This window comes from Companilactobacillus bobalius (assembly GCF_002179915.1).
GTDB lineage: Bacteria > Bacillota > Bacilli > Lactobacillales > Lactobacillaceae > Companilactobacillus > Companilactobacillus bobalius.
In genome coordinates this window covers 1-114,649 of sequence record NZ_MYFM01000007.1, presented here as the reverse complement: position 1 = coordinate 114,649, position 114,649 = coordinate 1, and the positions used below count along the sequence as shown (strand labels likewise).

Here is a 114,649-nt window from a genome sequence, read left to right as displayed (position 1 = left end):
TGCCCTATATGGCATTAAATATGTTTTGCCAATCATGGAAAAACAACACAATGGTCACATTATCACAACTGATTCCGTAGCAGGTCATTTCGTAGGAGCCGGTTCTGCTGTCTATTCTGGCACCAAATTTGCTATGCGAACTATCATGGAAGGTCTACGTGTGGAAGAAGTCGGTAATGGTATCAAATCAACTTTGATTTCACCCGGACATTCTCAAACTGGATTGGCTTCTACCATTAGTGATAAAAAGTTAAAAGCCGACGTCTTAAAGAGTGAACAAGAAACTGGTCTAAAAGCTGAGGATGTAGCAAATGCCGTTATTTATGCCATCAATACTCCTGATAACGTTGGCATAAATGAAGTGATTTTGCGTTCTACCAATCAAAGAGATTATTAAAATACGAGGAGAAATATTATGTTAAAAATGAATTTACAATTTTTTGCCCATCATAAAGGTGGAGGTTCTACTACCAACGGCCGTAATTCAGCTGGCCGTAGACTTGGAGCAAAAAGGGCTGATGGTCAAAGAGTAAAGGCTGGATCTATCCTCTACCGTCAACGAGGTACCAAGATTCATCCCGGAACTAACGTTGGCCGCGGCAGTGATGATACACTTTTTGCTTTAAAAGCCGGTGTTGTAAGGTTTGAACGTCTTGGCAGGGATAAAAAGAAAGTTTCCGTTTATTAGTTTTACATAAAAAGGCTCAGTAAAGCGATCATCACAGATGATTACTAAACTGAGCTTTTCTTTTAATTCATATCTGGTTTTTCCATTATCATCCAAAGTATTAAATAAACAATGATTCCTGGGAAACCTGGGGTCAAGGCTAAAATAACATACAACACTCGACCAATTGCTGGATTCCAATCGAAATTCTCACAAAATCCGGCAATGACTCCACCTAATATTTGATTATCTTTAGATCTTTTAACTGGAATATGCACTGTACTCTCCCCCTTTAATTTAATCTTCTGGATTTTCCATTAGTAACCAGAGTACTAAATAACCGATAATTCCTGGTAAAGGTGTCAAAGCTAAAATAACCCATAATACTCTAGCAATGGTTGAATTCCATTGGAAATGCTCAGCTAATCCACCGATTACTCCGGCAAGTACTCTATCATTGTTGGAACGTTTAATTGGAATATGCATAATTGCTTTCCCCCTTTGTTATGTTAAATTCATCTTAATCTATTCTCAAAAATAAGTACATTTAAATTGCTTACATAAAACTTACAATTATGTCACATAAAAGTATTACTTAGTTACAGTGCTTTTTTCTACAAGCCATGTATAATATAAATATAATTATATACGTTTGGGGAAATTTTTAATGAATCGTAGGAAAATTTATACTATTGTTTTATCCGCACTTTCAGTTTTAATATTGGGAATAATTGTTTGGCATGTTTCAGATACTTCAGCTAAAAAAAATCAGGCTGAGGCTCAACAACAAGTCATCAAAAAAAAGCAGGCTAAGAAGAAATTAAAGAAAAAAACTCCTTCGCCATTAAATGTTAAAGATGATAAACATATGGTGAAGTTAGAAAATTTCAAATATAACAGTGCTTCCGAAAAAAAAGAATATCCAGATCTATACAAATATCCTAAAGCCTGGATTGATGTCGATATCACGACTCAACGTGTTTACATTAAAGACGGCAAAACCAATCTATATGAGATGTACTCATCAACCGGTAAGCATGATACGACTCCTAGAGGAACTTACCATATTCAAAACGAGCGTGGTGATTTCTTCTACACAGCACCTTTGAAATTAGGAGCATACTACTACGTTTCCTTTTTGAATCATGGTGAATACCTTTTCCACACAACACCAACCGATGAACAAGGAACTTATGTTAAATCAATCGCCAAGACTTTAGGTAGAGAACCTTCATCTCATGGATGTGTCCACCTATCTGTTCCCGACTGTAAATGGATCTATGAAAATGTTCCTTCAGGGATGAAGGTCGTTATTCACGGAAAATATCAACCACAAAAAGCGTAATCACTCAAAAGTGACCACGCTTTTTTCATACTTCAATCATTTTTTTCAATGCTTTCAAATTCTGGTTAAAGGCTCTTTTAGTAATTGGTAAAATTAAAGTTTCCGGCAAACTAAAGTCATTCAAGATGTAAAAGTTCTCTGTTACTAATACATGATTGTTAGTTTGAAAAGTCTGAAAAGTTAATTGATATTCTAGTTTTCCGCCTTTACTTACATAAGCTACTTCATTATCATTTTGTTCAACAGTCATAATTTCATCTTGATTTATAGCAGGTTCATCTCGATGAATTGCAAATTCGTTAACACTCACTTCAGTAACTTCTGAAATGGCATAATTCCATTTAGCCAAGGTAAAAGCATTCACCAAAATATCCGTCACCGTTTTAAGATTAGAGTTGATTTCAATACTATTAGTAAATAATTTTTTCATAAGAGCATCCCCTATCTAATTTATGGAGTCATCTTACGAAATTTGGTCTCTAATTAAAAATCAGTATTCTGATATTTTAAAATTCTTCAAAAATATTTTCACCGTATAGTTCTGTAAACAAATCCTTACGTCTATTAGCTTCCAGACGTTCATCATCGTTGTGAGCTACCAATGCCAAACGAGCCAACAGAAAATAACAATTAGCCAACATATAGTGAGAATTGTGTTTTGCAATAAAACCAATTCCGTCAGCTATATAGGCAGTCGAATCTTGATAATCATTTAATTTGAAGTAAATCAATGCAGCTAAATAATAAAGAGCATTTTGATTTTCCTCATAAGAAAATTCATCCCAATTTCTAAAGGCTTTATTAATATATTCCTCCGCTAAATCTTTTTGATTTTCCAGACTATGAACATAACCAATAGCCATATAAGCCAGACGTCCTAAAGTATTGGGATGTTTAGGATTGACCTCTGCCAGCGACAAATTCAACGACTGCTTAGCCTCAGAAATAGCATTAGTCTGTATCTGTGCTACCCCTAAATAATAGTAATAAGCTTGCATTTGTAAACTGGTTTTTAAATTATCTAAAACCTTATCCTGCATCAAAAAATCATATAATTCCTGATACTGATGATTATTACAAAGGTCATCCACTTTATCATTAAAATTGTATTTTGAACTGATAGGAAAATTAGTTGCCAAACTAACTTGATCCAAACTTACTTCCAGTTTAGTAGCTAACTTGATCAATAAATTAGCATTAGGAACATAAACGTTATTTTCAATAGCTGACAACATCGATTGAGCACAAATACCCTCTGCTAATTCTTTTTGTGTAAGTTTCTTATCTTTTCGCAGTTCTTTAATAACCGTCCCTAAATCTTTCATATATATCCCTGACTTTGCTTTACTTGTTATCTCCATTTTAAAATAAATTTTGTGAAATGTGTTATCTTTCGTTACAAAAAACGCCTAGAAATTATTCTAGACGTTTTTTGGTGTGGTAGTTGTTCTATTCTTTGGTGGTAGTTTGGAGCCCTCTCTTTTGATACTCGGTAATTTGATAATTTTGGTCTTTGGGGATTGTGGTATTTATTTTTATCCTCAAGTATGCAGCAAACGGGTTCCACAGGCCAGATTCCTGTGCTTTGCCTGACTTCACAAACTGTCTGCCCCGCAGCCAATTCGCAAAGTCCTGCAAATGCTCAGAATCTAAGCAGGCCTGCTCCACCCTCTAATTTAAAACGGGTTCCGAATGACAGATTCCTGTGCTTTGCTACAGAGCTGAAATCATCCGCAGGTACGGCGGATAATTCCAGTTCTTAGGCAAATGCTCAGAATCTAACCGTCATTCTCCACCCTCTAATTCAATACTTTATAATTCCAAGCTGGTTGTTCATATCCGTGGAATTCATTCTTAATAACTTTGGCAATATCTTTTGATTGATATGCTTTAACAATCTTCTTGTATGTAGGATTATCTTTGTCTTTCTTATTAGCTGAAATAACATTTACATATGGTTTTGATTTGGCTGTGATTTTTTCTCTATAAACGGCTGTCTTAGGATCTAGTTTTGAATCGTTAGCAACTCCACTATTAACTACTGATGCTGTAACGTCATCCATTGACTTAGCTGTTTGGGCAGCATCTAATGGTGTGATCTTTAGATTCAATTTATTTTCTGTAATATCTTTTAAACCAGGAACTTTGGCGTTATCCAACTTAATCAAGCCGGCACTTTCTAGTAATGTTAATCCACGGGCTTCATTTGTGGCATCGTTGGCAACGGCAATTTTATCACCATTCTTGATTTGGCTAACTTTCTTGATCTTCTTTGAATATAGAGCCATTGGGGCAATTACGGTTGAACCGATTGAAACGATATGTGTCTTATGTTTCTTGTTCCAGTCATTTTGGAAAATAACTGTTTGGAAGGCATTCAAATCAATTTCCCCTTGATCCAAGGCTGTATTTGGTTGACTGTAATCTGAGAATTCAACAATTTTAATGTTGATACCCTCTTTTTTAACTTTCTTAGCAACAGCTTTTAACACTTCATCATCAGACCCTGTAATACCTATTTTTACAGTCTTTTCTTTAGTTGAACTGGCTGAAGAATTACTTCCACAACCTGCCAACAAAAACAAACTGAATGTGGCAACAACTAACAAAAATATAGCTTTAATTTTATTTTTTTTCATAATGAAACTCCTCCTCATATTTAAATCCCTATATACAAAAAGGCGCTCCTAACTAGACATCATTTGTCTAAGATAGAAGCGCCTTTTGCGCGGTACCATTCTATTTTAAAAGCAAATTCACATCTGCTTTCCTTAATAACATGCATTGCATGCGTGTACGATAATGGGTACCGGCCATCACCCCTTAAAAAATTCAGGGATACCAATCACGGATCATTTTCACTTACTGCTTTGTCCTCATCTCAGCACCTGAGGCTTTCTGTACAAAATTCAATAAGTTACTTTTCCGATCAACTTGTTATCTAATGTTCAAGTTTACGGACGGCAAAATCGCCAAGTCCTTGAATAACAAACACTAAAACTAAGATAAATAACATAGATACAATAGTTACATCATTTTCAAATCTTTGATAACCGACAGAAATGGCCATGTTACCAAGACCACCACCACCAACAGCACCGGCCATGGCAGTTAAACCAATCAAACTGATAATTGTTAGAGTTCCTGAACGGATCAATTCTGGTAGACCTTCGCGCAAGTAAACTCTAAAAATAATTTTAATTGGTGAAAGACCGATTGCTTCAGCAGCTTCAATCACACCGTGATCAACTTCAACTAGAGCTAATTGAACTTGTCTAGCAAAGAATGGTGCTGTTCCGATAACTAACGGTACTAAAGCACCAGTAGGTCCAATTGTTTGACCAACAATCAACTTTGTAAATGGTCCAATAACAGCCAATAGAATAATAAATGGTATTGATCTGAATAGGTTAACCAACTTGTCTAAGCAAGTATAAAAAGTCTTATGTGGAGTAATTCCATCATCAGCTGTTACAACTAGCAGAATTCCTAAGATAATTCCGATAATTCCAGCAAATAATGCACTGACAAATGTCATATAAAGTGTTTGCCAAATGGCTATTACGAAACCATTGTCACCTTCCCAATTAGCTACAACGTTAGGAAGAAATTTATTTACTAAATCTGCCATGAATTATTCGCCCTCTTTCTTTAAAGATATTTCTTTAACATTAACTTTTAAACTATTTAAGTATTGAATAGCTTGTTCAACTTTGTCATCGTCTCCTGTCAAAGCGAATAACATAATTCCAACTGTGGTACTTTGTAATCTTTCAATATTACTGAAAAGAATGTTAGCTTCAACTTGGAAACGTTTATAAAGTTCAACAACAATTGGTTCATTAGTTGAATCACCGATATAATTCAATTCGATCAGACGACCGGAAAGTTTATCAACAATTCCACTATCTCTAATTTCATCAAGAACTGAACCAATATGAGTAGATGTATTAACAAAATCTTTTGTAAGTTGTTGCTTAGGGTTACCGAAGATTGATAGCAAACTGCCTTCTTCAATCAATTCACCATTTTCCATAACTGCAACACGATTACATACTTGTTTGATAGCATCCATTTCATGTGTGATGATAACGATTGTGATACCTAATTCTTCATTCAAACGTCCTAGTAGATTCAAAATTTCAGTGGTAGTTTTTGGATCTAGAGCACTAGTAGCTTCATCTGAAATCAAAATTTCGGGATCATTTGCTAAAGCACGAGCAATCGCAACACGTTGTTTTTGACCACCTGATAGCTGTGATGGATAGTTCTTAGCACGATCAGATAGACCAACAATATCCAATAATTTATCAATTTTTTGTTTACGTTCAGCTTTACTTAGTCCTGAATCACGTAATGGAAAATCAACATTTCCATAAACAGTTAATGAATTCATCAAATTAAAGTGTTGGAAAATCATTCCAATATTACGACGTGCCTTACGTAAATCCTTAGCACTCAATTGTGTTAAGTTTTGGTCATTAACTACAACTGTTCCTGAAGTTGGTTTTTGTAATAAATTAATTACACGAACCAAAGTACTTTTTCCGGCACCAGAGTATCCAATAACACCAAACACATCACCTTTGTTAACGTTAATCGAAACGTCTTTCACAGCTTCAATTGTTTTGCCTTCATTATGAAAAGTAACATCAATATCTTTTAGCTGAATTATCCCATTTTGTTCTGCCATATAATAATTACTCCCTTAATTTACCTAAGAATTGATCAAAGAAATCAATGAAGTCTAGGTAATCTTTAATTCTAATATTTTCGTTAGGGGCATGATTGCCAGCCTTAGAATAACTTACACCAGTTGAAACAATTGAAGCGTGAGTATATTCATTTAATAAGTACATTGGACCAGTACCAGGACTTGATGGTAATGCTTCAACCTTATCAGCCCCTCCAAAGAAGTCTTCAGCAGTTCCAATTAACTTATTAACAATTGGACTGTCTAGATCCCAACGATAGCCTTTTTCACCCAATAGATATTTAACTTTAATATCTTTAAAACCTTGATCATTCAAATATTTAGTTAACTTATCAAAAAGATCATGTGGATCTTGATTAGGTACCAATCTGAATTCCAATTTAGCCTTGGCAGCTTTAGGAGTAACAGTTTTTACTCCTTCGCCTTCCCAGCCACTGCTAATTCCTTCTATATTAATAGTAGGATTAAATGTCAAATTGTAATTAACTGATTTGTTCTTCAATAATGGTACTTGTAAGTCCCACTTAGATTTCAAATCAGGTGTAGTAGCTTTATTAACTAAATCAATTTCTCTTTGAGAAGGTTCAACAACATCATCGTAGAAACCAGGAATCTTAATATCACCTTCTGGAGTTCTCAAAGCATCTAATGCTTGAGCTAATCTCCATGTAGCTGAATCAACTACAGCGGCAAATGATGAATGAAGATCAATATTGGCAGAAGTAGCTTCTAATTCAAAACATAGAACCCCTTTATTACCACCAGTGAAATTAAATTGTTCTTTTTCATTCTTGTATCCTGATTCCCAAATTATCAAATCAGCAGATAGTTTGTCTGAATATTTCTTCAAATAGTCTTCTAAGTGACGACTAGCAACTTCTTCTTGTCCTTCAACTAAGAACTTAATGTTGCAAGGTAAATCACCATGTTCTTGACGATAAATCTTCAAAGCAGTAATTCGACTGATCAAATCAGCTTTACAATCAGAAACTCCACGTCCAATGAACTTGTCATCAGTGATCTTTAATTCAAACGGATCTGAATTCCAAAGTTCTACTGGTTCTTCCGGTTGAACATCGTAATGATTGTAAATAAGAATTGTGGTATCACTTGGCTTCTTAGGTTTAATTTCGGCGAAAACAACTGGATATTCATATTCATCCCAAACTGTTGCATCTGCTCCAAAGTCTTGTAGTAAATTCTTAAGGAATTCGGCTGTCTCAGTAATAGATTGATTCTTTGCTGAAACGGATGGTAGTGCGATATATTGCTTTAAATCTTCAATCGACTTCTGAATTAATGGATCTGATAATTTTGACATATGAAAACCTCCTCAAATTTTTAAAACATTTTACTTATTCCAAGCTGGTACAGCACTTTCGCCGTAAACCTTCTTGATTTCTTTAGCAACTGATTTCGTTTGGAATGCTTTAACGACTTTCTTGTAAGTCTTGTTATCCTTGTTCTTCTTTTGAGTAACAATGATATTGATCCAAGGTTGTGACTTCTTATTAACTTTTTCAGTTACAACAGCCTTTGATGGATCAAGTTTGGCATCACTAGCAACATTACCATTAACGATTGCGGCATCAACATCATCCAATGAACGAGCTGTTTGTGCAGCATCAAGTGTTGTGAACTTCAAATTCAATTTGTTTTCTTTGATGTTCTTTGTTGATGGTAATTTAACACCACTATCAAGTTTCAAAAGTCCATTAGCTTCTAGCAATTGTAATGCACGGGCTTCATTAGAAGCATCGTTAGGAATGGCGATCTTAGCACCGTTCTTCAATTGACTAAGCTTTGTGATCTTGTGTGAATATAGAGACATTGGTTGAATAACTGTTTTACCAATTGATACTAGATCTGAATGATGTGCTTTATTCCATGAATTTAAGAAGAATGTGTGTTGGTAAGCGTTGATATCAACTTCCCCTTGGACCAAAGCCGTGTTAGGTTGATTGTAATCATTAAACTCAACGACCTTTAAGTTGATACCTTCACTCTTTACATTTTTCTTTACCACTTTCCAAATTGCAGCATCTGAAGGATTGATTCCGACTTTAACTGTTTGTTCCTTATTTTGGTTACCACAACCAGCTAATACGAAAATAAATAATGCTGTAAAAGCTAATAGGATTACCTTACCCAAATTCTTAAATTTACTCATTTTTTTCCCACCTTACTTGTTTCTTAACTAACCAAAAATATCTATAAAAACAAAAAAGCCACTTCCAAACATGAACAGACTATGTTCATGTTTAGAAGCGGCTATTGCGCGGTACCATTCTAATTCGGAATAAATTTACACTTATCCCCTTAACAACGTACAAAATTTCTATACGCGTGTACTGTAAAGGGTACCAACCATTGCATCTTTATCCGAAAGGATTCAGCGCACCAATCACGGGTCATTTTCATTCAAGTCGTCGCCCTCATCTCAGCAAATAGAGGTTTTCTGTACTAACGAGGTTGAATTACTTCCCCCGATCACTTTGTTTAATAAATGTCTTTTGTTAATTGATGATTTGATAATACAATCTAATTTTTAAATTGTCAATCAATAAAAATAAGTTTTTTCAGTTAATTTTCTAATTTTATGTTTTCATGCCAAGTGTCATTTATAACATGGCATTTAGTAAAATGCCCGTTTTACAACCTTTGATCAAGTCTACCGTGACAACTTTTATAACGAATAAACTATATTTTTTTAAGAATAAAAAAATTATAAATTTATTTTCTAACACTAAATAATATTAGAAAAATTAAACATTTATTAAAAAAGTCCCTCTAAATTAATAGAGAGACTTCTGCAATTGTCTTTATATTTTTTAGTAATTAAGAAATTACTTCAACTGAAGCTGTAGTTACACCATATGAAGGAATTGATGAACTAGGCATAGCAACATCTAATTGTTGTGAGTTTGAATTAGCGAATGTTCCTGTATCATTTACAGTTCTGTACAATACTGTTCCGTCTGCTAAAGTAATCTTTAATTGTGTACCCTTAGGGAATACTAAAAGATTAGCAGCGACACCACCGTAACCCATATTTGAACCTAAAACAGATGGATCATAGAAACTAATTTTAAATGTACCACTAGCTGTTGATGATGTTGTACTTGTTGTTTGTGTAGAAGCAGCTTGTGTTGTAGCTTGTGAACTATCCGTTGTGTTTTGTGTAGTTGCTTGTTGAGCACTTGTATCTTGTGTTGTTGTAGTATCAGTATTTTGTGTATCATTTGATGCTTGTGTAGTAGTATCTGTTGATGTTTGTGTTGTTGGTAATACATTTTGTGATGCTTGTGTATTTGTATTATCAGTTGTAGTTGTTGCTGTTGAACCAGGTAATGTAATAACATCTCCTGGGAAAATCAAGTCAAATCCGCCAACTTCACGGCCGTTTGCTTGTTCAAGTGCGGAAATACTAATTCCGTTAGCTTCAGCAATGTTCTTATAAGAGTCACCCTTTTCAACTTTAACTTGGTTGTTACCAGTTGAAACTGCGGCTTGAGCAGTATTTGTTGAAGTGAATACTCCTGCTAATACTACTGTACTTAATAAAGCGATAGATAAAACTTTTTTCATGAATTAATTACATCCTTAATTTTTAAATTTGTTTAGCTCTCATTTGCTATGGTGCTATACTAACAGCCCAGTATTACATGACAGCAACCACAAAGTTACAATTTAAGGCCAGAATGTAATTTTAGTAATACTTATGAAATATAATTATTTATTTTATTTTTTAGGTATTGAGTACTTTTATTGCTAATGGCTCTATCTTCATGATATAGTACATATATGAAGAATAAAAAGAGAACGTCCGCAAAACTACTAATAATGTTAGTTGCTTTGGAACTTATCGCATTTAGTCTTAATATGTTCTTCGAACCGCATAGTATAGCGGCTGGCGGTGCTACAGGTATCGCTATTTTGCTACAGGCAGGGTGGAAAATCCCAACATTCATCTCGGTTCTTTTCATAAATATTGTGATGTTAGTACTGGCTTACATACATTTAGATCGACAAACTACCGTTAAATTAGCAATCGGAAGTTTCATGCTTCCCCTCTTGTTATATATCACACCTGTTTACAATTTGATTCCTAATAATCGAGTAATCTCTATTATAGTAGGAAGTATCATTTTTGGAATTGGTTTAGCTATCCTTTATACTCTCAACATGTCTAGTGGTGGGACAACAGTTCCTCCAATGATCATCCACAAGAATTTCGGTGTTGATAAATATATTAGTTTATTCATTATTGATGGATTAGTTTGTTTAGGAAACTTTGCTTTAAACGATTTAATTTCCTTCCTACTAGCTGTCATGTCAGTTGGTATCTCTAGCCTCGCAATTAAAGGTTTCGGTATTTTCCATCAACGACACATTACACAATAAAAGACGCCCATATCAAAGCATTCAGTGTTTTGACATAGGCATCTTTTTTTAATTGAAGATCCCCATGTATATGGGGAACACTAAGAAAAGACTGATATATCAACATTTTAAAATTAGAAAATCACTTATTTTTATTAACTTGAAAAAGTAAGTTCATCAGTTTCTTAAAGAATAACTTTCTCTTCTATTGAAAACAACTCTATTTCTAATTTTCAATAACTAACAAAGACATTTTAAATTCATGTACACAAAAAAGAAGATTCAGAAATCAAATCAATTTCCGAATCTTCTTTTATTTGTAATTTCTTCCAGACTCTCAATACCTGTAACATCCTTATTTTAATTTTACTGTCAAAATAATTCTATTACCTACCTATATGTTTTTATAACATTTTTAAATCTACTTAATTAATTATTGGAAATTCCATCAATAGCGCTCCACGTTATTTTCCAGAATAGACACCTGACTTAAGGCCATAACCATTTGCATTCATCAACCATTTTCCTGGTCCTATAAACTCAATAAGAGCATTGTTTCCTAACTTATTAAATCCTGCACTATCAACTCTCTGAAGGATCGTATGAAACAAATACTTGATAGTATGGATCATTCATATAATTTATGAAATTAAGTTCACTAACTTTTTTTACATTGCCTTTATTCTGAGCAGTTAAGGTGAAATTCAATACATCATTTATTTTATTTTTACTATCACCTCTAGAACTCTCCGTAGTATTTTTAAAATTCTTATCAAAAGATGAACTACTCGGAAAGTTATCCGATTCTACATTAAATGAAGTAGAAGAGATATCAGTTGAAATCGTTGGCTTAGCATCACCAGGTTTAGAAAAAGCATTCATATCTGTACCAGTGACACTTGTATTTGTTTTTGAAACAGTTCTACCTCTGACAGCAATATCAATTGTTGTGTCATAAGTCAACGTTTCTGCTCCTGTACTAATATACAAATTATCGTTTGAGCGAACTGTCAGTAATCTGCTAGAAGTGTCGTAATCATAGTTAGATTTTAGAACCGAATACGCTGCTTTGCTTCCAAACTTAAGCTTCAACGAACTAAGATCAATATTTAGACCTTCAGGAATATTGATCTTAAATACTAAAGCTCCCCATTTAGCATCTGAATTTCCATTTTGTGCTATCCAGGAAAATGAAACCTTATTATCTACATGATATGTTCCTCCAGTCATTGATCCACTAAGTTCTGGTTCGACTTTATAACTATTGATAACCATTTTAGAATTAGCCGATGATGTCGCTGATCCATCATCATTTTTGGTGACATAATTGTTCCCTTTTAAACCATATGTAGAATAGGCCTCACCGTTCATTTTAATGTAGTGAGGATCATTACTACTTGCATCCAAATAGTTATTCAAAAAGTTTTCATTTGCCAACTGATCCTTCGTTATTCTGCCAGTAAATGTAAATGTATATTGTTTATTAACTAAAGCCGATAAGCTTTTTGCAGTAGCGGTATAATTGCCGTTATTGTCCTTTTCTATATTAAAGTCACTAGTAACATCTGTACCAGCTGAATTTTTAATTTTTAAACTAACATCATTAGAATTTAAATCACTTGGTATCTTAAAATGTAAAACATAATTATCTAAATGAGTATCACTTGGTTGTGATGGAAACGCCTGAACAACATTCCAACTAATCTTATTTCCTTTATCAGAATTATCATTAGTGGTTCCAATTACATCAGGTGAAGCAAGTAGTATTGGAGATGCTGATGTTGTTTGAACATTATAAAAAGCAATCCCATCAAACATATAAAAAGTAACATTCATACTACTACTTGAAGATGTATATAGTTCCGAAAAATTATTATATTTATACTCATATCCACCGAGCTCATTAGCCGTAATAAAAAGACTTCCCTTATTATATGAATTTATATTATAGAGATCTGAATAGCCGGTGCCGACTTGACTACCAGATGCCGTTCTCGCAGAATTAGGTACTCTTCTCCCTTGAAAAACATCAGGATCCATATAAACGGCCTTAGGATAAGATAATTTACCATGATTCATAGTTCCGCTAATTTTCTTCATGGAATCCTTTGTATTAGATTTAACATACATAACATTATTATTAATGTAAGAAAGTGCCGATGCATTAATATTCGTGTACATAAATTTAGCATCATCACCAACAGGTGCCAATGTTAGACGTTGAGTCGCATTTGATACATTAACGTTTCCGTTTAACTTCTTATTCTCCGCAAATAAAGTAAGGATATCCACACTCTGTCCTTTATAATACCCGACATTAGATATACGGTATGTCACTGGTCCCCCGGATCCTCTGACGGTAGGGACTCTTGAACCTTTCAATAAGGATTCCTTTCCGTCCGAATTAACAATGTAATATTTTGTATCTGAAGTCAGAATAGGAGCAAAAGCATATTTACTATCGATAGGCTCATTAACAGAATATATATTTAGATTCTTCAATGTAGGAGAATTATTGTTATCTAATCGTTGACCCCAAGAACCGTTACCGTTAGAGCCAGAAGAAACTCTAGGGTTTCTATCAGGTACAACAATCGTATCAGGATTAGGCAACAAAGAGGCTGCCGAAATCTTTTGATAATCTGAAAAAGAAAGAATTAAAAATATAAGAATAATACTCCAAAAAGGAAAAAAACTTGATTTTTTCAAAGAAATATCCCCCTTTTTTCTATATATGAGGTATTATAAAACAGTTATGTGCATATTTCTCACATTTTAAAAATAATGACTGTTATTTGACATATTTTTTTAGTCCAATCATAGAATGATTTTGCTGAAATTTTCCATACTCTAGATATGAAGATGAGTGATATTTTTAAACTTAGTCTTATTGGTAAAAAAGTGGAAGGTAAATCATCTCTCAATTCTCTCAATGGCTCTAACACATCCCACAAGAATAAAGAAGCCCACAAAATGAGTAGCTTTGAGGCACAAGTCTCTATTACATACGATTTACGACCCAAGTCGGTAAGTTTCCCTTGCTTAGACATAATAAATAGGCCCCGATACTCAAAGAATGAGAATATCGGGACCTATTTTTTAAGATATTTTTCAAATTTTAATATTAATTATTCTATAAACTATCCGTAGCTGTCCAAGTGACTGTACTTGTATATTTTCCAGGATAATCAACACCGTTACTTCTTAATTTTATTTTTTGAGGTCCATTTATCAAATCTAAAATCGTCGATCCTCTATAATCATCTGTACTCTGTTGTTCTCTAATTAGTGAATCAGTATTTGTGATATTGATAATGTTATTATTGTCATTTAACTCTAGGCCAAGGTCATCACTACTTATTTCCCTTTGACCTGATTTAAAGTTAGATGCTCTAGCCATCAATTTCCAACCATTAACATGTGATGGATCTCTATCATCATTAACAGTTACATTAAATTTTTTGGATGCCGGTGACTTTATCACCGGAGTATATGCAGGAATAACTCCAAAATCCAAATTCTGAGTAACGTCGAGAGATAAGGTATTAGTTCCACCTACACTTACAACGGTAGCTGGTAAAAATGTAGCATCATGGAAAACTGTTTCCGAAAATGGAGTAGTATTAGCATTTTTATCAGTCAAGTAAATGACAATCTTATCGTCATTTACTATTCCAGAAATATTATTTATTTTCCAGTTCCCATTACTGTCAACTGTCGTGGCATTTGAATAAACCGTATCTGCACTACCATTATGATGGATTATCTTCCAACTTAATGACGTTCCTGGTTCACCTGTACCTTCTAATTCTTTAGACCACTGAGAAATCATTTTTACATTATTTTTTATTACTACTGGATCAGGTGGCGTCTTATCTATGACCGTTTGTTCTTTATATTGATTATATTTCGTATTGCTCATATCAGTCTTTATAGCATTAACAGAATTATAATCCGGATCATTTCTCCACAATTTTAAAATTTTTATCTTGGTACCTGGTTCTAGATATTTTGTACTGGAACCAAAGTTACTAATTGGTATCTTAATAGCACCATCAATCGTTGATGTACTGTATTCATAATATTTTTGGTTCTGAACAGATGTCCCAGTTGCAGTTTTAGTTGTTCCATCTGGATAAGTTAATTGAACCTCAGCATAAACTTCATTGTCATATGAAGGGCGATATGCATTATTCTCAGCGGGCATTAATGTTGGTACCCAAACATATGAATCGGCATTGGTAGGCTGGTCAGGGGCATTTTTTACTTGAGCAGGTGCTGTATTAGCCGTCATCCTTCCCAATTTCGATAAACCTGAATTATTTACTAAGAATTCTTTAAAATCAGCATCAGAAGTAGTAGTAGTAAATTTATTGAAATTAACTCCTGAATAAGTAGCATTAACATATTTCCAGCTCTTAGTAGGAGATTTTTGAACATTTGATGTACTTAACCATACAGATAGTGGAATATTACCATGATTAAATTGGCTAGTATCCGAACAATTGAATAAAGTCCCCCCTATTCCTGTTCCAATGGAAGCAGTATTCATAAAATCAAAATATCTAGGTACCCCCATATTAAAATTTAATATATTTGCAGAATAGAATATTGCGTTGCCAGGATAATACCCTCGTGCTACAAAAGAAGTCCCATCACCGGCTGTCATGTCGATTCTTGATAATGAAGATATAGCTGGTCCATTGTTCGCACTAATGAGAACCTGAGAGTCTGTACCACTTAATTTGAAAGAGTTCGAATTTCCGCCACCAGCATAATATATTCCTTGTCCGTCATTATCTCCAATTCCCGGACCCGAACTAGTTGAATTATTTATACAATCAAATTCAGCACCATTGCTTACCGAAATATTATTACCTCCACCATACATACGGATTCCATATGTATTAACAGTTCCATTTTGATTAATTGAAACTTTAGCATGATTTTTTATATCAAATGTCATTTCTCCCGTCCATGCAAACCTAATAACAGCATTATTATAATCAGCTGTTCCTGAACGAGAAACATTTAATTCAGTACCTTCATCAGAAACATCAAAAATACTTCCTACTCCAGATTCCGTTATGGCAGCTCCATTAGGGTTATTTACTGTAAATTTAGAATTTGTTGATAATATAATCTTGGTATTCGTTCCAAAAAGATAAATGGGAGCATTAAAATCCCCCTGATTTGTTTTATCAACATTTACGTTTGAATTGTTAGTCATTTCAAGTACCATACCAGTTTGAGTATTAGTTCCACTCGTACTGATAAAATAATTTGAAGTTCCCGAGGCGTAAGTTGATTTAACTGTTGAATTATTTATATTGATATTTTTCGAAATACTATCAGATGTAGAACTATAATAAAAACTCCTAGAACTATCTGTAATTGTCGAATCTTTGATAGATAGATCTCCACCTGACGATCCTCTAAATCTAATCGTAGGAGTGGAACTTGTATTTTGCGTTACATAGTTGGCATTAGTAAAAGTCAAATTGGTATAAATATTATTATTGTCTAAAATTGAACCAGTTAAAGAACCTATACCTGAAAATATAATTCCAGCATTTGAACTAGATCTTAGCATTGCTGATCCAGTTGAATTAATTGATGCATCAACAAAATTAATCTGATAATTGTTAGTATTCAGATATCTACTAGCCATATCTATACTGTGTCCGTTAAAAGCAACAACCTTATCATTTTGAAAACTAACCTTATTATCAGCGGCCTTTAGGTCTACGCCAATAATTATTTCCCCTACCGATGTATTATTAGCGGCATCAATAAAATCCTGCCAACTATTGACAGTAACAGAACTCCCCTTAACATCTAACACCGGAACACTGGATATCGATTGCACCCTAAAATTTTTCAATGTAGCATTTATTTGTTTATTTTTTAAACTGAATTCTCCTGAATTATTTATTTGATTTAAAAAGTCTGCTTTATAAGGCTGAGATACCCCAGTATCATTAGAATCATCGGATAAATTACTGTTTAAATTTAATGATTGAGATATTTCGTTATCTGAACTATCCGCTTTTACAAATGTAGTATTCGTTATTAAACCAATTAGGAATATTGATAAATATATCAGAAACAAATTCAATTTATTGCGATGTAAATTTTTTATAAAAAACATGTGATGACCCCCTCATCAGAAATTCCATATGATATCAATCAATGGATTCCTACTGGCAATCTGAAAAAAGAGATATTAAAAACATAACGAAAGAATCTAAAAATAGAAAAAAACTTGATTTTTTCAAAGAAATATCCCCCTTTTCTCTATATATGAGGTATTATAAAACAATTATGCGCATATTTTCAATATTTTAGAAAAAATGACTGTTATTTGACATTTAATTTAGTCTTATCGTAGGGGAGCTTAAGGCTTGAGGTGTATGACTACTATGGCTAAAAGTTACAATGATTTTATTAGACAAAAAAGATTAAGCAAGGGATTAACAATTGAACAGCTTGCCGAAATTTCTCATGTTTCTAGATATACAATCTCAAGGTTGGAACTGGGAGAATCAGGTAGCATATCCTTATCTAAGTTGGAAAAAATTGTCCACGCTCTAGATATGGAGATGGGTGATATTTTTAAACACAGTCTCATTGATGAAAAAACTGATAATTTCTTTAAATTTATGAATACAATGAATCTGAAAGATCGCCAATCTTATGTAGATTTATTCATGGAAATAATCGGCTTCGTTGATGATAAATAAATTGGTTATAAAAAAACAGTAACTAACCGTAGTTAGTTACTGCTCCCTTACTTATTTTTGACGATAAACATATTTATCCAATATACATGCCTAGTATTAGATAAATTATGAAAAAGAAAAAAAGCCAGCTATATCAAGGTATAAATTACCTGATATAGCTGACTCTTATTTGCTTTATGGAGGTGAGGGGAATTGAACCCCTGTCCAAGCGTAATGCTATGCAAGCCTCTACACTCATAGTTGTATTATTTAAAGTTTCGCCACTATGAACGCCATACAACCCGGCTAGCCACAATGACTATTCCGACAATCTCTTTTTAACTATTCAGAATGCGTAGTTAAACGTAGCCCAATATTTTTGAGACCCATTTCCAGCCCTTGGGCGAAACTAGAATGGATCACGCTTAGACTGTTTTTAGGCAGCTAATGCGTAGTTATTATTATTTTTTGCAGTTATAATAAACTGTGCGTTTTAAAGGGACGCAAGGCCCTAAGTGCAACTCACACGCTACTACACATGTCGAATCCAGAACACCCCCATTAGTGTTCACAGTCTATACTATCGAATTTTGTTTTATTTAGCAAATTATAAGTTTATTTATTATGAAAATATTGGTGCATCTAGGATGCTACTTTCAGTAAATACTAGTAAAATACTGAATATAGACGGAGGTATAAACATATTGAATGAAAATGAAAAGAAACCTTTCTATAGAAGAAACTGGTTCTGGATCACGATTCTTTCGATTATTATTGTAGTGTCAGCTACTACCTACATCGCCAACTATTCCTACTATAAAGATGAAGCTGATCAAGCTAATGTGGATCAACGAAAAGATCAATCAGAGAGAAAACAGGCCGAAAAGAATCCTTCTTTGGTTGCTAAATACAATTCCATTAAAACCGGCAAGAATGGCTACTCCAGAAAAGTCATCACTAATCTACTTGGAAATCCTACTGAAACACAAATAATGGATAAAAAAGGAAAAGAAATCACCGCCACATGGAATAAAACTGACAACAACAATCAAGTAATGATTCAAATTACTTTTTTCAAAAACATCGCTAAATCTAAATCCATCCAAGGACTTGATATTGATCGAGAAAATAGTTTGACCCTAGCCGATTTCAATAAACTTAAAAATGGTGACAATTACAACCGTGTTATCTCTGTACTTGGCGATCCTGACGATTATTCTGACATTAATGGAATTAGAACATTAACCTATGTTTCGGACTTATCTGAAGCAGATCCTAGTCAAAATGCTTCAATTGATATTAAGCTATCCGATAATAAAATAATCGCCAAATCACAAGTCAATTTAAAATAAGCCTCTACAAGAGTAGAAAAACTCCTTAATTATTAAGACTAACGGTCTTCATAGATTAGGGAGTTTTTATTTGCCAAAATTGCTTTCAACTTTTCTACAAATGCCAGATGATATTAACAGAGATCAATTACTGTCTAAGGAGATTGCATTGAAAAAAATTATTATAGTGCTTGCCACCATTCTAACCACAATTATTTTAGGCTTCTTTGTTATTCCTGAAATTTCTTACATACTTCAAATAAAAAGTGTTATTAATTCTGAACTGAGCAATGGTAATATTACTTACAAGTCTACTAATCAGAAAATTAAAGATTTCTTACAAAAACATCATTATCAAAAAGTAAAAGATATAACTGAATTTCAAGGTTCAGATGGCAAAAGTGGTTATCTAGTTGCTACCCTGGATAACAAAAATGATTTAGGTATTTTTATATCTTACGAGCACTTCGGTCCCTATTTGTGGAATCCACATATAATTTCCGTTAACCATTTTCCGTCTAATTATTATAACTAATTGTTAACAAGTAATTTTCGATGACCAAAACGCAAAATCACCAAAGACACTGCTAAAATAACAATCGCTACTAAATATAAAAGATTGTAAGAACCATGTTCTACAATCAATCCACCAACTAATGGTCCAATCGCTCTAGCAAAAGTTGAAGACATGCTCAACAAACTTTGATAACGCCCTGCCTCCGATTTTGGTGTCGATTCACTAACCATAGCTGGAATTCCCGGATAAACTAGAGTTTCACCTAAGGTTAAGACAACCATCCCAATAACAAACGCTAAATAAACTTTTGCATTAATAATTGAAGCAAATGCCGCAATAAACAAGATGACTCCAAGTGGTATCTGAATTCTCTTAAACCACGCTTTATTTTCAACCAAACGATTAATTAATGGCAAAACTAAAACAATCACCACTGCATTGATGGTCCACAACAAACTATAACGGCTAACAGGAATCCCTAAATTAGTTAAGTGAGCGGAAATGTTACTGCTCCATTGTGAATATGCCAACCATGATACTCCTAAGAACAACGCAATCAGACCAACTCCTGGTTGTAATTTAGTTTTTCTTACCTTTTTAATCTCATCCTTTGTACCATTTTCAACTACCACTTCTCGATTATTGTAACCAAAGATTACTAATAGGAAAAAAAGCGTTAAGAAGAAAAAATTAGCTACAAAAACCAATGTCATCTGAACTCCAGCAATATAACCACCTAGAGCCGTTCCGATAGCATTTCCTAAATTGGTTCCCATGTAAATTCCATTAAAAAGTTTATAGCGGTCAACATCATCTATCTGCGCCGCAAATGAATTAATGACCGTAAAGGCACTACCAACACCAAATCCTAAGATTGGTAACAAAATCGGATACGCTGGCCAACCATGGTCAAAAATCAAGCCAACCAATGCCAATAATCCAATTAACGTACTGATAATAACCGTTTTATGACCACCCCAACGGTCAAATAATTTTCCACCTAAATAATTTCCTAAAAAGGTTAATATCGAATTGAAAAACAAAACCATCCCAGCGACTGCCAATGACTTGTGCAAATAATTGTGGATAAATATCGTATTGATAGGCCAAATAAAACTAGCTCCGACTGACTCTAAAAAAGCACCCAAAATCAGAGTCTTAGCTGATACTCTTTTCATAATTTCCCCTTAAACACATTATAAAGTTGTGAAAAGTTTATCATCTAAATGCTCATTGTCAACGTATGATATTCTGTAATTAAGGAGGAAGTCAAAATGTCTGATAATAATCCATATTGTCATCAAGGAATGACTTGTTTTTCCAGTTGCCACTGTTCAAGTAAAGATGGAATCTGTCATTGTCCAATGCTTGATGATCAAAAATGTACTTGCAACAGTTATTGTGGCCCTAAAACTCCAACTACAATTTAATTCAAAGAAAAAAATTGAAATAGAATCCAATTCCTTTCAACAAAAAAATCAGTTTAATGTCCCCTTTAATGGTCATTAAACTGATTTTTTATTGATATTTTCTTTATTTAAAACATCTATATAAAAGTCCTAAAAATATTTTACGTGGATACTTTAATTTTAAATACTATCTTCAAAGGTCCAATGTAATTCAGTACTATATTTCCCAGCCGTCGGCAATGTATTTCCAATATAAAGCAGAATTCCTTCGTCTTTTTTCCATCCAATTGATGATATATTATCTTGATCAAAACTCTTAATTAATACATCACTATTTGATAGATTGGTATAATCGTCATTTTGATAATAACGTAATGTCATTCCATCACCTAAAGGTTTTGATTCGGATACCAAAACCTTCATTGCCTTTTTATCTCTTCTTTGATCACTAATATTAATTGTGCTATTAGGTAAATTGTTATCATCTTGACGGTAATATACCTTATTCAGCTGTGAATCTTTAATTGTTCCAAAACTAATATCATTTACCGCAGCATTAAACTTATCATTTACATAGTTTATCGTATGTTTACTTGCACTCTCTTGATAGACCGAACCTCCATAATCATCACCATAATAATAGGGAACTGATTCAAATTTTTCCGCATCAGTTACTCCCGATACTGTTGCATCTATTTTTAATGAATGTGACTGTGCGTTCTCATTAAAATCTATTCCATTAATGATAATATAGGATTCCTTCTTATCTGAGCTGTTATAAACAGTATAATTATCTGAATCTACTTCTTTTCCATCTAATTCAACATTATTTACAAGTGTCCCTTTATGAACAGGAACTACATAACTTCCATTAGTCAAAATCGAATTTTTATTATTATTTTTTAAGTTGAATTCATATGAAATATTATCGTTATTAGTTACCTTATTTAAGGTATCGGAAGTATTACTACCATCATCATAAGTATTATTAATAACTTTAGTAGAGATCGAAAGATCTGGATTATTTTTAACCGTCAATGTTGCCTTATTAGTAGTTAAACTATCCGTTTGAATAAAGCCCAATAAAGAGACGGTTATTTGAGCCTGATACTGTGTCCCATTGTCATCCATAGTCGTTTTGGGGATAGTATAATCAACATAATCTTTGTAATTGCTACTGTTACTTGTCGCTACAGTGGTTTTGTTTCCGTCTTTATCATACTTATACCATTTAATCTGAATACTCCCACTTGTATTCGAATTAGTTCCATCTATATTACCATGCATACTAAACGTTGCCGATTGTCCAACATCAACTGTCTGATCATCAAGTCCACCACCAACTCTGACATCAGTATAGCCACTCGTAGTTGATCCGTCGGGATTTTGCATTTTGGCAGTTACTCTAACCGTACCAACAGCACCACTTTTTGCTATTAATTTATTCGTTGTTCCACCATTTTCAGTATCTTCCTCAAAATTAGCTATTTCAGGCTTATCAACTGAATAGGTTATTTTACCGGTTGCATCCGTTGGCGTCGGATATGCATGAATAAAAGTATAATTTTGTGATAAATCTGAATCTGATTCATTATATATATATTTATTGTCAGCGCTTACTTTGAGGCTGGTGGCATTTACCGGATCCTTAACATGTACAGCTGTTACCTTAGAATATATGTGGGTTTTTAAATAAGGCGTGAGTAAAGTGTAATATTGTGTATCGAGCTGATACCAGGTCGTTCCTGAACTCTTAGGAGTTATTGGAAAATTCATACGGTGACCGCCATCAGATTCCGAAACACTACTCCAGTTCTCACCATAGTCTGTCGATTTATACCATCTATAATGTGGCGAATCAACTGGTCCAGTTAAGACTGTCCAAATGGATCGACTTGCAGAAGTATGAACTACAATTGATTGCCCCACTTGAGTATAATAATCAGTTTCTGGCTGTAACGAGTAACCATTAGAAAACCAAATACCTAAGAAAACAATTGGATCCGAAGTTGGAGTTGCATATGGTTTAACAGTTTGATCATCAGCTTTAACAGTTAGTGAATCATTCTTAATATTGACAAATGAATAGAATATTATCACCAATACTAAAATCAAGCCAAGCCTAACTTTGTTAAATTTTTTCGTCATTATATATCCTTTCTAATTTGACCATTAATATAATATAATAATTTTTTAAATTCATAAAACAATATTACTCAAAATTAACTAAAAAATTACACATATTTTGTATTTTAATGAATATTATTATAAAAAGACATACAAAAAAAACAGACATCTATCGAATTTATAGTACGCGCCTATAAATTCCAACGGATGTCTGCTCTATTTTTCCACTGTCAACTCATGTAAAGTTTGTCCCGATGGTGACTTTAATTGTAGCCAGCCATTAGTTCCTGCAAAATAGAGAAATGTTCCAACTTCATTAACACTTCGTAAAACAATATCTTTTGTCAAAACATTGTCATGTAATTCCTTCTCATGTTCCTGTCGCAATCGTAAGCCAAATCTGCCAGCAAAACCAATCACACCAGATTTAGTCAATGGTGCCTGACCAACCAATATAGCCCCAGATTTAACTAAGAACTGGCTACGTTTTTGCCAATAAACCGTCGCTTTACTACCCTTATAATCAATTTTGAAAGGTACATCTGCTAAGGAAGCCATAAATTTGTGACGTGGTTTAACCCTTTTAACTGGAGTAGTTCTTAAACCAAAAGCAGACAGGATTGGCAACACATTCTGCCAATATTTTTCGTACAACTGTAGTGAAACCTGTGAAATTTGCATCTTATACTCAGCATTGATCTTATAACCCGATTGCACCATATGTTTAGTCAGGAAATAAAAGAAGTCCGTAACGATAAAGTTTTCCGGTACCACAATTTCAATATAGCTCGTAGCGGCCTCGGTATTGTCCAGATCTCCAATTCCTAATCCAATAATCTCACGGTTCTGCATTATCAAGAAGATTGATTCCTTACTGTATTCCTCAGGCTTCGTGAAATAATAATTAATACTTCCCAAATCCTTTAAATCTATGGTTATCTTTTGATCCGAATAATTTCCAGTGAAATCCGTCATGACCAAATCCTCCACAATTTATTAACATACAATAAATAAATCTTACCACAATATTATTTCTCTTGATGGTATGTTATCATTTACATATGTTAAAAATAACATATGTAGGAGAGAAATATGTCACAACTAAAAATCATTGCTCCTGATCTCTTAAACGAATCACAAAAAATTCTAAAGTTGCTTAGCAATCCAACTAGAATTCAAATGCTCAATATTTTGGAACAAAAAGAAATGAACGTCAGCGAGCTCGTCGAATTATTAGGCGTCGAGCAGTCAGTCATTTCTCACCAACTAGCTCTTCTTAAAAATTATCAACTAGTAAGCTCCCATCGAGTCGGAAAGGCTAATTATTATCAATTAGATGATCCTCATATTTTAGATGTTATTAATGAAACTCTAGAACACGCTGATCACGTTATGCGAGGTAAAAAACATGGTGAATAAACTAGATTATGTTAAAAAGAGTCTTCAAATAGAATATCTCTCAACTATTTGGATGGCCTTCGAATTTATTGTTGGTTTCTATTCTGGAATAAAAGCCGGTTCAATTCTTTTAATTGCTTTCGGTTTAGATAGTTTTTTAGAAATCATTTCTGGAAGTACCTTGATTTGGCGTTTAAAAAAAGAATTCAATAATGATTCGGTTGAACAAATCGAAAATGCCGAGAGAAAATCTTCTTTAATCGTTGGTAGCGTATTATTACTGCTATCAGCCTACGTTGTCGCCGTATCATTCTTTAATTTGATTACCCATCAAGCCGCTGACACTAGTATTTCCGGTATCTCAATTGCCATAGCATCGGTCCTATTAATGCCATTCTTCACCTTCAAAAAACGTTCTTTAGGTAAAAGTATTAGTTCTGACGCACTAATTGAAGACGGAATGTGTAATATCACCTGTGCATACATGGCAGGAACTGTACTTTTAGGTGCCATTCTAACTGCCCTCTTTGGTCTATGGTGGGTCGATTCAATTGCCGCCCTAGTATTAGTCTACTTTATCGCAAACGAAGGCTTGGAATCATTCAAAAATGGTTTAAATAAACATTAAATTAAATTTAATGTTTATTTTTTTTAGTGTTTCCTCTATTTTATATAAATATCTATATAAATATGAGGCTGAAAAATTAATCAAAATATCAATTATTCTTTTCGATATAGTATTATAATTACTGTGAATAATAGTATTTACGGGAGGAATTTATTATGAAGAGATTTAAATCTATCAATTTTTATTTGATGTTTTTCTTATAACTTTCATTCTCATACTATTGCTTCCCGTCACGAACGTACACGCAGCTGATCCTGACACCCAAACAAGTTATGATAAAGATATTACTTGGAATTCGGGTACATCCTCAGTAAATTCTTATCAACAATTGGAAATTGCTCCTGGAATTAGTCTAGGTTATGCTTTTGGTTTGACTCAAGATACAAACGGTAACGTAAAATCCATGTCTGATAATACACTTAATCAACCATCAGATACTCAAGGAGGTAACAATATTTACCGTTCAAAAATCAATATTTTTCTAAATGATAATGGAAAATATGTTGGTTCAGTCTTCCAGGGCTCTCATACTAGTACTACTTCATCAGTTAATACGGATCAAGTATCATCCACTTCACCAGATTTTTTAATTGCACCACTTAACACTAGTTTCGGACTTAGTGGTCTAACCGCTAGTAAGTATGCGCTTTTGGGCAGTAGTACTATTGGCCAACCCTCAACTGCATATATGCAAAATAAAAAATTCTATATTGGTAAAGATTCTAACGGACACGCTGCTTACAAGATTGTTGGTGACTTTGTAAGAGGAACTGGGACAGGCAATAATGTTTTTGATTTAAAGGCAGAAATTGTTTTACGCGCTTCGCCAACTAATTCTGCCATCATTCAAAGAGAGTTATTTTTAACCAATAATTCTAGTCGAACACAATCATTCCAGGTTCTATATGGTGAGGATACTAAATTAAGTGATAACGACCGTGTTCTAATAAAAGATTTGGGAAATTCTAACGGTCTATTCATTGAAGATGGTTCCTACAAATTAATGGTTACTAATGAAACTCCGGACGGATTCAATTACTACGCTGGTCAAACATTTAGTAGTAGCGGTATGGATTGGATCAAGGGGTTCGATTCTAAAACCGGAGCCGGTGCTGAGTCAAAGAACTACAAATACGGAGATCCAATAACTGGTACTGCAGCACTTAGTGACTCCAGTTATACTCTAAAGTGGGATCCAACTACCTTAGATCCTGGTGAAACTGCGCACTATGGCTCAACAATGGGTGTTACTGCTAGTCCCTATGCTCTGCCAGTTGTAAGTAAAACTTATACTAATCAAACTAATAGTACCGGAGTCAACAATATCGGTGATAAATTAAAATTCTCTTTAAAAGTTCGTAATAACGGATATGGAAGTTCATGGACCTATGAAAAGCTTAAGGATACTATTCCTGATGGTTTACAAATTGATCCTAATAGTATTGTTCTAACCTATAATGATGGTACATCAACTCCTATTAATGCTAGTGATTATGATGCTTCAACCAAAACGCTGACCATCCCACCGACATTATCTTTAACTGATGGTCAAGAAGCCACTATTTCATACAATGCTAGTATCACTCGAGATGCCAGTGGAAAAACCATTACGAATACTGCTTACTTCACTGGTCACGATACCAAAACATCAAGTAAAACCTATGATGCTTCGGTAGATATTCCAGTCAAAAAGTCTAAATTTGATTTCACATTTAACAAGTACGTCAAGAACGTTACTAAAGGTGAAACCAATTTTACAACAAGCACTAATGCTAATATTGGTGACATTGTTGATTTCTATATGGTTTATAAAGTATCTGCCGGTAGTGACTCTCTATTAGCTGGTACCAAATTAACCGATGATCTTCCTACTGGACTAGTTTTAGATGGAAAAGTTCATATTAAAGGTCCTAAAGATACAACGCCTTATCAATCTTCTCAAATAAATACTGGTATTAACCAGGTCGATGCTGGGGAAAACGTCACATTGGAATTCAATGCTAAAGTAACCTCTGCAGCAGTTGGTCAAGTAACCAATGTTGCTACTGTTTCTGGCGGAGTGAGCTCCTCAAATGAGACAATCCGTGACATGGTTTCTAACGGTGCTTCAGTTAATATTCAAAAGAGTGACGCCTTTACTGAAGTTCCTAGCCTGATAGATTTCGGCTCAGTTAATGTTTATGGAAAAGAAATGGTTCTTAACAATGTTGCCACTAAAGGTGGATTGATTGTTGCTCATCCCGACGACAATAATTTTAACGTTTCCGTTTCCTATGACAATAACAATACTGATACTCAAATGAAGAATTCCAATAATGAGACTTTGCAGGCTGACGACTCAGGCTTATTATTTATCAGACAAAGAACAAGTAAAGTTACCGATGATGGTACTTGGCAACCTATTACAACTGATGGCGTCCCTATTCAGACAGATAATTTTTCAGGAAGTCAAGATACCTTAAACCTATCTAACTACGTTGGTGCAAATGATTGGCAAATTCATTTAGCTCCGGGTACTTCAGCTGGAAATTACAAAGGCATATTATCGTGGAATTTGATTGAATCGATTTAAGAAAATCTCAAGAAAATTTAAATTTCCTTAAGAAAAACACCACTTCAAAAATAATTTGTTATTCTTATGAAGTAGGAATTAGTTGTTTTTAGTAAAAAAAGGACATTCACAATCGTGAATGTCCTTTTTGCTTTAGATAGCCTTTGATAAGACCCAATCTTTAACATCACCATGGCTCAAGTTAACTTTCTTAACTGAGCGTACGGCAAAATTATTCTTTTTATAAAATTTAACGTTCTTTTGTGTATTGGTTTCCAAAATAATATTGCGGTAACCAATTTTCTTAACATAAGGGCTAATATGATTATTTAGCATCTTACTACCAATTCCTTGACCACGTAAACTTTTATCTACAGCTAAATATTCAACAGCACATTTCTTCTTACCTTTTACTAAATCGAAAAGATCTTCGAATTTAAAGATATCGAATGCATTGAAACCATTGAATCCACTCATAAGAATCTGCGGTATCAACTTCAGACCATCCATTGATAGATAATCCCAGTTGCTTATCTGACGACCTTGATTGAATTCAATTAGAGCAACTGCTCTAGGCTTTCCCTTTCCGTCAGCTCCAACATAAACCAAACCTTTTTTCATGAATACATTAACTTCCAGAGCAAAGTATTTATGCAACAACTTATCAAACTTAGCACTAGATCTGAACTCTTGTTGGAACATGTTCTTAGTTGTGATGTATTCCTTAAATGAATCTACTAGTAAATTTATTATCTGAGGCTTATCACTGTTCAAGCCACTTCGAAAATCCAAAATATGACCTCCTTATTAGTCATACCTAACATATTAATACCATCCATACAAAATGTCCATTTATAAAATCATTTTTAATAAATTTATATGCCAAACGTTATTTTTGTTATATATATTTAATGAAATAGTTAGTTTAAAGTATTAGACATTAATATGGAATCATAGTAAGCTATGAGGTAATGTGAGATTTCAAGTTCATATCTAGCCGATATCTAAGTTCTTCTTAGAATATCGGCTTTCTTATCGTCAACTACTATCAGCAGATGGTAGTTTTTTTGAACTTAAAAATATTTATCATTAGGGGGGAAATATGGGGAAAAACAAGAAATCAATCTATATCCTTGTAGTCAGTAACTTTCTAATCTGTTTAGGAATCGGATTAGTTATTCCAGTTACACCATTTATCAAGAACGAGTTTCACTATACGACATCTCAAATGGGGGTCATGACGTCACTTTTTGCCTTCGCTCAATTTGTCGCCTCACCTATTGTCGGTAAGATGTCGGATAAAGTTGGACGTAAACCGGTAATTGTTATTGGTTTGTTCACCTATGCTATTTCAGAATTCATCTTTGCCATCGCAACTAGTTTACCTATCTTTAACATTTCACGTGTTATTGGTGGTTTATCGGCTGCGATGGTTGTACCAACTTCTATGGCGTTGGGTTCTGATCTAACAACTTTAAAAGAACGTGCCAAAGTTATTGGTTGGCTTTCTGCTGCCTTTAGTGGTGGTTTGATCTTAGGACCAGGACTTGGTGGTATTTTAGCTGGCATCACTTATAAAACACCATTTTACTTTGCTGGTGCTCTTGGTATCATCAGTGCCATCTTTACTTTATTCCTATTAAAGGAAAACAAAGAAGTTCTCGAAGAAGAGGCCTTGGAAGCTGAGAAAAAAGCCCAAGAACAAGGTTCTATCAAATCAATTTTAACTTTACCGATGGTCATGCTCTTCGGAATGATCTTGGTTTCATCCTTTGGTTTGCAAGGATTTGAAAGTATTTATAGTATCTACGTTAACCAAGTTTTTAACTTCGGTTTAAGTACCATCGCTCTAGTTTTAACTCTAAACGGAATTATTTCTTTAATTCTACAAGTTGCAGCTTTCAATTGGATCATTAATAAAATTGGAGAAATGCGTTTGATCAGTATTGCCTTTTTACTAAGTGCCGTCTGCGTCTTCTGGATCACTCAAGCACATTCACACGTCGAAGTCATCGTGGCAACGCTAATCATCTTTTCATCATTTGATTTATTAAGACCTGCTATTACAACTCTATTGACTAAATCTAGCCGTTCCAATCAAGGTCTTATCAATGGTATGAATATGTCATTGACTAGTATCGGGAATGTTATTGGACCACTAATGTCTGGAGCATTAATGGATTGGAATACTCATTATCCGTACTTAGTCGTAACAGTTATTCTGGCTGCATCTTACTTACTAACCTTTGTCGTTAGAAAGCATCCTATCGTACCAGCTGAATAAACAAAATCCTGATCAAATTTAATTGGTCAGGATTTTTTATTACTTAGATTTTCTTTTGATAAAAAACAATACTAATAATTGACATAAACAAACAAAAATAAAGCATCCACCTAAAACAGCTAACGAAACCATTCGTATTGTCGGATTCTGAATAACTCCAGCTCCGTCAATTCTTCTATTTAAAAGATAAATTGCACTAGCAACAAATAGTACTAACCAAGCAATATTAATTCCCCACCAAACTTTCATTCTTATCCCCTTTTCCATAACATCTGATATTCAACTTCATTAGTTGATTCATCAATACCTTCATGATCCACCTTAAACTCATTTTGTAGATAGAATTTTTTAGCCTGGATATTTTTGGCATAAACATCTAACGACAATTCTGAACATTCTTGTTTCAAATAATCTAATAACTTTCTGCCTACTCCACGACTCCGATATTCCTTTTTCACAAAAATTCCAGCCAAATAATTCCCATGTAAACCGGCAAATCCTACAATTTGATTCTTATCAACAAACACATATATATCAGCTTCTTTAAACTGTTCCTTAACAGAATTCAAATTGTCAATCCAATAATTCCTTTGTATAAAAGAATGAGCCTCCAAGTTCCCCTGTAACCAAATATCACTAACAATTTCAATTTCATCTGGTTGCATCTTTCGAATCATATTTGCCATTTCTCCTCAAATTTGCTATTCTTTATAGAAATAATTATACACCGCCGGGTGTCAACTAAAAAAAGTACTCTTATAAATTCCATTAGGCCATAGAAGGAATTTATAGGGGTACTTTATTTTTTTGGAGGAAATTATTATGAATTGGATTTATTTAATTATCGCTGGAATTTTTGAAGTCGTTTGGTCAACCACTATGAAATTAAGCCACGGCTTTACCAAAATCAGTTTCACTATTTACACCATTATTGGCTTATTTCTCAGCATGTTCTTTCTCGCCATTGCAGTTAAGAGAATGCCAATGAGTTTGGCTTATCCTATCTGGACCGGGATTGGAGCTGTTGGTTCCGTTATCATTGGAGTTGTCCTCTTTGGTGACAAATTATCACCACTGACTTGGGTCTTTGTAGCTCTTTTATTAATAAGTATCATTGGTATTAAGATTTCATCTGGTAATTAATACTTGTCTCGTAAGTAAAGTAAATAAGTATAATATCCACCAACTATTAATAACAAAACAGGAACTATCCAAATTGTTCTTACAAATAGCCACTTCTGAAGAAGAGCTGATGATACAGCTCCTAAAGCAAAACCGAGTACTAATTCAAAATAGATCACTGCTGTGGTTACATCACTCTTACGACCATGATAAAAATATTCAACAAAGGAAATAACAGCTTTTTTCAAATTACCTGTTGAAAAGACATTATTATATCCCATACCTTCAATTTGACTGAAGGCTACATTTTGCATCGCCATAACAAATGCTAGTGGTGGCACAATATAGATATTAGAAATTGTCTTAGGCATAAACCCAACAATTACACAGACCACGAACTCTACAATAAGGCTGGTTAAGCGCCAATAATGACTACGATTATTTTTATGTTTCATAATTTCAACGGTTATAATTCCTAAAACAAAGAACAACATTGTAAAAATTTTGGTCATAATCCCTGGTAAATTTTGCCGTGCAATATCTACACTGAGGAAAACAATATTACCCGTTTGACCTGCTGCTAAAACTCGACCGCGTTGAACATACGTATAAGCATCAATAAAACCACCAATAAATGTTAAGCCGATGGCTATCTCTTTTAATTGGAATAATTTAAAACTTTGATATCTTTTCATCTGTAACCTTCTTTTTATGACAATCATAATTTTATCAAAAAATAAGATAGTTTGCTTATTCCTTCGCCTTAATTTAATGACAGCGCAATCATTATGGTATATGCTGTAATTAATTAAGAGAGGATGCGATATTATGTTGTTACCAAAAGATGTTCAAGAAGAAATCAATCATTACAATGAAGAAAGTTTTCAATTACTTCACGATAATCCTTGGCTAATTCCAGCAATCCTAGGTTGCATGACATTACCCGCAGCTGTATGTATTCATGGTTTCTGGAAGAATAGACAATTAAAGAAGCAATTAAAAATCGAACGTGAAAAGACAAGACAACTAAATCTTCAGAATAAACATACTCATTTACTTTCACGTCATCTATAGAAGCGTCACCGTTATTTACGGTGGCACTTTTTTTATGTTTCAACTATGATGGAATATATCACAATAAGGGGAAAATCATGTTAAAAAAGAAATTTATTGCATTCTTACTTTTTTTCACAGTCCTATTAGAATTACCTATTTCATTAACTAACGTGGCTGCAGCGGCTGCACCAAAGGCCAAAGACCTTACCTCGATAACTCAAAGTGTCAATCACGCTTCACCAGAAACACCAATTATTTTTTCACATCGTGGTAGTCCTTATAACAATCCCGATCACTCTTTCAGTGGTTACAATCGTGCTATAAAGGATGGTACACAATATATTGAGCAAGACGTTTGGCTCAGTAAAGATAATAAATTATACGTTTCTCATGATGATAATTTGAAAAAATCAACTGGTTCAAATGTAACAATTTCTAAGTCAACATCTGCTAAATTGGACAAAATTAAACTACGTAATGGTGAAAAACTACATCAGTTAAAAGATGTCTTTAACCGTTATGGTAAAAAAGTTCACTACATAATTGAAACTAAAAAGAATGCTGGCGACAATACTGACACTGAAAAAACACTTGCTAAAGAAATCAAAAAATACAATATGAAGAATAATTTGATTATGCAAGATGAGAGTATCCCTGGTATCAAAGCTTTTCATAAATCATTAAAAAATGTACCTATCCTATGGCTACTAGATTCAGTTACCGAACGTCAATACAGTGAGGAAATTGAAAATGCTCCTCGCTACATCAAATTTATCTCTATTCGTTTGGAACAATGGACACCTAAATTAGTTAAACTGGCCCACAAAAATGGCTTCAAAACTAATGGTTGGATCATCAACACTTATAACGACAATTACAATGCCCTCAATACACTTAAATTAGATAGTGTCTTTACCAACAACACTAAAGAGACCGCTCATCTGATAGATAAATGGAAGTAATAATATGCCCAATCAAAAAACATTTTTAGAAAACATTTGTTATACGCCACTAGTTTTCGGGCGATTCAACAAAAAATTAAATTTGAATTTATCAGAACTCGAAATCAAACAGTTAGTTAATCAAATTATTAGTGCCGACAATACTATTTTTCAAAAAGAAGGAAAAAACTATTATCTTCAACATGAAAAAATTGAACTAGTAATTAATTCTTTTAACTACCGCTTAATTACCGCTAATAGAATATAAAAAAAAACTGAAATCAGATGATTTCAGTTTTTTTTATTTAGAATTCTTGACCATTCTAGGTAAAATAGCAAAAATAACTAATCCAACTAAGAACAATACACTTAATGAAGCTGCTCCAATAGTCGATTTACCAGTTAGTTGTGTAACAATCGCTACAATAAATGGACCCATAACTGCTGAGAATTTTCCTAAAATATTGTAAAAACCATAGAACTCACTACCTGATTCTTTAGGGATAATTTTCCCAAAGTAAGATCTGCTCAAAGCTTGCAAACCACCCTGACTAGTACCCACCAAAATAGCTAAGACCCAGAAATCAAAACTGGATTTTAGATTTAAAGCATACAGACAAATTAAAAGGTAAACTACAATTCCTAAAAGAATACCTTTTCTAGTAGAAGTTTTATCAGCAAACCAACCAAATAGAATGGAAAACGGTACTGCAATTAATTGTACGACTAACATAACAATCATTAATTCAGACGTTTTTATACCGATGTCCATCCCAATAGCGGTTGCCATTGTAAAGATAGTATCGACTCCATCTATATAGAAGAAATAAGCCACTAAGAACCAGGCTACTTGTTTATACTGTTTAATGTGTTTAATAGTTTGAAAAACTCGTTTAAAACTCCCTTTCAAAGGAGATGCTGTTGATTTAACAGAGTATTTTTGAGTAACATTTCTTTGTAGCGGCAAATAAAATACCAACCACCAAAGCGCTGCAATCACAAAGCTCCAATGAGCTATTCCTGTTCCATCTAATTTTCCAAAACCACTAGTTAATTCCAAAACAAGGAACAGTATAAAGGCAATTACCCCACCCAGATACCCATAAGCATAGCCATAAGTCGATATTTTATTCATTTGCTCATCATTAGACACATCAGTCAAAAAACTATCATAGAAAAGATTACTTACTGAGTAACCAATTGCTGACAGAACATAAACTAATAATAGTAAACGCCACTGTGAGGCAGGAACGAAAACTAATCCTACCGTCATCACTATCCCTAACCAACAAAACATGCTTAACAAGCGTTTTTTGAAGTGAGGATAATCCGCTAATGCCCCCAAAAATGGGGCTAATAATGACACTAAAAGTGTACTAAAACTATTGGCATATCCCCAGTACGCCGTAGAACTAGCTGCTGAAACATGATTAGCTGAAGTCATCGACTTAAAATAAACTGGTAAAACGGCCGTCGTAACAATTATTCCATAAGCAGAATTGGCCCAATCATACATGATCCAACTCCACTGCTCTTTATTAATTTTCAAATTGACACTTCTTTTATTCTTTAAAGAAATCATCAATTAACTACCCCCATCCATTTGCGTGAAGAAAACAGATTTATCTAACGCGAAGGAATTATAGCATGGGAAACGTTTTTTACGATACAAGTAAATACAATCGATTTTAATGACAATTATCTGTCCTAATAGCCATAACATAGGCTTTAAAATATTTTGGATTAAAAATAATATCGGTTAATATACAAAAATAGTCCCAATAACTCATAATCAAGTTATTAGGACTATTTTTTTAGTGCTTGAGAATCCGTTTTAATTCATTCTCAACTTATTATTTTTCAATTCCCTTACCAACATACATGTCTTCAAGGATTTGTTTCAATTCAGAAATTAGTGGTTCTTTAGGATTTGTGAATGAGAATTGATCTCCAAATGCTGCTTCTGATAATGCATCAACATTTTCATCAAATTCCTTCTTATTAATATAGTTATCTTTAAGACTTAACTTGATACCAAGTCCATGTGCAAGATCAATAATCTTCTTAACCAAAGCATCCTTCAAAGCTCTGTCATCTTTACCTGACAAACCAATGTATCTAGCAATAGTTGCATAATCTGAATCTGCTCTAAAGCTTTCGTACTTAGGCCACATAGTAATTTTTGTAGGTTGTTCGAAGTTGTAGTTGATTACTTGTGGTAAAGCAATGATTGAAGCCAGTCCATGTCTGATACCATAAACGTTTGTCAAAGCATCTGTAATTGAATGACCAACACCAGCAAAAGCATTACCGAATGACATACCTGCAAGTGTTGAAGCATTATGCATTTCTTCTTGTGCATCCTTATCACCAGTGGCAGCTTTTTCTAAGTTATCAAAGACTAATTTAATAGCTTGTAGTGCATATGGTCTTGTGTAATCTGAGGCCATATTGGCTACATAGGATTCAATAGCATTGTTCAAAACATCCATACCTGATTCAGCAATGATGTCTTTTGGCATTGTTTCAACAAATTGTGAATCAATGATAGCAACATCAGGCGTTAGGGCATAATCAGCGATTGGGTACTTTGTTCCTGTTTGTGTATCAATAATAGAACTAAATGGTGTAACTTCAGCTCCAGTTCCGTATGTTGTTGGAATAGCAACAAATTGTGCTTTTTCAGGCTTAGGGAACTTGTAAGCACGTTTTCTGATATCAATGAATCCTTGTTTTGCACCAAAGAGATCAACATCAGGATGTTCGTAGAACAACCACATATCTTTGGCTGTATCCATTGTTGTACCGCCACCTAATGCAATAATTGTATCAGGTTTGAACAAATTCATTTGAGTAACACCACGTTTTACAACATCTGTTGTTACAATATTATCAACATCAGAGAACATTGAATATTCAACATGGAACTTGCTACGTTTCAATTCATCAGTAATTGTATCAACAAAACCAAGTTGAACCATGACAGGATCACAAACGATAAAGGCTCTCTTCATACCTTCAAGATCTTCTAGATAACGAACTGAAGTCTTTTCAAAGTAAACTCTTGGTTGTTTAATCCATTGCATATTATTTCTCCGTTTTGCGATTGTCTTAATGTTAAGCAAATCAAATGAAGATACGTTATGAGAAATAGAATTCTTCCCCCATGAACCAGTACCAAGAGTAAGTGATGGAATCATTTCATTATAAAGATTACCAATACCACCAATAGCGGCAGGAGTATTTACCAAGACACGACTAGCTTTCATCTTAATACCAAACTCTGTAGCTAAGTCTTCATCCATTGTGTGAATACCAACTGTGTGACCTAAACCACCAAAGTGTAACAATTCATCAGCTTTTTCGAAGCCTTCTTTATGCCCAGCAACTTTATAAACCGAAAGTACAGGTGATAATTTTTCAGCTGAAAGTGGCTCTTCTGGGCCAACCTTTGATAATTCAACACCAAGTACTTTAGTATCAGTGGGAACCTTGATACCAGCTAATTTAGCAATTTCGATAGCTGATTTACCAGCGATAGGACCTTTAACCCCACCCTCTGGTCTAAACATTGCATCAGCTAATTTCTTATAATCTGATTTCTTAATGAAGTAAATCCTATTCTTTTCAAATAGAGATTTAACTTCGTCATAAATATCAGCATCAACGATGGCACTATTTTCAGAAGCACAAACCATACCATTATCAAATGTCTTTGATAAAACAATATCGTTAACAGCACGTTTGATATTAGCAGTCTTTTCAATGTATGCAGGACCATTACCAGGACCAACACCCAAGGCAGGTTTACCAGTTGAGTAAGCAGCCTTAACCATTCCAGGACCACCAGTAGCAAGAACACTAGCAATACCTTCGTTATTCATCAAGTATGATGTTGCTTCAATACTTGGTTTTTCGATCCATTGAATGACACCTTCTGGGGCACCAGCATCAACGGCAGCTTTTAACATAACTTTAGCGGCGGCAACAGAACAATTTTGAGCTTGGGGATGGAAACCAAAGATAATTGGATTACGTGTTTTCATGGCAATCAATGACTTAAACATTGCAGTTGAAGTTGGGTTAGTAACGGGTGTAACACCTGCTAAAACACCAAGTGGTTCAGCAACTTTGATCAAACGATGTTCTTTATCGTCTTCAATAATGCCAACAGTCTTGTCACGTTTGATTGAGTGCCAAATCTCTTCTGTAGCATACATATTTTTAATAACTTTATCTTCAACCATTCCACGGCCAGTTTCTTTATAGGCTAACTTAGCCAATTCAAAACTAGCATTCAATCCAGCAATGGCCATTTGGTGAACAATATGGTCAACTTGTTTTTGAGTAAAACCGTCCATGATATCCAAGGCCTTGTGAGCCTTAGCAACCATAGCATCAATAACTGGTTTTACATCTTCTTTTTCATCTGATTTTGTAGAAACCTTTGTATCTTTGGAACCTTTCAACATCTGATTACCTCCAAGATTTAAAAATCGATATATTTGTTAACTAATTCACGTTTTATCTTATCACTGTACAATCAATGTTCAAGTTATTTTGTTCAAAAAGCTCAAGTAAACGTTTTCACGTTGATATATCAACACCTGCAACTCAAACGATTGTCAAAAAATAATTTCACATCTTATTTCAATTGTGAATATTTCTTCACAATCTCATCAAAATGCCTATTCTAGGTTGCTTTCCAATTCACAAAAAAAAGAGCTGAATTGAAATTCAGCTCTTGCTTGTGAAAATATTTATCTTTTTTAATGAGATGTTTTGTCGTTTGATGTTAAATTTTATTTGTTTCAAATATAGATTGATTATAGGCATCAACCCCCTTTTTGTGGAGATTTTCGCTTAGGTGTTCTACTCTTAAATACATTTTGTATTGTGAAAATTTGGTCTATTCTATTCTCAATAGTTTTCCTTCTACGTTTCTAATAACTATACTTCAGATTCTAACAACCAAATTTTTATATTTTTCTTCTCAAGTATGCTGCCTAAACGGGTTGCGCAAGGGCAACCTCCTGTGGTTTGCTACAGTGCTGGAATTGCCCGCATAGTACGCGTGCGATTCCAGTACTTAGGCAAATCCTCGGAGGCTGTTCGCCCTTGCTCCACCCTCTCTCTATTATCTAAACATGGTCTTAGTAGCACGTGCCATTACTTTTGGATCTTTCTCATAATGGTGCATTGGTGTCATCTCTGACAATGGAATATTCAACAATGTATATACGGCACGTTGTGCTGCACGGAATGAATATTGTTCCGTAAAGACCATATCGAATGGTTGTTCACAGAATTGACTGATGAAGGCCAAATTCTTACTGTTCTTTGGAACTACATCTGGACGATCTCCGACGGCTCTTTGATTGAACATTGCACTTGCATATGGTAGGTGAACAGGAATTACATTGACAATGCTGTCCATAATTTCCTGTGTATGGTTCTTGATATTGTCTTTGCTTGGATCTACTTCTGCTAAGTGGCCTAATAATTCTTCTAGCATTTCTTTACCTGTCATTTCCATTACAGGCTTTTGTACATAATCACCATTTCTTCTTGGATACATGAAGTAACCCCAGAATGTTGACTCATTAGGCTTTTGTGCCTTGAAGTGTGGTTGATGATGAACAACGATTGACAACAATGGTGTACTGTTAATCCATGTATTCAAAGCATTTCCGGGCTCTTGTTGTGTAATACGTGAAATTTCATTTACCAAGAAGTGGCTGTTGGTTGTAACTGTGAGACTGACCCACTCACTTTGTGTACGATCACCAAAGAATTTGTCAGGATTACCTAGAGAATAGAACTTCTCAGCTGCTTTCTTCCAAAGTGCTGCACTAGGTGCATAATCCATATTTTCCTTAAATGGTGTATTAAAGTCACCAAGTGCTGAACTATCAGTAATTGAACCATTAGTATCGAAGACTAAGTCGTTTTCAGCAATATCAATGTGTCCTTCTTTGTTATCATTGTCGACTTCTTCATACTTGAGTCCAGTAACGATAATATCATCTTGAAGTGGTGTATCTTTGAATTCCAAATCAGTAACTTTACGGTTATTGATGAAGGTTACACCACGATCTTCCAAATACTTGCGCATTGGCAAAATGATACTTTCAAATTGATTGTATGGACTTCTTGTAACACCTTCTAGTGTATTGATACGACTGAATTCAAGAATCATACGATTCATATAACGACGTAGCTCAACAGCTGAACTAGCACGTTTGAAAGCAAATGTTGTTTGCCACATGTACCAGAAATTAGTTGTGAAGAAATGTGGACTGCTTGCAAACCATTCAGCAATACTAATGTTATTTAGTTTTTCTTCATCCTTTTCAGGCATCAACATCAATTTAGATAATAAATAACGATCCTTATTATCAAATTGCATATGTCTGTAATTGTCTTTATTAGGTTTTACACGTGGACCATCGCTATCGATCAAACGTCCAACATCATGTGTTGGATGAGCGTGGTCAAAATTCAAAATGTCATCCGTAACTGTTTGTCCAGGATGATCCAATGAAGGTACTGAACGCAATACATCCCAAAGGTTTTCAAATGTCTCTTCGTTCAACATTCTTCCACCTTTTGCTAGGAATCCTTTGCTGTTCGATAAAGCTTGGTTACCATACTCTGTTTCATAGTCTTTAACTGCAGCACCATCGTTTGCACCATGGTCTTCTAGACCCATCATTGTAATTTGATCGCCATTAAATCCCCCATCACGAATCAAATAAATAGCAGCAGCTAAGTTACCAACACCTGTACCAATCATGTAGGCTTTTCTTGTCATATCATGAACCTCCATTCCAAATTTGCTCTTTTCTATACACCCTTAATATAACAGTAAAAATAAAAAAGTAAAGGCTTACATCGCATTATTGGCAACATTTTTAATCTAATTTTTAACACTAAAAAAGGAATCAAAACAACTTAAATTTGTTTTGATTCCTTGATTTTTAATCACTATATTTTATTAATCTAACTACATCACGAACAATCATTAATTCCTCGTCAGTTGGTACAACCAAAACATCAGTAGTTGAATCTTTTGTACTGATACGACGAATTCCTTTGCCATTTTCGTTAGCTTCTTTATCAATTCTTATACCACGATAATTAAAGTGGTTTACAATGTCCTCACGAATTTCAGCACTTCCAGCACCAACGCCAGCAGTAAAGATCAAGACATCAGCTCCACCCAGTAGGGCAATATATGAGCCAATATACTTAACAATTCGATTGACAAAAATCTTGATAGCCAAATCAGAACGATGATTTTCATCCTTAGTTGCTAACAAATCACGCATATCTGGTGATACACCTGAAAGTCCCAACAAACCAGATTTAGTATTCAAAATTTTTACCATTTCATCAGGATCAGTAATCTTCATCTTTTGCATCAAATAAGCAACCAATGAAGGATCAACATCCCCAGAGCGTGTACTCATAGTAATACCAGCCAATGGAGTGAATCCCATGGATGTATCAACTGATTTACCGTCTTCAATTGCATCAATTGAAGCTCCACTACCAAGATGGGCAGAAATAATCTTAAGGTCAGCTAATGGTCTTTGTAAGTAATCGGCCGCTGCTTGTGATACATAGCGGTGACTTGTACCATGGGCACCAAATTTACGAACTCCATATTTTTCATAATACTCATAAGGAATACTATACAAGTAATTGACCGGATCCATTGTTTGATGGAACGAAGTATCAAAGACTGCTACTTGAGGAACATCTGGCAAAATCTTTTCAAATGCTTCAATTCCAGTTGCTTGACCGGGATTATGTAATGGGGCATATTCAGAAAGATTTCTGATTTGTTGGATCACGCGTGGTGTTACGATGGCTGAATCTTTAAAGATACTACCACCAGCGACAACACGATGACCTACTCCGGTGATCTCGTCATAACTTTTGATTATTTTCAATTCAATCAATTTATCAAGCATCATATTAACAGCAGTTGTATGATCAGGAATGTCTCCCAATTCACTGATTTTCTTGCCATTATATTGAACTTCAAAGACTGAATCTGGTAATCCCAAACGATCTACCATTCCTTTGGCGATAACCTTCTCATCAGGTACTGTATATAGTTTCCACTTCAATGTAGAGCTACCAGAATTAACGGCCATGATTTTAGACATTTAATCTCACCTAACCTTTAAAATTTTTTGCCCAGCTTTGCAACTGGTCTTTAAATCCCTCAAACAACTTAGGGTTATTGGTATCTGGTATTGTGCCCATCAAAACATTTTCCACTTGCTTAGCATTATCGCCATGTTTTTGTAAAACTACGACTGCCTTTTGTGCTTCTTTTGATGCAAATAAGCTTGTTGGCAAATCTAATACAGCTTGCAGATAAACACTTGAAACCATCCATTCAGATAATTTCTTTGCTTGGTCAGTTTGGAAAATCTGTGAAGGTACAATGAATATACCGATTCCACCGTCATTTAAATTATTCATAGTTTGTTCAATCAACAAATGGTGAGCATAAGAATGTCCCTTGTCTGATTTTGTTTTGAAATTCTTAGCATTGTCATCAATTGGATAATAGCCAACTGGTAAATCAGCCACTGCCAAATCAATATCAGTAATATCCCAATCGGCGACACTATCCTGATGATAAGCGTCTAAATTAAGATTCATTACTTCACTAAATGATTTTGTTAAAGAAACTAACGCATCGTCATTATCAAGTGCCGCAGCATTGATATTGAATTTGTCAGTCATATTCAATTGTTCAATAACTTCAATCAGCAAGTTACCTGTTCCAACAGTTGGATCGACTATGTTCACGTCTTTCTTATTTTGAACATTTAGTACCTCATAAGCAATTAAGCTAGTTATCAAACCAATCGCATCAGGAGTCATTAATTTATTAACTTCAGCTTTATCATCTTTTTGAGCTTTGATAATTGATACTGTAATCGCTTGCTTAAGTTGCAGTGGAGTTAGATTTAATTTCTTCATCTCTGCATAGATATTTTCTAACTTAGAAACAGTATCTTTGTCAGGAACACCGTTCTCGACATAAACGCTGCCATCAGAAATATCTGTTAATGTTTCGGCAAGTGATTCAATGTTGTTAACTCTTAAGGACTCCTTTAATAAAGAATTAGCTTGATTCATCTTATCAAAATATGTTTGCATATCTTTTTCTGACATGGTTAACCTCTTTGCTTAATAATTAAAATTTTAACGTTGAAAACGATTTTATTCAAGGACTCGTCAATTCACAATAGTCTATTTTATTACTTTTATTAATTTTCTTGTTAATTTGTTGCTCATAAATCTCATCTAAACGCCGGTATCCCGAGATTTGTTCGCCAATCAAATTACTAGTGTATCCTACAATTAAAATTACGACCGATAATATTAAAATACTATTTAATAAAACCGCACCGCTTCTTTTACAATTTATGTTCATCCAACGTTAAGTACATTTCAGATTTTTCACCGGCTTTATTCACTGTTGTTATGATAACTAAATTTGAGATTTTTTCAATCTTAATTTCTCTTTGATTTACTAAAATAGGCTCATGTCCACCACTGACAACGGTCTTATATCGTAACATTTTATTATCCCCTTTGCCAAAGATATTAAAAACAAAAGCCGGATGCTTATCATTAAGCCACTCCGGTTTTGTATAAGATATATGATTGTCTTTCACTTCATCTATTCTTAAAGCATGGTCCATTTCACTTTGAATCTTCTCTTGAGTTACATGCCAACGTAGCTGATCTCTAAACGTAGTATGTTGCACTGTCCTCATTATCAACAATGATTGTTGCAAGATTCCTAAAGTCATTAAAGTTATCATCAAAGCTAAAATTGATTCATACAGAACAAAGCCCTTTCTTCTAGCTCTTAACTTGATAGACATGATTATTTACCCTAACTTGATATGTATTTCCAATCTTTTGATAGTAATAGATTCGATTCTTTATCGTTACTCTATTAGGCATATGCGAATTTTCCAAATGCAACAATATTATTTTGTGAGCATTGACTCTTTGTTCCCACTGATTGATCAATTTGAACTGTTCACTGACACAAAGCGACAACATAAAAATAATGGTTAAAGAAATCGTTAAGGAAGTTAATGCTTCAACCAGGATAAAGCCGCTGTGTCTTTTCAATAATTTCACCCCATCCCATTTGAATTCGATATTCATACTTACGATGTGTCAGTTTGGATTCAAATATAATTATTTTAGGATCCGACTGACCAGACCTCCTAATAAAATAATCAATCGGACCGTTAGTATTCCTCAAGGTTTTTGGAAAAATCTTTTTCTTTAAAACAATTTTTCCATTAACTGCATACCGCCCAAAAGTAACGTGATCACCACGAATTTTTAGATAAGCCGGTTTCTGATTAAGATAAGAATAATTCATTTCATTTTTAAACGAATTCTTAAACCACTCTAAGGATTCTTTTTCTTCAATACGAGCTTGATAATCTTTGAGGTTCCACACTGATACAGCAACCAAACTACAGACGATTGCTAAACCAATTACTGTTTCAATTAATGTGAACCCGTGTCTACTAGTGTCCATTCTCCGGTTTCTTTATCCTTCTTCAAATCTAATTTAGCATTATTCAACTTATCAAATTGTTTCTGACTAATGTAATTAGCTTTTTTTAATGTGCCTATATTGATTTCATCTTCAGAATGATCTTCCGAATATAACCCAGCTTGACTAACAACAGTAGTTCTTAAAGCCTCATTCGATTTCTTATTGGCGTTATCACGTTGCTTAGTTAAATTGGGAATCATAATCAAAAGTAACAATGAGATTATGAACAAGACGATAACCATTTCAATTAAAGTAAAACCTTTTCTTATTTTCTTCATTACGAGATTCCCTTCATCATTCCATAAATTGGTAACAAAACTATTAAGTAAGTTACGACAATTACAATCGCTATAACGGCAAATAAAATTGGCTGTACTAGTCCTAATAATTTTTTGAGATTACGTTGTGTTTCTTCAAATTTTAATTCTGACATCAACAAGATATCTTGTGCCAATGCCGTTCCACTTTCACCAGCTTGTAAGATAATCTGTAATTGTTTTGGCAACAGTGGTTCTTTTTCGACCAATGTTAATAAGCTTTTCCCACTAATCAAATTATTAATAAATTTAGTCGCCAAATGCTCTTGAATTGAACCTTTTTGAAAGTGATTATTATTTTCACAAATGCTTTGGAGGTTCATTCCGTTAGCCAATTGCATTCCTAATCCTTGTAATATCAAAAAATGAAAAAAGCTCTGATAAATTTTCCCTACAAATGGTAATTTCACAAGAAACAAAGCCCGATCATACTCATCTTTTTTTCTAAGAAAGATTGCTAATGAGAAAATACTTAAGGTTATCAAAAGCAGAACTAGTAAAATTAATCCTAGAAATAAGTCTATTGCCTGACTACCACCTGCGACAGCTAACTGAGGAACAATATAGAGTTTCATCCCTATTAACATTGTGATTAAAAACATTAATATGAAAGCAGGATAAGCCAACAATTCTTTAAATTTGTTCTTCTGTTTAGACTGACTTTGTAAGAGAACCCCAGTCTGTTCTAAGGCTTGAGCCAATCTTCCATGGTTTTGGGCGATAATCAATTGATTATAAATAACAGCGGGTAATTTAAAATGGATCAATGATTGTGAAATCATTTTCCCTTGCTGTAAATCCTGATAAATCAGATCAAATACACTTTTCTCATCGTCCAGTAAACGGAGACAATTGATTGAATCACTTAGTGAAAAACCATTTTTCAAAAGTTTACTAATTAAAATTAAATATTCAGCTTTTTTTGCCGTTGAAAACTTTTTAACCATAAATATATTCCTGATAAGTTTTTTGATTGATTCGACCGACTTGATAGGCTTCTTCTAACATTGTTTGCCAATTTTTATCAGCAACTTCATCTTTTAAATATTTCTCAATCTGTGTTGAATTTAAGGTATCAATAAACAATTCCAAATCATTAAAGGTCGGTATTAAACGTTGATAGGAAATAAAATTAATCCCATTCAAAATATCAATCTCGTCAATTCCAAATTGTCGCAAACGCTGAAGAATGGAATACTTAGATTTTCCATGAATCGTTGACATCACTGTATAACCACAGAGTGCCGCTTGAATGGCCTGCTGTGCTGTATGTTTATCCCTAATTTCACCGATAATTAACACCTCTGGTCGATGACGAAGACTAGTTTTTATCAATTCTTCATAAGTCATCCCTGCATCATCGTTGACTTGTAACTGTAAAAAACTATCTTCAACAATCTCAATTGGGTCCTCAATACACATAACTTTCTTATTAATACTTAATTGTCGTCCCAGAGTGTACATCAAAGAAGTTTTGCCTGAGCCCATTGGTCCAGAAAATAACATCATTCCTTTTCGTCGGGCGATTGGTAAAATTTTCTGAATTAAAATTTCATTCACCATTGAATTAAATTCCTGTGGATAAATTAATCTCACGACCATGGATTCACGATTCTGAAAATCTCCTACTGAGGAAATTCTGATAAAGATACGTTTATTTTGATAGTTAAAATTAAACGATCCTTTCTGTGACCGACGTCGCTCAGATACATCTAATCCACCATTAAATTTTAAAAAATTCATAATGGCAAAACTCTCATCATTAGTTAAATCGGCTACTGTGTAGTTCTGAAAAGAATTACTCGCTTCAATGTGATAAAAGTTATCGTGTGGAAAAAAATAAATATCTGAAATTTTATTGATACATGCTTCCGTTAATAAATTATTGACCATTGTTTCGGCTGTCATCAAATGCCCCCTTTCAGGTAAAAATTACGAAGAAAAAAGCAAAAAAATACTCTCAGTAATCTTTTTTACAATTACTGAGAGTATTTTTAACCTAATTTAATTCCTGAATCTTTCAATGCAGCATCGACAACGTTCATAACGGTCATACTGTGTTGCATTCTTTCTTTAGCGGCTTTCATATCGTGTTGTTTGATCATTTGATTGAAAGTTTTAAACTCTTCATACATGCGATGAGAATGAATTTTTTTATCTACCTGTTCAGATTCAGCACCATTTAGTTGTTCACTGTAATCCTTCATTACATTGGTTGGTCCATCAACAACAATTGATCCTTTATTGCCTTGAATAGTTGAAGTAACCTGAGCTGAACAATCCTTAGCAGCAATGCAGACCACTTTTGTCCCAGGATAATCGAGTACCAAAATACCGGAAGTATCAATTCCTCGCGTTACGTTAGCATAATAATGAACTGCCTTAGGAGCACCCATCAAACCAATTACAAAATGAATATTGTAAATATTCAAATCCATTAGAGCGCCGCCACCTTTTTTAGGATCAAAGACTGGCAAGATTTTTCCAGCTAAAAAGGCGTCATAACGATGCGAATATTGTGAATAATTGCATTCAATTACCTTTAAAGATCCTAGCTCCGGTAAGGCTTGTTTTAGTGATTGATAATTAGACAAGTATTGATTAGTAATTGCTTCAACCAAAATTAGATTTTTAGCTTCAGCTAATTTTTTTAACTCAACTAATTGGATCGAATTCAATGTAAATGGTTTTTCGCAAATAACATTTTTGCCAGCTTCCAAAGCCATTTTAGCAAACTGATAATGTAAAAAGTTAGGCAATGCCACATATACAGTATCAATTTCTGGATCAGCTAAGCACTCCTTTGCATCAGTATAAATCTTCTTGATCTGATTAGTTTTTTGCAATTCTTCCATAGTTGATAAATCTTTTGGTGTTCCCATAATAGCAGTTAATTCCACTTCAGGGATATCGTGAATCATCGTTAGGAAATCTTTGACGATCATGCCAGCTCCAAATATCGCTAATTTCATCCTAATTACCTTCCTCTTCCGTAATTTGATTTATACCCATTTCGAGCATATGAATTTGATAAATAGTCTCTTCATCTTTTACTGTCTTAGGCTTGCCGTTGATGATAGCATCATATAGTCCTTGATAGACACGACTATAATCGCCAACTTCAGAAACAACTTTTTCCTGATGATATTGATCGTTATCATCTAAATAAGTTAAAGTTCCATAATCCTCTGGACGATCAATACCGAAATCATCATGATCTGGCATATAAAAATGCTTCAAATCAACTTCTTGACGATCCATATCCTGTTTCACAAAGACACCTTTTTTACCATAAACCGTAAAACTAGGACGTGGTACTAATCTGAAATAACTCGACTTAACTGAAACCTTCATAATTCCGTAATACATATCAATATCAAAGTAATCGTTCATGCGATTTTCACCTAATAGTTGACGAACATCGTAGTGAACTTTATCTGCTTTGCCAAAATATGAAATAATTTGATCCAAGGTATGGCAGGCATGACCATACAAGAAACTATGACCAACTGAAAATTGTTTTTCGCCTTCAGGAACATAAGGACGGAAATAATCATAGGTCGATTCAACTTCCAAGATATCCCCAAGTTTTCCACTTTCAATCACTTTTTGAACAGTTAAGAAATCTGAATCGTAACGACGATTTTGATAACATTGAATCAATAGATGTTTATCATTTGCCAATTGAAATAATTCTTTGGCTTGGGCTTCTGTTTCTGTAAATGGTTTTTCTACCAATACATTCTTATTATGATTGAGTACTTCTTTTGCTAATTTATAATGTGCTTCAGCTGGGACTGACAAAACCACTAATTGAATTTCTGGATCATTATAAATATCATTTATATCAGTCGTATAATTGATTCCGTCAATCCTCTTCCAAACATCATGGCTGATGTGACGAGCGTAGATTGTCTTTACTTTAATTTGATCCTTTAATTTTAATGAAAATGGTAGATGATAACGGTTAGCACTTTTACCATTCCCAATATATGCGATAGTCAATTTTTTCATAATTGATTCCTCCCTTTATCCATAAACACACTCTACAGGCAAAAGACCAAATTGATAACCTTTTGACTTGAAACTGGTCATTATGAACAAAGATAAGTATCAATTACACCAATCTCATAAACATTATGTTCAATGGATTCGGTATAATCAGTTTAGAAGGAGATCTGCTTATGCTTTTTTCAGATAGAATTACCCATATTAATGATTTAACCGATAACGAACAACGTATCGCTAAATACATCGAAAACAATCTTAATGCCGTCTCGACCATGGCAATTCAAACTTTAGCCTCAAAAACTTATACATCCCATTCGGCGATTGTCCGTTTTGCCAAAAAATTAGATTACAGTGGCTTTCGAGCCATGCGACAAGACATCAGTAAGGATGTTCAACAAAATATTACCAAGCTAAATGATGTCGATGCCAATTTTCCTTTTTCTTCGACTGACTCAGCCCTTGATATTGCCAAAAACATTTCCGACTTAACTATCAACGCTGTAAAAAGAACTTTAGCGCAAATAAGCGAAAAAGAACTAAACGCTGCTGCTGCCAAAATTATGGAAAGCAAACGTCTAGTTCTCTTCGCAATTGGTGACACTCAGATTCGAGCTCGTGGTTTTCAGAGTAAACTTGTTAAGATTAATAAATTTGCCATCATCGCTGAAGAATACAGTGATGAATCATGGACTTCCGTCAATTTGGATGAAAATGACTTAGCAATTTTTCTTTCTTATACTGGTAATAGTTCCAACTATTTGAATCTAATAAAATTTCTAAAACAACAGAAAGTTCCTACACTCTTGATAACAGGTAATCCTGACAGTCAAATGATTCAATATGCCTCTCAAACTATTTCCATCATTCAAAACGAGTACGATATTTTTAAGGTCAGTACTTTTGCTTCCCAAATCACCTTTGAATATCTACTGGATACTCTCTTTGCCATCGTTTACTCACAATCATACAAAAAGAATTTAATCAAATTGCAGAGTAACTATAATAAACTAACTTCTAACGACATCCTTGATAGTATCCCTAAAGACAAAAAAAGATCGTAAACATAATGTTTACGGTCTTTTTAGTTAAAGAACTTATTCTTCATCGTCAGCAGCAGTATAAACTTCTGAAACATCTTCATCATCTTCAAGTTGATCAATCATATGTTGAAATTGTTCTTTTTTCTCTTCTGGAACAGGTGTAGTGTTTTGAGGAATCATTGTTAATTCTGAATCAGCAAGTTCGTAGCCCTTTTCGATCAAACCATCACGAACGGCTGCAAATTCTTTAGCTTCAGTATAGATTTCATAAGCGTCATCTGATGTTTGTAGATCATCAGCACCAAGGTCCATGATATCCATCAAAACAGTATCTTCGTCTTGAGTATTCTTTGTACGGTCCAAAACAATGTAACCTTTACGGTCGAACATGTAAGCAACTGAACCACTTGAGCCCAAGCTTCCTCCGTTACGGGTAAATGCAACACGTACGGCAGAAGCAGTTCTGTTCTTGTTATCTGTTAAAGCTTCTACTAGAACTGCAACTCCACCTGGAGCGTAGCCTTCGTATGTAACTTCATCATAATGTTCATCACTGCCACCTTCAGCCTTGTCTAAGGCACGTTTGATGTTGTCCTTTGGCATATTAGCTGCACGAGCTTTATCTACGATTAAACGAAGGGCAGCATTATCGTTAGGATCGGCACCACCCGATTTAGCTGCCATGAATAACTCACGAGACAGCTTTTGGAAGATTTTACCACGTTTTGCATCTTGGGCGCTTTTTCTACCTTGGATGTTATGCCATTTTGAATGTCCTGACATTTCTGTTTCCTTCTTTCATGATTATTGTAAACCGCATATAATTTTATCAAACTAATCGCGGTATTTCAATATCCGTAGGCTAAATAAACCATAAAAGAAGATATTTTCTTTAACTCAATTGAATTTTTTAAAATCTAAATTGATCAAAGCTAAAAATCCCAGTGCAACGCCTAATAGACGGACTTTAATGTCATTATCGTTACCTGTTTGTGGAAAAGTTTTTAGATTATTCGCTGGATTTCTGCGAGCGCTTACTAAATTATCCTTAAAATGGGATTGTTCTGTCTCTTTTACAGCTTCCTTTTTTACTTCTGGAGCTTTATAAACAGTTCCAAACATAACCATCCCTGTCGTCTTTAAGGGCTGCACATGATTTTTGGATTTATTAACAATTTTTGTATCACTTTTATTCTCAGTATTCGAATTATCAGTTGATTTTACCGGTGCAATAGGCAAAATGGTCAAATGAACTGTAACATTCTCTCCATTGGCTGTACTTACTACAACATCATAAGTACCCTCTTTAGCTAAATCGACTTTAGTCAAATCTAATCTAGTAAATTTTTGTCTATCACCGTCTGAATTCACAAAATCCTTCAACATTGGAGCTGAATCACCTAAATGTATCGTGAAATCATGAACCGTATTCGAGGATGTATCAATATTCTCGTCTTGTTTGGTAGCATTCACATTCTCCACTACATCACTATTATCATTAGAGGATGCATTAACTATATCAATTTGGCCTAACCCCAAGATCAAAATCCATCCCCATACTAAACCATTTGTTAAAAACATTTTTTTCGTCTTCATTTTTTTGACCACCTTTATAAGATGACATCAAATTATATGTTTAAACATCTTACATAGAGAATACACCCTTCTGGACAAAATAAAAAACTTTATCAACCCGTAAACACAGGTTAATAAAGTTTTATTTATTTTTAAATTCATGTCGACGAATTAAGTACAGAACAAGCACTAATATTAAAATCCCCACTAAAGCACCTGTACTATCCAAAATAACATCCTCAACTAACGGTGTACGTCCACCAGTTAAACCTTGATGAAATTCATCAAACGCCGCTAAGCCAGTCGCTACCATCCAAGGAATAAAAATCATCAAAACGAAGTTCTTCTTGAAGTACGTGTATAACGCTAAACACAAGAAAACTCCTAACAACAAGTAAATTCCAAAATGAGCGCCTTTTCGAATGAAGAATTCAACAAACTTAAAATAACCATCATTCTCAACGGATTGATACTTGCCGCTGTAGGTAAAACCAATTTTAGATAAAGCATTATAAAATGGTTTACCTGCTAAATATTTTTCTAAAAATGGTACTGAAGTCTGTTCTTTATAAGTCATCGAAGAACTGTAAAAAAGAATTGCCTCAATTGCGACTACTAGTCCCCAAAACCATTTCTGTTTTGTTTTTAAACTATTATCCATTAACTCTAATTATTATCCAACTTAACAGTTGAATTGATTTCTTTAGCATCATCGAAGTAACCAGAATAATACAATGAATGAGTTGCCCAATAATACATTACAGTTGAGAAAATCAAGATAACAACAAAGTCCATTGGATACTTAATCAAATTCATTCCACCGAAATCTGATCCACCAATCCATGAAATAATTGATAAACCAAACAGATGAACTATCAACCAGAGACTGGCATACAATTTCTGCTTAAACTCTTTAAACCCACGGCGATAATCGTAAACAAAGTAAATTGGTAATCCAACAATAATGATTATAATAACTTCGACCGTAGTTGGGAACATAGCCCAATAAATTGCCAAACTAATTAAATCAAAAACAACTGGAGCTAGAATTTTCATTCCTTTAATTTTTGTTGGTCTTCTCATTTCCGGACCCATTTTACGTAAACTTCCTGCTACCACTGGACCAGATAACAAGGAAATCAGCGTTGATGCTGCAACCACACGTGATAGTAATGACCAATTCTTGAATAGTAGAATCAAGATAAAACTAACAACAAAGTCGACCATTAAAGCTATCCGTGGTGAATTGTATTTATTATTTGAATTACTTAAGAATAAAGGCAAATGCTTATTCTTAGGCATTGAAGATAATGATTTACTTGCAGATGAAGCAAAAGCAATTCCACTACCTACTGGAGAAATGAAGGCTGTAAAGTAGACCAAAGTTGATAACCAATAGATATTCAACAAAATAGCCAAATCAGCAAATGGTGAATTAAAGTTAATTTTTGACCATCCACCACTGATAACTGACTGTGGCAATGCCCCGATAAAGACAATCTGCAACGCAATATAAATCAAAGCACTAATCAATAATGATAAAATGATTCCCCGTCTAATATTAACTGACGGCTTCTTTATGTCATTACTCAAGTTAATGACCGTTTGAAAAGCCACATATGAATAAATAATTCCGGCACTACCAATTGCCACGAAAATCGATGAAGTACCATTAGGCATAAATTCACTGAATGAACTCCCCATGTTATTGAAATCAAAATGAGCCGTAACCAAAACAATCATTGTAACAATTGGCACGATTACTTTTAACACAGAGATGAAATTATTAAATTTAGCCATAATCGTAACTGACCAATAATTAATAATTGTAAAAATGAACAACATAACTGTTGCCATCATAATTCCTTGAGTGCTAAGTTGTCCGCCCTTCATAAATCCATGCGTCCAATTAGCCCACTCCCAAGGCCACGTGCTCATGTACTGAACCGAGGCCACAGCTTCAATCGGTAAAATAGCTAATAATGAAATCCAATTAGCCCATGAGAAAATATGTCCTAACAACGAACCATGAGTGTACATTGTAAATCGACTCATAGCTCCCTCTTCCGGAAACATCGTCCCAATTTCGACATAAACCATTGCAATCATTGCTACTAAAACTGCTCCCACAATCCACGCAATAATTGCTGCTGGACCGGCTATTTGTGCTGCCTGACTAGATCCAAACATCCAACCTGAACCAATAATCGCACTTAGCCCAAACATTACTGTTGAGAACAAATTTAATTTTTTATTCCTCATAAAACCACCAATCTATAATTTTTATAATAAAAAAATAGCCTTCATTACGAAGACTATTATATATCCATTATGTAAATTTAGGCTACTCTACTGTCACACTTTTTGCAAGGTTACGAGGTTTATCAACATCATTACCACGTGCCAAACTTGCATAATAAGCAATCAGTTGAGCTGGTACGATACTGATGATTGGTGAAATCAATTCATCAATTTCCGGAATAATGATTTGGTCTCCAGCTTCAGCATACTTTTGACTAGCAATTACCAAAACATGTGCTCCACGGGCTTCAACTTCTTGAATATTACCACGAGTATGGCTAGCATCAATTCCATCATTTACGTAAGCAAAAACTGGTGTATCCTTTTCGATCAAAGCAATTGTTCCGTGTTTCAATTCTCCAGCAGCAAAGCCTTCGGCATGAATATAAGAAATTTCTTTCAATTTAAGAGCGGCTTCAAGAGATAAGGCATAATCGACACCTCTACCAATATAGAAAGCATCGGATTTATTTGTTAAGTAATCGGCTGTTAACTTTTTAATTTTATCTTTTTCGTCAACGATTGTTTGAATACCATTAGCAGCCAAAGCTAATTGTTCTTTCAAATTAAATTCTTTAGCAATTTGAAGATTTTTGGCTTCACCCAAAGCTTTAGCCAATACTGCTTCAACAGCAATTTGTGCTGTATAGGCTTTTGTAGAGGCAACGGCAATTTCTGGTCCAGCTAACAATTCCATTGTGTAAGTAGCTTCTCTAGAAAGAGTTGAGTTGGCCACGTTTGTCATTGTTAGACTCGGTAACTTCATCTCATTAACTTTAACCAATACTTGACGACTATCAGCTGTTTCACCACTTTGTGATAAGAAAATAAAGAATGGTTTCTTAGAAAGTTTTGGCATATGATAACCAAATTCACTACCCAATTCAACATCTACTGGTACGTCAGCAATCTTTTCAAAGATATTACGACCAACTAAGCCAGCGTGATAACTAGTTCCAGCAGCAACAATATACAAACGATCGGCCTGCTTGATTTCATCCAATAAATCTTGTTCAACATTTAAAGAACCATCATCGTTGATATAATTTTTAGAAATCTTTCTCATAACATTGGGTTGTTCATCGATTTCTTTCAACATGTAGTGATCATATGTACCCTTAGAAATATCATTTTCATCAATATTTACAGTATAAGGATCTCTTTGAACTTTAGTACCATCAATCTTACTAATTTCAACTGAACCCTTCTTCAAGATAACAACTTCGCCATCATGAATTTCAACAAACTTATGAGTTTGATCAAGCATAGCCATAGCATCGGAACAGATAACGTTGAAACCATCACCTAATCCAATTAGAAGTGGGCTCTTATTTTTAGCGACAAAAATACGATCTGGTTCTTCTTTGTCGATCATAGCAAAGGCATATGAGCCTTCAATTAGGCTTAGAGCTTTACGGAAGGCTGCTTCGCCATCCATACCCTTCTTAGCAAAGTAGTCAACCAATTGTACGGCTACTTCTGTATCAGTTTGACTTTCGAATTTAAAGTCAGATAAATATTCATTTTTCAACTCAGCATAGTTAGTGATAACACCGTTGTGTACTAGATAAAAACGGTTATCTTCTGAGAAATGAGGATGAGCATTTTCAATTGTTGGCTTTCCATGTGTTGCCCATCTAGTATGTCCGATTCCGGCTAGGCCTTGAACATCACTCGTAACGGCATTTTCTAATTCACTTATTTTACCAACTTCTTTAACCAAGAAGTCTTTACCTGTTTGATTATTAACGTAAATACCAGCTGAATCATAGCCACGATATTCAAGTTTTTCCAATCCATTTAATAAAATATCAGTTGTATTATTATTTCCAATTACTCCGACAATTCCACACATAATAATTATAGCCTTTCTTAATTGGTATAGTTTAATTTATTATAAATGGTATAGTTCATTTGAACTGTACTCATCACCTTGCGACAATGACTAGAATACTAATCTATTATCATTATGTCAAGAAATCTTTAATATTTTTTATAAATGGTATATATGGTATGTACCGATTATAAATATTGGTATACATTATATAGACCAATAAAAAAAGAGAAACTAAGGGTCAATCCCTCAATTTCTCTTTTTTCGAATTTCTTTATCTGTATTATATTAGCTTAATTCACTTTTAACAACTTCAACGATTTGGTCACAGTATTCATTGACCTTTTCTTCAGTTGAAGCTTCACACATTACACGAAGCAAAGCTTGTGTACCACTAGGACGAACTAGTACACGACCATCGCCATCCATCTCATCCTCAACTGTCTTAATAACGTCAAGAATTGCTTGATGTTTGTCCCATGAATTCTTGTCAGATACAGGAACATTAACAAGTTTTTGTGGATAAACTTTTACAGGAGCAGCTAATTCGGCTAGGCTCTTACCAGTTTCCTTCATAACATGAAGTAGATGTGTACCCGTTAGCATACCATCACCAGTATTCATGTATTCATACAAAACAACGTGTCCTGATTGTTCACCACCGATGTTGTAGTTATTCTCACGAATTTCTTCAACAACGTGACGATCACCAACAGCTGTTTGTACAGAATGCATGCCATTAGCTTCAATAGCCTTGTACAAGCCAATATTACTCATAACAGTAGTTACAATAGTATCCTTCTTTAAACGGCCACCATCGTGCAAATATTTACCAAGGATAAACATGATCTTATCACCATCAACAATGTTACCATCGCCATCAACTGCAATACAACGATCTCCATCGCCATCAAAAGCTAATCCAGCTACAGCGTCTGATTCTTTAACACGTTGAGCCAATTGTTCTGGGTGAGTTGAACCAACATTTTTGTTGATATTGATCCCATCTGGATGTGAAGCCATGATATCAAAGTCCACATTTAAGTCAGCAAAAAGTGTACTTGCTAAACGACTTGTTGAACCATTAGCAGTATCAAGCACGATCTTCATACCACTAAGGTCATCAGAAAGAGTTTGCTTCAAGAATTGTAGATACTTTTGAGCACCTTCTGGATAGTCAGAAACACTACCTAAACCTTCAGCAGATGGTCTTGGCAAAGTATCTTCCTTAGCATCCAATAGTTCTTCAATCTCTTCTTCAACGTCATCTGGCAACTTGTAGCCATCTGATCCGAAGAATTTAATACCATTATCTTCAGCAGGATTATGTGAAGCTGAAATCATAATACCAGCATCAGCTGAAACGGCACGAACAAGATATGCAACGGCAGGAGTTGTAATAACATCCAAATTCAAAACTTCAATACCAACTGAAAGCAATCCTGAAATTAAACTAGTTTGTAGCATTTGACCAGAAATACGTGTATCTCTAGCAACTAAAACACGTGGATGTGCGTTCTCGTTATCTGAGTGTTGTGTTAAAACATAACCACCACATCTACCTAATTTAAAAGCTAATTCAGGACTTAGCTCTTTATTTGCAATACCTCTTACTCCGTCTGTTCCGAAATATTTTGTCATGAAAAATTTACCCCCAGCGTTTATTCGCTATCATTATTGTCATTTGTGGAATTAGTGCTTGATGAGCTTGTGTTATCACTAGTACTACTCTTGGAATCCGAACTAGTTGAACTAGTTGATGTAGCTGTATTTCCTGTCGTACTAGACAAAGCACTAGAATTAGAACTGGCACGATTAATCGTCACACTAATAGTAGTTGGATCAGTGAAAGTAACTTTGTTACCTAAAACATCACTCAAATTGATAGTCTTCTTTGTACTACTACTATTTACGTCTGAAACATCAACCGGTACGTCGATTGAGCCACCAATGGCGCTGATCTGATCTTTTGTACCGAAAACTCTAATATTTTTAACATCAGATTCAAACGTATAACTCGTATCCGATGAATTTCCTTTTTGTTTCAAATTAATATTTACTTGCTTACTTTGAATCGAAATAGGAATCTTCACATGAATTGTTTGTGGATCTAATGTAACATTTACTGTTTTACCATTTTTATCGAGAGCTTGCACTAAAACTTCTTGATCAAACGTAGATTTTATTCCCTTAGGCAAATTGGGTTTAACAACTACTTTATCAATCTTATTAATTTCAGAGGCCGCACCTGTTACAGTGACAGTATCTGGAGACTCTTCAATTGTTCCAGTCTCATAACCACTTGCTAGTGAATCTTTATTATAATCAACATCCACTGCAAATTTCTTTGTTACACGTTTTTGAATATTAACTGTGACATATTTTGGTTTAATACTATATGTCAATTCACTATTTAACCCAGTTTCTTTAATTTGAACTCGATGTTGACCGATAGAAAGGTCTCTTAGATTCAAATACAAATTAAAATTCTGTGTATTCTTTGTTGCTGTAACCAGTGCTGCTGGACCCTCAATTGTTATTTTAACTTTTTCAGGGTATCCAGTTATGTAGTACTTATCAACATCTGCTTGTAACTGCAATGGTACTGTAATCGTAGCCTTTTTAGTTACTGTAGACGTATTCGATTGATTAGAATCTCTTGTCGAACCCACACCAGGTGTACTTACAAAGAAGAATAGCCATAAGGCACAACAGAGAGATATAAATGCATAAAAATAATTACTGTTAATTATCTTTTTCATCTTGTCTCTCCTTCTTCTTTCGACTTAACTTCAAGAATCCCAAAATTGAATGAGTTCCACTTTCATTAGGGTCCTTCAATTGAGCTTGTAGATACTTTAGATAATCATCCCGAGACAGATCCAGCATCATATGACCGTTCCGAGTAATCATAACGCCACCAGTTTCTTCAGAGACAACAATCGTTATTGCATCAGTCACTTCACTGATACCAACGGCCGCACGGTGTCTTGTTCCCAATTCCTTAGGAATAGTATTACTTTCCGACAGAGGCAAATAAGCAGCGGCTACGGAAATCCGATTATTCCGTACAATAACAGCTCCATCATGCAGTGGTGTATTCGGGATGAAAATATTGATCAATAACGCACCAGTAACTTCAGCATCCAAATCAATTCCGGTTTCGACATATTCTTCCAAACCAGTATTCATTTCCAAAGTGATCAACGCACCAATACGACGTTTACTCATATACTGAATAGCTTGATCAAGACTCTCAATCAAATGATTCTTTGTTTTGCCTTCTTCATTACTAGTCGAACTAAAGAATGGCAATCGACCTAGATGTTCCAAACCACGACGAATTTCAGGCTGAAAGATTATCACAATAACAATAATCCCCCAGTTGATCAGCTGATCCATTAAGTAAGAAACAGTATGCAGGTTCAAAGCCCAACTAATAAGCTTTATACCAAAAATAATTATTATTCCTTTTAACAATTGAACAGCTTTGGTGCCCCGTAACATCGACAGAACTTTATACAAAAAATACCAGACTACCAAGATATCAACCAAGTTAGCCAAATTCTGCCACGTAAAAATATTGCTTGGTATAAAATTCATTTTCATAGCTCCTTAGTAGTTCGAACTAATTATAACAAACAATAAAAATTATAAAAGTTCACCATATTTTGTATTTTAATCTACACCAATACTAATAACTTCTTCACTATAATTAATGTTTTTGCGCAATTCATTAGCTGTGATTTTGCTAATTTTTCCTTGTTCCAACATATCTTGAACAAAAGCTCGACGATAACTCAAAGCTTTTATTTCAAGATTCATACGTTCACTATTGAATTGAGGCGAGCGTCCACGATACTTCCCTTGTAACAATTCCAAACGATCTTCGTAATGACGTTGAAAAATATAGATTAAATCATCATCAATACCGTCAGAATCTGATTGATTCAATTCCTGTAATTTCTCTAAGGCATTCTTAGCACCAGCAATAGAAATCTTAATTGAATCCTGATTGATCTGTTGAATATCATCTGAATTCACAGAACGATAAATCAAATGCTTAATCTGTAAATAAGTTCTTCGGAAGTAATTGTAGAAAAATTCAACCGTTTGATTAGAACGGCGATGCACAATCTCTCTTTTATAACGAGCAATCTTCTTTATTGCCAAATCATAAGACTCGTCAGATATTTCGTGATTATCATATAATTCATCAACTGCTTCTAATTCACAATTAAAAGAAATATCCCACAATTCAGCATCTTTTTTACCACGAACCCGACGCTTACTAATTTGACTAGTTTTAACCTGGTTACGTGATTGAATGCCTAAATTACGAACATCATACAAATATTCAGCAATAACAGATGAGTAAACTGCCGTATCGCCATCATCCATCTCTGAACGTAGTTTTTTGACAGTCTTCTCTAAAATAACTCGGTTAGCCTCGTATTCTGTTAACTCAATTGGTGTTTCATCAGTATCTTCATCATTCTCATCATCCTCATTTTCTGAGGTAAGTGTGCTACCACGATAAGCAACTGGCGCACTATTCTTAGTCAAAATAGGAATCAACAAGGTTGCCCCTAACAAACTGAAAATAATAACTGCACTGGCAATGAACAATAGAAGTGTTCTAGATGGAAAAGCAGCTCCACCCTTGATTGTCATTGGAATTGACAAAGCACCAACCATTGTAACGGCGCCACGAACACCAGAAATTCCTGACATCAAACAGTCATCAAATCTGGTTTTTGACCACAAAACAATCTTGCCATCGCCATTATTTGAAAATGTTGAATAAACGTAACTCCAAAGAAAACGAATTACAACTAACATTATCCAAATAATAAAGGCTAGTAACGTGGCTCCAAAAGTATTGATATTATCGTTATGGACCAATTCCTCCATTGCAAAAGGAATTTCGATTCCCAAAAGAACGAAAACAATACCATTAAGTACATAAACCACTAAATCCCAGGTTCGTGAAGTAACCAATCTGATTTCAGGAGTAAAGTTACTAATATTTCTACCAGAAGAAATATTTAAAATACCCGCTATAACGACCGCTACAACACCTGAAACATCAAAAACATCTTCAGCCACATAGTAAATAATAAATGGAATAATAATCTGAATAATCGCATGCAAAATTGAATCATCGACACCTTGATTAATCAGATACAATCTAATTCCATTGAAAATCCATATCATCACGGCACCAACCAAAGCACCGATAATTGATATATGGAAAAAATCCATTGTTGCACTTTTCAGTGAAAAAACTCCTGTCACTGTTGCAGCAACCCCGTATTTAAAACAAATCAAACCAGATGCATCATTGATCAAACTTTCTCCATTAATCAAATGCATCAGTTTATCCGGAATATGAGCTTTTTTTGCAATGGATTCAACCGCAATTGGATCAGTTGGCGACAAAACCGCCACTAATGTAAATGCCGTTGCCCAAGGTAATTGAGGAATGAGCCATTTAACAAACACTCCCCCAATAACCGTAGATAAAATAACTAAGATAATCGCATTTCCTAAAATAGGACCCTTTAATTTCCAGAGCTCTCTTTTGGGAAAATTATTTCCATCATTAAATAGAATTGGCGCAATAAACGCCAGTAAAAACCATTCCGTATCAACATAGATCTTCACATGTATAAATAGAGCCGCTAAAATCCCCGCCGCAATTTGTAACAAACTGGGTGGAATCGATACAAAATAGTGACTTACAATATTGGCAATAATTAATAAAGAGAGAATCAAAATAATTGATTCAATTATTTCCACAGACAACACCTACCATTTTTTTATTTTTCATCTTCACCAATAATCCGAACTTCGGTATGAAGTTCGACATCAAACTTTTCTTTTACAGTCTTTTGAATCAGATGTATCAAATTCATATAGTCAGTTGCTGTGGCATGTTTAATATTTACAATAAAGCCCGCATGTTTCATGGAAACTTGAGCTCCACCAACAATCTTACCTTGCAAACCAGCTTTGATAATCAAGGGACCTGTGAAATGACCTTTTGGACGTTTGAAGACACTACCACAAGAAGGATATTCAAGCGGTTGTTTCGATCTTCTTAATTCGTTCAAACGATCCATTTCTTCTTGAATAACTTCCTTTTTACCGCGTTTCAATGCAAATGTTGCACTAATTACAATTCCACCATTATCCTGAACTATACTATGACGATATGAGAAGTCCATTTGTTCATGGTTAATAGTGGTGATATGACCATCAGGTAATAGCACTTCAGCGGATTCAAAGACGTCCTTAATTTCACCACCATAGGCCCCAGCATTCATAAAGACTGCTCCACCAACACTACCTGGAATACCGGCAGCAAATTCAATGCCAGTTAAACCAGCTTTTTGTGCAGCAATTGTTGTATTAATAATTGTTGCGCCAGCTTCAGCAGTAACTTTAGTATCAGATACTGTAATTTTATGGAAATTAGGCAAGATGATAACAATTCCCCTAATTCCACCATCTTTTATGATCAAATTGCTGGCATTACCAATAATAGTAATATGCACATCATTGACCCTAGCAGTATCGACAATTTTCACTAACTCTTCACGAGTTTTAGGGAATGCTAAAACATCAGCATTTCCACCCGTTTTAGTGAAAGTATACTTACCGAGTGGTTCATTTATTTTAAATTCAATATTAGGTAATTCATCAACTGGAAAATTCAATATTCATCATCCTTTATGTTGCATAGACTTACATATAATTTTATCACATACTTAGATACATAACGAACTAACAAACACCACAATAATGCTATAATTGTGCCGAGGTGATTTTATGAAACTTATATCTTGGAATGTAAACGGTTTACGTGCTGTAGTCAAAAAAGATTTTGTTCAAACTTTTGAAGAATTAGATGCCGACATCTTCAGTATCCAAGAAACTAAATTGCAAGAAGGTCAAATTGATCTCGATTTAAATGGCTACCATCAATACTTTTTCTACGCTAAAAAGAAGGGGTATTCTGGCACTGCCGTTTTCACCAAGAAGGAGCCTTTAGACGTTCATCAAGGCTTAGGAATCGATGAATTTGACGATGAGGGCCGAACATTAACTCTAGAATTCAAAAATTTTTATTTAATTAATAGTTACACCCCTAATTCCCAACAAAAGCTTAAACGCTTGGATTACCGCATGCGTTATGACGATGCTTTAAGAGCATATATGCAAAAATTATCAGCTGATAAACCAGTCATTCTATGTGGTGATCTCAATGTTGCTCATGAAGAAATTGATATTAAGAATGACAAAACCAATCATAAAAATCCTGGTTTCTCTGATGAGGAAAGAGCTAAATTTACGGAATTATTAGATAGTGGTTTCATCGATACCTTTAGAATTTTGCATCCCGATGATGTTAAATATTCATGGTGGAGCTACCGTTTCAATGCTCGCCAAAATAATGCTGGATGGAGAATCGATTACTTCGTTCTATCCGACAATGGTAAAAAAATGTTAAAAGACGCTGACATTCACACTGATATTTATGGTTCAGATCACTGTCCCATCGAATTAGACTTAGACATATAAGGAGTTTAACTTATGAATTTTGTTTCTATGGATTTTGAGACTGCTAACGGAAGTCGTGATAGTGCTTGCTCATTAGCTCTAGTACTCGTCCGTGACAATCAAATTGTTGATAACTTTTATACATTAATAAATCCTCAACAATATTTCAGTCCTCGTAATATTCAAATACATCACATTAGACCAGAGGATGTTCAAGATGCACCTACTTTCGATCAAGTTTGGGCACACATTCAGCCTTTGTTCGACAGTAGCCATTTAGTTGCGACTCATAATGCTAGCTTTGATAATAGTGTTTTAAAGAAAACCTTGGTTAATTATGGAATTATGGTACCTAAGTATTTAACAATCGATACTTTAAGAACCAGTCGTAAGTTTTTCCCTGATTTTCCTAATCACAAATTGAACACTGTTTCTGAACGTTTAAATATTGATTTACGTAATCATCATAATGCCCTAGCTGATAGCGTTGCTTGTGCTGAAATCCTTGTTAAGACTGAACAACAATTTGGAACTGAACAAATAAAAAAGATGGTTAAGCTTACTAGCTAGACCATCTTCGACATAATTAACGTTTTATCTTTTGTTAACTCTGTTGCAAAACCATATTTTTGATAAATATGAATTGCGACAGGGTTATTTTTATATACTTCTAAGAAAATTTTCTTTAACGGTGATGACTCAAGCCAATCAAGGGTATCTTCAATTAGATAGGACGCTATCCCATTATTCCAAAAATCTTTATCGATTACGATTCCTAATTCCGCTTGCTCATTATCTTTAGCTTCAATTCGACAATAACCAATGATTCCTTCATCAAAAACAGCCACCATCAATTCATCTACTTTAGATTGATAAATAGCATCTAAAGATTTCTCTTCAGTTTTAACGGTTAAATCTTTCAAGTCTTCGAAAACAATAAAATCTGACTGTTGACTGGCCTTTTTTAAAAAGCTTATCAATTTAGCAGCATCACTAGGAATTGCTTCTCGTAAAGTTAACTCTTCACTCATTAAAGATCTCCAAACTTGCGGTCAGCGTATTTTTCACCATGTAGCTTAAAGACTATTTGACGATCAGTATCTGACAAACGGGCAATATTAATTGAAATATGCTCCGCTGGAATTTCATCTTTAATGAATTGAGGCCATTCAACAATAGTAATTCCATCACCATTAAAATATTCATCGAATCCTAAATCCTCATCCGGACTACTTTCCAAACGGTAAGCATCCATGTGATAAAGTGGCAATCTTCCATCCTTGTATTCACGTATCAGAGTAAATGTAGGACTTTTAACATTTCTTTTAATTCCTAAGCCACGCGCCAACCCACGTGTCAAAGTGGTTTTACCGACACCCAAATCACCATTTAGAACAATTACATCCCCTGCTTTTAACAGTTCAGATATTTTTGCTCCCAATATTTCAGTCTCTTCATATGAATGGGTTGTTAGTTGATATTCAAGCATAATTTCTCCTAAATTTTATAATGCTAAGGCAGCAGTCAAAATGGCAGACTTGTAAACATCCTCTTCATTGCAACCACGTGATAAGTCAGAAATTGGCTTAGCAAGTCCTTGCAAAACAGGTCCAATTGCTTCAAAACCACCAAATCTTTGAGCAATCTTGTAACCAATATTACCTGATTGTAGATCTGGGAAGACGAAGACATTAGCATGACCAGCAACTTGTGAACCTGGAGCCTTTTGAGCACCAACACTTGGTACAAATGCAGCATCGAATTGTAGTTCACCATCAAGGGCCAAATCAGGTGCCAACTTGTGAGCAATTTCAGTAGCTTCAGCTACTTTAGTTACGTCATCACTCTTGGCACTACCTTTAGTTGAGAAGCTAAGCATAGCAACTTTAGGATCAATATCAAAGAGTTTTGCACTCTTAGCAGTTTGAACCGCAATTTCAGCCAATTCTTGAGCATTAGGATCGATATTAATTGCACAATCAGCAAACATGTAACGTTCGTCACCCTTTTGCATGATGAACGAACCACTAATTCTTGAATTACCAGGAGCTGTTTTGACAATTTGAAGAGCTGGGCGAACAGTATCACCAGTTGAGTGGATTGCACCAGAAACCATACCATCAGCTTTGCCAGTATAAACTAACATTGTTCCAAAATAATTATTATCTAAAAGCATTGTTTCAGCTTGTTCTTTAGTATTCTTACCTTTACGACGTTCAACAAATTTATCAACTAAAGTATCAAAATCAGCATATTTCTTAGGATCAACGATTTCAATTCCAGAGATATCAAATGATTTTTCGTTAGCAACTTGTTCAATCTTATCTTGTTCACCAATTAAGATAGGCTTCAAAATATTTTCTTTAAAAAGTCGAGATGCGGCGCCTAGAATTCTAGGTTCTTCACCTTCTGGGAAAACAATTGTCAAATTCTTTCCATCAATTTTACTTTTAAGGCTTTCAAATAAATCCATTATTATTCCTCCGTCTCATCGGCATTCTCAGGTAATTGCCAATTTATTTCCTCTTCATTATAGTTTAAAAGTGCGGCATTTGCTTTAGAAAATGGTTTGGAGCCGAAAAAGCCATATCTAGCAGCAAATGGACTAGGATGTGGTGAAAATATAATTGTATTCTTTGACTGATCAATCAAAGGAATCTTACTTTTAGCAGCATTTCCCCAAAGAATGAAGACCACTTTTCCACGTTCAGATAGTGCATGGATCGCATAATCAGTTAGTTGTTCCCAACCTTTTCCCTTATGTGAGAAGGCTTGTCCACGTCTAACGGTTAAAACTGAGTTCAAAAGCAGTACACCTTGTTGAGCCCAAGCTTTAAGATAACCGTGTTCGACTGGTGTACAGCCCAAATCATCCTGCAATTCTTTATAGATGTTTCTCAGTGAAGGCGGTATTCTTACACCCGGAGCCACTGCAAAACTACAACCAATAGCTTGATTAGGTTCATGATAAGGATCTTGTCCCAAAATTACGACTTTAGTGTCAGCAAATGAGGTCCACTGAAAAGCCTGATAAATATGGTGCATTTCTGGATAAATTGTTTGGGTATTATATTCATTAACAAGAAATTCACGCAATTGTTCATAATACGGTTTGTCAAATTCACCTTGAAGAACACCTTGCCAATCATTTTTTATTAGCGTTTTCAAATTTACACCTACCTGTTTGATATTAATTCCATAAAATATGGTAACATTCACATATAGCATAACGCACTCGGAGGGAACTTTATGATTAAATTAATTGCATCCGATATGGATGGTACATTATTGAACGATAAAATGGCTGTTTCAGATCGCAATATCAAAGCCATTAAAGATGCCCAAAAGAATGGCATTGAATTTATAATAGCAACTGGTCGAAGCCTTGATGAAGCTAAGCCTTTTTTGAAAAATCGAGTTCATCCCGGATACATCACTCTAAATGGTGCTGAAGTATACGATGAAAATGAAAAACTTATTTCAAGTAATCCTATTTCTGAAAAATCAAAAACAGAAGTTATCAATTACTTAAAGGAACACAAAATTTACTTCGAAGTAGTCACTAACAAGGGAATTTTCTCAGATAACAAAGATTTACGTGTTTCTAGCTTAGCGGAGTTATTGGTTAAATTAAATCCTAGTACAACTTATGAACAAGCACTTCAAGATACTTTAGCTCGTGTCAAATTAACACCAATGAATTTTGTTAGCAGCTACGATGAAATTCTCAGTGATCCTTCCTACAAAGTTATGAAGCTGTTGGCCTTTAGTGGCAAGGATACAGAAGTTTTAGCACCCTTGAGAAAAGACATCGAAGAAAACATTGATGACGTTGTTGTGACATCATCTTCACCAAATAACGTAGAGATCAACAGTATTGATGCCCAAAAGGGTATTGCACTTTTACAATTTGCTAAGGATAAAAACATCGCTCAAGAAGAAACCATGGCTATCGGTGACAATCTCAATGACGAGTCAATGATTCGAGATGCTGGTGTTGGTGTTGCCATGAAGAATGCTATTCCCGCTATTGCCAAATTAGCACAGATTCAAACAGATAATAACATCAATGATGGCGTTGCCCAGATTGTTGAAAAAGTTATTGCAAAGGCAAAGAATCAGAATAAATGATGAATCTTTATATTCGAAAAGCGGACTTAGCGGTTGGTAATATCCTAGTAGTGATCAATCAAAACAAGGAAACCATTTTTATTGCATCCCGCGATAAAAAAAATCCTTTCTTAATTAAATTGTATAATCGTTTGAATACGTTGATCGGTGAAATAAAATTAAAAAATAACTTTTTAAAAATTTATTCAATTGAGATCAATGGTGAGGAAAAAGCAACAATCAATGCTATACCCATGCTAGATCTAAAGTACGTCCATCTTAGTAAGATCAATTGGAATGTCACTGGCAATTTAGTTATATCCGATTATCACGTCACTAAAGATGGCAAAGAAATTCTCTGTGTGCAACCAACTATTCTGGCACAGGGTCATCCCGGACTGGAACTAGACTTTGCTAATATGGACGATGGTCCTATCGGTACTCTTTTAACTATCTTTTTAAATAAATACATTAAGCTACCAACTCTTACTCCTAATGCAGATCTGGATAACAATTTACTGAAAAATAAAATTCCTTACTTGAACAATTTCAAGAGTAAATGTAATTAAAAAAGTGCTCATATCAATCCAAGGCAACATTGCCATATGGTTGATACGAGCACTTTTTTGTTTAGAAAGATTATGTATTATTTTCTTTAACAAAACATTCAAAATACTGTTTAGTCCAGAGTAAAATTTGAGAATTTAAACATATTTCCACTCTAACCAAACTTTAGTAAGAAATATTTTTCCTTCAAACTTACTTTGCTAAATCATATTGCATGTGATCGTATAGATGACTACCGATATACAATTGACCGACTTTCTTAAAACCAGTCTTTGTGTATACATGTTTAGCAGGCTCATTATTTACGTCAACATTCAAACTAAGGATTTTCTCACCACGGTCACGCATAACCTCAATGAATTGCTCCATTGTTTTTGTTCCAATACCCTTATTTTGATAATCTGGAGCGACTGCAAATGAATCTAAATACCATTCACCAGGCCAGGCCTCTTTATCGCCAAACAAATTCTTTTCTTTAATGCCGTACTTGTGCATAATTTTGATCAAGGGTTCATCAATGCCATCCTCTAAACTTTCAGGATAGCCGACCATAATTGCCACTACTTTACCATCGATTTCGTTAACGAGAATATTATCCAATCCATAACGATAGCCAGGTTGGAAGAAACCTTCCTTAATAACTTGAGCCATCTTTTCATCGCCAACTTCTTTAAATACATCGAGTTCCATCTCATCAAAGATTTGGAAAAGGATTGGCAATATCTGATCCGCATCCTCTGCTTTTGCATTTCTAAACATTTTTCCACCTCAAGTATATATAATACATGAAATTTAAATAATCTCAAACCAAGCGTTAAACACAAAAAAGCGATGACTCTTATCATCACTTTTTCTACAAAATTATTACTCGTAACCCCTTTACTTAGATTTAATCAAATCAGTGCTTAAATATCATCAACTTGATTACAGTTATTATCATAACTAAATGTTTTTCAAGTTTATATATGCAGTTTTCTGAAAGTGTTCAAAAATTGAACACTTTTTTAAATCTGTTTAAAAGTAATTTGAAAAAATTCTAAGTAATGATTAACTTCTTGAATAACGAGTTCTGTTTTCATTTCTAATCCATTATCTAGCCAATTAATTATAATAAAGCACAAACCACTAACGAGATATATATTTTCTGGATTAATTTTGAAATTACATTCTAAAAGCTGACTATTAAAAATATTGATCAAGAACTTCTTTCTAATACTCAATTCAGCTAATCGATAAAAATTTAAACTAAAGGTTTTATTCTTACTAATATATAGAATAAATTTACTGACGAATTCGTTAAAATCATCGCTCTCCTTAATTGCCATATTTAAAATCTTTTTCTCAAAAGTAGCCATATAAATATCTTCAATACTATTGAAATAATAGTAGATCGTACCTCTAGTAACTTTTGACGCCTTAGTCAAGTCGGTTATAGTAAATTTTCTCACTCGATTGACTGATAGCTCCTCAAACATTATATGGATTAGATGATCGACGGTTCTATTCACAGCATTACCTCGCCTCAATATTTACTTGTATCCTAACAAAAAAGTAACTTTTTTAATATGCTTTTTGATCGATTTTGTGAAGAAATTACTAATAAATAAAATGCTACATTTTATCAAAATTTACATAGTCAATTTTCTACTTTTGATGATATTTAAGAATTATAATGATTTTGAAATTGAAAATTTTGAGGGAGAAACATTGATATGAATAGAAAGAAGATTGCCCTGTTAACTGGTTTAACCATTTTTGGTGGTACAAATATTCCATACAATAATTTGATCAATAACCAATCTAATAATGTAATTAAAGCAGCACAAAGAAAAAAGTCATCAAGAACTGAATCAAAATATCCAAATATTATGAAAAAACTGGATATAACTTCTATGCAACAATATGATAGCAATATCCTTTTCATGAGTATTACTTTAAATAATTTTTACATTAAAGACTTTCATACCGATAATTCTGGTAAAACCAATCTACTATTGGTACCCTTGAGCACCAGTGACCAGTATTTTGTTACCTCCGTTAAACTTGACCACAAAATAAAAAAGAATCAAAGGATAACAATCCAAGGATTCTTAAATGGTAAAACCAAAATTAGTAAGAAACAAAATTTCAACGATAAATATCTCGACAAAAGCGCTGTCTCCGTTCTAGTGGATCACATTAATTATTAAAGAAATAGTCTTTTAATCCATCTATATCACGTAATTTATCAATAGCCTGTTTTTCAATTTGACGAACACGTTCTTTAGTAACTCCTATTTCCTGTCCAATTACCGATAAAGTTCGCTGACCTTGATTATCAAAATCATAGCGTTCAATAATAACCTTAACTTCTCTTGAAGTTAAACGTTGATGCAATTGTTTGTATAGGTCTTCTCTTAGAAAATCATTCTCGATAATAGCCTGCATACTTTGTTTTGTATCCGGTAAAATATCGGCTAATTGACTGCTTTCATTATCGGATATTGGATGGTTCAAACTCATTGGTTTCAATTTTTCTTGGTCAACTTGTATCAAACGTCGGTATTGTTTTTTAGTAATATCGGCTTTTTGACAAATCCAAGCTACATCTATTTTCCCATACAGGTCCATGCTTTGATTTCGAAGTGACTTAATTAATTTGGCAGCCGTTGCTTTATGATTGGGAATTCTGATTATTGAATTGACACTGTCCTTTTCACTCAACATTTCTTTTTTGATCCACCAATAAGCATATGTTGAAAACTTATTATCATGATTACGATCATATCGTTTAACGGCCTTCATCAGGCCAATATAGCCAACCTGAACCAAATCTTCTTCAGATAGACTCGAACCTAAATAATGAGAATAACGGCCAGCCAAACTATGAATTAATCCACTATTAGCCTTTATCAACTTGGTCATTGCAGCAGCATCTCCATTATTATATTCCTTAACATACTGTTCATTATTTTTATAACTGACTTCATCTGGACGTTTAACATTCTCATATCGATAAATCATTTTATTGTCTGAATCATTCAAAATTATAATAAAGCCATAGAAATTATAAATCATTTGTCTTTTCCTCCGTCATCAACTTGATATAGGCCACCTAAGCCCATTTTTTGATACAATTCTTGGTTAAATTTATCTTGTAAATCTTGTAATTGCCTCATTTTTACCTTAATTTCATCACTTTTATGTAAATAATCTTGAACAAATTTCTTTTGTTTATCTACATCGACTTTAGGTACTTCAAATTGACTCAGACTCTTTATAGGTATCTGTCGAACCGTTGTACCTACCATAATATCTTCTAATTGAGCCCTACCGATAGGACTATTTATAAACAGTTTCAAAAATTGTGAATCATATACACTGGAATTGACCCTTAATCTAACTAAATTGCTATTAATCAATGTGTTTGGGCGAATATCTTCAACTTTTAACAATTTGAATGAACCACGAACGGCCATTACAATATCACCGTTTTGTAATTCGTAATTATCAACTTTAGTCCGTTCCTCAACGTCACCGCGAGACATTTTTGTATAACTAATTCCGGTCGAATTCATATCTGAAATTCTCATGATCCAATATTTCCCCTGCAAACTTTCATTTTTAGAGATCATATTGTAACCACGATCTATTTTAGAAATATTCTCTAATGGGACCGTATCCCCGCTATAATAATCAATTAAATTAATTAAATACTTTTTGTCGTCGAAGTTATACACCGTTTTTTTAATATATCTTTCAACCATCATACTGTCATCCGAAATTTGATCAATTGGTACTAACAAAGAATAATTTTCTATTTCCGTTAAATTACGGTTAGTAGTTACAATCTTTTCAATTTCATTTGATTTTAACCACAAATTACGACGAATTTGTAACGTTTCCTCCTTAGAAACCTTTATGAACAGAACTTTATTTTTATGCTCAATCGTCTTATCTCGATTAAATACTAAGACACTAGTCGGAATTGATGTATTAAAGAGCAGCCCTCCAGGTAAAGAAATTACCGTTTCAAAGAGGTCTTCTTTCAAAACATTATGACGAATATCTCGTTCTAATCCTCCCCTAAACAGAACTCCAGTAGGAAGCAATAATACTACTCGACCAGATGACTTTTTAGAAGAACTGATAGCATTCATGATAAAGCCCCAATCAGCCTTTCCATATGGAACCTTCCCAAAAGAGTATCTATCGTACTTATCTATATCATTTAGACCTCTGGGGAATTGCATGGCAAATGGCGGTTCCGTAATCACTACATCAAATTTCATCAATTTACCATCTTCAACATATTGGGGATCTGATAAAGTGTCACCCACAAAAAGCTGATGATTCGTTGAACCATTAATATCTAATAACATCTCTGCAATAGCGACACGTAGTGGGTTTATATCCTGGCCATATACACGCTGTTGAGGATTATTTTTAATGATTGTAAGTAAAGTCCCCCCAATTCCACAACTAGGGTCTAAAACGGTATCGTTTGCTCTTATATTAGCTAATCTTACCAATAAATCATTTATATCATTAGGCGTTTCAATTTCATCGTATAGACGTCTAGAGTTCACATTGAAATATTCTTGGACAAATAATCCTATATCTTCTCCATTCATTTCATCAACACAATCGACAATATGCTGATAAATGTCCGAGGAAATATTATCTGTTACAAGTTCGATTACTGGAATAACCGGTTCTAACACCTCAATATCCTTAGAATCTATTAATTGAGAAAAATTTCGACTAATTCCATTTTTAGATAATTTACATCTACCGCTGCTTGATAGATAAGAGATTGCTACAATAAAAATACATTTTTCTAAATCTGGTATATCGAAACCAACTTGAGTAAGGGTTCTTCTTAATCTACCACGTACTCTCTCTTTTTCTGTTATCATTATTTCACCTTTTGTTTCAAAAAAAGTATTAATTATACTTTTTAAAAGATTTGAAAAATAAAAAGCAATATCGTTGCTCTCGAATATATTAAAACACCTTACTCAGTCATTTACAATAGTTTAATTTAGTATTTCAAATACTTATTTTTAATAAATCTACAAAAAAAGCTCTAACCATTGATTTAACAATGATTAGAGCTAACTGATATTAATCGCTTAATACCGGTGATCGGGGTAGTTCCTTCCTATTACATAGGGTCTCAAGCAACAAAAGTGCACCAAAGGTGCACCTTCTGAAAATCAGTCGGTAAAGGGTTGACCCCTGCCTACAATTAATCAGTTCATTTGCCAGTTAGTTTATCTATTCTTCAAAGATGAAGGGATATTTATTAAACCTCTTAATCTTTTACTTTTGATTCTTTCTTAAACCAAGTCATTCAAGATTAAATTAAATAATAATTAAAATGCAGAACTCATTCAAATGAAATCATCTAAAAGCAGACTATTCAATATTTCTGAATAGTCTGTTTTTTAACCATGGTTCTAAGGGAAAAATATATTTTATACTTTATTAAAAATAGATCAAACATCGATGACATTAAGGAACTTCGTAATTTATTGGATGAACGCGAAAATAAACTCAAATAAGAAAAGCTCTCACCTGTTAGAGTGAGAGCTTTTTACTATCGTCAAAAAAATAATCAAATTGTACTCTTTAAATATAGCAATTAACTTTGGTAATATCTTTATGCACTTTTAATGAAATGTCGAAACTAACCTTTAAATCCTGATCCCTGCATATAATTTAATGGAATATACATATCAGTAGCAACCTTATAGCACCAGCCGACATTAGGAATATCATACAAAGTATCAAAAGTTTTCCATTCTGTACCACCTTTAAATGTTTTATTTGAATCCTTAATAGATTGCCCCTTTGAAGTATACGCAAGAACGCCATAGTCAGAACTATAATTAACAACTACCTTTTCTTTGAAAATTGTTGATGATTGTGGAAGATAAATGTTTCCACCAATTAAGAAATAAGGCTTCATATTAATTACTTTGATACCACCAGATAGCCAATCCGTAGCGGAAACTACATTTGTTCCAACATTTGGAGTTCCATCAGCTTTATAGGTCGTATAAGCCTTATAGTCGTTTCCTTTTACAGAAACAACATTACTGATTGTTTGTCGTGGATCAACTTTAGCAGATTGATTGGCTGTATAAAAGTCATCATAGCTTTGAGAAACATCAAAATTACCATAGCTCCCGTTAAAGCGATATGTACTCCCCCACTGCCAAGCATGAGTATTTGAATACCAATTTTTTCCCGAAGCATTATAAGGATAACTTGCAATCCAGCCTCCAGAATTAATATCCATCTTATTTCCTAACCAACTAGACATAGTATAAATATCTGAGCGATATCCATATTTAGCCACTTGATCCATAAAAGCTTTGTTATTAGCATTATTCTGAGCACGACTTAATCCATTTTGCTGTTCAGCTTCAACATCTGTAACTAATACAGAACCAATTGGTAGACCGTCTGATTTAGCCATTGTAGCAGCATAGTTTGCCTCAGCAATCGCACCTTGAACACTAGTGTATCGTGCAAAATGATAGCCATTGATATAAAGTCCTGCCTTTTGAGCAGTATTAATATTATTAGCTGCTGTGTAATCATGGTAGTAAATACCTTCAGAAATTTTAGTAATCACTGATTTAACACCATAATTATTTAGCATATCTTGAAAATTAGCCACAGTCATATACCCATTGTGATTAGATACATCAACAATGTCAGTTCGTGCAGCATCCACATTTGTTGTGCAAAAAAATAGACCTGCGGCAAGCAGACCTACAATATATGTTATTTTTCTTTTTTTCATTCAGATTTTCCTCCGTCATTTAAAAATCCTTGAACTCCATCAAACATCCCTGATGTCCAACCACCAATTAATAAACCAGCAATAATTGCTTTTCCAATTTCCTTATCGTGAAATACTAGTGCTGTTACAATTGCCAACACCAGTCCTAAACCCATTGATACAAACGGCATCCATTTGCTGTCAATGGTCTTCGTATTTTTAACTGAGTTTGTTAATACATAACACAAGATAGCAATGACTGTTAGCTGTGCTACATCAATCAAATTTAATCCTTCAATAATTTGCATTTATTTTTCCTCTTCCTGCTCGGTGAACTTACTTACTTGAGAAGTAAGACTCCCCATTTGTTTATTCAATGAATCAATCACACTATTTAACTTTTGAACTTGCGCTTTCAATTCAATTACTTGTTCTTTTAAATCATCACGTTCATTAGTAATTCTATCCAATCTTTCGAAAAGGTCATTCGTGTGATCCGCATAGACACCTTCATTAGATCCCTGATTTTTCAACCGTTGTAACCACACACCAAAAATCCCCGTTATTACCGCCCCACTAATAGCAGATAGTAAAGTTCTTATCGTTTCCTGACCCACTAAGGTTCACTCCAAAATGCTTCAAAGAGTATTCGAATATCTATAAACAAGATAAATATAGTGGTAAATTTTGGCATTAAAACGGGGGCATTAAAATCATGAATCGCAAAGATAATTAGATAGAAAGTCCAAACAAAAAGGAGTAAAAATACAATAATGTCTTTTACCGACTTTGTTAAAACTCCTAAACAAGAAAACATCACGTATAGCCCAATAATTATCAATGCTATAGCAAATGGTGGATCATCCACAGTAGCGATAAATGTTGGGGCTGCTGATGGTCTATCAATAAAATTACCAGTTCCAAGGAATATTAATCCTAACGCTAAGGTTTCCATCCCTGTAAGGAACCACGAATGGTTCTTTTTCAAATATCTCAATTCACATCACTTCTTTCTTTAAACTGCAATTACTTCATCTATTACTGGAAAGCTCATAACATTAATTGTCAAACTGGAATACTTAATTGATGGTAGCCATACTTGAATAAATAAATTTTCAATTTTTCCATCATTAGAATCACCGAAAACTAATTTAATTTGACCTCTATCACCATTCCAACTACTTACTCCCGCTAAATTACCGTCTCTATCTCTTAAAACACTTCCATCAAGTGGTTCATTAACTAGTATGTAATTTCCAGCTATAAGGGCTGCCTGAATTTCTTCTTTACTAATAAAATAATAAAAATTAGTTTCACTAAACTTAGCAATATCTTTAGGGATAATTAATCCAGAAAGTGAAGGCATATAAGCAACGGGATATGTTGTATTATCAGTTATTAAATGTTTGTCAATTCCTATAAAAATGCCATTTTTTAAATCGCTAGGTTTAAAGTCAGTGTCTAGTTGGAATGATGATCCACCACTCATATCCTTCGGATTTTGCCAATTATTCTTACTTTGTACCCACAAATTCGTACTTCTATATAAAGGTGTCTTAGTTACTATCGTTCCTTCAGTGACTATTTCACCTTTTTTTGCATAATCTTTTAATTTCGTATCAACATCTGTTGTCTTAGCATATGAATTCAATGTTGAGGTTTTTACATATGAACTTAGGTCTGGGTTAGGCAATGTAATTTGTAACCTCTTATTACTGATGGCAACGTCTTTACCATTAACGGTCGCACCAGTTACCAATTGAGCTTTGCTAATTTCACTCATAACAGTTGAACCAGTGGGAACATTCCCCATTTTGCTTTGAATTGCATTAGCAGCATCTTTAGCAGATTTAGCATCATTTTGCATTTGAACAACATCAATCTTATTTACTTCAGCTTTAGTTGCATCAAGCGTTTTAGTTAGAGATTGCATCGTTTCATTAGCCTTATTAATGTTTGATTGGACATCAGTCATTTTGCTTGTAAAGTTATTTCTATCAACGTCAATCTCTTTATCAATTACGGCTCTGACATCAGCAATAGATGCCAGAGAACTACTAACAGTTGTCTTAACCTTTGCTAATGTGGTGTTTGTCCAATCAGTGATCTGTTTAATTAGCTCATCTGTTTTAGCATCAATAATTCCTGACCCATTAGTCGAAATTTCATTAATTAAAATTGCATCTGACAGAACATGATTCATAATGCGATCCATTTGACCAATGTAATTATTTGATTTGATGTCGTTTGGTTCTGTGATGTGAATTAGTAGCCTTGAACTCTCTATATTATTGATAACAAAAAAAGCACTGACTAAACTGCCAGAGCTTTCACTTAAACTTCTTGGAATTCGATATGTTAATTGACTGCCTAAAATTCTAAAGTGAGATGAATCGTTGTCTTCATATTCTTGACCATCTGGAAGTAAGGCTTTGAATTTAATAACAGTACCGGATGGGAAACCAACAAGGTCAAAATCCATTCTTGCTAAATAATCACGCTTCAGTAATCGAATTGGACTTCGATTAATTGGTAATGCTTTATAAGTTTCTAGCTTCATTTTCTACCTCCTAACTTAGACCTGTGATTGTATAAGTTATTTCTTTGCCTGCAGAGTCTTTGAGTTTTAAAGCTTTTCCATTTAATGAATCTAGTGTTGTTAATTTAATCCATGGACTCCAGGTCAAAGGAGTGCCACGAGTTCCACGCATATAAAGAGCAACTGGTGTATCAACACAGTTATAGTATATTTGGACTGCCCCTCCTGATGGTGAACCATTTAGAACCATTAAATAGCCCCAAGTGTTCCCAGCACTAGTAGGTATGTTATTACCACCGCTGGCACCTTGAACCAGGTATATCCCAGGATTTACATAATCATCCCAATTGGAATCTTTTGTAAGAATCTGATTGCCTGATTTAAAAACACTTCCCGAACTGGTAATAGTGATTATTTCATTAAACACCACATATGAATCGAATGCGGTAGCTCCTTGTGGGCAATTAACCGAGACCGTCCAGGCTTTAACAGGTCCTGACCCAGTTTCTACAAAATACCCATATCCCAATGAGTATCCGTTCGGATCTGAATCAGTAATATGAACCCATCCTCTAACTGACATACTATCGCCACTAGGATTATTTTTAACTCCTGCCTGACAATATATAGTATGAAAACCTAATGGTAATTTTGTTATTAATTCCTTAAAATCTTTATTCTCATTATTAAGGAGTGCTATTTCAAAAGAACCATTATCAGCCGTAATTTTAGATTTTTGTAAAACCATTGGATCTAAAGGATTAGGGCCCCAAGGACGTGATGTCAAGCCTGGCTCTAATTGCAATTTTTTAGCAAAAACAGAACCTCCAATTCCTTCCCAATTTCCATGAGCCTCTACCCTCACCATAGCGTTTTGAATCATATATTTATTTTCAAAGGTTACTGACATTCTAGTCCACGACTTAACTCCAACATCTGAAATTATTATCCCTTGAACATCACTATCAGGATTGTCCAAATCACTTATATAAAAAACAAGTGATATTGGCCCATTATTGTACATCTTAAAATCACCACTAAAGGTATACTCTTTTCCCTTTTTTAGTGAGACGACTGTATAGTATGATGAATAATTTCCAAACATGTGAATCATATTGTATCCATCAGTATCTTGTTGAAGCTCAACTGAGGTCATTTTTTTAACCCAAGAAGTCATTTCTTTAGAGTCTGGAAGCAAATTATATGTGTCATTTAAAAAATCTTCTTGAGCAATGGTCAAATCTGTTTCAACGTTACTGAGTTTTAATTGAGCATTTTTAAACCTAATGGTTCCATCAATGTAGTTAACTTGAAACCCTAACATTGTCGATAACGAATTGCTCAAATCCTCAGTAATTCTAAATGTATAAGTATAGTGCCCTGACATTTTTTCAGCTGTTGGTTTAATTTGATTTTCTCCATTTATCTGCCAAGGTTTTGCATTTACTTGAGGAACCATATACCCAGTAGTAGTTACCTTATCTACCCTCCAATCTACACTGAAAGTAGCTATTTGATTAACAACAGCATTTCCACTTATTTGTCCAAAAGAAAAGGTCCAAGGATAAATTACTTGATTTTGTATATTTTGACCGGCATAAAAAACTTCCTTTAATGAATTTAAAAGATAGTTTCTAGTTCCAATTTCAGGAACTTCTAAGGCATCTAGTTGAGTTTTCAAAGCGGTATATTTATTTTTAACATCAGCTGCTTGCTTGTCCAGATTAGCTAAATAAGTTTTAAATTCAGTGGTCTTGGAGTTAATAAACTGAACATATTTAGCATTAAGATTATCCATTAAATCTTTCATTTGTTTTTTAGAAGCCGCTAATGCTGTATCAAATGTTCCTTTACCGGTTTCAGCAAGGTCATTGATAGCAGTGTAATCCGACATAACATGGTTAAATATTCTATCAACTTTAGAAATATAATCTCCCGACTCCAGTTTCTCCATGCCGGCTTTGGTCAAAATATGGATATAGAAGTTGGAGGTAGAATCATTACCAATCTTAAAGTACGTATTGGTTGTTGATCCTGAGGCATCAGTTAGTTCATCAGGAAACGTATACGTAAATGACTTCTTATCAGCACCAATTTGAAAATGACTTTGTTCATCATCTTCAATCGTTGTTGCATCTGGTTTATCTGAATAGAATCCTAATTTAGTTTTCGTTAAATCCTTTTCACTAAAATCCTCCTCAAGATCAACAGGAATCTGAATTGATGTATCTCCTTGACGTAGAGTAATCGGGTACTCATAAATCGGTGTTTTTTTCTCTGTGTTGAGTGTGATTTTTTTAACCGTCATTAAATCACTCCTTTTCTAAAATTTCTTTCAGCAGTGACTTCACTTCATTGAGATCACTGCCATTTTTTTGTCCTTCTGCTGCTACAGCACCAAGTTGAGTTTGCAAAATTGCTGTACTTGGTTGTGGGATATTAAAAGGCTGGTGTAGAGAATGTTCAGAGTATGTATAAAGATCGTGATAATCCTCAAACATTTTGTACTCTCCGTCACCCAAATACGTCTTAATGTAACCCTCTTTTTCCAAATCGGGATTAGTAGTAGAGAAGTCATAAAAATTCATTGGCCAATCATCTTCTGTGGCATCTGAATTGTGTTCAAAATCAGTGACAACTCCACGTTTATCAGTCTTTATGTAGATATACATTTATTTCTTTACCCCCTTACTCGATTTCAACTTTGCATTTTCAATTCTCAAATCTTGATTTTCCACGAAAAGTGCAGAATTATCTCTTTCGAGATTTGCAATTTTATAAGTCAAATTTTCAATCATTTTTTGGCCAAACGTCTTTTCCTTTTTTTCCATGTTAATCTCCTTAAAGATCTGATTGATTTAGTATCCTTAGTGATGCTGACACGTTGCCTGTTGGTCCAACAAATAATCTTCCGGTACCATCACCCCAAAGATTAGCTCCACCAACCATTAAATATCCGCCATTTACAATGTTCATTTTTTGAACTCCATCAAGTTGCCAAATAGTTGCTCTTGGTGATGTCATTCCGTAGCCAGAAAGAGAAACGACATTTCCATTATCTCCAGCTAAATCAATTGAAGTATCGCCTGTAATTCGGGCGCCATGAAGCTCTCCACCTTCCATATAGACACTGCTCATACTGTGACCTATGAAATTATCTGCATAGATATATCCACGACTATCCATGGCTGTTTTACCTGAACCATCATATGAAATGCCGTAGCTGTTTAATCTAAATCTACTCCCAGCGCTACTTTCAATTGTCATGTCTGTCGCATTATCACGATCAGGGCTAAATTTGATTACCCCGTTACCAGGACGGTTAATATAGTTAAAAATATTATCCCGATTATCATCAATTTGTGATGTCAAATCATCTATGTGAGCATCATAATCATGCAGATCAGAACGGATATCTTTCAATTCACTTTTACTGTTTTCTAAATCGTTTTTGGTATTATCCAAATCACCTTGAATATTGTCCATACCATCTTTAACGTCGTTAATACTTGCTTCAGTATTATTAGCTTTGTCGGATAGTCCGGTTCTAGTAATGGTTCCCAATTCGATTTCGGTATATTCCTGAGTTAAAGCATCAAATTTATAGCTGACGATGCTATCTTTAATGTCAAAATCATTTAATTGAACATGAACGACATCAAATGGGCGAACGTCTACCAACTTTTTGAACTGAATATACTCTCTTGTATCGCCTAGATTTTTAAACTGAATTTTGATATTAATTGTTGGCTTATCAGCATCATTCTTTTCAAACTCTTTTTTAGCAAGATTTCTTAACTGCTCATAGGCTTGCTCTTTCGGAACCGCACCATCTTGGTTCAAAGTGGAATTTGCATCTTGAGCTTTAACATCCTGATAATCTACCGTCTTGATTCGTACATTTTCATACTTATCAATCAAGGGACTATCGACGTACTTTTCAGGAAGCATTAAACCATCAAACCCAATGGGCATTATTCTTGTTGCCATAGGTTCCCAATCGATTTGATGATCGTATCCTGTTAAATTCTTGCCATGATTTATTCGGAAACCTCTATCTTCACCAACTGCTTTCAGCATTTTCACATCATAACCGTCACGATAAATAGTTCCACCCCAACGGTTGATAAAAGTATTACTTTTTGATGTATCTAGAAGCGCCTGAACTGGATTCATTCTGACCATTCGGCAATTAGTAACATCTTCAATATCAGAACTAAATCTAAATTTAGTCGAATACTGAAATGCTGCATTGAATCTTGCCATCAATGCTTTACCAGTGGATTTAACAAAATTAGAGTCCTCAATTAAATTTGAAGCTAGGTCATAGAAAATGTGATAGCACTCTACTTTTGTGAATCCAATTTGCTCAGTTACTTTATGAATTCTAAATGGTTGGTCTCCAAGAGGTGTCGGTGCAATAACTATCATGTCACCCTTGATTAAGCTGCTAAACTTGGCACTACTAAAATAATCAAAGTCAAAACTGTACATTCCATTTTTTGTCCACTCGACGGAATTAGATTTAACTCCATTATCAAGAACAGCAATCCCATTAGTTTTGAATTGTTCTTCAGTAGCATTTTCAGGAAAGAGTCTAATCATAAATATCTCTCCCTTACTTTAATTTTTATCGAGTTCAATCCACCACTAATTTCAATCGTGTTTTTACCAGGGTTTAACTTAGGAAAATCGCCTATCATCGATAAGCCTAAATTCTTGTCATCTTTGTAAATTTCTTGAATTTCGGAGTCCATATAGGCGTGTTCTACGGCCAAGTTCAGCTTTACAGGTGAACCATTAATCGTAATCGTCCCCTGACCGCTCTCCAATATTTCCATTTTTGGCAATGAAAATACAGTTCCGTGGTTATAAATGGTTCCAGATTTCTCTACCGTAATTTCACGTTCATCACGTAGATATTCAAAAGGATCACAAATAAATGAAACTTCAAATGAACCGTACTCAGCGATTTCATTATCAATGTCGCCTATTTGAACCCGTTTAACTTTTCTATAAACTATGTCATCACTAAAATAAATCTTCTGACAATTGAAAAGCCACGACTTTATGTGTCGTAGCTTTTTTTTGACATTAAAATTCTCCAAAATATTAAATTGAACCTTTTGCGTCACATCCTTAATGTACTTGAGACGATTCAAACTTCCGTTTCGTCCTTCGACATATTCTGATTCATACTCAAAATCTGGATTTGAAATTTTGGGACGATCTGCAACCGCTAGTAACATATCTGAATCAAAAACTCCGTCGACAACAATATGCAAACTCACTATGCATTCCCCCTAACTCCAAAACTGGATTTATTACTTTGATTTCCCATCCACGAATCAGCACGTTCAAATATTCTATCAACATCTTCGTTATCTCTAACTGTATTGTAGAAAGTCATTTGAACATTCTGTGTGACGGGTCTGTTAATTCTTTCATTTGTAGCTTGTACAATCTGATTACCAATTGCAGATAGATTTTTATAATTTAATGGAAGAATTGCTTCGGGTCCGGCTTCACCACCACCCTGAAGGTTTCCACCGTTCATTCCAAAAATCGTTGGTGCTTTCATGATTCCACCAATAGCATTCCACCTTACAGACAAGTGTGGTACTGATGGTGGTTTCAAGCTAAACTTTCCGGATAAATGAAAGTGTGGCAATGGTGGCAAGCTAATCTTAGGAATTCTAAGGTGCATTCCCGAGAAAAATCCTTTTATTGCGTTAACAATTCCAGAAATAGTCGATTTAGCGGCTTGAACTGGACCAACCATTGCTGACTTGATTCCATTCCAAACGCTTGATGTTACTGATTTGATATTGTTCCAAGCGTTACTTACTAATGATTTAATTGCATTAACGACACTTGAAATTGTTGATTTGATTCCATTCCAAATGCTGGATACTGTCGATTTAACTCCGTTTAAAACAGACAATGTTACAGATTTAACGGCATTCCATCCAGCTGAAACCGCCGATTTGATTCCATTCATCACCGAAGTTGTTACGGATTTGATTCCATTCCAAGCTGCTGAAACTGCTGATTTGATAGCATTCATCACCGAAGTTGTCACGGATTTGACTGCATTCCATCCAGCTGAAACCGCCGATTTAATCGCATTCATCACCAAAACTGTTACTGATTTGACTGCATTCCATCCGGCTGAGACTGCTGAACTAATAGAATTAAGTACCGAAGTCGTTACCGAAACAATGGCTTGCCAAATGCTTGTAATAATATTTTTTATGCTGTTAAAAACGCTCGTTGTAACACTAACAATTGCTTGCCAGATAGTCACAACTCTACTTTCTATTGCAGAAGTTACCGTTATAAATACAGTAGAAATAGCATTCCAAATCGTGGTAAAGAAACTACTTAATGCGTTGAAAATCGTTTGTGCCGTAGTAACTATAGTCGTCCAAATAATACTCAAGGTATTAGTTATGAATGTCCATACACTTTGGGCTGTGGTAGAAATAATTTGCCACATTTGACTAAAGAATTCTACTAATGGTTGCCATATTGGTGCTGTTAAAGCAACGATTGCTTGCCAAGCCCACTGTAACCAAGAAGTTATAAATAGCCATACACCTTGAATGACAGACTGAATTGTCATAAAAATAACAGTGATTACGCTGACTAATCCAGTCCATATACTCGATGCGATTGATACAATATTTGTCCATAATCCTGATAAATAAGTGGTAATTGAATTCCAAATACTGCTTGCTGTTGTACTTATCGATGTCCATAAATTACTAAAGAAGTTTCCTAATCCATTCCATATGCTTGAAGCCATCGAGACGGTACTTGTCCATAGATTTGATAGGTACGAGGTAATTGAGTTCCATATACTACTTGCTGCTGTACTTATTGATGTCCAAAGTCCACTAAAGAAGCTACCCAATCCGTTCCATATACTACTTGCTGTTGAAACGGTACCTGACCACAGATTTGATAGATATGAAGTGATTGAGTTCCAAATATTAGATGTCGCTGTAGCTATCGAATTCCAGACGTTTGAAATTGTTGTAGAAATTGCATTCCAAACTTCTTCAGTTTTAGCTTTTATTTGATCCCAATGAGTAACTATATACAGCACCAAAACAGCTATGATTGCTATAATTGCGCCTATACCACCGGTCATTAAGGCCGTTGCCAATTTTATGCCTTTTAATGCGTTGGCTATTGCACCTATGGCACTAATTACCGAACCAATAGTTACTAATAATGGCCCTATTGCAGCAGCAACACCGGCTATTGCCATAATAAATTGCTGTGTTTCTGGGCTTGCATTGTTGAATGCCTTGGCAATATTTTCTAACACTTTGAATACCGGTTCTAAACCATCCAACACATTACTTAGTGCATCCATCAAAGGACCACCGAATTCGATACCTAAATCAGAAACCTTGTTCTTAACAATCTTCAGTTTGGAACTGAAAGTTGAATAGCGTTTCTCAGCTTCCTGTGTCAAAGCGGTATTCTGTTTCCAACCATCACCTGAAATCTTCAAAGCTTTAGATAAAGTATCTCCGGCACCAGAAAGACGTAACATAGTATCGATTTCTTGTGTCGAATTAATTCCCATATCTTTTAGCATTGAGGTGACATCTTTACCACTAGCTTTGGCTTTACCAAGTCCTTTAACAAATGAAACAATTGCTCCGGAAGCATCACTCTTCCAATGTTGCTTGAATTGTGATGATGACATTCCTGAGACTTTGGCGAATTGTCCTAAGGTCTTATCGCCACTAGCCACGGAAGTATTAATTTTTTGCATGACACGAGACATTGCGCCACCACCGGCTTCAGCTTGAATACCAACAGATGACATAGCAGCTGCCAAACCAGTGATTTGCGATTCAGTTAATCCAACCTGATGACCAGTACCGGCAAGTCTCAATGACATATCAACGATATCGGATTCGGTCGTAGCCATGTTATTACCTAAGTTAACGATTGCCGAACCTAAACGATCAAAATTCTTTTGTGGCATACCAGTGATGTTGGCCAATTTAGCTAGTGCAGTAGCAGCATCTTCTGATGACATATTGGTTGCTTGTCCCATGTCAATCATTGTTCTGGTAAAGCCTAAAACATTAGGTGTTTTAATTCCTAATTGTCCAGCCGCTTCAGCAACATGAGAAATTTCTGTTGTAGTGGCTGGAATCGTTTTGGCCATGTTTCTAATGCCAGTCTCTAAATCTTTATAAGATATTTTGACTTTGCCGTTAGAATCTTTTACCTCATCAACAGTTTTCTTAACGCCTGTAAATGCACTATCAAAATCACTAGCAGCTTTAACCGAAGCGGCAACACCAGCAACAATAGGTGCAGTTACACCAACTGTCATACCCTTACCGACAGATTTCAATTTATCTCCGGCGTTAGTCATTGCTGATCCAAAATTCTTCATCTTATTAGTAGAGTCGGCATAAGAATTAGCAAAGTCTTGGTTAGCCTTCTTAGCCTCTAATAACTTGCCATTTAAATCTTGTACTTGCTGAGAATTTTCACCATATTCTTTTTTGGCCAATTCAAGTTGTTTCTCTAAATTCTTAACCTGTTCAGCCGTAGCTTGTTCCTGTTTTGCATAGTATTGCTTTGCTAATCTAGCCTTATCACTGGCCTTAGCATTATTCCCAAGTTGTGCTACTTCCAGTTGATATTCCTTTGAAAGATTACTAGAAGATGTCTCAAGAGATTTTTGTTCCGATGCAAGTGATTTTAAAGTGGCCTGCCTTTTTTGAGATGCTTGAGCCGCTTCACTTTCAGCTTTCTTAGCCTCATTTAATTTCTCATTGGTTGCGGTAATTCTATTTTTTAAAGATTCTTCTTGTTTCTCGGCGGTTAATAATTTGTTTGTCCAAAGACGGGTTTCTTCAGAATTCTCACCCGTAACTCTCTTAACATTTTCTAGAGCTTCAGATGTGATCTGAGTCTTACTCTTAGCTAGCTCATATTGGCTATTTAGCTTAGTTAGGCTAGCATCGAGCTTTTCCGACTCACTAGAAGTGTTTCGCATTTGCTCTTTTTGCAATGCAAACTGCTTATTTAAGGAAGTCATTGCGTTACTATTTTCTTTAATAGCAGATTTGAATTGCTGATTAATTACCTTATATTCAAGTTGAATCTCTTTTCCGTTTGCCCTTAAATAACCTCCCTTCTAATTTATGAATTTAAATAATTTTCTACTTCAACTTTATTAATTGCCAATTTGTTCAAACTGCTAATTGGCCAATTTTCGGCAATTTCAGGCTCAATTCCTATAAAAAAAACGTAGAAGCTAAATAAATCTTCTACGTCGTCAATAATTATTTTCGGTGCTTTCTTTTCCTGTCCTTGCCGTTTCCTTTTTTTGTTGAACGTTTAAATCCATTAGCAAATCTAGCATCTGCTTTGGCCGAACCGCTAATCATCTCGGTTAGAATCTTACCTGATTGTTCAAAGTCCAAATCCAATTTATCTTCAAAATCATCTTGGCTCATCTTCGTATCAGGATTGGCATTCAAATAAGCAATCCAAGTTGAATTAATAAGATAAGGCTCCATTTTTTTAGGTTCCTTATCTGCACCAACAAAGGCTTGTAATAGGGATTCTGGCAAGAGCCCTTTATCCTGAAAAACTCTTAATGCTTTAATTGAAATTTTTGGCTTAATTCTTACTTTTTCGCCATTATTTAGTGTAATTTCATCAATCATCTTAAAACCTCTTTATTATTTTGATGTTGTTGTAGAAGATGCTGGTGCTACGGCCTTTACTAAGTCTGGTGTAAAGTCTGTCAACCATTTATCTGCTACGTCTGTATCAACTTCACTTTGAAGTGCTTCGTAGAAAAATTTGTTATTATCGTCTTTCATAGCAATAAATTCTTGCTCTATTTCGGCAATTTCTTCACCGCCGTTTTCTAATTCCCAAGTCATACCACCTGAAAATTGCATATTAGGAAACGCACGTAGCATTGCCATCACTTCGTCCAAGTCAAGAACCTTAAAGGACATAATTCCACGACCTTGACGTGAATCTGTTCCATAGGCATATACGCCCTTTTTTAACCCGTCTGTCTTCAATCCCCAAACTTTACGCAAATTTTCGACTGGCATATGTCCAGTAAATTTACATTTTAGTTGTGTAGGAATATCAACGGATCTAACCGTGTCACCTTCACATTTTTTAACAACCGTTTTTAAAGTTGTTTCAATTTCAAGTTTTCCTGTACATCCCAGCTTAACCGCAGGTGTAATGTACTTATTATCCTCAAGCCACTTAATAGCAGCATCAGTTACTTTGTATTCATCAAAAGTTGTATATTCTTCAGCCATTTATTTTCTCCTTAGAGTTGTAAAGCATCTTCCAATGCTTCCATTACTTTGTTAAATATTTTATTTGATGCAGCATCCCCACCTTGTTCAAAGAACCTTTGGTCAATGAAATTATGCGGTCCAATACCATCATTAGGAAATACCAGGTAGCCGAAACTACCCTTATTCTTTGCTGCACCGCCACGAGCATAAATTCTAAATCCCAAATTCAGCATGTCCAATTTCAGTGAATTAGATGTCTTAGCATGTTTCTTATCCCGATTTGATACTGGCATAAATTTTATGATGTCTTGAATAGCTTCCTTTGCCCCAAAGTTATGCACAACTTTGTTAACAGCATTCTCAGCCTTATCAGGAATTTTAGCCATTTCATTTTGAATAGCTTGAGATTTATCATAATTTAAGAAATATTCTGCCATTATTACCACTCACCTACTTTGATTACATGAACAAAATTAAGAGTGGTCATCTCGGCCTCTTCGTTGCTATCAGTAAACTTACCATTTTCCACTTCAGAGCCTGTGAAGCGTAATCTAGCTTTTTTAAGACTTTCAGCAAGCGACAAGACATTGATTGTTGAACTATCACGTGTGACAAATGATAATGTGAAATCCTTCAGAAATTGATTTCTATCGTTATCCGAAGGTCTGATAGCACCCTTCTTTGAATAAACAAAGAAGGATTTATTTGAAACAATTTCGTCTTTTCCTAAAGAGGTATCAAAAAGTGGATAAGCCTGTGCATTCATAATTTCAATGAATTCATCAAGATTTAATGTGTCATTAAATTTCATTTAGGTTTCCTTCCTTAGTTAAATACCAGAACATTTTTTGTCTATCCGTGGACAAATCGATGTATTCAATTTCATAGTAATCATCATTGATAGCTACTTTTTGAATGTTTTTATCGATTCCTGGAACAAAAAAAGTTTCAACCTTTAAATTAGATGTTTGATCCTTTCCAGAATCGAATAATTCTTCATCTTCTTGACGGATTTGTTTGTAATCAAAAAAGAGAAATCCAGCTTCGATTAAATCGAAGCCAATTTTCTCTTTCAGTTCGTTACGCTTAGTTTTTATTGTTCCGTAGTGTAAAACACCATCGGTAAAATTAGTCAGCCTTCGCTTCATTGAAAGACCTCCTAGATGAACCATTTAGAATTTGAAGATGTAGGATATCGCTTTGATAATCAATCGGAAACATCTGTCGATAGCCATCCCAATAATAGCGACAGTAATTCATTAGCAAATCATTTGCTACAATCTCTGTTTCTGTATCACCCACAAATTTAACCGGTCCAACTCGACTGGAAATAAACGCCATCCCTCGTTGGATAGCTTTTCTCAAGCTGTCGTCACGTTCAGTAAAGGTAATTTGAAGTTCACTCTTTACTTGTGTTAGCAACTTATCGTCTACTCTATAATCCATTAATTACCTCCACAAGCTATTCAGCTGGGACTAAGGATAATAGGTCATCCTTGGATGTCTTCCCTGTGTAATCAATCTTTTGATTATCTAGCCACGCTTTAATTTCAGCTACAGTTTGATCTGTCGTAGGCTTAGTTGTTCCCTTTGAATCAAAAGAGCCTTCTTCCGTTACATCACCAATTTTACCGGCTTTATGTACATCTGGATCTCCTTCAAGTTCTGGAACCTTAGCGCCTTCCATACCTGAAATATCAGCAACAAAGAATGCATTTTGATTCTTGGCAACACCCATACCAAAAAACTTAGCAATGAATAAATACATGTCTTCGATTGCTAAGGTTTGATCGTATTGATTAAACTCAACAGAACCCGAAACACCTAATACATAATTTTTTGTAAATCCAAAAATTAATCTATCCTCTGGAACTGCATATGATTGAATAATTGTATCTCCAGTTGGCAAAGTAATTAAATGCCAGTTGTTGTCAGCATCATTAACAGCCAATTGTGGGAATAGCTTTGACCAGTATGTCATAGGGTTAACCATAACTGAAATTGGTCCATTAGCTGTCTTGGCCTTTGTTAAAGCTGCATGAATTCCAGCTAATGACAATGGCTTCAAATCATTTACAGCAACTGTTTCCTTATCTTTATAAACTCCGTCAACGGCACCACTTAATTTCTTAATCATACCAATTGGTTGAAGTTTCCCATTTCCTTGAACAACTGCTGTTTCAAGCGTTGCACTCATGGTTTCCTCTAAAAATGTTGTTACATACTCAGACAAATATGCAGGTCCAAGCTTGAAGAATCCTTTAGGAATGGCAAGAAATCCAGATAGTTTGCTTGATTCTAGTGATAATGTTTTAAATCCATCTAACAAGATTTGTTTAATGTCTGATGGTACTGTGCCCCAGAATGCTGTTTTCTTAGTAGGATCAGCATAAATTAATTTCATCAAGGCTGTCACATTTTGAGTATCAATAGCTGCTAGCAATGGATGGTCTTCCTTAATACGTGATAATACGTCCTCAACTACTGTTTCAGGAAGTGTTTCATCTAAATTTTCGAATGATTGTTTTTTAGCAGCATCCGCAAAGAACTTTCGTTCGTTGGAGGTCATCGGTCTACGAATTCCACGTGTTTCAAGAATCTTTTCATCATTCATTTCTGTATTCATTTGTTGAACATGCTTCATAGCAGTAGCACCGATTGAATTTTGTAAAGATGTTGCAAACTCTCCAAACGCCTCTTCTTGAGCATTGTCATCACCATCACGCATTGCCTTAAACATAGCAATACGTGCATCTTTTACTTCTTGTGTATTTAAATCTGGATTTTTCATTTATTAATTTCCTTCTTCCGCAATAAATTTAGCAAATTTACTAGCCATTGATTCGGCTGTTGTCTCATGATTGTCTTCAATAGGTACTTTTTCTTCATATTGAATTCCATTTGATGTAATTTGAGCTGATGTAATTCTAGAATTTTTTCTAGCAACCATTTGATTACCTGAATACTTAGCAAATAATGATTGTTTAACATTTTCTTCAGTAGAATCCTCGTCATCATTTGCTGCTGAATCAACAATTTCATCTGCAAATCCCAAGGCAATAGCTTCCTCAGCATTCAGATATGTTTCATCATCCATCAGCTTGATTAATTCTTCTTCTGTGCCAACGAATCTTGTTTCATATGTCTTAATCATGGATTCATCCATAGCATTCAATCCTTGAATGGCCTTGGTTAATTCTTCCACATTTCCATAAACATCTGTAGCAGCATGATGTACCATAATCTGAGCATTTTCTGGCATAAAAATAGTGTCGCCAGCCATTGCAATGACTGATGCGGCACTTGCAGCGATTGCATCAATATAAATATTAATTTTTTTATTTGATTGCTTAAGTTGGTTGTAAATACCGATACCCTCGAATGCTATACCGCCATAAGAATTAATATGAACATCGACTTCATCACTATCAATTTCTGATAAGGCTTTTGCAACTGCTTTAGCAGTAATTGATTGCTCATCTTCATTCCAAAATGTTTGACCAATGAACCCATATAAATTTAGTCTTGCAGGTTCATTTTCATTTTGTACTAAATTAAAAACAGTTTTAATCTTTTTCATTTTCATTTCCTTCGTCATTATTATTCTCACCACCCTTCAAATCATCTTCAACCAGACTGTAATTCTTACTAATAATATGTTTATCAGCCCAATCTTCCTTGATTGGTTCATAATCCATAAAATTCAAAATGTCATTAACAGACCAAACACCAATACGACTAATCAATTCAGCAGAATTAGCAATCTTAGTGAGATCGTAATTTCTAATCTTATCAGTTCTAATCTTGCAGTATGTTCTTTTGGAAACATTCTTTTGACCAAACATTTTTCGATTGATTTCATCTTCAATTTGTTCAGCTATCGGATTGATACAGAATGAGATAAAGTTATCGGTCATTCCGTCAATGTCAGCTGTATCACCTTTTAACAATCCACGAGGAATCATAAAAGCATCAGCTGACATATCTACAATGTCACTGACCATTGCTGAAATATCTCTAGTGGTTTTGTTAGCAGCACTGCCTGAGGACTTACTGTTACCAGTTGAATTCAAATCATTAAGCGTTAAACCAGATTCTAAAGGTGTAACTGAATCTTTATCACTAAAGACCCCTTTTAAACGTTCACCAAACAAATCATCAATAACAGTGTCATATTCAGTTAACGGAGTACCGTTCTCATCAGTAACTTGAGTACCATTCTCATCAATAACCGGTTTCTGTTTTAATTGGTCAAATGTGGAATCAATATTCAAAGCGTACTTAATCGCATTACTCCTGTTATAGTTTTTAATTGCGCCATTCAGCAATGAGCCGTACTGCTCAAAGATACCGTCAAACAAAGATTTAACTTTTGAGTTATTCAGTTTCAAATGAAATACTTCATTTTCCAAAAAACTACTGTTCATAGAATAGTTATTAACTAAAATATTTGAGTAAATATTTGGTTTAAAAGCATATTCATGAAACGTAAAATCATCTGCTACTATCAATGATCCGTCAACTCTTGATTGAATAACTAAGGCTCCATCTTCGTTCATTACCATCTGATAAATAACTTTATTCCAAAAATCAGCTGCATTTTGATTTTGATTAGGCTCAATGTTTAATTGATACCAAACATCCCCTTGAAATCTTTCGCCCTTCTTAAAGGTTTGAAAATCACATTTCACTAAAGCATTAGCAATTCGATTAATACACAGCTGAATTGCATATAACTTAAAAGCAGTATTAGTTGTCGAAGAATTAATGTAATCTTCAAACAACTTATACTGCTTTTTTCGTAGGTCTATGGCTTGTTGTGACTCAGTAACTCTAACTGGTTCATTATTTTTAAATAAATCAAAAAATCCCAACCGCTCACCTCCTTTCTAGTAAGTATGAGTTCTTAATGTTCTGTGATATGTAGCAACCGGAACATCTAGTTTATCTCTAAATTGGAATGCATTTAGAAACGCAAAGAACCCATCTGTTTTTCTTAGCTTTGGTTCAATTTTTTTATATTCAATATTTCCTCTGCTATCACGATCTTTATAAACGTTATTTGTATACCAGCGCATCATAAAGTCATCATCAACATAAACAATATTATGATAAGCAAACAAATCATCAATCGTATTTTCCAGATCAGTATGTGTTTTGATACCGGTTCTTGCTGCTAATAGTTCGCCAAAACCATTATTAGTAAACTCTTGCTGTAAGTAATTTCGTCTAAACGTATCGGCTGCAATATCCTTGATGTCATAATATTTTGCTTGTTCCAATATCCAATCAACTACGTACTTAGGCCGGTTGGTTTCGTCGTCAATAATTTTAATAAATCCTTTTTCTTTTGCTACATCTAGTGGAACTTTGTACTTCCTATGTTCCAGTGCTTTGTAGTTAATCAGTGAGTGGTGTTTCCAGTAATATTTATTCCCAATTTTAAATAACAAACCTATACCACAGAAATCCATTGTGTCAGAAAAATCAATTCCCACAATACAACTTCTACCACGTAAATCTGGAGTAGTTTGGTTAGTTGCCTTGATGTTATCCCAACTGGCAACAGGTGATTGTGCCTTACTTGCTGGAATATTCATCCGCTTAGTCATAAATTCGATACGTGCCTGATCTCGATCATGAGCTTTTTCAAACTCTGATTCCATTTCTTGTTTTAACGTTGGAAAATAAATCAATGATGGATTAGCTTTTTCCCACATTGTTTCATCTTCCCATTCATCAGGACTATCAAGCTTACAAATGAACGGAAACATTCTTCGCTTAGGACGTTCGCCAGCAAGAACCATCTCACTCTCATCTTTCAAATTGTCCAAGAAGCCCTCACGATTATATCCATCAGTGGTCATGTAAAATCTACGTGGATAAGGTTTCTTACCAAGTCCGGAAGTAAAAACGTTGATAGTTTCTTCATCTTTATAAGCGTGAATTTCATCAAAAAATACCGCACCAGGTCGCCCACCATCTTTAGTATTAGCGTTGCTAGTTCGGTATTTTATTTTAGAATTAGTTTTTTTATATTTAATTAGCTTTTTAGTCCACTGAAAATATTTTTTATATTTACGTGGATTACTATCAAGCAAATCCCAAATTTCATTAAAAGAAGTAGTGGCTTGTTCTTCAGAAGTAGCTACAATATCAACATCATAATTTCTAATACCTTGCTTACTAGCTAGTAACCACTCTTCAACTGACATGAAACCAGTCTTACCACCACCACGACCTAACAGAACTAGAAATTCATCAAACATTAAGCTTCCATCATCATAAAATGCTCCATGTACAAAGGCCAAAATAAATTTTTCCCATGGAAGAAGTTTCCATACAAAATGTTTTTCAATATTCTCCAAGGCCGCATCTATCAAATCAGTTCTTAAAACAGCATGTAGATCAGCCAATTTATCAATTAGAAAGTGCATTAATTGGATTTGTTCTTTACAGGCAACGATCTTACCAGATAAAACACCATTCATGTATTCATCGATAGCAGGATGATATTTTACTTTAGAAATCGTCATCTTCTTCAGGCTCACCTTCAATCGTTTCAATATGTAGTTGCTGTAATATTTTTAACATCTGTGCATTAACTTTTACTAGCTCTGATATCGAGTCATTCTTTTTAAAACCATGTTGTTTGTCACCGTTTTTCCACTCAATTGATACACCACGAGCTTTAATATCTTTAATTAAGTCATTTTTTATATCAAAAAAACTAACATAATCATTTACCAAATCCTCAAAATGAGGTGTATCAGCTTCCATGGATTTTAGTTGATTTTGCAACGATTCTCTCAAATGCTTAGCATTTATTGCCTTCTTTCCAACCACAATTTTTAATACACCCCCCTCTCATGTGAGAATCAATAAATTTGTTAAGTCTTCACCCTATCCCGTTGTTTGTCTCCCCAAGGGATTTGCCGTTTGGTTTGACCGGGGGGGTGCTACCAACGTTCTTCATTCTCAAATTTGTCTTTATGAAATGCTTCTAACTTTTCTGGATGCTCCTGATTATGATGTACCCTGCATATCGTCTCGGTGTTACTTAAACTTAATGCTTGTAAAGGATAATCACGAACATGTTTGATGTGATGAACAGTAGTAGCATGTGTATGCTTGCCTTGTGTCTTGCATACCTGACACTCTTCATGATCTAACTTCAGCCTTGCCGATCTCACTCGTTGCCACTCTCTTGTGTGATAGAACTTAATCACATCATCATTAGCAATCCAGTCTCTTAGTTTATGTAACATGTCATCAGTCATTAAGTTCATGTTACTTCTTCATACCTTTGATATACTCTTTAGCCCATACACCTATTAGTTCAGTGATGGCGTCAACACTCAGCTTCTTAGGATCAATATCCAACTCTTCCAGTTGAGCAGCGTTGTGTGGCATGAGTAGCATGTTGCGCATCAGTGATACAAACAGAGCAGCAGCTTCCTCATTAGATACTTGATTCATTGTGAATGAGTCAAGGAAGGCTTGCTGTATCTCATCCATGCTCATCCTGTTCTCATCAAGATATTCCTTGATGTGTTTCTTTTGTAGTCTGTTCATTGACATACCTCCAATCTATTTCGGCTACTGGAATCGAACCAATTTTATTAGCTAAGGAAACTAATAAGATACCAACCTTCCAACCGATACATAACTATCTATGTTGATGTTAACTTTTCCGATGCTTTAAAATCTAAATTGAACGCTTAAATTGCTACAACTTTTATCGTGGCTTTTTTGTAAATAAAAAGACCACATCGTTTGATGTGACCTCTAATTATTTATCTTTAAAGTATTTAGTAATTAATATCGATATTATTAGCACTGTAATAAAATCAACTAACAAATAAATTGTCAGACTATCAATCATATATATATCCTATTTTTTATATGATTCAATAAATAATTTCAATCTTGAAAGAAGTGGTTACAAATTCAAATAGGCAAATCTTTATGATGCAGGAACATCAAATGTTGATTTACAACTAGAACATTTATAATAATGTCTTGAACTTCCATCCGGGGTTAATCTAACAAGATTGTTTTTACTTCCATAACAACCGGGACAATATGGTCCGTCATCACTGACAAATACGTATCCATTTTTACCAAATGCTACTTGTTTTGTAATATCTCTTTCTTTCTTTAATGTAGCAACATCATGAACTAATTCAATGTTTTCATTATATAAATCCATTACTTGTCCTTGAAGTTCAATAATTGAAGAATTCAATTCTGAATCATTGATTTTCTTTGCAATTTTTGAAATGTCTTTAAGCATATTAGATATCTCCGAGTATACTACCATTAATTTCCTCCTGAAAAGTTTCTCAAGAAGATTATATAAAAACACCATCGATTAAGATAGTGTTTTCTAGTAAATATAGGGTTTCTCCACCTATATATTATTTTGGAACCATCGTCAGGTATGGAATCGAACCATGCATGTTTGAATTGTCTTGCCACGCTCTCGACTACGTACGCTACGTTAGAGTCGTATCAAACGGAGGCGATATACATATCAATAGCCCTTTACACTATCTCATCATCCTGTGTTACCCTTTTCACCACTGACTACTGCTGTTGTTTGCAAATTAAAAGAACTAAAAGCTCTTTCTTTTATATTTTATGATTGCTTTACGACAATCAATTGTGCAGATAGGAGTTGAACCTATGCTCACAGAGTCAAAGTCTGTTGCCTTACCACTTGGCTACTACACAATATTGGCTAGGATTAACCAGCCCAATTATATCCGAAAGGAGGAACTCAAATATTTAATACTTTTAACGTGGAAGCTGGCACTCCCACAATAGCATGAGCAGGACTCGAACCTGCATCGCCGACACTGTCAGTGTTTTACCATTAAACTATCACACTACTACTAACCTTTACGGTATCACGTCTGACCCCTCATCATCACGGTGTCAACCACGTACGAATAGTGGTATAAGTTTCACGGCTAGCAAAATGGACTGGATGGAATCGAACCATCAATTACAGAGGTCATCCCTGCTGTAAACCCCAACTGATTCAGTCCAAACTTGAGTTAAGCTTTGGCATTAACTAATCGAAAACATATTATAGAAAAGGAGGTCAACAAAGTGCTACAAAAAAGTATTATAGATAATCCTTACCGAAATTATCTACAATACTAATATAAGCTTTTAAATTAGGGTTTTGTCGTCGTCTTTTGTGCATGAAATGTGCATTCATCTAGAAATGTCATTAAGGCTATCAATCCCAAACAGCATGACTTTTAATTCACCGAATGCTTTTTTCTGATCTCTTCTTAAAGTCGAATCGTCTATGTTCCAATATTCGCATAGCCACTGCTTACTCTTTCTCTTCTCACTTAGATACAAGCCGTCAATAATACCGAACTTTCTTTTGTCAGCATCATTACCAGACATACATATTTTTTTATACTTACCAAGAACTTCATTAACGAATTCCATCATTTCTCTGGAACGTTCTCTATATCCAAGCAACGCATACAAACTTAATTGGTTTCTAGATAGTTCACCATCTATGTCTATCTCAGGAAGTTTTACATCAAGATGATTTTGTAAGTATCGATAATTCACCAAGAGAATCTTCACATTTCGTAATTCCTTACCTCGCTCATTATCTGTTTTCTTGTCACTAATATTTATAATTTCAGTAGCAAGCTCCTTAATAGATTCTGGTGTTAAACTTATTTCTTTCATCCCTGTAATCCCTTCCCATTGTTATTATCGATGTCTTTTATTGAAAGCAGCTTCAAATTAATTAAAAATATTGCAGCTCCCTCTCTAAAATCAATACTTACTTCAGTCTCACTTAATTTATAAAATTTGAATCCATCTTTACAATACAATCCTTATTTGGATAAGCTCTTTTTAGCTTAACGAGTTTGCCATCATCGTACGTGTATACCCACAATCCAGACTATTTTAAAACAATTTGTTGTCTAATCATCTGTCTTTCTCCTGATCGTTACCGACATTTTTCATTATTCCAATTATTTCTTTAAAACTAGATTTCATTAGTTTGTTTTGTTTAGCCACGATCTCATAATCTTTAACATTTTGATTATAATTTTTTGTTAAGTCATCATTTTGCTTTCTGAGTAACTTATTTTGCCTAGAGATTTGATAGCAAGCAATTAAGACAATGAATATAAAAGCCAGAATAAAAAATTCAGATATCGATATTGGCATTATTTAACTTCTACATATTTTTTTCTAAATACTTTATCTCTAACTGCCCAATGTTCACCATTGGCACCCGTGACAATCCAATCACTAATTTTTAGTTCTAAAAATTCTTCCAACGATTTAATAAAATATCTTGGTCGCTTTTTACTCAATTCAATAGCTATCGGACCGAATCTTGTCTCTTTGATATCGTAATCAATTAATTGGAGATCATAATTCTTAATCATTTCTTGAGATCCATCAAATTGTTCAGCCCTTATTAATTCAGTTCTTTGATATTCCTTAATCATCTTCCTGTACGCCATATCCTAATTTTCTATTCTTAATACTACATTCAGAACTTACAGATTCTAAAGTCTTCAACAATGTGCTGAACGTAGACTTATCCATTACATTTTCTGTCAAAAAGTTCTTATTTTCTTTAACCATTGTAGTTAAATCGGATATTTTAGAATTAACCATGTTTAGCTTTTGTTTGTCTTTTATATTCATCCCTCTAATCCTTTCATAAAGACTAACCAGCGGGCTTTTAATCCTTTATCACCAAAAGTAGTTATTGACTAAGACAGCAACCCTTTGATTTTTTCATCTGATGCTCGTTTCTTTTCCTCAAGAATATGAGCATATACTTTAAAGAGCATACTCGTATCCGTATGTCCAAGCTGTCTAGCAACAATTTGAGGTTGAATATCTTGATAAAGCAAATATGAAGCATAACTATGTCTTAGCTTATGTGCAGTCAATCTTGGCAATCCTAAATGGTTTTCAATAAGTTCAAGCTGATTATTAACCGTACTATTAAATATTCTTACACCTTCATTAATAAGTGGCCTACTAGGATCATTGGGAATATCGTACTTTTCTTTAAACTGATAATATTTTTTTAGTAATGAATAAAGTGTTTCATCAATTGTTATGTGTCGTATCGAACCAACATTTTTGGTATTTTGAAATTCTCCCTCAGGCTTTCTATAATTCCAAGTTTTTGAAATATTTAAGTAATCACGTTCTACATCTGTGTACCGAAATCCTAACGCTTCTGCAAATCTAGCCCCTGTATGAATTAATACGGCGTAAAGCATGTAATACATCTGATAGCTACTGCTTTGACCTCTTCCCTTTGCTGATTTCGTATAGTCCTCACCGTGATAAATTGGTTCTTGATCTAACATAGCATCCAACTTGAAGTCAATATAAGACTTAAATTTATTAAACTGCGTAGCACTAAATGCTTTAACCTTTTGTTTTACCGCTGCTCTTTGTTCAGGGGTCCATGTTTCTTCGACAGAGTGAATTACGATTCCGGTTTTTGCATATCCTCGAATATATCCATCATCTACCGCGAAGCCTAAACCCGCACCAATTTGAGTTCTAAAATCCATAACGGTCAAGCGTTGATGTGTTTTTCCGTAACCATCCAATATAAACTGCAAATTTTGACGATTATTTTCTAAATCAATTAGTAACATATCAGGAGCAATTTTTTTAATCTGTTCCAAGGACGCAAGATATTTATCTAAAGTAACGCCTCTAACTTTGCCTTCTTTTTCAGTTGCTATGAACCATTTATAGTAATCATAAAATGTCATACCTCTAACTTTTTTTATTAAATTCTGTCTGCTAATTTTTCTGGTTGATCCATCTTCAGCTCTATAATACATTTCTGCATTATTAGCGAATCTCCTTGATACGCTCAATTGATTTTGCATCAAATACTTCCTCCAATTTGTTTTCAATATGTTCTGGATAGCGTTCGTCACTCCAGCTTTTAATATTGAATTCTTTTTTGACCTCTTCTGAATAAGGCATTATGTTTATATCGCTAAAGCTTAATGCATCATTCTTAACGTTTTGTACGAAAAAGATACCCTTACATTTTTCTCTGGATAAACTGTCAATTTGAATCACAGTTGCGTTCATTCCACGAATTGCTAAATTAAAAAGTAAGAACGGTATCGCTCTATCTGATAGTTCTTCTAAAATATGATAATGTTCACTAGGTCTATAGTCCCAAAGCGTTTGCTTTAAACATTTTTGATAATAATGATCAATCACAATTCCACCAGTTCCTGCGGCAGGTTCAAAATAATTATCGTCTTTTGTATTAACTAACTTATTCATGATTGTTGAAACCGATTGAGGAGTAAAGTCCTGCTTTTTCTTCTTCCGATCAGCCGCTTCATCTTGAAAATACATATGAAACCAGTCAAAACTCATATCCGTTTCATTTTTTAGGAACACTTTGAATAATTGAATACGTTTATCTTTATTCAATATTGTTGATAGCAGCTTCTCTGGTGCCTTCCATGAATCATTCACGCCAATTAATTCATTTATCTTTTCTGTCGTTAGCATCTATTTCTCTGACTTTCATTTTTAATCTCACAATATTAATACCAGCTTTATTTAATTCTGGATTGTTAAAAAAATAACCTTCATGATGAATTCTGGCAATTTCTTGTTTGGTAACTTTGGTTAAATTCTTTTTTGAAAAATTCCGATTATTTCCATCAAGAAAATAAATACGTTCATTAGAATTTAATTTACAGTCATGATATTTTTCATACACATATCTGGAATATTGTTTCCAGCCAGTATCGGTTTTTATCAAAGCTTTTCCATACTTCATATATTTGCTACCGATTGGAACTGGTTTTCTACTCCCACTATTAGCTTTCATTAAGCCTTTGGTTCCCGTATTCCAGGGAATCATCCCAGGTTTAAAATAATTGTTATAGCCACTTTTTAATTTATGATGCACTTTGAATGATCTAAGTTGTGTGGCTGTAAAATTTGTGTCAAATTTTTTATTGACCAAATTTGCAAGCTGCTGACTACTAATACTTTTATAGTTTTGATAAATAAAGTCACTTTGTTTTTTCGTGAATATCCTTATCATCTTTATCATCACCTAGTAAAATTTGTGAACGTCCATTTGAATCAGCACTGTTAATATCATCATATGCAACCTTTGCCTTCAACATCACATTTGCGTTTTGAATTATCTTATCCCCAACATTAGTCATAGCTTTACTTCTTAAAACTTCTTTATTGAGTTCTTCATCGGATAATGAATCGTCATTAAGGCGTTCCATTTCTTCAAATAAATGATTATTTAAATCGACTAATGTATTTTTTGTCATCCCAACACCCTGATTAAACGGCCTTTGTACCGTGTAAATTTCTTACCGTCAACTGCTATACAAGTAACCTTTAGTCCCATCCGATCTATGACCCAAAACGCACTTGCAGCATCCTCTTGATCGCTATACCTTTTATTAGCAGTTGTGTACTCCTGAACTTTTTCATTTCCGTTATATAAACAAATGGTTTTGTAATTATTACTATCAAATCGAGATAACCACCATTTGTTATATGCCTTTTCTATTTTAGTTAACTTCGTCATTTTCCAACTCTTCCTTTTGCAATTTTAAATCCTATTACCGAATTTATTTTTACTCATCAGCATATTCCTTCAATATTTCATCGATATTCTCAGCGCCTGCATACGCATCTTCTTCTTTGAGTTCATCATCGTCAAATGGACTTAGATTTTTAAGATATTCGACTACTGCTTCATACTGTTTGCTATTCATCTGCTTATTCCTCCACCAGTTCATTTTCAGGAACTACTTCCATAAAAGGTTCATATTTAGGATTGATATCCAACACTTCTTCTTTAGTAAATTGTGTTTGATAATCTTCATTCTGATCCTTAATGAAGTGAACATAATATTTCTTGTCCGGAAACTTAGCCTTACCGGTATAAAAATCGGCAATATCTTTTGAAAAGCCAGCTTCTTCATATATTCCGATATAATTCAACTTATTATTCAAAGCTGTGAATCCACTATTCGATTCAAAAATATCTCCAAAGATATGGAATAAGTCATGGTCTGACACGGCATCTTCTAATTCTTCACGTTCCATTTTTGTCCAACCCTTTAAAACTCGTACATTGCTCATATCTTTTACCTCATAATTAAACTTTTTTGTTAGTGGAATTGGAAAAGCTTTTACTAAATCTTTAACACTCATTGAGGTTTCTCCATGAATCATTCCACCACAAAGCACAGCGTCATTTATTTTTGTCATATGTCGTCTATCCTCAACTAACTTTTGAAATTTTATACGTTACTTTATGTGGTCTAGCTTTGTATCTAGCACTTTTCCAATATCTAATTTTCTCAATTGGAACTTTCATAAACTCAGATAGTTCTCTTATCGTCCCTGTAGCAATCTTTTTGTGTTCCCGAATCAAATTGTATGTGCCGGTTCTACTAAGCTGTTCATTGTGATTTTCTAACCACTTAGAATTATTCAAGTTACCCATACGAATCAAGCAATTCAAGCTCGTAACAGTAACACCCAGTTCATTAGCAATTCGTTCTTTATCAATTCCTTGATTCAGCATAAGTTGAGCTGATCTAAAATCGAAATCATAATATTTAAATTCAAACGGATCTTTGCCGTCGTTAAAATATTTTCGTATTTTAATCATTCGTTCATCGAATAAAGGGATGTTAGATATATCGCCATATTCCATCTCGCATTGATATATAAGACCTAACATTGGATTAATCATTTTTATTCATCCCCTATCTGATATTCCATTAACTAATACTCTTCAAACGATTGGACCACCTTTGAGCATATCTAGCTTGCTGCCACATATATTCATCAGTGTCATTACCACCAGAAGCCATCCAATCTGTCATTCTTTTATTTATGTCCATCAACGCTTCCATTGGAATTCTGTTAGACAAAGAGTTAACAATATCAATTGGTAGTTCCTTACTTCTCATAATAAATTCACCATCCCTACAGAATTAAGCAATTACTGTTACATGTCCTGATTCAATCTCATCATTGAGATTATCATCTAAGTATGTCTTGATATTATTCATGGCTTCATTCTTCCAAGCTCCACCGTCAGCTTCAAATAACGCTGCTTCCATTCCCTCACGCATTCTGAATACAAACTTACTCTCAGGTTGTTCAACTTCAATAAATGTTCTATATGGTCTCATAGTTACTGGATTAGGAACCTTAACGGCTCCGACAGTAGCAATACCCGTTTTAATCTGAACTGATTGACTAACACCATCGTCAGAACTTTGATGAACCTGTTGTTCTTTCAAATTACCGATTACCTTTAAAATGAGTTCACGATCTTCTGTTTCAGCAAAGCGTGATTGCAGTGCAATATTTAGTGTTTCCGCCTCATAATATTGATTAAATCCAAAATCTGGAATCATTGCTTTTGAATCAATTAGTTTCTCACGTCTTCCATATTCATCGATGGCACCAAACACTTGAACTCTAGTTGGTGATATTACTTGAACAAACAATTGTTTGTCCTTTCGCTCATTCATATTCTTAATTAATTCAATAATTCCAGACAACGTTGAAATTTGAACTGAATCCTTACTTTGATTCTGAGGAATAACTGGTTTTGGCTCTCCATAATCGTTAAATGTGTAATTACGTCCTTGAATCTGAACCAATCTATCTCCGCTATTGGCAGCATTTACTAGTTCTTGAATTTTCTCAATTGTTTCACTTGTTAAATTTTCCATACTTATCACCTATGCCTTTTTACCTTGTTTTTGTAAATCAATCACTTGTGCTTGTTCTGATGATTCTTTTAAATCTTTAGTTTGTTTATCTTTATTTTCGACATTCTCTATCTTTTCACCGGTATCTGTACGAAGATCACCATTATCATCGATATATGTTTGTCCTTTGATACCTGATTTCAATTCATTAGCTTCAATTGCTCCTGTATCATCGTTTCTACCAACAAGTAATGTAGTTGATACTCCATTCTGTGGAACTAGCTTAGATTTAACTTCAGAGTACACAGAAATGGCATCCCTATTATCATTTGGTAAATATGTCAAAGTAATTGTGACCGAACGTTTCTTTTTTGCATCGGTATTTTCGTCAAGAATATTTTCACTAACCTTTTTAAGTTCCTGTTCAAATTTTTCCTGAACACCACCATTGGACATTTTTGATAAATCGAAATTTATTAGCTTTTTTACTTTCGTCATTTTATTAATCTCCTATTCTATTTAGTAAGTCGAACATGAATGACTGCATCCTGGTCTTATCGAATTTGTAGCAACGTAATTCTTCATTAACTGGCCTATCAATTGAAAGAGTACAATCACCAATAGATAGATACCCATTACTATCAAGCTCTCTGTCGTAGTATTCGCTATAATCACTACCTCGGTTTGTCGCTTCTTTTGGTTGGAAATTTTTCCAACATTGATTTGCTTGCTCAGATAAAAACTCTTTTAAATTGTTCCAAGTTTCTTTATCAAATTTCATATCGCTGTTTTCTGATAATGGTCTTGCCAAAAAAATAGCATGTTTTCTTGTAACAACAGTTAAAACGTTGCGTTTCTCGTCTTTAAAATTTTCAATCAACTTAATTCCCCCTAGAATGGCAAATCATCATCCGAAATATCTATTGGTTTCGAGTTATCAGCAAACGGATCACCCATATTATTGTTCAAATTATTAGATTGATTATTATTATTATTATTGTTGTTGTTGCTTTGACTATTATTGTTTCCGTATGAAGTCTGATTTGATTGATTTTGTTGATTATAATTAGGTGCTTGATTTGAGTCTGAATTATTTGAACCATTGCCAGAACTCCTCTTTTCAGATTCTGAACGAGATTCAAGTAAGGAGAAATTATCAACGACAACTTCAGTTACATAGACTTTTTGTCCTTGCTGATTGTCGTAATTTCGTGTTTGAATACGGCCGTCAATTCCAACAAGCGAGCCTTTATGGGTGAAGTTAGCAAAGTTCTCTGCTGCTTTACGCCAAATAACACAATTAACAAAGTCGGCTTCACGCTCACCTTGAGAGTTAGTAAACTGTCTATTAACCGCAAGTGTAAACCCTGCGACTGCTGCACCATTTTGTGTGTATCGAAGTTCTGGATCACGTGTTAAACGTCCTACTAAAACAGTTCTATTTATCATCAGTTTTTCCCCAATCTATAAAGAATCTCGAAACTATTATTAATCCAACAGCTGCAAGAACTATCCTGCCTATCATTTTCTTTTCCTCCAATGGTTTCCCCACGATTAATTTACTTAACGTCATATTTTGCCCTCATTTCAGCAAGCTCTTCCATAATTTCTTCATGACTTTTTATATATTCATCTTTGCTTGGTACATGTGCCTGATTCTCTGGTGCACTCCAATCTGTACCAATTTCAACAATTGGTTGTCTCCCTGTTCTTTTTCCAACAGGGATGTTAGATTTTTCATTCAAATATCCTTCAAAATTAGGACCGAATAAAGTTTGTGGTCTTAGATATATGTTTCTGCTTGGATCATTTAGCCAACTGATTACTTTTTTATCAATAACCTTCTTAAAATCATCTAGTCTAAATCCTTCATTCCATCTTTCAAGAATCATTTCTCTAGATTTAATAGTTGTTGATTTAAATGATTTACTGGTTTGAGCATTTAAGTAATCGATTATTGATTGATATGGAATAGCACCGTCGGGTTTCCCGACAGTATCTTTATCTAAATGGTTATCTAATAATGGTTCTCTCTCTTTATAGTTTTCTAAGTAGGGGGATTTAATTTTCTTAGTAGGTTCGTTAAATTTATTAAGTACCCCATTAAATTTTCTAAGTAGGTATATTTCTCTTTTAAGTACTTGCTTTGGCTTATCGGGATTGTAAAATCTTTTAGTTTCGATATACGATTTTTCTTCAAGATTACTAACCAACTGAGAAGCTCTTGCTGAACTACATCCTAAGAAGTTAGCAAAGTGTGAGTTACTTGCGAAACATCCCAAGTCACCAAACGATAAACTACTAATTTCAGTTATTAATGCCATCTGAGACTTATTGATTCCTTGTTCAAATAACAACTCTCTTGGAATCCAGACGCCTTTGAAATCTCGCTTGTAATCATCAATATTTTCTAATTCTTCAACAGTGAAATCAGTTTTATGTTGTTGAATCGGATATGTCTTTATTGGATATATTTCACGTCTACTGACTTGTTTCTTACCCTTCTTGTAAAAGAGCTTAACCGTTATGTATTTCTTGTCTGTGAGGCTCCTAACAAGCTGTGAGATTCTTGCTGAACTAATTCGTAGTATCTTAGTAAAGTGTGAGTTACTTGCGTAGCAACCTCTTCTACCGGCCAAACCTATAATCTCTGCATAAAAGAATCTTTCCATAATTCCAAGATTCCTATCCATCCAAATTTCTTTTGGGATCCATATGCCACTAAAGTTAATAATTTCATCAGTCATACAAATCACGCCTAACTCTTATATTTTCTTGTTAAGTAAGACGTTGTATAATAAACATGTGTTTGGTTGTTTATTATACAAACGTCCACAAGATGCTTATGTCCTGCAAGACAACTACATCTTTGAAGCCTTTCTCTTATTGAGGAGGGCTTTTTTCTTTTCCTTAAAATCATCATCACAAAATAACCAACTTTCAAAAAGATTATTCCAATCCTTTAAAACCGATTTTTCGTAAAATGGTCTCCAAAAGAATCCCAGTACAAAAGATAAAATTGGTACCCACAGTATGCTTGGAACTGATAATGTCATTTTTATTCCTCCTAAAATTCAAATTCATATGTATATGAGTCCGTTGTTGATGCGTTAACTTCAACGTTTGCACTTTCTAATGCATCCATTGCCCCATCTGACAAAGGTTGATTGAACGCCATAGTCACCGACCTCTTTCCCAGTGATACAGCCATCACAATTTTTTTAGCTAGTTCTGAGTATTGATAGTCCTCTTTTGCTTGAGGAATAAACTTTTGTAATTTATTTAAATCATTCATATTTCTTTCACTCTCCTGCTATTTTTAAGTTCATGATTCTATCCATGTTTTCTCTGCAAAAAATTGAAAACGTCCGATAATCAAATTTGTATTTACCACCCTGTCGTGGATAGTAAACCGGTCCTCCATTTTCACTTCTCAATTCCTTCTTAAACTTGGAGTCATTCAATACTGCTCTAAGTCTCTTAGGATATAAGCCACTCATTCTTGCCGTATTCTTAAAATCCGTATAAATCAGTTCTGAACTTTCGGCTTCAAGCTGTCTTTTGACCTCATTTCTTATCATCTCTTCAAGCTGCTTGTCTGGGATTGTTGTCGCCATTTGCATAATAATCACCTCCTTTCATATCCATGAATTTAGACCTTTGCGTATTTTGGACACGTGTTTCTTTGATATACTTTTCTTAATCCCAAAACAATCGAGGTGAAAATAATGAACTTTATAAAAACTAATTGGATTGCTATTGGGTCATTGGTTATTGCAACACTGAGTTTCCTTTATACCTTTTTCAAAACCAGAAAAAGTATTTCTGTAACTTGGGATGATAACTTTGTTTGTAACTTTCCCGATACCACATTTGTCTTTAACAGTGAAACTCACAGCAAGGAATCTATGACACATGTGATTACAAGTTCAATATCCATCGTTAATCCATCTTCAACAGATATATCTTTCTTTGATTTGCGAATATTTGATCCTAAAACTAATCTCAATATCGAAATGGTTACACAAAAGACTATTCCATCGTACGTTGAAGGAAAACATGTCTATCAACATCTGAATAAACAAGGAAATAATTACCAACAGATATACGGCCGCTATCAACAAATGGATATTCCTGAAAGAAAGTTTGGAATACTTAAAGGAAATTCTTTTACTAAAATTGATATCATTGGTGATTTTGACGTTTTACCCGATGAGTTAGGTAATATAACTGAATTAACGATTTCATTTAAAATTTCAAAGTGGACATTATTTAAAGATCAGTATGCAATTACCAACAGAAAAAAATACAAAAGCTATTCTAAAACTTATGATATTAGCGGTTGGAATGAACAGTGGCAATCAATGCTAGAACTGCAACAACAAATGCTATTAAAGGCAGTGAAAGATGCGCAAAGTACGCAATCAGACAAATGACACCAGTAATAGCTATTGAAATAATTAATAAAATCATGAAATCCATCATATACACCATCTTCCCTAGTTATTCCTTTTAATGTTTTTCTGCTTTACAAACTCTAAAAACCTTTCCATCAACCATTACATAAAGATTCTTGTTCGAAGGTAACAGCTTCGACAAGGATTTTTTTTCTGCCTCATCAATGAAAAAAATCATACTAAACCTACTTGTTCCACCAGTAAGAATAGGTATTCTGTCATTACCATCCTTATAAAAGTAAACGTACTCATGATTTTCCAAGGCTATATCTCCTTTAAAAATTTATTAACAAAATATGTTTGACCTTTTCCAGTAACTTTAGGAGTTTTAGTCACTCTTACAGAACCATCCGGGTTGCTGTAGGTACGTTCTTTTATTTCAAATATCTTCAAGTTCATTGACCTCTGAGTAGGCATATTTCTATCTGAGCGATTTCCAGCGATCAAGTAACCATTTGACCGTAGCCATTCAAATAATCTTCCAGCACCAATATTTACGCCATTCTGACTAATTAATTTGGCAAGTTCGCCAACGAGAATACTTGTATCACTAGTTTCAACCGCATTGGCAAATAAAACTTTTGGTTTCATCTGTTCAATTTGATCTTGTTGATTAGCAGCAAGTCTTAATGCTTCCGACATAGTTGATGGAACATGAAAACCACCAGTCTTTATCTGTTCTTCCATTTTGTTGAAGGCATTGATGTATTGAATTTTGAAACGTGTAGCTTTTTTCCCAGTGAATCCCATGGCCAATAACGTAAATCCGTCTTTAGTCATATAAAACATTCTGTATAGACGACCTCGACTATTTTTATAGGTTCCTTCTCGAAACATATTTTTCACTGCCGAATTTTCGACCGTGAGATTTTCAATGGATTCCAAAATATGCTTGTGGTCTTTATCAAAATTCTCGGCAACTTGTAAACTACTTGTCACTGGTTGCTCGTTTTTTAAAAACACTAATTCATTCAAAGACATCACCTTATTTCTTTATTTTTTTGCTAAAAGCGTGATTGCTTCCAAAAAAAATATAATCTTGTGGAATATTGTATATATTGGTTACCCTGTTTATTTCTGAAATTCTTAAATCAGATGAATCCTTTTCCCACTTTTGGAGCGTTGGCTTTGAAATTTTAAGTCGCTCAGAAGCCGTTGTCTGATTCAGACCGGCTCTTACTCTGAGATCTCTTAAAGTATGTTTTGCTCTAATAGGAATTCTATTATCAGACATGTCCATACCTCCTTTACAAGCAATAGATTATCACGCTTTTAGCGAAAATACAATCTTTTTTTGTTTTAAAGCGTGTCTTTTTGTCTGAAAGAAAGAATTTTAACGCTTTTTGTGATATATTATAGATAATGAAATGAGGTCAATAATAATGGTTAAAGATATAAAAGAAATATTCTCAGAAAACTTAAAACGTTATATGGATATTAAAGGTGAAAATATTACCAAATTATCTGATTCCATTAATGTTGCCTACTCAACAGTGTCAGACTGGATTCATGGTCGTAAAATGCCAAGGTCTGGCTCACTAGAATTACTAGCTGAACACTATGACATTAACATTTCTGACTTAACCTCAGCAAAGTTTGAGATGATTCCTAGTCAAAGACCATCCAAAAGAATTCCTATTATTGGTGAAATAGCATGTGGCGATCCTATCACTGCAGAGGAAAACATTGAAGGTTATTTATATGAACCTATTGATTCCTTACCAAGCGGTAATCTCTTTTATTTAAAAGCAAAGGGTCATTCAATGGAACCAACGATTCCTGACGGTTCAAATGTTCTGATTAGAGAGCAGCCTGAAGTAGAAGATGATGAAATAGCCGCTGTTCTCGTCAATGGTGATACTGAGGCAACTCTAAAAAGAATTAAACATCAAGGGGATATTGTCATGCTGATGCCAGATAATGCATCATACTCTCCTTATATTGTCACTCGTAATAATCCAGCTAGAATCTTAGGAAAAGCAATACGTTTTACTACTGATCTTTAAGGAGTGTTTAGTTTGCATGTAAAAAATGAGATTGATCTAAGGGATGTCCTATTGCAAAGAGCGGGTGAAGCCTTCATTAATAAAATAATCTGGTTTGAAGGTAAAGAATATTATGGCAAAGAGGCCGTCCAAAAAGCACTGGCATTAGTTGATTTAGTGGAATTCTATGATAAAAAATATAATTTATATTAAGGGGAAATCATGGTTATAACCGTTAAGGGAACAAATGGTCAAATTACAGCCGATAATGAAAAAGTAGTTATATCTCGTAAAGGATTTCTAGGTCATATAACTCAAGGATTCAAAGGTGATCGAACTATTTATTATACGGATATTAAATCTGTGGAATTTAAAAAAGCAACAATATGGATGAATGGTTATATTCAATTTATTACAAATGCTGAGTTGGCTACTCAAAAAAAATCGGGTGTTCTTCATTCCTCTACTGAGGCCATTAAGGATCCTAACATTGTTGTATTTAGAGCCTTCAAAAAAGAAATGGTTACTGATAGTCAAAAAATTTATAATTTTATTATGAATGAAATTGATTCTTATAAGCATAGCAATTCATCAAGTGACGCTATACAACTCTCATCTGCAGATGAAATAACTAAATTTAAAAAATTACTTGATGAAAATGTTATTACTCAAGATGAATTTGATAAAAAGAAGAATGAATTATTAAATCTTTAATTACTATTTTTGTCCAAATACTGACGACTTAAAAAGCTGAATATATTGTTCTATAGGGGGAAATCATGAATAAGGGTTCAAAAATACTTTTATCAAGCATTGCTGCTGTCACTCTATCAACTACTTTTTTAGGGACATCTGGATTAACTTTTAATCCTACACAAGAAACAGTTGTTTATGCAAAAGCAAAACAAGCAACATTGATTCCGGGATCTTATAAAGTAGGTTCTGAATTAAAGCCTGGTAGATACACTATCACTTCTTCAGACGGTTCAAGTGGTAACATTTCTTCCATGCCTAAAAAGAGTCTTCACGGCGACACAATAAACGAGATTCTTGGCAGTGAAACCGATATGTCACAGGTGCCATCTGTCACTGCAACACTTGCTAAGGGTGACAAAGTAAAAATCGAAGGATTAACTTCAGCAACATTCACCCCAGTTAAGAAACGAAATAAGAAAAATAATACTGCTTTGGCAACTGGTTCTTGGATAGTTGGTAAAGATATTAAAAAAGGCAAATATACCGTTACACCAGTTGATGGTCAAAGTGGTAATTTTATTGTGATTCCAAAGAGTACATTTGGAGATACAACAAACGAAGTTCTTGGTGGAGATACTGATATGTCACAAGTACCAAAGGTAAATGTGAAATTACATAATGGCGATAAAGTTGAAGTAGCCGGTATGACTCAAGTCAATTTTGCTAAAAGATAAATCCAAATAAAAAAGCCCTACACAAATGTGCAGGGTTAGAAGTAGGATTTTTACAATTGAATAATTTAAATAAGTCTCACCGTAGGCTTATTTATTTTCGCCCAAATCCACCGAAAGGAGGTGAAAAATATGTCTAAAAATAAACATACTTTAATTTACAAGAAGCAAAAAGGTTGGGCATACCGTGTTTATTACATGGGTGAAGATGGAAAGAACCACTCTATTAATAAGCAAGGTTTCAAATCTAAGTCTGATGCTGAAGATGCCGCCAGAGAGATTGAAAATAGACGTGCCGTTGCAAGACTGGATATTGCAGAAAATATCACCTTTGCACAGTATTTTGAATCATGGATCAATACTTATAAATTAGGTAGATACTCTCTTTCTACTGATTCAAAGTATGAGGTTGCTCTAAGATTCATTCAAGATTATTTCTATGATGATTTGCTAAAAGATATTACTAAAATGGAATATCAAGGATTCATAGATGACTACTCAAAAGACCATGTCAAAGATAGCATCTATCGAATTAATGGTTATATTGGTTCTTGTATTCAAGAAGCTGTTGACGAAAGAATCATCGACCGTAATTTTACAAGAAATGTTGTTATTACAACTAAAAAGAAAGGCAAATCTGCAGATCTAAAATATCTCGAATCTGACGTAGCATCCAGTTTAAGAATCATGGCCAAAGAGAATGCTACCCTATCAAATATTTCTGCATGTGAGATTCTATTCGCATTAGGAACCGGCTGTCGGTATGCTGAAATAGTTGGATTGACCTGGGATAATGTTGATTTTGAAAATCACACAGTCAATATTCAAAAAACTTATGATTATAAAAAAAGAACTGGCTTTCTCCCCACAAAGACAGAAAGCTCAGTTCGACAGATCACTATCTCAGACGAATTGATCCGAGAATTACGACTATTAAGAATGCAGCAACGTGAGACTTTCTTTAAACAAGGCTTTAAAAACAATAAAAACTTTGTATTTATTAACAAGAGGCACACTGTTCCCTCAGATACCTCAGCTAATAATGTTCTAAGAAAATATCTCAAAAAAATTTATTTTGAAAAAAATAAATCCAAAGGTATGAACGATACCGAAAATAGAAAAACATTGGACAATATGGAACTAATCGGATTTCATGGTCTCAGACATACCCATGCATCATATCTAATAGCACATGGTCTGTCACTTGAGTATATATCACAACGCCTTGGTCATTCAAACGTTGCGATCACTTCTAAGGTCTATATTCATCTATTAAATGACTATCGTGAGCGTGAAGATAGTAAGGCGATGAAGGCTCTATCTAAGCTCTAAAAAGAGTGACCAAAAGGTGACCTTTTTCTCCAAAAGTGACCAAAGGTGACCCATTTTTCTTCACAAGCTGGTAATGAGTTAGACAAATAAAAAAAGCTCTGAACATTGACTTAACAACGTTCAGAGCTACTTGCTATCGAGTTAGTAAAGAGCTGGTCTTCACAATTAATACCGGTGATCGGGGTCGAACCGATACTCCCTACTGGGAACAGGATTTTGAATCCTGCGCGTCTGCCAATTCCGCCACACCGGCATGTTTATAACATGCCTGATTACTTAAGCATAACCAAAGGCGGTAACCGGATTTGAACCGGTGATGAAGGTTTTGCAGACCTCTGCCTTACCACTTGGCTATACCGCCATATTCAATTTACAAAGCAATTGGGTTAGCTGGATTCGAACCAGCGCATGATGGAGTCAAAGTCCATTGCCTTACCGCTTGGCTATAACCCAATAAAAATAGGCGGTATGTGAGAATCGAACTCACGTGTGTCGGTACCACAAACCGATGTGTTAACCACTTCACCAATACCGCCATGATCAAAAGGTAGAAACAGGGATAGTAGGAATTGAACCCACACCGACGGTTTTGGAGACCGTAGTTCTACCTTTAAACTATATCCCTAAATATGGAGGGGAGTGGATTCGAACCACCGAACCCGAAGGAGCGGATTTACAGTCCGCCGCGTTTAGCCAGACTTCGCTACCCCTCCAAAATGGCGCGGGACGGAATCGAACCGCCGACACATGCAGCTTCAATGCATTGCTCTACCAACTGAGCTACCGAGCCATTAAACGGTCCGTGCGAGAATCGAACTCGCGATCTCCTGCGTGACAGGCAGGCGTCCTAACCAACTAGACCAACGAACCAAGAATTTCTGAAGCGAATTGCGGGAGCAGGATTTGAACCTACGACCTTCGGGTTATGAGCCCGACGAGCTACCAGACTGCTCCATCCCGCGATAATAAAAATAAATCATATGCTACCCACTAAGGAGGATGTGGGATTCGAACCCACGCGCCGCTTTCGCGACCTGACGGTTTTCAAGACCGTTCCCTTAAGCCGGACTTGGGTAATCCTCCATTGCTTAAAACGTAAAACTATTAACTTAATGATGCTTATGCATCAATGACCCGTACGAGATTTGAACTCATGTTACCGCCGTGAAAGGGCGGTGTCTTAACCACTTGACCAACGGGTCATATAAAAAACGGAGAAGGAGGGATTTGAACCCTCGCGCCGCGTTAGCGACCTACACCCTTAGCAGGGGCGCCTCTTCAGCCACTTGAGTACTTCTCCAGATATAGTGGGCCTAAATGGACTTGAACCATCGACCTCACGCTTATCAGGCGTGCGCTCTAAACCAGCTGAGCTATAGGCCCAAAACAGTGGCAAAGCGGGTGACGAGAATCGAACTCGCGACAACAGCTTGGAAGGCTGTGGTTTTACCACTAAACTACACCCGCATATTACCTACGACACTTTAAGAACTAATAGATTAAACAATCTATTAACGGTCCGTGCGAGAATCGAACTCGCGATCTCCTGCGTGACAGGCAGGCGTCCTAACCAACTAGACCAACGAACCAAATATTTTGAAACTAATTGCGGGAGCAGGATTTGAACCTACGACCTTCGGGTTATGAGCCCGACGAGCTACCAGACTGCTCCATCCCGCGATAACAATAACAGCATTAAAGGGGTCCTTAAAGATGGACCCTGTAGGACTCGAACCTACGACCGAGCGGTTATGAGCCGCCTGCTCTAACCAACTGAGCTAAAGGTCCGGAAAAATAGCGGCGAAGGGGATCGAACCCCCGACCTCCCGGGTATGAACCGGACGCTCTAGCCAGCTGAGCTACACCGCCATAAAACTTAATGCCGTACAGAAAACAACTTTCGTTGTAATCGGGAAGACAGGATTCGAACCTGCGACCCCCTGGTCCCAAACCAGGTGCTCTACCAAGCTGAGCCACTTCCCGAGAAAAACAAATGCACCTAGTAGGAGTCGAACCTACAACCTTCTGATTCGTAGTCAGACACTCTATCCAATTGCGCTATAGGTGCATATTCATTATAGTGCCGAGGACCGGAATCGAACCGGTACGGTAATCACTTACCGCAGGATTTTAAGTCCTGTGCGTCTGCCAGTTCCGCCACCCCGGCGTTACTATAATGAAAGCGGAAGACGGGATTCGAACCCGCGACCCCCACCATGGCAAGGTGATGTTCTACCACTGAACTACTTCCGCATTATGCCGACTAGAGGATTCGAACCTCCGACCCCCTGTTTACAAGACAGATGCTCTGCCAGCTGAGCTAAGTCGGCATAAAACGTTACTTTCATATAATACTAAATGTTTCCCAATATTGCAACAACAATATTGAATACGGGTGAAAGGACTTGAACCTTCATGTCCACTGGACACTAGAACCTAAATCTAGCGCGTCTGCCAATTCCGCCACACCCGCATGGTGTGTATATATGTTGCAAATGAGCCGTGACAGGTTCGAACTGTCGACCCTCTGATTAAAAGTCAGATGCTCTACCAACTGAGCTAACGGCTCATGATGAATGGAGGATACAGGGATCGAACCTGTGACCTCCTGCTTGTAAGGCAGATGCTCTCCCAGCTGAGCTAATCCTCCATCATGAAACAGCGTAGCAACTATCTATCCTCGCGGGTAGTTTCCCACCAACTACTTTCGACGTGGAGAAGCTTAACTTCTGTGTTCGGAATGGGAACAGGTGTATCCTTCTCGCTATCGCCACCACACTATTGTTGCTCGTACCTTCAAAACTAGATATTAAGATTATGAATTAAATTAAAACACTTCAAACTGCTGTAAACTCTTACTCGGTTAAGTCCTCGATCTATTAGTACTGCTCAGCTCCATGTATCGCTACACTTC

General features: G+C 34.7%; 126 protein-coding genes, 28 tRNA genes, 1 rRNA gene, 1 other RNA gene and 1 other annotated feature (1 of these 157 cut by a window edge). Of the genes, 27 read left to right on the top strand and 129 right to left on the bottom strand.

Translation table 11 applies throughout. The features are described 5' to 3' along the window. Positions 1–397, top strand: partial view of an SDR family oxidoreductase gene (locus LKACC16343_RS11350; protein ID WP_056951754.1) — the 3' portion only. The gene continues 353 nt to the left of window position 1, outside the view; the window shows 397 of its 750 coding nt (coding positions 354–750); its start codon lies off the left edge, out of view; the stop codon is at positions 395–397. Between the two features lie 18 nt (positions 398–415). After that, on the top strand, positions 416–688 hold the full coding sequence (gene rpmA, locus LKACC16343_RS11345; RefSeq protein ID WP_056951752.1) for a 50S ribosomal protein L27: 273 nt from the start codon (positions 416–418) through the stop codon (positions 686–688). Positions 689–750: 62 nt separating this feature from the next. Here the strand turns inward: rpmA and LKACC16343_RS11340 are convergent, their stop codons facing one another. Further along, a complete protein-coding gene (locus LKACC16343_RS11340; protein ID WP_056951750.1) occupies positions 751–945 on the bottom strand; it encodes a PspC domain-containing protein in 195 nt (64 codons plus the stop codon). 19 nt (positions 946–964) lie between these two features. Then, the gene (locus LKACC16343_RS11335) at positions 965–1,153 is read right to left on the bottom strand and encodes a PspC domain-containing protein (RefSeq protein WP_056951748.1); all 189 of its coding nucleotides are present in this window, start codon (positions 1,151–1,153) and stop codon (positions 965–967) included. Between the two features lie 181 nt (positions 1,154–1,334). On the opposite strand from LKACC16343_RS11335, the gene LKACC16343_RS11330 reads away from it, so the two are divergent. Then, complete coding sequence (locus tag LKACC16343_RS11330; protein ID WP_056951746.1) at positions 1,335–2,012, top strand: L,D-transpeptidase; 678 nt, start codon at positions 1,335–1,337, stop codon at positions 2,010–2,012. Between the two features lie 25 nt (positions 2,013–2,037). On the opposite strand, the gene LKACC16343_RS11325 is transcribed toward LKACC16343_RS11330, so the two are convergent. The 8 genes from LKACC16343_RS11325 to LKACC16343_RS11285 all read right to left on the bottom strand — a co-directional run bounded on the left by LKACC16343_RS11325 (position 2,038) and on the right by LKACC16343_RS11285 (position 10,314). Continuing rightward, entirely contained in the window at positions 2,038–2,442 is a 405-nt protein-coding gene (locus LKACC16343_RS11325; RefSeq protein WP_056951744.1) for a hypothetical protein, read from the bottom strand. Positions 2,443–2,518: 76 nt separating this feature from the next. Further along, complete coding sequence (locus LKACC16343_RS11320; RefSeq protein WP_056951741.1) at positions 2,519–3,337, bottom strand: helix-turn-helix domain-containing protein; 819 nt, start codon at positions 3,335–3,337, stop codon at positions 2,519–2,521. A 474-nt stretch (positions 3,338–3,811) separates the two neighbouring features. Next, positions 3,812–4,636 carry a MetQ/NlpA family ABC transporter substrate-binding protein gene (locus LKACC16343_RS11310; protein WP_411762956.1) on the bottom strand — a complete coding sequence of 275 codons (825 nt, stop codon included), beginning with the start codon at positions 4,634–4,636 and terminating at the stop codon, positions 3,812–3,814. 86 nt (positions 4,637–4,722) lie between these two features. After that, positions 4,723–4,954, bottom strand: a binding site (T-box leader). Next, on the bottom strand, positions 4,954–5,643 hold the full coding sequence (locus LKACC16343_RS11305; RefSeq protein ID WP_056951735.1) for a methionine ABC transporter permease: 690 nt from the start codon (positions 5,641–5,643) through the stop codon (positions 4,954–4,956). (Overlaps the previous feature by 1 nt.) Positions 5,644–5,646: 3 nt before the next feature. Continuing rightward, positions 5,647–6,705 carry a methionine ABC transporter ATP-binding protein gene (locus LKACC16343_RS11300; RefSeq protein ID WP_056951733.1) on the bottom strand — a complete coding sequence of 353 codons (1,059 nt, stop codon included), beginning with the start codon at positions 6,703–6,705 and terminating at the stop codon, positions 5,647–5,649. Positions 6,706–6,712: 7 nt separating this feature from the next. After that, positions 6,713–8,047 (bottom strand): M20/M25/M40 family metallo-hydrolase, encoded by a 1,335-nt coding sequence (locus LKACC16343_RS11295; protein ID WP_056951731.1) that lies wholly within the window; start codon positions 8,045–8,047, stop codon positions 6,713–6,715. Between the two features lie 30 nt (positions 8,048–8,077). Next, on the bottom strand, positions 8,078–8,896 hold the full coding sequence (locus tag LKACC16343_RS11290) for a MetQ/NlpA family ABC transporter substrate-binding protein (protein WP_054643280.1): 819 nt from the start codon (positions 8,894–8,896) through the stop codon (positions 8,078–8,080). 668 nt (positions 8,897–9,564) lie between these two features. Next, positions 9,565–10,314: a LysM peptidoglycan-binding domain-containing protein gene (locus LKACC16343_RS11285; RefSeq protein ID WP_056951729.1), complete on the bottom strand. Its 750-nt coding sequence runs from the start codon at positions 10,312–10,314 to the stop codon at positions 9,565–9,567. Between the two features lie 216 nt (positions 10,315–10,530). Between LKACC16343_RS11285 and LKACC16343_RS11280 the strand changes: the two genes are divergently transcribed. Further along, entirely contained in the window at positions 10,531–11,130 is a 600-nt protein-coding gene (locus tag LKACC16343_RS11280) for a YitT family protein (RefSeq protein WP_082604498.1), read from the top strand. Between the two features lie 561 nt (positions 11,131–11,691). Here LKACC16343_RS11280 and LKACC16343_RS11275 read toward each other — a convergent pair. Both LKACC16343_RS11275 and LKACC16343_RS11265 read right to left on the bottom strand, forming a co-directional pair. After that, entirely contained in the window at positions 11,692–13,818 is a 2,127-nt protein-coding gene (locus tag LKACC16343_RS11275) for an isopeptide-forming domain-containing fimbrial protein (RefSeq protein WP_056951726.1), read from the bottom strand. A 424-nt stretch (positions 13,819–14,242) separates the two neighbouring features. Further along, positions 14,243–17,260, bottom strand: coding sequence for a hypothetical protein (locus LKACC16343_RS11265; protein ID WP_056951724.1), 3,018 nt, complete (start codon positions 17,258–17,260; stop codon positions 14,243–14,245). Between the two features lie 271 nt (positions 17,261–17,531). Here LKACC16343_RS11265 and LKACC16343_RS11260 point away from each other — a divergent pair, with 271 nt between their 5' ends. After that, positions 17,532–17,852 (top strand): helix-turn-helix domain-containing protein, encoded by a 321-nt coding sequence (locus LKACC16343_RS11260; protein WP_025086035.1) that lies wholly within the window; start codon positions 17,532–17,534, stop codon positions 17,850–17,852. A 174-nt stretch (positions 17,853–18,026) separates the two neighbouring features. Here LKACC16343_RS11260 and ssrA read toward each other — a convergent pair. Then, positions 18,027–18,391, bottom strand: a transfer-messenger RNA (tmRNA) gene (gene ssrA / locus LKACC16343_RS11255). Between the two features lie 144 nt (positions 18,392–18,535). Between ssrA and LKACC16343_RS11250 the strand changes: the two genes are divergently transcribed. Together LKACC16343_RS11250 and LKACC16343_RS11245 are read left to right on the top strand one after the other, a co-directional pair. After that, the gene (locus LKACC16343_RS11250; RefSeq protein ID WP_056951721.1) at positions 18,536–19,183 is read left to right on the top strand and encodes a DUF3862 domain-containing protein; all 648 of its coding nucleotides are present in this window, start codon (positions 18,536–18,538) and stop codon (positions 19,181–19,183) included. A 70-nt stretch (positions 19,184–19,253) separates the two neighbouring features. Continuing rightward, positions 19,254–19,697 carry a hypothetical protein gene (locus tag LKACC16343_RS11245; protein ID WP_056951720.1) on the top strand — a complete coding sequence of 148 codons (444 nt, stop codon included), beginning with the start codon at positions 19,254–19,256 and terminating at the stop codon, positions 19,695–19,697. On the opposite strand, the gene LKACC16343_RS11240 is transcribed toward LKACC16343_RS11245, so the two are convergent. From LKACC16343_RS11240 to LKACC16343_RS11230, 3 genes are all read right to left on the bottom strand, one after another. After that, positions 19,694–20,857, bottom strand: a complete 1,164-nt coding sequence (locus LKACC16343_RS11240; RefSeq protein WP_056951719.1) for an MDR family MFS transporter — start codon at positions 20,855–20,857, stop codon at positions 19,694–19,696. The genes LKACC16343_RS11245 and LKACC16343_RS11240 overlap by 4 nt on opposite strands. A 411-nt stretch (positions 20,858–21,268) precedes the next feature. Beyond that, on the bottom strand, positions 21,269–23,236 hold the full coding sequence (locus LKACC16343_RS11235; protein WP_056951718.1) for a hypothetical protein: 1,968 nt from the start codon (positions 23,234–23,236) through the stop codon (positions 21,269–21,271). 195 nt (positions 23,237–23,431) lie between these two features. Further along, positions 23,432–24,190: a hypothetical protein gene (locus tag LKACC16343_RS11230; protein ID WP_056951717.1), complete on the bottom strand. Its 759-nt coding sequence runs from the start codon at positions 24,188–24,190 to the stop codon at positions 23,432–23,434. A gap of 117 nt (positions 24,191–24,307) precedes the next feature. Here LKACC16343_RS11230 and LKACC16343_RS11225 point away from each other — a divergent pair, with 117 nt between their 5' ends. From LKACC16343_RS11225 to LKACC16343_RS11215, 3 genes are all read left to right on the top strand, one after another. Then, the gene (locus LKACC16343_RS11225) at positions 24,308–24,634 is read left to right on the top strand and encodes an ArsR/SmtB family transcription factor (protein ID WP_056951716.1); all 327 of its coding nucleotides are present in this window, start codon (positions 24,308–24,310) and stop codon (positions 24,632–24,634) included. Further along, entirely contained in the window at positions 24,624–25,241 is a 618-nt protein-coding gene (locus tag LKACC16343_RS11220; protein ID WP_056951715.1) for a cation efflux transmembrane domain-containing protein, read from the top strand. The genes LKACC16343_RS11225 and LKACC16343_RS11220 overlap by 11 nt, the downstream gene beginning before the upstream one ends. A gap of 220 nt (positions 25,242–25,461) precedes the next feature. Further along, positions 25,462–27,813: an isopeptide-forming domain-containing fimbrial protein gene (locus tag LKACC16343_RS11215; RefSeq protein WP_056951714.1), complete on the top strand. Its 2,352-nt coding sequence runs from the start codon at positions 25,462–25,464 to the stop codon at positions 27,811–27,813. Between the two features lie 132 nt (positions 27,814–27,945). Here the strand turns inward: LKACC16343_RS11215 and LKACC16343_RS11210 are convergent, their stop codons facing one another. Continuing rightward, a complete protein-coding gene (locus LKACC16343_RS11210) occupies positions 27,946–28,584 on the bottom strand; it encodes a GNAT family N-acetyltransferase (protein WP_056951713.1) in 639 nt (212 codons plus the stop codon). A 310-nt stretch (positions 28,585–28,894) separates the two neighbouring features. Between LKACC16343_RS11210 and LKACC16343_RS11205 the strand changes: the two genes are divergently transcribed. Continuing rightward, on the top strand, positions 28,895–30,076 hold the full coding sequence (locus tag LKACC16343_RS11205; RefSeq protein WP_056951712.1) for an MFS transporter: 1,182 nt from the start codon (positions 28,895–28,897) through the stop codon (positions 30,074–30,076). Between the two features lie 39 nt (positions 30,077–30,115). Here LKACC16343_RS11205 and LKACC16343_RS11200 read toward each other — a convergent pair whose 3' ends face one another. After that, positions 30,116–30,325, bottom strand: coding sequence for a DUF3923 family protein (locus LKACC16343_RS11200; protein WP_056951710.1), 210 nt, complete (start codon positions 30,323–30,325; stop codon positions 30,116–30,118). A 2-nt stretch (positions 30,326–30,327) separates the two neighbouring features. Next, positions 30,328–30,762, bottom strand: coding sequence for a GNAT family N-acetyltransferase (locus LKACC16343_RS11195; RefSeq protein WP_256970562.1), 435 nt, complete (start codon positions 30,760–30,762; stop codon positions 30,328–30,330). A gap of 136 nt (positions 30,763–30,898) precedes the next feature. Here LKACC16343_RS11195 and LKACC16343_RS11190 point away from each other — a divergent pair, with 136 nt between their 5' ends. Further along, positions 30,899–31,219 (top strand): DMT family transporter, encoded by a 321-nt coding sequence (locus LKACC16343_RS11190; RefSeq protein ID WP_056951708.1) that lies wholly within the window; start codon positions 30,899–30,901, stop codon positions 31,217–31,219. Here LKACC16343_RS11190 and LKACC16343_RS11185 read toward each other — a convergent pair. Then, entirely contained in the window at positions 31,216–31,893 is a 678-nt protein-coding gene (locus LKACC16343_RS11185; RefSeq protein ID WP_056951707.1) for a YoaK family protein, read from the bottom strand. The genes LKACC16343_RS11190 and LKACC16343_RS11185 overlap by 4 nt on opposite strands. A 133-nt stretch (positions 31,894–32,026) precedes the next feature. Between LKACC16343_RS11185 and LKACC16343_RS11180 the strand changes: the two genes are divergently transcribed. From LKACC16343_RS11180 to LKACC16343_RS11170, 3 genes are all read left to right on the top strand, one after another. Beyond that, complete coding sequence (locus tag LKACC16343_RS11180) at positions 32,027–32,272, top strand: hypothetical protein (RefSeq protein ID WP_056951706.1); 246 nt, start codon at positions 32,027–32,029, stop codon at positions 32,270–32,272. Between the two features lie 77 nt (positions 32,273–32,349). After that, positions 32,350–33,216 carry a glycerophosphodiester phosphodiesterase gene (locus tag LKACC16343_RS11175; protein WP_056951705.1) on the top strand — a complete coding sequence of 289 codons (867 nt, stop codon included), beginning with the start codon at positions 32,350–32,352 and terminating at the stop codon, positions 33,214–33,216. A gap of 4 nt (positions 33,217–33,220) precedes the next feature. Continuing rightward, positions 33,221–33,463 (top strand): DUF3781 domain-containing protein, encoded by a 243-nt coding sequence (locus tag LKACC16343_RS11170; RefSeq protein WP_056951704.1) that lies wholly within the window; start codon positions 33,221–33,223, stop codon positions 33,461–33,463. A 33-nt stretch (positions 33,464–33,496) separates the two neighbouring features. Here LKACC16343_RS11170 and LKACC16343_RS11165 read toward each other — a convergent pair whose 3' ends face one another. The 13 genes from LKACC16343_RS11165 to LKACC16343_RS11110 all read right to left on the bottom strand — a co-directional run bounded on the left by LKACC16343_RS11165 (position 33,497) and on the right by LKACC16343_RS11110 (position 48,144). After that, positions 33,497–34,744, bottom strand: coding sequence for an MFS transporter (locus LKACC16343_RS11165; protein ID WP_056951914.1), 1,248 nt, complete (start codon positions 34,742–34,744; stop codon positions 33,497–33,499). Between the two features lie 304 nt (positions 34,745–35,048). Beyond that, positions 35,049–37,667 carry a bifunctional acetaldehyde-CoA/alcohol dehydrogenase gene (gene adhE, locus LKACC16343_RS11160; protein ID WP_056951702.1) on the bottom strand — a complete coding sequence of 873 codons (2,619 nt, stop codon included), beginning with the start codon at positions 37,665–37,667 and terminating at the stop codon, positions 35,049–35,051. A gap of 665 nt (positions 37,668–38,332) precedes the next feature. Next, entirely contained in the window at positions 38,333–40,009 is a 1,677-nt protein-coding gene (locus LKACC16343_RS11155; protein WP_056951701.1) for an oleate hydratase, read from the bottom strand. Positions 40,010–40,175: 166 nt separating this feature from the next. Next, positions 40,176–41,372, bottom strand: coding sequence for an acetate/propionate family kinase (locus tag LKACC16343_RS11150; RefSeq protein ID WP_056951700.1), 1,197 nt, complete (start codon positions 41,370–41,372; stop codon positions 40,176–40,178). A 10-nt stretch (positions 41,373–41,382) separates the two neighbouring features. Next, positions 41,383–42,396: a class I SAM-dependent methyltransferase gene (locus LKACC16343_RS11145; RefSeq protein WP_056951699.1), complete on the bottom strand. Its 1,014-nt coding sequence runs from the start codon at positions 42,394–42,396 to the stop codon at positions 41,383–41,385. A 245-nt stretch (positions 42,397–42,641) separates the two neighbouring features. After that, positions 42,642–43,115: a ComGF family competence protein gene (locus LKACC16343_RS11140; RefSeq protein WP_056951698.1), complete on the bottom strand. Its 474-nt coding sequence runs from the start codon at positions 43,113–43,115 to the stop codon at positions 42,642–42,644. Next, positions 43,093–43,371 carry a hypothetical protein gene (locus tag LKACC16343_RS14180; RefSeq protein WP_143444259.1) on the bottom strand — a complete coding sequence of 93 codons (279 nt, stop codon included), beginning with the start codon at positions 43,369–43,371 and terminating at the stop codon, positions 43,093–43,095. The genes LKACC16343_RS11140 and LKACC16343_RS14180 overlap by 23 nt, the downstream gene beginning before the upstream one ends. After that, a complete protein-coding gene (locus tag LKACC16343_RS11135) occupies positions 43,340–43,792 on the bottom strand; it encodes a type II secretion system protein (RefSeq protein WP_056951697.1) in 453 nt (150 codons plus the stop codon). Before LKACC16343_RS11135 ends, LKACC16343_RS14180 begins: the two co-directional genes overlap by 32 nt. Further along, entirely contained in the window at positions 43,762–44,091 is a 330-nt protein-coding gene (gene comGC / locus LKACC16343_RS11130; RefSeq protein WP_056951696.1) for a competence type IV pilus major pilin ComGC, read from the bottom strand. The genes LKACC16343_RS11135 and comGC overlap by 31 nt, the downstream gene beginning before the upstream one ends. Beyond that, positions 44,091–45,077: a type II secretion system F family protein gene (locus LKACC16343_RS11125; RefSeq protein ID WP_234032520.1), complete on the bottom strand. Its 987-nt coding sequence runs from the start codon at positions 45,075–45,077 to the stop codon at positions 44,091–44,093. Before LKACC16343_RS11125 ends, comGC begins: the two co-directional genes overlap by 1 nt. Continuing rightward, positions 45,070–46,038, bottom strand: a complete 969-nt coding sequence (comGA, locus tag LKACC16343_RS11120) for a competence type IV pilus ATPase ComGA (protein WP_056951693.1) — start codon at positions 46,036–46,038, stop codon at positions 45,070–45,072. The genes LKACC16343_RS11125 and comGA overlap by 8 nt, the downstream gene beginning before the upstream one ends. A gap of 86 nt (positions 46,039–46,124) precedes the next feature. Beyond that, positions 46,125–47,102 carry a Gfo/Idh/MocA family protein gene (locus LKACC16343_RS11115; protein ID WP_056951691.1) on the bottom strand — a complete coding sequence of 326 codons (978 nt, stop codon included), beginning with the start codon at positions 47,100–47,102 and terminating at the stop codon, positions 46,125–46,127. 1 nt (position 47,103) lies between these two features. Further along, positions 47,104–48,144 carry a Gfo/Idh/MocA family oxidoreductase gene (locus LKACC16343_RS11110; protein WP_056951689.1) on the bottom strand — a complete coding sequence of 347 codons (1,041 nt, stop codon included), beginning with the start codon at positions 48,142–48,144 and terminating at the stop codon, positions 47,104–47,106. Between the two features lie 170 nt (positions 48,145–48,314). On the opposite strand from LKACC16343_RS11110, the gene LKACC16343_RS11105 reads away from it, so the two are divergent. Continuing rightward, positions 48,315–49,202, top strand: coding sequence for a MurR/RpiR family transcriptional regulator (locus LKACC16343_RS11105; protein ID WP_056951688.1), 888 nt, complete (start codon positions 48,315–48,317; stop codon positions 49,200–49,202). A gap of 33 nt (positions 49,203–49,235) precedes the next feature. Here LKACC16343_RS11105 and LKACC16343_RS11100 read toward each other — a convergent pair whose 3' ends face one another. The 10 genes from LKACC16343_RS11100 to murB all read right to left on the bottom strand — a co-directional run bounded on the left by LKACC16343_RS11100 (position 49,236) and on the right by murB (position 61,613). Then, the gene (locus tag LKACC16343_RS11100) at positions 49,236–49,964 is read right to left on the bottom strand and encodes a YebC/PmpR family DNA-binding transcriptional regulator (RefSeq protein WP_056951686.1); all 729 of its coding nucleotides are present in this window, start codon (positions 49,962–49,964) and stop codon (positions 49,236–49,238) included. A gap of 114 nt (positions 49,965–50,078) precedes the next feature. Beyond that, positions 50,079–50,777 (bottom strand): hypothetical protein, encoded by a 699-nt coding sequence (locus tag LKACC16343_RS11095; protein ID WP_056951684.1) that lies wholly within the window; start codon positions 50,775–50,777, stop codon positions 50,079–50,081. Positions 50,778–50,898: 121 nt separating this feature from the next. Next, positions 50,899–51,417, bottom strand: a complete 519-nt coding sequence (locus LKACC16343_RS11090) for a VanZ family protein (RefSeq protein WP_056951682.1) — start codon at positions 51,415–51,417, stop codon at positions 50,899–50,901. A gap of 5 nt (positions 51,418–51,422) precedes the next feature. Further along, the gene (locus tag LKACC16343_RS11085) at positions 51,423–53,018 is read right to left on the bottom strand and encodes an APC family permease (protein ID WP_056951680.1); all 1,596 of its coding nucleotides are present in this window, start codon (positions 53,016–53,018) and stop codon (positions 51,423–51,425) included. Positions 53,019–53,100: 82 nt separating this feature from the next. Continuing rightward, positions 53,101–54,912, bottom strand: a complete 1,812-nt coding sequence (gene glmS / locus LKACC16343_RS11080) for a glutamine--fructose-6-phosphate transaminase (isomerizing) (protein ID WP_056951678.1) — start codon at positions 54,910–54,912, stop codon at positions 53,101–53,103. Positions 54,913–55,179: 267 nt separating this feature from the next. Then, on the bottom strand, positions 55,180–56,532 hold the full coding sequence (gene glmM, locus LKACC16343_RS11075) for a phosphoglucosamine mutase (RefSeq protein WP_056951677.1): 1,353 nt from the start codon (positions 56,530–56,532) through the stop codon (positions 55,180–55,182). Positions 56,533–56,552: 20 nt separating this feature from the next. Then, a complete protein-coding gene (locus LKACC16343_RS11070; RefSeq protein ID WP_056951675.1) occupies positions 56,553–57,653 on the bottom strand; it encodes a CdaR family protein in 1,101 nt (366 codons plus the stop codon). Next, positions 57,637–58,494 carry a diadenylate cyclase CdaA gene (gene cdaA, locus LKACC16343_RS11065; RefSeq protein ID WP_056951674.1) on the bottom strand — a complete coding sequence of 286 codons (858 nt, stop codon included), beginning with the start codon at positions 58,492–58,494 and terminating at the stop codon, positions 57,637–57,639. The genes LKACC16343_RS11070 and cdaA overlap by 17 nt, the downstream gene beginning before the upstream one ends. Before the next feature lie 75 nt (positions 58,495–58,569). Then, a complete protein-coding gene (locus LKACC16343_RS11060; protein ID WP_056951671.1) occupies positions 58,570–60,693 on the bottom strand; it encodes a Na+/H+ antiporter in 2,124 nt (707 codons plus the stop codon). Between the two features lie 20 nt (positions 60,694–60,713). Next, positions 60,714–61,613: a UDP-N-acetylmuramate dehydrogenase gene (murB, locus tag LKACC16343_RS11055; protein WP_056951669.1), complete on the bottom strand. Its 900-nt coding sequence runs from the start codon at positions 61,611–61,613 to the stop codon at positions 60,714–60,716. A 112-nt stretch (positions 61,614–61,725) separates the two neighbouring features. Here murB and LKACC16343_RS11050 point away from each other — a divergent pair, with 112 nt between their 5' ends. Together LKACC16343_RS11050 and LKACC16343_RS11045 are read left to right on the top strand one after the other, a co-directional pair. Next, entirely contained in the window at positions 61,726–62,478 is a 753-nt protein-coding gene (locus LKACC16343_RS11050) for an exodeoxyribonuclease III (protein WP_056951667.1), read from the top strand. Between the two features lie 12 nt (positions 62,479–62,490). Next, positions 62,491–63,027, top strand: coding sequence for a 3'-5' exonuclease (locus LKACC16343_RS11045; protein WP_056951665.1), 537 nt, complete (start codon positions 62,491–62,493; stop codon positions 63,025–63,027). Here the strand turns inward: LKACC16343_RS11045 and LKACC16343_RS11040 are convergent. Genes LKACC16343_RS11040 through LKACC16343_RS11025 form a run of 4 tightly spaced genes read right to left on the bottom strand, consistent with a single transcriptional unit; the run spans position 63,024 to position 65,625 of the window. Further along, positions 63,024–63,488 (bottom strand): GNAT family N-acetyltransferase, encoded by a 465-nt coding sequence (locus LKACC16343_RS11040; protein WP_056951660.1) that lies wholly within the window; start codon positions 63,486–63,488, stop codon positions 63,024–63,026. The genes LKACC16343_RS11045 and LKACC16343_RS11040 overlap by 4 nt on opposite strands. Next, positions 63,488–63,946 carry a tRNA (adenosine(37)-N6)-threonylcarbamoyltransferase complex ATPase subunit type 1 TsaE gene (tsaE, locus tag LKACC16343_RS11035; RefSeq protein WP_056951655.1) on the bottom strand — a complete coding sequence of 153 codons (459 nt, stop codon included), beginning with the start codon at positions 63,944–63,946 and terminating at the stop codon, positions 63,488–63,490. Before tsaE ends, LKACC16343_RS11040 begins: the two co-directional genes overlap by 1 nt. A gap of 15 nt (positions 63,947–63,961) precedes the next feature. Further along, positions 63,962–64,930 carry a phosphate acetyltransferase gene (gene pta, locus LKACC16343_RS11030; protein ID WP_056951650.1) on the bottom strand — a complete coding sequence of 323 codons (969 nt, stop codon included), beginning with the start codon at positions 64,928–64,930 and terminating at the stop codon, positions 63,962–63,964. A gap of 2 nt (positions 64,931–64,932) precedes the next feature. Next, positions 64,933–65,625: a uracil-DNA glycosylase gene (locus LKACC16343_RS11025; RefSeq protein WP_056951648.1), complete on the bottom strand. Its 693-nt coding sequence runs from the start codon at positions 65,623–65,625 to the stop codon at positions 64,933–64,935. 81 nt (positions 65,626–65,706) lie between these two features. On the opposite strand from LKACC16343_RS11025, the gene LKACC16343_RS11020 reads away from it, so the two are divergent. Together LKACC16343_RS11020 and LKACC16343_RS11015 are read left to right on the top strand one after the other, a co-directional pair. Further along, the gene (locus tag LKACC16343_RS11020; protein ID WP_056951646.1) at positions 65,707–66,588 is read left to right on the top strand and encodes a Cof-type HAD-IIB family hydrolase; all 882 of its coding nucleotides are present in this window, start codon (positions 65,707–65,709) and stop codon (positions 66,586–66,588) included. Next, positions 66,585–67,136, top strand: a complete 552-nt coding sequence (locus LKACC16343_RS11015) for a hypothetical protein (RefSeq protein WP_234032519.1) — start codon at positions 66,585–66,587, stop codon at positions 67,134–67,136. The genes LKACC16343_RS11020 and LKACC16343_RS11015 overlap by 4 nt, the downstream gene beginning before the upstream one ends. A 190-nt stretch (positions 67,137–67,326) precedes the next feature. On the opposite strand, the gene LKACC16343_RS11010 is transcribed toward LKACC16343_RS11015, so the two are convergent. Beyond that, positions 67,327–67,893 (bottom strand): GNAT family N-acetyltransferase, encoded by a 567-nt coding sequence (locus LKACC16343_RS11010; protein ID WP_056951644.1) that lies wholly within the window; start codon positions 67,891–67,893, stop codon positions 67,327–67,329. Positions 67,894–68,138: 245 nt separating this feature from the next. Further along, positions 68,139–68,642: a TetR/AcrR family transcriptional regulator gene (locus LKACC16343_RS11005; RefSeq protein WP_056951642.1), complete on the bottom strand. Its 504-nt coding sequence runs from the start codon at positions 68,640–68,642 to the stop codon at positions 68,139–68,141. A gap of 204 nt (positions 68,643–68,846) precedes the next feature. On the opposite strand from LKACC16343_RS11005, the gene LKACC16343_RS11000 reads away from it, so the two are divergent. Beyond that, entirely contained in the window at positions 68,847–69,323 is a 477-nt protein-coding gene (locus tag LKACC16343_RS11000; protein ID WP_056951640.1) for a hypothetical protein, read from the top strand. Here the strand turns inward: LKACC16343_RS11000 and LKACC16343_RS10995 are convergent. From LKACC16343_RS10995 to LKACC16343_RS10765, 50 genes are all read right to left on the bottom strand, one after another. Further along, complete coding sequence (locus tag LKACC16343_RS10995) at positions 69,313–70,191, bottom strand: sigma-70 family RNA polymerase sigma factor (protein WP_056951638.1); 879 nt, start codon at positions 70,189–70,191, stop codon at positions 69,313–69,315. The genes LKACC16343_RS11000 and LKACC16343_RS10995 overlap by 11 nt on opposite strands. Continuing rightward, the gene (locus LKACC16343_RS10990) at positions 70,188–72,032 is read right to left on the bottom strand and encodes an N-6 DNA methylase (protein ID WP_056951636.1); all 1,845 of its coding nucleotides are present in this window, start codon (positions 72,030–72,032) and stop codon (positions 70,188–70,190) included. The genes LKACC16343_RS10995 and LKACC16343_RS10990 overlap by 4 nt, the downstream gene beginning before the upstream one ends. Before the next feature lie 773 nt (positions 72,033–72,805). Continuing rightward, positions 72,806–73,930: a GH25 family lysozyme gene (locus LKACC16343_RS10985; protein WP_056951634.1), complete on the bottom strand. Its 1,125-nt coding sequence runs from the start codon at positions 73,928–73,930 to the stop codon at positions 72,806–72,808. Continuing rightward, positions 73,927–74,217 (bottom strand): holin, encoded by a 291-nt coding sequence (locus LKACC16343_RS10980; protein ID WP_056951632.1) that lies wholly within the window; start codon positions 74,215–74,217, stop codon positions 73,927–73,929. Before LKACC16343_RS10980 ends, LKACC16343_RS10985 begins: the two co-directional genes overlap by 4 nt. Continuing rightward, positions 74,218–74,526: a hypothetical protein gene (locus LKACC16343_RS10975; protein ID WP_056951630.1), complete on the bottom strand. Its 309-nt coding sequence runs from the start codon at positions 74,524–74,526 to the stop codon at positions 74,218–74,220. Further along, positions 74,526–74,864 (bottom strand): hypothetical protein, encoded by a 339-nt coding sequence (locus LKACC16343_RS10970; RefSeq protein ID WP_143444255.1) that lies wholly within the window; start codon positions 74,862–74,864, stop codon positions 74,526–74,528. The genes LKACC16343_RS10975 and LKACC16343_RS10970 overlap by 1 nt, the downstream gene beginning before the upstream one ends. Before the next feature lie 60 nt (positions 74,865–74,924). Next, on the bottom strand, positions 74,925–76,469 hold the full coding sequence (locus tag LKACC16343_RS10965; protein WP_056951627.1) for a hypothetical protein: 1,545 nt from the start codon (positions 76,467–76,469) through the stop codon (positions 74,925–74,927). Positions 76,470–76,479: 10 nt separating this feature from the next. Next, positions 76,480–78,756 carry a BppU family phage baseplate upper protein gene (locus tag LKACC16343_RS10960; RefSeq protein ID WP_056951625.1) on the bottom strand — a complete coding sequence of 759 codons (2,277 nt, stop codon included), beginning with the start codon at positions 78,754–78,756 and terminating at the stop codon, positions 76,480–76,482. 4 nt (positions 78,757–78,760) lie between these two features. Beyond that, the gene (locus tag LKACC16343_RS10955; protein ID WP_056951624.1) at positions 78,761–79,120 is read right to left on the bottom strand and encodes a hypothetical protein; all 360 of its coding nucleotides are present in this window, start codon (positions 79,118–79,120) and stop codon (positions 78,761–78,763) included. Beyond that, complete coding sequence (locus tag LKACC16343_RS14365) at positions 79,121–79,279, bottom strand: hypothetical protein (protein ID WP_156638746.1); 159 nt, start codon at positions 79,277–79,279, stop codon at positions 79,121–79,123. A gap of 10 nt (positions 79,280–79,289) precedes the next feature. After that, positions 79,290–81,053, bottom strand: a complete 1,764-nt coding sequence (locus LKACC16343_RS10950; RefSeq protein WP_056951622.1) for a phage tail spike protein — start codon at positions 81,051–81,053, stop codon at positions 79,290–79,292. Continuing rightward, entirely contained in the window at positions 81,050–81,739 is a 690-nt protein-coding gene (locus LKACC16343_RS10945; protein WP_056951620.1) for a phage tail domain-containing protein, read from the bottom strand. The genes LKACC16343_RS10950 and LKACC16343_RS10945 overlap by 4 nt, the downstream gene beginning before the upstream one ends. Further along, complete coding sequence (locus LKACC16343_RS10940) at positions 81,739–85,527, bottom strand: phage tail tape measure protein (protein ID WP_056951618.1); 3,789 nt, start codon at positions 85,525–85,527, stop codon at positions 81,739–81,741. Before LKACC16343_RS10940 ends, LKACC16343_RS10945 begins: the two co-directional genes overlap by 1 nt. A gap of 247 nt (positions 85,528–85,774) precedes the next feature. Further along, positions 85,775–86,161, bottom strand: coding sequence for a hypothetical protein (locus LKACC16343_RS10935; RefSeq protein WP_056951616.1), 387 nt, complete (start codon positions 86,159–86,161; stop codon positions 85,775–85,777). 15 nt (positions 86,162–86,176) lie between these two features. Further along, complete coding sequence (locus LKACC16343_RS10930) at positions 86,177–86,782, bottom strand: hypothetical protein (protein ID WP_056951614.1); 606 nt, start codon at positions 86,780–86,782, stop codon at positions 86,177–86,179. A gap of 11 nt (positions 86,783–86,793) precedes the next feature. Then, complete coding sequence (locus LKACC16343_RS10925; protein ID WP_056951612.1) at positions 86,794–87,201, bottom strand: hypothetical protein; 408 nt, start codon at positions 87,199–87,201, stop codon at positions 86,794–86,796. A 2-nt stretch (positions 87,202–87,203) separates the two neighbouring features. Beyond that, positions 87,204–87,575 (bottom strand): hypothetical protein, encoded by a 372-nt coding sequence (locus LKACC16343_RS10920; RefSeq protein ID WP_056951610.1) that lies wholly within the window; start codon positions 87,573–87,575, stop codon positions 87,204–87,206. After that, positions 87,565–87,912, bottom strand: a complete 348-nt coding sequence (locus LKACC16343_RS10915; RefSeq protein ID WP_056951607.1) for a hypothetical protein — start codon at positions 87,910–87,912, stop codon at positions 87,565–87,567. Before LKACC16343_RS10915 ends, LKACC16343_RS10920 begins: the two co-directional genes overlap by 11 nt. Continuing rightward, the gene (locus tag LKACC16343_RS10910; RefSeq protein WP_056951605.1) at positions 87,893–88,210 is read right to left on the bottom strand and encodes a hypothetical protein; all 318 of its coding nucleotides are present in this window, start codon (positions 88,208–88,210) and stop codon (positions 87,893–87,895) included. The genes LKACC16343_RS10915 and LKACC16343_RS10910 overlap by 20 nt, the downstream gene beginning before the upstream one ends. A 16-nt stretch (positions 88,211–88,226) precedes the next feature. Further along, entirely contained in the window at positions 88,227–89,555 is a 1,329-nt protein-coding gene (locus LKACC16343_RS10905) for a phage major capsid protein (RefSeq protein ID WP_082604495.1), read from the bottom strand. Positions 89,556–89,558: 3 nt separating this feature from the next. Further along, the gene (locus LKACC16343_RS10900) at positions 89,559–90,344 is read right to left on the bottom strand and encodes a head maturation protease, ClpP-related (RefSeq protein WP_158106614.1); all 786 of its coding nucleotides are present in this window, start codon (positions 90,342–90,344) and stop codon (positions 89,559–89,561) included. Beyond that, on the bottom strand, positions 90,331–91,638 hold the full coding sequence (locus LKACC16343_RS10895; protein ID WP_056951602.1) for a phage portal protein: 1,308 nt from the start codon (positions 91,636–91,638) through the stop codon (positions 90,331–90,333). The genes LKACC16343_RS10900 and LKACC16343_RS10895 overlap by 14 nt, the downstream gene beginning before the upstream one ends. Before the next feature lie 15 nt (positions 91,639–91,653). Continuing rightward, the gene (locus LKACC16343_RS10890) at positions 91,654–93,300 is read right to left on the bottom strand and encodes a terminase TerL endonuclease subunit (RefSeq protein WP_056951599.1); all 1,647 of its coding nucleotides are present in this window, start codon (positions 93,298–93,300) and stop codon (positions 91,654–91,656) included. Next, a complete protein-coding gene (locus tag LKACC16343_RS10885) occupies positions 93,287–93,610 on the bottom strand; it encodes a P27 family phage terminase small subunit (RefSeq protein WP_199250834.1) in 324 nt (107 codons plus the stop codon). The genes LKACC16343_RS10890 and LKACC16343_RS10885 overlap by 14 nt, the downstream gene beginning before the upstream one ends. Before the next feature lie 113 nt (positions 93,611–93,723). Further along, positions 93,724–94,053, bottom strand: coding sequence for an HNH endonuclease (locus tag LKACC16343_RS10880; protein WP_056951597.1), 330 nt, complete (start codon positions 94,051–94,053; stop codon positions 93,724–93,726). 1 nt (position 94,054) lies between these two features. Continuing rightward, positions 94,055–94,282, bottom strand: coding sequence for a hypothetical protein (locus LKACC16343_RS10875; RefSeq protein ID WP_143444253.1), 228 nt, complete (start codon positions 94,280–94,282; stop codon positions 94,055–94,057). 448 nt (positions 94,283–94,730) lie between these two features. Further along, on the bottom strand, positions 94,731–95,060 hold the full coding sequence (locus tag LKACC16343_RS10870; protein ID WP_143444251.1) for a hypothetical protein: 330 nt from the start codon (positions 95,058–95,060) through the stop codon (positions 94,731–94,733). 369 nt (positions 95,061–95,429) lie between these two features. Then, positions 95,430–95,500: transfer RNA gene (locus tag LKACC16343_RS10865), tRNA-Gln, on the bottom strand. 90 nt (positions 95,501–95,590) lie between these two features. Continuing rightward, positions 95,591–95,657: transfer RNA gene (locus LKACC16343_RS14360), tRNA-Thr, on the bottom strand. A gap of 332 nt (positions 95,658–95,989) precedes the next feature. Beyond that, on the bottom strand, positions 95,990–96,487 hold the full coding sequence (locus LKACC16343_RS10860) for a hypothetical protein (protein ID WP_056951591.1): 498 nt from the start codon (positions 96,485–96,487) through the stop codon (positions 95,990–95,992). 491 nt (positions 96,488–96,978) lie between these two features. Beyond that, positions 96,979–97,266 (bottom strand): hypothetical protein, encoded by a 288-nt coding sequence (locus LKACC16343_RS10850; protein WP_056951587.1) that lies wholly within the window; start codon positions 97,264–97,266, stop codon positions 96,979–96,981. Continuing rightward, the gene (locus LKACC16343_RS10845; protein ID WP_143444249.1) at positions 97,259–97,438 is read right to left on the bottom strand and encodes a hypothetical protein; all 180 of its coding nucleotides are present in this window, start codon (positions 97,436–97,438) and stop codon (positions 97,259–97,261) included. The genes LKACC16343_RS10850 and LKACC16343_RS10845 overlap by 8 nt, the downstream gene beginning before the upstream one ends. Before the next feature lie 98 nt (positions 97,439–97,536). Next, positions 97,537–98,685 carry a site-specific integrase gene (locus tag LKACC16343_RS10840; protein WP_056951582.1) on the bottom strand — a complete coding sequence of 383 codons (1,149 nt, stop codon included), beginning with the start codon at positions 98,683–98,685 and terminating at the stop codon, positions 97,537–97,539. Continuing rightward, complete coding sequence (locus LKACC16343_RS10835; RefSeq protein WP_056951580.1) at positions 98,648–99,331, bottom strand: N-6 DNA methylase; 684 nt, start codon at positions 99,329–99,331, stop codon at positions 98,648–98,650. The genes LKACC16343_RS10840 and LKACC16343_RS10835 overlap by 38 nt, the downstream gene beginning before the upstream one ends. Continuing rightward, complete coding sequence (locus LKACC16343_RS10830) at positions 99,306–99,875, bottom strand: hypothetical protein (protein WP_056951578.1); 570 nt, start codon at positions 99,873–99,875, stop codon at positions 99,306–99,308. The genes LKACC16343_RS10835 and LKACC16343_RS10830 overlap by 26 nt, the downstream gene beginning before the upstream one ends. Then, positions 99,844–100,119, bottom strand: a complete 276-nt coding sequence (locus LKACC16343_RS10825; RefSeq protein WP_056951576.1) for a hypothetical protein — start codon at positions 100,117–100,119, stop codon at positions 99,844–99,846. The genes LKACC16343_RS10830 and LKACC16343_RS10825 overlap by 32 nt, the downstream gene beginning before the upstream one ends. Further along, entirely contained in the window at positions 100,116–100,382 is a 267-nt protein-coding gene (locus tag LKACC16343_RS10820; protein ID WP_056951575.1) for a hypothetical protein, read from the bottom strand. Before LKACC16343_RS10820 ends, LKACC16343_RS10825 begins: the two co-directional genes overlap by 4 nt. Before the next feature lie 49 nt (positions 100,383–100,431). Then, positions 100,432–100,572 carry a hypothetical protein gene (locus tag LKACC16343_RS14355; RefSeq protein ID WP_156638745.1) on the bottom strand — a complete coding sequence of 47 codons (141 nt, stop codon included), beginning with the start codon at positions 100,570–100,572 and terminating at the stop codon, positions 100,432–100,434. 4 nt (positions 100,573–100,576) lie between these two features. Beyond that, entirely contained in the window at positions 100,577–101,071 is a 495-nt protein-coding gene (locus tag LKACC16343_RS10815) for a hypothetical protein (protein WP_087721292.1), read from the bottom strand. 13 nt (positions 101,072–101,084) lie between these two features. Further along, entirely contained in the window at positions 101,085–101,561 is a 477-nt protein-coding gene (locus LKACC16343_RS10810) for a hypothetical protein (RefSeq protein WP_056951571.1), read from the bottom strand. A 28-nt stretch (positions 101,562–101,589) separates the two neighbouring features. Next, positions 101,590–101,781, bottom strand: a complete 192-nt coding sequence (locus LKACC16343_RS10805) for a DUF6877 family protein (protein WP_056951569.1) — start codon at positions 101,779–101,781, stop codon at positions 101,590–101,592. Positions 101,782–101,805: 24 nt separating this feature from the next. After that, the gene (locus LKACC16343_RS10800; RefSeq protein ID WP_056951567.1) at positions 101,806–102,555 is read right to left on the bottom strand and encodes a hypothetical protein; all 750 of its coding nucleotides are present in this window, start codon (positions 102,553–102,555) and stop codon (positions 101,806–101,808) included. 9 nt (positions 102,556–102,564) lie between these two features. Beyond that, positions 102,565–103,032, bottom strand: coding sequence for a hypothetical protein (locus LKACC16343_RS10795; protein WP_056951565.1), 468 nt, complete (start codon positions 103,030–103,032; stop codon positions 102,565–102,567). Between the two features lie 4 nt (positions 103,033–103,036). Beyond that, a complete protein-coding gene (locus LKACC16343_RS10790; protein ID WP_056951563.1) occupies positions 103,037–103,414 on the bottom strand; it encodes a hypothetical protein in 378 nt (125 codons plus the stop codon). Positions 103,415–103,425: 11 nt separating this feature from the next. After that, positions 103,426–103,983, bottom strand: coding sequence for a single-stranded DNA-binding protein (gene ssb, locus LKACC16343_RS10785; RefSeq protein ID WP_056951561.1), 558 nt, complete (start codon positions 103,981–103,983; stop codon positions 103,426–103,428). Next, complete coding sequence (locus LKACC16343_RS14585) at positions 103,973–104,107, bottom strand: hypothetical protein (RefSeq protein ID WP_256970561.1); 135 nt, start codon at positions 104,105–104,107, stop codon at positions 103,973–103,975. Before LKACC16343_RS14585 ends, ssb begins: the two co-directional genes overlap by 11 nt. Continuing rightward, the gene (locus tag LKACC16343_RS14580; protein ID WP_056951560.1) at positions 104,094–105,281 is read right to left on the bottom strand and encodes a conserved phage C-terminal domain-containing protein; all 1,188 of its coding nucleotides are present in this window, start codon (positions 105,279–105,281) and stop codon (positions 104,094–104,096) included. Before LKACC16343_RS14580 ends, LKACC16343_RS14585 begins: the two co-directional genes overlap by 14 nt. 114 nt (positions 105,282–105,395) lie before the next feature. Continuing rightward, positions 105,396–105,590, bottom strand: a complete 195-nt coding sequence (locus LKACC16343_RS10775; protein ID WP_056951558.1) for a hypothetical protein — start codon at positions 105,588–105,590, stop codon at positions 105,396–105,398. Between the two features lie 11 nt (positions 105,591–105,601). Beyond that, positions 105,602–105,829, bottom strand: coding sequence for a hypothetical protein (locus tag LKACC16343_RS10770; protein ID WP_056951556.1), 228 nt, complete (start codon positions 105,827–105,829; stop codon positions 105,602–105,604). A gap of 7 nt (positions 105,830–105,836) precedes the next feature. Further along, on the bottom strand, positions 105,837–106,157 hold the full coding sequence (locus tag LKACC16343_RS10765) for a DUF771 domain-containing protein (RefSeq protein ID WP_056951554.1): 321 nt from the start codon (positions 106,155–106,157) through the stop codon (positions 105,837–105,839). A gap of 105 nt (positions 106,158–106,262) precedes the next feature. On the opposite strand from LKACC16343_RS10765, the gene LKACC16343_RS10760 reads away from it, so the two are divergent. After that, on the top strand, positions 106,263–106,970 hold the full coding sequence (locus LKACC16343_RS10760) for a hypothetical protein (protein ID WP_056951552.1): 708 nt from the start codon (positions 106,263–106,265) through the stop codon (positions 106,968–106,970). 76 nt (positions 106,971–107,046) lie between these two features. Here the strand turns inward: LKACC16343_RS10760 and LKACC16343_RS10755 are convergent, their stop codons facing one another. The 3 genes from LKACC16343_RS10755 to LKACC16343_RS10745 are packed head-to-tail and all read right to left on the bottom strand — an operon-like array spanning position 107,047 to position 108,225. Continuing rightward, entirely contained in the window at positions 107,047–107,253 is a 207-nt protein-coding gene (locus tag LKACC16343_RS10755) for a hypothetical protein (RefSeq protein WP_056951550.1), read from the bottom strand. A gap of 2 nt (positions 107,254–107,255) precedes the next feature. Further along, entirely contained in the window at positions 107,256–107,966 is a 711-nt protein-coding gene (locus LKACC16343_RS10750; protein WP_056951549.1) for a phage regulatory protein/antirepressor Ant, read from the bottom strand. 10 nt (positions 107,967–107,976) lie between these two features. Then, a complete protein-coding gene (locus tag LKACC16343_RS10745; RefSeq protein ID WP_158106613.1) occupies positions 107,977–108,225 on the bottom strand; it encodes a helix-turn-helix domain-containing protein in 249 nt (82 codons plus the stop codon). 148 nt (positions 108,226–108,373) lie between these two features. Between LKACC16343_RS10745 and LKACC16343_RS10740 the strand changes: the two genes are divergently transcribed. The 5 genes from LKACC16343_RS10740 to LKACC16343_RS10720 all read left to right on the top strand — a co-directional run bounded on the left by LKACC16343_RS10740 (position 108,374) and on the right by LKACC16343_RS10720 (position 111,735). Then, positions 108,374–108,997, top strand: a complete 624-nt coding sequence (locus LKACC16343_RS10740; RefSeq protein WP_199250832.1) for a LexA family protein — start codon at positions 108,374–108,376, stop codon at positions 108,995–108,997. Positions 108,998–109,009: 12 nt separating this feature from the next. Beyond that, entirely contained in the window at positions 109,010–109,189 is a 180-nt protein-coding gene (locus tag LKACC16343_RS10735; RefSeq protein ID WP_056951545.1) for a hypothetical protein, read from the top strand. Between the two features lie 9 nt (positions 109,190–109,198). Continuing rightward, the gene (locus tag LKACC16343_RS10730; RefSeq protein ID WP_056951544.1) at positions 109,199–109,690 is read left to right on the top strand and encodes a DUF4429 domain-containing protein; all 492 of its coding nucleotides are present in this window, start codon (positions 109,199–109,201) and stop codon (positions 109,688–109,690) included. Positions 109,691–109,755: 65 nt separating this feature from the next. Then, positions 109,756–110,406 carry a hypothetical protein gene (locus tag LKACC16343_RS10725; RefSeq protein ID WP_056951542.1) on the top strand — a complete coding sequence of 217 codons (651 nt, stop codon included), beginning with the start codon at positions 109,756–109,758 and terminating at the stop codon, positions 110,404–110,406. 129 nt (positions 110,407–110,535) lie between these two features. Then, entirely contained in the window at positions 110,536–111,735 is a 1,200-nt protein-coding gene (locus LKACC16343_RS10720) for a tyrosine-type recombinase/integrase (RefSeq protein ID WP_056951539.1), read from the top strand. Between the two features lie 169 nt (positions 111,736–111,904). Here the strand turns inward: LKACC16343_RS10720 and LKACC16343_RS10715 are convergent. From LKACC16343_RS10715 to rrf, 27 genes are all read right to left on the bottom strand, one after another. Continuing rightward, positions 111,905–111,988 (bottom strand) — tRNA-Leu (locus LKACC16343_RS10715). Positions 111,989–112,025: 37 nt separating this feature from the next. Continuing rightward, positions 112,026–112,096: transfer RNA gene (locus LKACC16343_RS10710), tRNA-Cys, on the bottom strand. 20 nt (positions 112,097–112,116) lie between these two features. Then, positions 112,117–112,188, bottom strand: a tRNA-Gln gene (locus LKACC16343_RS10705). A gap of 9 nt (positions 112,189–112,197) precedes the next feature. Beyond that, positions 112,198–112,270, bottom strand: a tRNA-His gene (locus LKACC16343_RS10700). A gap of 19 nt (positions 112,271–112,289) precedes the next feature. Then, a tRNA-Trp gene (locus LKACC16343_RS10695) sits at positions 112,290–112,360 on the bottom strand. A 5-nt stretch (positions 112,361–112,365) separates the two neighbouring features. Beyond that, a tRNA-Tyr gene (locus tag LKACC16343_RS10690) sits at positions 112,366–112,448 on the bottom strand. A 4-nt stretch (positions 112,449–112,452) separates the two neighbouring features. Then, a tRNA-Phe gene (locus tag LKACC16343_RS10685) sits at positions 112,453–112,525 on the bottom strand. 6 nt (positions 112,526–112,531) lie between these two features. Beyond that, positions 112,532–112,605, bottom strand: a tRNA-Asp gene (locus LKACC16343_RS10680). An 18-nt stretch (positions 112,606–112,623) separates the two neighbouring features. Next, a tRNA-Met gene (locus LKACC16343_RS10675) sits at positions 112,624–112,697 on the bottom strand. Positions 112,698–112,728: 31 nt separating this feature from the next. After that, positions 112,729–112,818: transfer RNA gene (locus tag LKACC16343_RS10670), tRNA-Ser, on the bottom strand. 47 nt (positions 112,819–112,865) lie between these two features. Next, positions 112,866–112,937 (bottom strand) — tRNA-Glu (locus tag LKACC16343_RS10665). A gap of 10 nt (positions 112,938–112,947) precedes the next feature. Next, positions 112,948–113,035, bottom strand: a tRNA-Ser gene (locus LKACC16343_RS10660). A gap of 8 nt (positions 113,036–113,043) precedes the next feature. Beyond that, a tRNA-Ile gene (locus LKACC16343_RS10655) sits at positions 113,044–113,118 on the bottom strand. A 13-nt stretch (positions 113,119–113,131) separates the two neighbouring features. Then, positions 113,132–113,202 (bottom strand) — tRNA-Gly (locus tag LKACC16343_RS10650). Positions 113,203–113,250: 48 nt separating this feature from the next. Continuing rightward, positions 113,251–113,324 (bottom strand) — tRNA-Asp (locus LKACC16343_RS10645). Positions 113,325–113,341: 17 nt separating this feature from the next. Next, positions 113,342–113,415: transfer RNA gene (locus tag LKACC16343_RS10640), tRNA-Met, on the bottom strand. Between the two features lie 34 nt (positions 113,416–113,449). Continuing rightward, positions 113,450–113,523 (bottom strand) — tRNA-Ile (locus tag LKACC16343_RS10635). Between the two features lie 7 nt (positions 113,524–113,530). Next, positions 113,531–113,604 (bottom strand) — tRNA-Met (locus LKACC16343_RS10630). 40 nt (positions 113,605–113,644) lie between these two features. Beyond that, positions 113,645–113,718: transfer RNA gene (locus tag LKACC16343_RS10625), tRNA-Pro, on the bottom strand. Positions 113,719–113,729: 11 nt separating this feature from the next. Further along, positions 113,730–113,803 (bottom strand) — tRNA-Arg (locus LKACC16343_RS10620). Between the two features lie 13 nt (positions 113,804–113,816). Further along, positions 113,817–113,902 (bottom strand) — tRNA-Leu (locus LKACC16343_RS10615). 14 nt (positions 113,903–113,916) lie between these two features. Then, positions 113,917–113,988, bottom strand: a tRNA-Gly gene (locus LKACC16343_RS10610). 4 nt (positions 113,989–113,992) lie between these two features. Further along, a tRNA-Thr gene (locus tag LKACC16343_RS10605) sits at positions 113,993–114,065 on the bottom strand. A 60-nt stretch (positions 114,066–114,125) separates the two neighbouring features. Further along, positions 114,126–114,208: transfer RNA gene (locus LKACC16343_RS10600), tRNA-Leu, on the bottom strand. 23 nt (positions 114,209–114,231) lie between these two features. Continuing rightward, a tRNA-Lys gene (locus LKACC16343_RS10595) sits at positions 114,232–114,304 on the bottom strand. An 8-nt stretch (positions 114,305–114,312) separates the two neighbouring features. Next, positions 114,313–114,385 (bottom strand) — tRNA-Val (locus tag LKACC16343_RS10590). Between the two features lie 11 nt (positions 114,386–114,396). Then, positions 114,397–114,513: ribosomal RNA gene (rrf, locus tag LKACC16343_RS10585) — 5S ribosomal RNA — on the bottom strand. Positions 114,514–114,649 lie beyond the last annotated feature (136 nt).

Excerpts from the sequence above, each read along its gene's own strand:
- LKACC16343_RS11185 (WP_056951707.1), bottom strand. The coding sequence starts at position 31,893 with ATGAAAAGATATCAAAGTTTTAAATTATTCCAATTAAAAGAGATAGCC.
- LKACC16343_RS11195 (WP_256970562.1), bottom strand. The coding sequence starts at position 30,762 with ATGGCAAATATGATTCGAAAGATGCAACCAGATGAAATTGAAATTGTT.
- LKACC16343_RS10905 (WP_082604495.1), bottom strand. The coding sequence starts at position 89,555 with ATGAAAAATCCAGATTTAAATACACAAGAAGTAAAAGATGCACGTATT.
- tsaE (WP_056951655.1), bottom strand. The coding sequence starts at position 63,946 with ATGCTTGAATATCAACTAACAACCCATTCATATGAAGAGACTGAAATA.
- LKACC16343_RS10950 (WP_056951622.1), bottom strand. The coding sequence starts at position 81,053 with ATGATTAGACTCTTTCCTGAAAATGCTACTGAAGAACAATTCAAAACT.
- LKACC16343_RS10915 (WP_056951607.1), bottom strand. The coding sequence starts at position 87,912 with ATGAAGCGAAGGCTGACTAATTTTACCGATGGTGTTTTACACTACGGA.
- LKACC16343_RS11170 (WP_056951704.1), top strand. The coding sequence starts at position 33,221 with ATGCCCAATCAAAAAACATTTTTAGAAAACATTTGTTATACGCCACTA.
- LKACC16343_RS14580 (WP_056951560.1), bottom strand. The coding sequence starts at position 105,281 with ATGACTGATGAAATTATTAACTTTAGTGGCATATGGATCCCAAAAGAA.
- LKACC16343_RS11140 (WP_056951698.1), bottom strand. The coding sequence starts at position 43,115 with ATGTCTATCAAGTTAAGAGCTAGAAGAAAGGGCTTTGTTCTGTATGAA.
- LKACC16343_RS11230 (WP_056951717.1), bottom strand. The coding sequence starts at position 24,190 with ATGACGGATTTCACTGGAAATTATTCGGATCAAAAGATAACCATAGAT.
- LKACC16343_RS10800 (WP_056951567.1), bottom strand. The coding sequence starts at position 102,555 with ATGGAAAATTTAACAAGTGAAACAATTGAGAAAATTCAAGAACTAGTA.
- LKACC16343_RS10825 (WP_056951576.1), bottom strand. The coding sequence starts at position 100,119 with ATGACAAAAAATACATTAGTCGATTTAAATAATCATTTATTTGAAGAA.
- LKACC16343_RS10835 (WP_056951580.1), bottom strand. The coding sequence starts at position 99,331 with ATGCTAACGACAGAAAAGATAAATGAATTAATTGGCGTGAATGATTCA.
- LKACC16343_RS11205 (WP_056951712.1), top strand. The coding sequence starts at position 28,895 with ATGGGGAAAAACAAGAAATCAATCTATATCCTTGTAGTCAGTAACTTT.
- LKACC16343_RS10870 (WP_143444251.1), bottom strand. The coding sequence starts at position 95,060 with ATGCTTAAAGACATTTCAAAAATTGCAAAGAAAATCAATGATTCAGAA.
- LKACC16343_RS10875 (WP_143444253.1), bottom strand. The coding sequence starts at position 94,282 with ATGGATGAGATACAGCAAGCCTTCCTTGACTCATTCACAATGAATCAA.
- LKACC16343_RS11070 (WP_056951675.1), bottom strand. The coding sequence starts at position 57,653 with ATGAAAAAGATAATTAACAGTAATTATTTTTATGCATTTATATCTCTC.
- LKACC16343_RS11020 (WP_056951646.1), top strand. The coding sequence starts at position 65,707 with ATGATTAAATTAATTGCATCCGATATGGATGGTACATTATTGAACGAT.
- LKACC16343_RS11220 (WP_056951715.1), top strand. The coding sequence starts at position 24,624 with ATGGTGAATAAACTAGATTATGTTAAAAAGAGTCTTCAAATAGAATAT.
- LKACC16343_RS11110 (WP_056951689.1), bottom strand. The coding sequence starts at position 48,144 with ATGAAAAAATTGACTATCGCATATATTGGGAATGGTAAAAGTGCTAAC.
- LKACC16343_RS11290 (WP_054643280.1), bottom strand. The coding sequence starts at position 8,896 with ATGAGTAAATTTAAGAATTTGGGTAAGGTAATCCTATTAGCTTTTACA.
- comGA (WP_056951693.1), bottom strand. The coding sequence starts at position 46,038 with ATGACAGCCGAAACAATGGTCAATAATTTATTAACGGAAGCATGTATC.
- LKACC16343_RS14365 (WP_156638746.1), bottom strand. The coding sequence starts at position 79,279 with ATGGAAAAAAAGGAAAAGACGTTTGGCCAAAAAATGATTGAAAATTTG.
- LKACC16343_RS10770 (WP_056951556.1), bottom strand. The coding sequence starts at position 105,829 with ATGAATGATTTAAATAAATTACAAAAGTTTATTCCTCAAGCAAAAGAG.
- LKACC16343_RS11295 (WP_056951731.1), bottom strand. The coding sequence starts at position 8,047 with ATGTCAAAATTATCAGATCCATTAATTCAGAAGTCGATTGAAGATTTA.
- LKACC16343_RS10720 (WP_056951539.1), top strand. The coding sequence starts at position 110,536 with ATGTCTAAAAATAAACATACTTTAATTTACAAGAAGCAAAAAGGTTGG.
- glmS (WP_056951678.1), bottom strand. The coding sequence starts at position 54,912 with ATGTGTGGAATTGTCGGAGTAATTGGAAATAATAATACAACTGATATT.
- LKACC16343_RS10970 (WP_143444255.1), bottom strand. The coding sequence starts at position 74,864 with ATGGAAACCTTAGCGTTAGGATTAATATTCCTTGGAACTGGTAATTTT.
- LKACC16343_RS11285 (WP_056951729.1), bottom strand. The coding sequence starts at position 10,314 with ATGAAAAAAGTTTTATCTATCGCTTTATTAAGTACAGTAGTATTAGCA.
- cdaA (WP_056951674.1), bottom strand. The coding sequence starts at position 58,494 with ATGAATTTTATACCAAGCAATATTTTTACGTGGCAGAATTTGGCTAAC.
- LKACC16343_RS11330 (WP_056951746.1), top strand. The coding sequence starts at position 1,335 with ATGAATCGTAGGAAAATTTATACTATTGTTTTATCCGCACTTTCAGTT.
- LKACC16343_RS10925 (WP_056951612.1), bottom strand. The coding sequence starts at position 87,201 with ATGGCAGAATATTTCTTAAATTATGATAAATCTCAAGCTATTCAAAAT.
- comGC (WP_056951696.1), bottom strand. The coding sequence starts at position 44,091 with ATGAAGAAAATAAGAAAAGGTTTTACTTTAATTGAAATGGTTATCGTC.
- LKACC16343_RS11045 (WP_056951665.1), top strand. The coding sequence starts at position 62,491 with ATGAATTTTGTTTCTATGGATTTTGAGACTGCTAACGGAAGTCGTGAT.
- LKACC16343_RS11050 (WP_056951667.1), top strand. The coding sequence starts at position 61,726 with ATGAAACTTATATCTTGGAATGTAAACGGTTTACGTGCTGTAGTCAAA.
- glmM (WP_056951677.1), bottom strand. The coding sequence starts at position 56,532 with ATGACAAAATATTTCGGAACAGACGGAGTAAGAGGTATTGCAAATAAA.
- LKACC16343_RS10955 (WP_056951624.1), bottom strand. The coding sequence starts at position 79,120 with ATGTATATCTACATAAAGACTGATAAACGTGGAGTTGTCACTGATTTT.
- LKACC16343_RS11135 (WP_056951697.1), bottom strand. The coding sequence starts at position 43,792 with ATGGACACTAGTAGACACGGGTTCACATTAATTGAAACAGTAATTGGT.
- LKACC16343_RS10805 (WP_056951569.1), bottom strand. The coding sequence starts at position 101,781 with ATGAGAAGTAAGGAACTACCAATTGATATTGTTAACTCTTTGTCTAAC.
- LKACC16343_RS11320 (WP_056951741.1), bottom strand. The coding sequence starts at position 3,337 with ATGAAAGATTTAGGGACGGTTATTAAAGAACTGCGAAAAGATAAGAAA.
- LKACC16343_RS10850 (WP_056951587.1), bottom strand. The coding sequence starts at position 97,266 with ATGATTAAGGAATATCAAAGAACTGAATTAATAAGGGCTGAACAATTT.
- LKACC16343_RS10765 (WP_056951554.1), bottom strand. The coding sequence starts at position 106,157 with ATGCAAATGGCGACAACAATCCCAGACAAGCAGCTTGAAGAGATGATA.
- LKACC16343_RS11280 (WP_082604498.1), top strand. The coding sequence starts at position 10,531 with ATGAAGAATAAAAAGAGAACGTCCGCAAAACTACTAATAATGTTAGTT.
- LKACC16343_RS10900 (WP_158106614.1), bottom strand. The coding sequence starts at position 90,344 with ATGAAAAAGATTAAAACTGTTTTTAATTTAGTACAAAATGAAAATGAA.
- LKACC16343_RS10845 (WP_143444249.1), bottom strand. The coding sequence starts at position 97,438 with ATGGTTAATTCTAAAATATCCGATTTAACTACAATGGTTAAAGAAAAT.
- LKACC16343_RS11305 (WP_056951735.1), bottom strand. The coding sequence starts at position 5,643 with ATGGCAGATTTAGTAAATAAATTTCTTCCTAACGTTGTAGCTAATTGG.
- LKACC16343_RS10745 (WP_158106613.1), bottom strand. The coding sequence starts at position 108,225 with ATGTCTGATAATAGAATTCCTATTAGAGCAAAACATACTTTAAGAGAT.
- LKACC16343_RS10810 (WP_056951571.1), bottom strand. The coding sequence starts at position 101,561 with ATGATTAATCCAATGTTAGGTCTTATATATCAATGCGAGATGGAATAT.
- LKACC16343_RS10725 (WP_056951542.1), top strand. The coding sequence starts at position 109,756 with ATGAATAAGGGTTCAAAAATACTTTTATCAAGCATTGCTGCTGTCACT.
- LKACC16343_RS10830 (WP_056951578.1), bottom strand. The coding sequence starts at position 99,875 with ATGATAAGGATATTCACGAAAAAACAAAGTGACTTTATTTATCAAAAC.
- LKACC16343_RS11115 (WP_056951691.1), bottom strand. The coding sequence starts at position 47,102 with ATGAAATTAGCGATATTTGGAGCTGGCATGATCGTCAAAGATTTCCTA.
- LKACC16343_RS10740 (WP_199250832.1), top strand. The coding sequence starts at position 108,374 with ATGGTTAAAGATATAAAAGAAATATTCTCAGAAAACTTAAAACGTTAT.
- LKACC16343_RS10940 (WP_056951618.1), bottom strand. The coding sequence starts at position 85,527 with ATGACTTCCTTAAATAAGCAGTTTGCATTGCAAAAAGAGCAAATGCGA.
- LKACC16343_RS11040 (WP_056951660.1), bottom strand. The coding sequence starts at position 63,488 with ATGAGTGAAGAGTTAACTTTACGAGAAGCAATTCCTAGTGATGCTGCT.
- pta (WP_056951650.1), bottom strand. The coding sequence starts at position 64,930 with ATGGATTTATTTGAAAGCCTTAAAAGTAAAATTGATGGAAAGAATTTG.
- LKACC16343_RS10760 (WP_056951552.1), top strand. The coding sequence starts at position 106,263 with ATGAACTTTATAAAAACTAATTGGATTGCTATTGGGTCATTGGTTATT.
- LKACC16343_RS10990 (WP_056951636.1), bottom strand. The coding sequence starts at position 72,032 with ATGATAACAGAAAAAGAGAGAGTACGTGGTAGATTAAGAAGAACCCTT.
- LKACC16343_RS10935 (WP_056951616.1), bottom strand. The coding sequence starts at position 86,161 with ATGATTGATGAAATTACACTAAATAATGGCGAAAAAGTAAGAATTAAG.
- LKACC16343_RS11265 (WP_056951724.1), bottom strand. The coding sequence starts at position 17,260 with ATGTTTTTTATAAAAAATTTACATCGCAATAAATTGAATTTGTTTCTG.
- LKACC16343_RS11105 (WP_056951688.1), top strand. The coding sequence starts at position 48,315 with ATGCTTTTTTCAGATAGAATTACCCATATTAATGATTTAACCGATAAC.
- LKACC16343_RS10775 (WP_056951558.1), bottom strand. The coding sequence starts at position 105,590 with ATGACATTATCAGTTCCAAGCATACTGTGGGTACCAATTTTATCTTTT.
- LKACC16343_RS10930 (WP_056951614.1), bottom strand. The coding sequence starts at position 86,782 with ATGGCTGAAGAATATACAACTTTTGATGAATACAAAGTAACTGATGCT.
- LKACC16343_RS10815 (WP_087721292.1), bottom strand. The coding sequence starts at position 101,071 with ATGACAAAAATAAATGACGCTGTGCTTTGTGGTGGAATGATTCATGGA.
- LKACC16343_RS11000 (WP_056951640.1), top strand. The coding sequence starts at position 68,847 with ATGAATAGAAAGAAGATTGCCCTGTTAACTGGTTTAACCATTTTTGGT.
- LKACC16343_RS11240 (WP_056951719.1), bottom strand. The coding sequence starts at position 20,857 with ATGAAAAGAGTATCAGCTAAGACTCTGATTTTGGGTGCTTTTTTAGAG.
- LKACC16343_RS11090 (WP_056951682.1), bottom strand. The coding sequence starts at position 51,417 with ATGGATAATAGTTTAAAAACAAAACAGAAATGGTTTTGGGGACTAGTA.
- LKACC16343_RS11100 (WP_056951686.1), bottom strand. The coding sequence starts at position 49,964 with ATGTCAGGACATTCAAAATGGCATAACATCCAAGGTAGAAAAAGCGCC.
- LKACC16343_RS11155 (WP_056951701.1), bottom strand. The coding sequence starts at position 40,009 with ATGACAAGAAAAGCCTACATGATTGGTACAGGTGTTGGTAACTTAGCT.
- LKACC16343_RS11260 (WP_025086035.1), top strand. The coding sequence starts at position 17,532 with ATGGCTAAAAGTTACAATGATTTTATTAGACAAAAAAGATTAAGCAAG.
- rpmA (WP_056951752.1), top strand. The coding sequence starts at position 416 with ATGTTAAAAATGAATTTACAATTTTTTGCCCATCATAAAGGTGGAGGT.
- LKACC16343_RS10910 (WP_056951605.1), bottom strand. The coding sequence starts at position 88,210 with ATGGATTATAGAGTAGACGATAAGTTGCTAACACAAGTAAAGAGTGAA.
- LKACC16343_RS11180 (WP_056951706.1), top strand. The coding sequence starts at position 32,027 with ATGTTGTTACCAAAAGATGTTCAAGAAGAAATCAATCATTACAATGAA.
- LKACC16343_RS11015 (WP_234032519.1), top strand. The coding sequence starts at position 66,585 with ATGATGAATCTTTATATTCGAAAAGCGGACTTAGCGGTTGGTAATATC.
- LKACC16343_RS10820 (WP_056951575.1), bottom strand. The coding sequence starts at position 100,382 with ATGACGAAGTTAACTAAAATAGAAAAGGCATATAACAAATGGTGGTTA.
- LKACC16343_RS10880 (WP_056951597.1), bottom strand. The coding sequence starts at position 94,053 with ATGAACTTAATGACTGATGACATGTTACATAAACTAAGAGACTGGATT.
- LKACC16343_RS10965 (WP_056951627.1), bottom strand. The coding sequence starts at position 76,469 with ATGAAGCTAGAAACTTATAAAGCATTACCAATTAATCGAAGTCCAATT.
- LKACC16343_RS11300 (WP_056951733.1), bottom strand. The coding sequence starts at position 6,705 with ATGGCAGAACAAAATGGGATAATTCAGCTAAAAGATATTGATGTTACT.
- LKACC16343_RS10960 (WP_056951625.1), bottom strand. The coding sequence starts at position 78,756 with ATGACGGTTAAAAAAATCACACTCAACACAGAGAAAAAAACACCGATT.
- LKACC16343_RS14355 (WP_156638745.1), bottom strand. The coding sequence starts at position 100,572 with ATGAATAGCAAACAGTATGAAGCAGTAGTCGAATATCTTAAAAATCTA.
- LKACC16343_RS11010 (WP_056951644.1), bottom strand. The coding sequence starts at position 67,893 with ATGTTTAGAAATGCAAAAGCAGAGGATGCGGATCAGATATTGCCAATC.
- LKACC16343_RS11085 (WP_056951680.1), bottom strand. The coding sequence starts at position 53,018 with ATGAGGAATAAAAAATTAAATTTGTTCTCAACAGTAATGTTTGGGCTA.
- LKACC16343_RS11325 (WP_056951744.1), bottom strand. The coding sequence starts at position 2,442 with ATGAAAAAATTATTTACTAATAGTATTGAAATCAACTCTAATCTTAAA.
- LKACC16343_RS10985 (WP_056951634.1), bottom strand. The coding sequence starts at position 73,930 with ATGAAAAAAAGAAAAATAACATATATTGTAGGTCTGCTTGCCGCAGGT.
- LKACC16343_RS10840 (WP_056951582.1), bottom strand. The coding sequence starts at position 98,685 with ATGCAAAATCAATTGAGCGTATCAAGGAGATTCGCTAATAATGCAGAA.
- LKACC16343_RS11145 (WP_056951699.1), bottom strand. The coding sequence starts at position 42,396 with ATGTCAGAAAAAGATATGCAAACATATTTTGATAAGATGAATCAAGCT.
- LKACC16343_RS11335 (WP_056951748.1), bottom strand. The coding sequence starts at position 1,153 with ATGCATATTCCAATTAAACGTTCCAACAATGATAGAGTACTTGCCGGA.
- LKACC16343_RS10995 (WP_056951638.1), bottom strand. The coding sequence starts at position 70,191 with ATGATTTATAATTTCTATGGCTTTATTATAATTTTGAATGATTCAGAC.
- LKACC16343_RS11200 (WP_056951710.1), bottom strand. The coding sequence starts at position 30,325 with ATGAAAGTTTGGTGGGGAATTAATATTGCTTGGTTAGTACTATTTGTT.
- LKACC16343_RS10920 (WP_056951610.1), bottom strand. The coding sequence starts at position 87,575 with ATGAAATTTAATGACACATTAAATCTTGATGAATTCATTGAAATTATG.
- LKACC16343_RS11150 (WP_056951700.1), bottom strand. The coding sequence starts at position 41,372 with ATGTCTAAAATCATGGCCGTTAATTCTGGTAGCTCTACATTGAAGTGG.
- ssb (WP_056951561.1), bottom strand. The coding sequence starts at position 103,983 with ATGATAAATAGAACTGTTTTAGTAGGACGTTTAACACGTGATCCAGAA.
- LKACC16343_RS10795 (WP_056951565.1), bottom strand. The coding sequence starts at position 103,032 with ATGACGAAAGTAAAAAAGCTAATAAATTTCGATTTATCAAAAATGTCC.
- LKACC16343_RS11175 (WP_056951705.1), top strand. The coding sequence starts at position 32,350 with ATGTTAAAAAAGAAATTTATTGCATTCTTACTTTTTTTCACAGTCCTA.
- LKACC16343_RS10980 (WP_056951632.1), bottom strand. The coding sequence starts at position 74,217 with ATGCAAATTATTGAAGGATTAAATTTGATTGATGTAGCACAGCTAACA.
- LKACC16343_RS11190 (WP_056951708.1), top strand. The coding sequence starts at position 30,899 with ATGAATTGGATTTATTTAATTATCGCTGGAATTTTTGAAGTCGTTTGG.
- LKACC16343_RS10890 (WP_056951599.1), bottom strand. The coding sequence starts at position 93,300 with ATGACGATTTCTAAAGTAAAATATCATCCTGCTATCGATGAATACATG.
- LKACC16343_RS11095 (WP_056951684.1), bottom strand. The coding sequence starts at position 50,777 with ATGAAGACGAAAAAAATGTTTTTAACAAATGGTTTAGTATGGGGATGG.
- LKACC16343_RS11125 (WP_234032520.1), bottom strand. The coding sequence starts at position 45,077 with ATGGTTAAAAAGTTTTCAACGGCAAAAAAAGCTGAATATTTAATTTTA.
- LKACC16343_RS10730 (WP_056951544.1), top strand. The coding sequence starts at position 109,199 with ATGGTTATAACCGTTAAGGGAACAAATGGTCAAATTACAGCCGATAAT.
- LKACC16343_RS14585 (WP_256970561.1), bottom strand. The coding sequence starts at position 104,107 with ATGACGTTAAGTAAATTAATCGTGGGGAAACCATTGGAGGAAAAGAAA.
- LKACC16343_RS11235 (WP_056951718.1), bottom strand. The coding sequence starts at position 23,236 with ATGACGAAAAAATTTAACAAAGTTAGGCTTGGCTTGATTTTAGTATTG.
- LKACC16343_RS11225 (WP_056951716.1), top strand. The coding sequence starts at position 24,308 with ATGTCACAACTAAAAATCATTGCTCCTGATCTCTTAAACGAATCACAA.
- LKACC16343_RS10860 (WP_056951591.1), bottom strand. The coding sequence starts at position 96,487 with ATGAAAGAAATAAGTTTAACACCAGAATCTATTAAGGAGCTTGCTACT.
- adhE (WP_056951702.1), bottom strand. The coding sequence starts at position 37,667 with ATGTTGAAAGGTTCCAAAGATACAAAGGTTTCTACAAAATCAGATGAA.